Origin of the sequence: Prevotella sp. P5-108 (assembly GCF_002251385.1) — a bacterium.
In the GTDB taxonomy this organism is placed as follows: domain Bacteria; phylum Bacteroidota; class Bacteroidia; order Bacteroidales; family Bacteroidaceae; genus Prevotella.
The window spans coordinates 1-115,343 of record NZ_NPJJ01000008.1; the positions used below are offsets into that span (position 1 = coordinate 1).

The 115,343-nt window shown below is 56.2% G+C and carries 91 protein-coding genes (1 of these 91 running past the window's edge); 46 read left to right on the top strand and 45 right to left on the bottom strand.

Translation table 11 applies throughout. The features are described from left to right. Positions 1 to 407: 407 nt before the first annotated feature. Both CIK95_RS01035 and CIK95_RS01040 read right to left on the bottom strand, forming a co-directional pair. Entirely contained in the window at positions 408 to 1,448 is a 1,041-nt protein-coding gene (locus CIK95_RS01035; RefSeq protein WP_022309482.1) for a DUF4831 family protein, read from the bottom strand. Between the two features lie 41 nt (positions 1,449 to 1,489). Continuing rightward, complete coding sequence (locus tag CIK95_RS01040; protein WP_094386658.1) at positions 1,490 to 3,004, bottom strand: NAD(P)H-hydrate dehydratase; 1,515 nt, start codon at positions 3,002 to 3,004, stop codon at positions 1,490 to 1,492. A gap of 91 nt (positions 3,005 to 3,095) precedes the next feature. Between CIK95_RS01040 and hpt the strand changes: the two genes are divergently transcribed. From hpt to CIK95_RS01065, 5 genes are all read left to right on the top strand, one after another. Next, the gene (hpt, locus tag CIK95_RS01045) at positions 3,096 to 3,635 is read left to right on the top strand and encodes a hypoxanthine phosphoribosyltransferase (RefSeq protein ID WP_022309484.1); all 540 of its coding nucleotides are present in this window, start codon (positions 3,096 to 3,098) and stop codon (positions 3,633 to 3,635) included. Further along, the gene (locus CIK95_RS01050; protein ID WP_022309485.1) at positions 3,632 to 4,204 is read left to right on the top strand and encodes an adenylate kinase; all 573 of its coding nucleotides are present in this window, start codon (positions 3,632 to 3,634) and stop codon (positions 4,202 to 4,204) included. Before hpt ends, CIK95_RS01050 begins: the two co-directional genes overlap by 4 nt. Before the next feature lie 136 nt (positions 4,205 to 4,340). Continuing rightward, positions 4,341 to 5,525, top strand: a complete 1,185-nt coding sequence (obgE, locus tag CIK95_RS01055; RefSeq protein WP_022309486.1) for a GTPase ObgE — start codon at positions 4,341 to 4,343, stop codon at positions 5,523 to 5,525. After that, the gene (gene pgeF, locus CIK95_RS01060; RefSeq protein WP_254046380.1) at positions 5,506 to 6,297 is read left to right on the top strand and encodes a peptidoglycan editing factor PgeF; all 792 of its coding nucleotides are present in this window, start codon (positions 5,506 to 5,508) and stop codon (positions 6,295 to 6,297) included. Before obgE ends, pgeF begins: the two co-directional genes overlap by 20 nt. A gap of 53 nt (positions 6,298 to 6,350) precedes the next feature. After that, complete coding sequence (locus CIK95_RS01065) at positions 6,351 to 7,478, top strand: M23 family metallopeptidase (protein ID WP_094466030.1); 1,128 nt, start codon at positions 6,351 to 6,353, stop codon at positions 7,476 to 7,478. A gap of 224 nt (positions 7,479 to 7,702) precedes the next feature. On the opposite strand, the gene CIK95_RS01070 is transcribed toward CIK95_RS01065, so the two are convergent. After that, entirely contained in the window at positions 7,703 to 8,542 is an 840-nt protein-coding gene (locus CIK95_RS01070) for a nucleotidyl transferase AbiEii/AbiGii toxin family protein (RefSeq protein ID WP_094466031.1), read from the bottom strand. Next, positions 8,539 to 9,165 (bottom strand): hypothetical protein, encoded by a 627-nt coding sequence (locus CIK95_RS01075; protein WP_094466032.1) that lies wholly within the window; start codon positions 9,163 to 9,165, stop codon positions 8,539 to 8,541. The genes CIK95_RS01070 and CIK95_RS01075 overlap by 4 nt, the downstream gene beginning before the upstream one ends. A gap of 326 nt (positions 9,166 to 9,491) precedes the next feature. Here CIK95_RS01075 and CIK95_RS01080 point away from each other — a divergent pair, with 326 nt between their 5' ends. Beyond that, complete coding sequence (locus CIK95_RS01080; protein WP_094466091.1) at positions 9,492 to 10,748, top strand: ATP-binding protein; 1,257 nt, start codon at positions 9,492 to 9,494, stop codon at positions 10,746 to 10,748. Positions 10,749 to 11,050: 302 nt separating this feature from the next. Here the strand turns inward: CIK95_RS01080 and CIK95_RS01085 are convergent, their stop codons facing one another. The 6 genes from CIK95_RS01085 to CIK95_RS01110 all read right to left on the bottom strand — a co-directional run bounded on the left by CIK95_RS01085 (position 11,051) and on the right by CIK95_RS01110 (position 18,341). After that, positions 11,051 to 12,586 carry a Gfo/Idh/MocA family protein gene (locus CIK95_RS01085; protein ID WP_022309492.1) on the bottom strand — a complete coding sequence of 512 codons (1,536 nt, stop codon included), beginning with the start codon at positions 12,584 to 12,586 and terminating at the stop codon, positions 11,051 to 11,053. A 140-nt stretch (positions 12,587 to 12,726) separates the two neighbouring features. Next, entirely contained in the window at positions 12,727 to 13,599 is an 873-nt protein-coding gene (locus tag CIK95_RS01090; protein ID WP_094466033.1) for a hypothetical protein, read from the bottom strand. Between the two features lie 219 nt (positions 13,600 to 13,818). Beyond that, a complete protein-coding gene (locus CIK95_RS01095) occupies positions 13,819 to 15,843 on the bottom strand; it encodes a M13 family metallopeptidase (RefSeq protein ID WP_094466034.1) in 2,025 nt (674 codons plus the stop codon). A 107-nt stretch (positions 15,844 to 15,950) separates the two neighbouring features. Further along, positions 15,951 to 17,222 (bottom strand): ATP-binding protein, encoded by a 1,272-nt coding sequence (locus tag CIK95_RS01100; protein ID WP_022309495.1) that lies wholly within the window; start codon positions 17,220 to 17,222, stop codon positions 15,951 to 15,953. 228 nt (positions 17,223 to 17,450) lie between these two features. After that, a complete protein-coding gene (locus CIK95_RS01105; protein ID WP_022309496.1) occupies positions 17,451 to 17,678 on the bottom strand; it encodes a helix-turn-helix transcriptional regulator in 228 nt (75 codons plus the stop codon). 12 nt (positions 17,679 to 17,690) lie between these two features. Further along, positions 17,691 to 18,341: a DUF2975 domain-containing protein gene (locus tag CIK95_RS01110; protein ID WP_022309497.1), complete on the bottom strand. Its 651-nt coding sequence runs from the start codon at positions 18,339 to 18,341 to the stop codon at positions 17,691 to 17,693. A 338-nt stretch (positions 18,342 to 18,679) separates the two neighbouring features. Between CIK95_RS01110 and CIK95_RS01115 the strand changes: the two genes are divergently transcribed. The 7 genes from CIK95_RS01115 (at position 18,680) to CIK95_RS13040 (ending at position 27,105) form a co-directional block, all read left to right on the top strand. After that, positions 18,680 to 19,033 carry a hypothetical protein gene (locus CIK95_RS01115; protein WP_094466092.1) on the top strand — a complete coding sequence of 118 codons (354 nt, stop codon included), beginning with the start codon at positions 18,680 to 18,682 and terminating at the stop codon, positions 19,031 to 19,033. A gap of 147 nt (positions 19,034 to 19,180) precedes the next feature. Next, positions 19,181 to 21,076 (top strand): cation-translocating P-type ATPase, encoded by a 1,896-nt coding sequence (locus CIK95_RS01120; protein ID WP_094466035.1) that lies wholly within the window; start codon positions 19,181 to 19,183, stop codon positions 21,074 to 21,076. Between the two features lie 223 nt (positions 21,077 to 21,299). Further along, positions 21,300 to 23,372 (top strand): DNA topoisomerase 3, encoded by a 2,073-nt coding sequence (locus tag CIK95_RS01125; RefSeq protein ID WP_094466036.1) that lies wholly within the window; start codon positions 21,300 to 21,302, stop codon positions 23,370 to 23,372. Further along, a complete protein-coding gene (locus tag CIK95_RS01130) occupies positions 23,372 to 24,436 on the top strand; it encodes an acyltransferase (RefSeq protein WP_094466037.1) in 1,065 nt (354 codons plus the stop codon). Before CIK95_RS01125 ends, CIK95_RS01130 begins: the two co-directional genes overlap by 1 nt. 53 nt (positions 24,437 to 24,489) lie before the next feature. After that, a complete protein-coding gene (locus CIK95_RS01135) occupies positions 24,490 to 26,553 on the top strand; it encodes an OmpA family protein (RefSeq protein ID WP_094466038.1) in 2,064 nt (687 codons plus the stop codon). A 216-nt stretch (positions 26,554 to 26,769) separates the two neighbouring features. Continuing rightward, entirely contained in the window at positions 26,770 to 26,898 is a 129-nt protein-coding gene (locus tag CIK95_RS13535) for a hypothetical protein (RefSeq protein ID WP_256387364.1), read from the top strand. A gap of 54 nt (positions 26,899 to 26,952) precedes the next feature. Beyond that, positions 26,953 to 27,105 carry a hypothetical protein gene (locus tag CIK95_RS13040; RefSeq protein ID WP_158215051.1) on the top strand — a complete coding sequence of 51 codons (153 nt, stop codon included), beginning with the start codon at positions 26,953 to 26,955 and terminating at the stop codon, positions 27,103 to 27,105. A 70-nt stretch (positions 27,106 to 27,175) separates the two neighbouring features. Here the strand turns inward: CIK95_RS13040 and CIK95_RS01140 are convergent, their stop codons facing one another. From CIK95_RS01140 to CIK95_RS01150, 3 genes are read right to left on the bottom strand one after another with little or no spacing between them, the layout of a single operon-like run. Further along, the gene (locus CIK95_RS01140; protein ID WP_158215052.1) at positions 27,176 to 27,523 is read right to left on the bottom strand and encodes a DUF5056 domain-containing protein; all 348 of its coding nucleotides are present in this window, start codon (positions 27,521 to 27,523) and stop codon (positions 27,176 to 27,178) included. Further along, positions 27,510 to 28,052: an RNA polymerase sigma factor gene (locus CIK95_RS01145; RefSeq protein ID WP_094386669.1), complete on the bottom strand. Its 543-nt coding sequence runs from the start codon at positions 28,050 to 28,052 to the stop codon at positions 27,510 to 27,512. The genes CIK95_RS01140 and CIK95_RS01145 overlap by 14 nt, the downstream gene beginning before the upstream one ends. A 28-nt stretch (positions 28,053 to 28,080) precedes the next feature. Further along, positions 28,081 to 28,737: a DUF6249 domain-containing protein gene (locus CIK95_RS01150; RefSeq protein WP_158215053.1), complete on the bottom strand. Its 657-nt coding sequence runs from the start codon at positions 28,735 to 28,737 to the stop codon at positions 28,081 to 28,083. Positions 28,738 to 28,841: 104 nt separating this feature from the next. On the opposite strand from CIK95_RS01150, the gene CIK95_RS01155 reads away from it, so the two are divergent. Genes CIK95_RS01155 through CIK95_RS01170 form a run of 4 tightly spaced genes read left to right on the top strand, consistent with a single transcriptional unit; the run spans position 28,842 to position 32,333 of the window. Beyond that, positions 28,842 to 30,230 (top strand): hypothetical protein, encoded by a 1,389-nt coding sequence (locus tag CIK95_RS01155; RefSeq protein ID WP_371591345.1) that lies wholly within the window; start codon positions 28,842 to 28,844, stop codon positions 30,228 to 30,230. After that, positions 30,227 to 31,021 carry a thymidylate synthase gene (locus tag CIK95_RS01160; protein ID WP_094386671.1) on the top strand — a complete coding sequence of 265 codons (795 nt, stop codon included), beginning with the start codon at positions 30,227 to 30,229 and terminating at the stop codon, positions 31,019 to 31,021. The genes CIK95_RS01155 and CIK95_RS01160 overlap by 4 nt, the downstream gene beginning before the upstream one ends. A 15-nt stretch (positions 31,022 to 31,036) precedes the next feature. Then, the gene (locus CIK95_RS01165; protein ID WP_022309699.1) at positions 31,037 to 31,537 is read left to right on the top strand and encodes a dihydrofolate reductase; all 501 of its coding nucleotides are present in this window, start codon (positions 31,037 to 31,039) and stop codon (positions 31,535 to 31,537) included. A gap of 37 nt (positions 31,538 to 31,574) precedes the next feature. Next, complete coding sequence (locus tag CIK95_RS01170; RefSeq protein WP_094386672.1) at positions 31,575 to 32,333, top strand: SDR family oxidoreductase; 759 nt, start codon at positions 31,575 to 31,577, stop codon at positions 32,331 to 32,333. Between the two features lie 95 nt (positions 32,334 to 32,428). On the opposite strand, the gene CIK95_RS01175 is transcribed toward CIK95_RS01170, so the two are convergent. From CIK95_RS01175 to CIK95_RS01185, 3 genes are all read right to left on the bottom strand, one after another. Then, entirely contained in the window at positions 32,429 to 33,412 is a 984-nt protein-coding gene (locus CIK95_RS01175) for an alpha/beta hydrolase (RefSeq protein WP_254046381.1), read from the bottom strand. 97 nt (positions 33,413 to 33,509) lie between these two features. After that, a complete protein-coding gene (locus CIK95_RS01180) occupies positions 33,510 to 35,174 on the bottom strand; it encodes an ABC transporter ATP-binding protein (protein ID WP_094466094.1) in 1,665 nt (554 codons plus the stop codon). 28 nt (positions 35,175 to 35,202) lie between these two features. Beyond that, positions 35,203 to 36,087 carry an NAD kinase gene (locus CIK95_RS01185; RefSeq protein ID WP_094466042.1) on the bottom strand — a complete coding sequence of 295 codons (885 nt, stop codon included), beginning with the start codon at positions 36,085 to 36,087 and terminating at the stop codon, positions 35,203 to 35,205. 122 nt (positions 36,088 to 36,209) lie between these two features. On the opposite strand from CIK95_RS01185, the gene CIK95_RS01190 reads away from it, so the two are divergent. The 4 genes from CIK95_RS01190 (at position 36,210) to CIK95_RS01205 (ending at position 40,699) form a co-directional block, all read left to right on the top strand. Continuing rightward, positions 36,210 to 36,764 carry a DJ-1 family glyoxalase III gene (locus tag CIK95_RS01190; RefSeq protein ID WP_022309704.1) on the top strand — a complete coding sequence of 185 codons (555 nt, stop codon included), beginning with the start codon at positions 36,210 to 36,212 and terminating at the stop codon, positions 36,762 to 36,764. A 15-nt stretch (positions 36,765 to 36,779) separates the two neighbouring features. Then, a complete protein-coding gene (locus tag CIK95_RS01195; RefSeq protein ID WP_094386676.1) occupies positions 36,780 to 37,445 on the top strand; it encodes a 2-C-methyl-D-erythritol 4-phosphate cytidylyltransferase in 666 nt (221 codons plus the stop codon). Continuing rightward, on the top strand, positions 37,442 to 39,538 hold the full coding sequence (recG, locus tag CIK95_RS01200; protein WP_173849856.1) for an ATP-dependent DNA helicase RecG: 2,097 nt from the start codon (positions 37,442 to 37,444) through the stop codon (positions 39,536 to 39,538). The genes CIK95_RS01195 and recG overlap by 4 nt, the downstream gene beginning before the upstream one ends. 258 nt (positions 39,539 to 39,796) lie before the next feature. Next, positions 39,797 to 40,699, top strand: a complete 903-nt coding sequence (locus tag CIK95_RS01205; RefSeq protein ID WP_094466044.1) for a M23 family metallopeptidase — start codon at positions 39,797 to 39,799, stop codon at positions 40,697 to 40,699. Between the two features lie 1,609 nt (positions 40,700 to 42,308). Here CIK95_RS01205 and CIK95_RS01220 read toward each other — a convergent pair. From CIK95_RS01220 to gdhA, 8 genes are all read right to left on the bottom strand, one after another. Then, on the bottom strand, positions 42,309 to 43,235 hold the full coding sequence (locus CIK95_RS01220; RefSeq protein ID WP_094420999.1) for a glutaminase: 927 nt from the start codon (positions 43,233 to 43,235) through the stop codon (positions 42,309 to 42,311). 106 nt (positions 43,236 to 43,341) lie between these two features. Continuing rightward, complete coding sequence (ispF, locus tag CIK95_RS01225; protein ID WP_094420997.1) at positions 43,342 to 43,824, bottom strand: 2-C-methyl-D-erythritol 2,4-cyclodiphosphate synthase; 483 nt, start codon at positions 43,822 to 43,824, stop codon at positions 43,342 to 43,344. Positions 43,825 to 43,843: 19 nt separating this feature from the next. Further along, positions 43,844 to 45,019 (bottom strand): type IX secretion system outer membrane channel protein PorV, encoded by a 1,176-nt coding sequence (porV, locus tag CIK95_RS01230; protein ID WP_094386681.1) that lies wholly within the window; start codon positions 45,017 to 45,019, stop codon positions 43,844 to 43,846. Between the two features lie 45 nt (positions 45,020 to 45,064). Further along, positions 45,065 to 48,541 carry a type IX secretion system sortase PorU gene (gene porU / locus CIK95_RS01235; protein WP_254046382.1) on the bottom strand — a complete coding sequence of 1,159 codons (3,477 nt, stop codon included), beginning with the start codon at positions 48,539 to 48,541 and terminating at the stop codon, positions 45,065 to 45,067. 79 nt (positions 48,542 to 48,620) lie between these two features. Continuing rightward, positions 48,621 to 49,238 carry a fumarylacetoacetate hydrolase family protein gene (locus tag CIK95_RS01240; RefSeq protein WP_022309713.1) on the bottom strand — a complete coding sequence of 206 codons (618 nt, stop codon included), beginning with the start codon at positions 49,236 to 49,238 and terminating at the stop codon, positions 48,621 to 48,623. Positions 49,239 to 49,348: 110 nt separating this feature from the next. After that, positions 49,349 to 50,689, bottom strand: coding sequence for an ATP-binding protein (locus CIK95_RS01245; protein ID WP_094386684.1), 1,341 nt, complete (start codon positions 50,687 to 50,689; stop codon positions 49,349 to 49,351). Positions 50,690 to 50,957: 268 nt separating this feature from the next. Then, entirely contained in the window at positions 50,958 to 51,557 is a 600-nt protein-coding gene (locus tag CIK95_RS01255) for a septal ring lytic transglycosylase RlpA family protein (RefSeq protein ID WP_022309714.1), read from the bottom strand. 121 nt (positions 51,558 to 51,678) lie between these two features. Beyond that, positions 51,679 to 53,016: an NADP-specific glutamate dehydrogenase gene (gene gdhA / locus CIK95_RS01260; protein ID WP_022309715.1), complete on the bottom strand. Its 1,338-nt coding sequence runs from the start codon at positions 53,014 to 53,016 to the stop codon at positions 51,679 to 51,681. Between the two features lie 280 nt (positions 53,017 to 53,296). Here gdhA and CIK95_RS01265 point away from each other — a divergent pair, with 280 nt between their 5' ends. Continuing rightward, a complete protein-coding gene (locus tag CIK95_RS01265) occupies positions 53,297 to 56,254 on the top strand; it encodes a PEP/pyruvate-binding domain-containing protein (RefSeq protein ID WP_094466048.1) in 2,958 nt (985 codons plus the stop codon). A 202-nt stretch (positions 56,255 to 56,456) separates the two neighbouring features. Here CIK95_RS01265 and CIK95_RS12650 read toward each other — a convergent pair whose 3' ends face one another. Next, on the bottom strand, positions 56,457 to 56,951 hold the full coding sequence (locus CIK95_RS12650; protein ID WP_144007672.1) for a hypothetical protein: 495 nt from the start codon (positions 56,949 to 56,951) through the stop codon (positions 56,457 to 56,459). Positions 56,952 to 57,647: 696 nt separating this feature from the next. On the opposite strand from CIK95_RS12650, the gene CIK95_RS01275 reads away from it, so the two are divergent. Together CIK95_RS01275 and CIK95_RS01285 are read left to right on the top strand one after the other, a co-directional pair. Then, on the top strand, positions 57,648 to 58,937 hold the full coding sequence (locus CIK95_RS01275; RefSeq protein WP_022310313.1) for an ATP-binding protein: 1,290 nt from the start codon (positions 57,648 to 57,650) through the stop codon (positions 58,935 to 58,937). A 333-nt stretch (positions 58,938 to 59,270) separates the two neighbouring features. Further along, the gene (locus tag CIK95_RS01285) at positions 59,271 to 60,560 is read left to right on the top strand and encodes an ATP-binding protein (protein WP_022310314.1); all 1,290 of its coding nucleotides are present in this window, start codon (positions 59,271 to 59,273) and stop codon (positions 60,558 to 60,560) included. Positions 60,561 to 60,569: 9 nt separating this feature from the next. Here CIK95_RS01285 and CIK95_RS01290 read toward each other — a convergent pair whose 3' ends face one another. Together CIK95_RS01290 and CIK95_RS01300 are read right to left on the bottom strand one after the other, a co-directional pair. After that, positions 60,570 to 60,848 (bottom strand): hypothetical protein, encoded by a 279-nt coding sequence (locus CIK95_RS01290; protein ID WP_094386690.1) that lies wholly within the window; start codon positions 60,846 to 60,848, stop codon positions 60,570 to 60,572. A gap of 912 nt (positions 60,849 to 61,760) precedes the next feature. Then, positions 61,761 to 62,639, bottom strand: coding sequence for an OmpA family protein (locus CIK95_RS01300; RefSeq protein WP_094466051.1), 879 nt, complete (start codon positions 62,637 to 62,639; stop codon positions 61,761 to 61,763). A 200-nt stretch (positions 62,640 to 62,839) separates the two neighbouring features. Here CIK95_RS01300 and CIK95_RS01305 point away from each other — a divergent pair, with 200 nt between their 5' ends. The 4 genes from CIK95_RS01305 to CIK95_RS01320 all read left to right on the top strand — a co-directional run bounded on the left by CIK95_RS01305 (position 62,840) and on the right by CIK95_RS01320 (position 68,051). Next, entirely contained in the window at positions 62,840 to 63,736 is an 897-nt protein-coding gene (locus tag CIK95_RS01305; RefSeq protein ID WP_144007673.1) for a hypothetical protein, read from the top strand. Positions 63,737 to 63,913: 177 nt separating this feature from the next. Then, on the top strand, positions 63,914 to 64,804 hold the full coding sequence (locus CIK95_RS01310) for a DMT family transporter (RefSeq protein ID WP_094386694.1): 891 nt from the start codon (positions 63,914 to 63,916) through the stop codon (positions 64,802 to 64,804). Positions 64,805 to 64,840: 36 nt separating this feature from the next. After that, on the top strand, positions 64,841 to 65,644 hold the full coding sequence (locus CIK95_RS01315; protein ID WP_094466052.1) for a ThiF family adenylyltransferase: 804 nt from the start codon (positions 64,841 to 64,843) through the stop codon (positions 65,642 to 65,644). A gap of 538 nt (positions 65,645 to 66,182) precedes the next feature. Further along, entirely contained in the window at positions 66,183 to 68,051 is a 1,869-nt protein-coding gene (locus CIK95_RS01320) for a DEAD/DEAH box helicase (RefSeq protein ID WP_022310632.1), read from the top strand. A gap of 588 nt (positions 68,052 to 68,639) precedes the next feature. Here the strand turns inward: CIK95_RS01320 and CIK95_RS12655 are convergent. Next, positions 68,640 to 68,834: a hypothetical protein gene (locus tag CIK95_RS12655; RefSeq protein ID WP_144007674.1), complete on the bottom strand. Its 195-nt coding sequence runs from the start codon at positions 68,832 to 68,834 to the stop codon at positions 68,640 to 68,642. 954 nt (positions 68,835 to 69,788) lie between these two features. Between CIK95_RS12655 and CIK95_RS01330 the strand changes: the two genes are divergently transcribed. Beyond that, positions 69,789 to 70,322 carry a TIGR00730 family Rossman fold protein gene (locus CIK95_RS01330; RefSeq protein WP_022309839.1) on the top strand — a complete coding sequence of 178 codons (534 nt, stop codon included), beginning with the start codon at positions 69,789 to 69,791 and terminating at the stop codon, positions 70,320 to 70,322. On the opposite strand, the gene CIK95_RS01335 is transcribed toward CIK95_RS01330, so the two are convergent. The 5 genes from CIK95_RS01335 to CIK95_RS01355 are packed head-to-tail and all read right to left on the bottom strand — an operon-like array spanning position 70,303 to position 75,211. After that, a complete protein-coding gene (locus CIK95_RS01335) occupies positions 70,303 to 71,466 on the bottom strand; it encodes a dicarboxylate/amino acid:cation symporter (protein WP_022309840.1) in 1,164 nt (387 codons plus the stop codon). The two genes, CIK95_RS01330 and CIK95_RS01335, sit on opposite strands and share 20 nt — an antisense overlap. 25 nt (positions 71,467 to 71,491) lie before the next feature. Next, positions 71,492 to 72,142, bottom strand: a complete 651-nt coding sequence (locus tag CIK95_RS01340; protein WP_254046384.1) for a CPBP family intramembrane glutamic endopeptidase — start codon at positions 72,140 to 72,142, stop codon at positions 71,492 to 71,494. A 4-nt stretch (positions 72,143 to 72,146) separates the two neighbouring features. Next, a complete protein-coding gene (locus tag CIK95_RS01345) occupies positions 72,147 to 73,085 on the bottom strand; it encodes a prenyltransferase (RefSeq protein ID WP_158215054.1) in 939 nt (312 codons plus the stop codon). Continuing rightward, on the bottom strand, positions 73,078 to 74,268 hold the full coding sequence (locus CIK95_RS01350; protein ID WP_094387333.1) for an FprA family A-type flavoprotein: 1,191 nt from the start codon (positions 74,266 to 74,268) through the stop codon (positions 73,078 to 73,080). The genes CIK95_RS01345 and CIK95_RS01350 overlap by 8 nt, the downstream gene beginning before the upstream one ends. A 1-nt stretch (position 74,269) precedes the next feature. Then, entirely contained in the window at positions 74,270 to 75,211 is a 942-nt protein-coding gene (locus CIK95_RS01355) for a carbohydrate kinase (RefSeq protein WP_094466055.1), read from the bottom strand. Positions 75,212 to 75,287: 76 nt separating this feature from the next. Between CIK95_RS01355 and CIK95_RS01360 the strand changes: the two genes are divergently transcribed. Further along, positions 75,288 to 76,529: a pitrilysin family protein gene (locus CIK95_RS01360; RefSeq protein ID WP_094466056.1), complete on the top strand. Its 1,242-nt coding sequence runs from the start codon at positions 75,288 to 75,290 to the stop codon at positions 76,527 to 76,529. A 4-nt stretch (positions 76,530 to 76,533) separates the two neighbouring features. Here CIK95_RS01360 and CIK95_RS01365 read toward each other — a convergent pair whose 3' ends face one another. From CIK95_RS01365 to dapB, 4 genes are read right to left on the bottom strand one after another with little or no spacing between them, the layout of a single operon-like run. Then, positions 76,534 to 77,172 carry a WbqC family protein gene (locus CIK95_RS01365; RefSeq protein WP_094421626.1) on the bottom strand — a complete coding sequence of 213 codons (639 nt, stop codon included), beginning with the start codon at positions 77,170 to 77,172 and terminating at the stop codon, positions 76,534 to 76,536. Then, positions 77,151 to 77,675, bottom strand: coding sequence for a signal peptidase I (gene lepB / locus CIK95_RS01370; protein ID WP_022309847.1), 525 nt, complete (start codon positions 77,673 to 77,675; stop codon positions 77,151 to 77,153). Before lepB (CIK95_RS01370) ends, CIK95_RS01365 begins: the two co-directional genes overlap by 22 nt. Before the next feature lie 8 nt (positions 77,676 to 77,683). Further along, the gene (lepB, locus tag CIK95_RS01375; protein ID WP_094466057.1) at positions 77,684 to 79,138 is read right to left on the bottom strand and encodes a signal peptidase I; all 1,455 of its coding nucleotides are present in this window, start codon (positions 79,136 to 79,138) and stop codon (positions 77,684 to 77,686) included. Positions 79,139 to 79,144: 6 nt separating this feature from the next. Beyond that, positions 79,145 to 79,906 (bottom strand): 4-hydroxy-tetrahydrodipicolinate reductase, encoded by a 762-nt coding sequence (gene dapB, locus CIK95_RS01380; RefSeq protein WP_094388855.1) that lies wholly within the window; start codon positions 79,904 to 79,906, stop codon positions 79,145 to 79,147. A 409-nt stretch (positions 79,907 to 80,315) separates the two neighbouring features. On the opposite strand from dapB, the gene CIK95_RS01385 reads away from it, so the two are divergent. The 4 genes from CIK95_RS01385 to dusB all read left to right on the top strand — a co-directional run bounded on the left by CIK95_RS01385 (position 80,316) and on the right by dusB (position 84,214). Beyond that, positions 80,316 to 81,611, top strand: a complete 1,296-nt coding sequence (locus tag CIK95_RS01385; RefSeq protein ID WP_094466058.1) for a DUF2851 family protein — start codon at positions 80,316 to 80,318, stop codon at positions 81,609 to 81,611. 68 nt (positions 81,612 to 81,679) lie between these two features. After that, on the top strand, positions 81,680 to 82,099 hold the full coding sequence (locus tag CIK95_RS01390; protein WP_094466096.1) for a thioesterase family protein: 420 nt from the start codon (positions 81,680 to 81,682) through the stop codon (positions 82,097 to 82,099). Next, complete coding sequence (gene dprA, locus CIK95_RS01395) at positions 82,096 to 83,223, top strand: DNA-processing protein DprA (protein ID WP_094387327.1); 1,128 nt, start codon at positions 82,096 to 82,098, stop codon at positions 83,221 to 83,223. Before CIK95_RS01390 ends, dprA begins: the two co-directional genes overlap by 4 nt. Positions 83,224 to 83,230: 7 nt before the next feature. Further along, positions 83,231 to 84,214 carry a tRNA dihydrouridine synthase DusB gene (gene dusB, locus CIK95_RS01400; protein ID WP_094466059.1) on the top strand — a complete coding sequence of 328 codons (984 nt, stop codon included), beginning with the start codon at positions 83,231 to 83,233 and terminating at the stop codon, positions 84,212 to 84,214. A gap of 456 nt (positions 84,215 to 84,670) precedes the next feature. On the opposite strand, the gene CIK95_RS01405 is transcribed toward dusB, so the two are convergent. Then, positions 84,671 to 85,039, bottom strand: coding sequence for a hypothetical protein (locus CIK95_RS01405; RefSeq protein WP_094387325.1), 369 nt, complete (start codon positions 85,037 to 85,039; stop codon positions 84,671 to 84,673). 423 nt (positions 85,040 to 85,462) lie between these two features. Here CIK95_RS01405 and CIK95_RS01410 point away from each other — a divergent pair, with 423 nt between their 5' ends. The 3 genes from CIK95_RS01410 to CIK95_RS01420 all read left to right on the top strand — a co-directional run bounded on the left by CIK95_RS01410 (position 85,463) and on the right by CIK95_RS01420 (position 90,342). Then, a complete protein-coding gene (locus CIK95_RS01410) occupies positions 85,463 to 86,167 on the top strand; it encodes an alpha/beta hydrolase-fold protein (RefSeq protein WP_094466060.1) in 705 nt (234 codons plus the stop codon). Between the two features lie 16 nt (positions 86,168 to 86,183). Next, complete coding sequence (locus CIK95_RS01415) at positions 86,184 to 86,951, top strand: peptidylprolyl isomerase (RefSeq protein WP_094466061.1); 768 nt, start codon at positions 86,184 to 86,186, stop codon at positions 86,949 to 86,951. 112 nt (positions 86,952 to 87,063) lie between these two features. Next, positions 87,064 to 90,342, top strand: coding sequence for a glycosyl hydrolase (locus CIK95_RS01420; RefSeq protein WP_094466062.1), 3,279 nt, complete (start codon positions 87,064 to 87,066; stop codon positions 90,340 to 90,342). Here CIK95_RS01420 and CIK95_RS12660 read toward each other — a convergent pair. After that, entirely contained in the window at positions 90,246 to 90,569 is a 324-nt protein-coding gene (locus tag CIK95_RS12660) for a hypothetical protein (RefSeq protein ID WP_144007675.1), read from the bottom strand. The two genes, CIK95_RS01420 and CIK95_RS12660, sit on opposite strands and share 97 nt — an antisense overlap. A 7-nt stretch (positions 90,570 to 90,576) precedes the next feature. Here CIK95_RS12660 and CIK95_RS01425 point away from each other — a divergent pair, with 7 nt between their 5' ends. Next, on the top strand, positions 90,577 to 93,834 hold the full coding sequence (locus CIK95_RS01425; RefSeq protein WP_094466063.1) for a glycosyl hydrolase: 3,258 nt from the start codon (positions 90,577 to 90,579) through the stop codon (positions 93,832 to 93,834). Positions 93,835 to 94,139: 305 nt separating this feature from the next. Here CIK95_RS01425 and xylA read toward each other — a convergent pair whose 3' ends face one another. From xylA to CIK95_RS01440, 3 genes are all read right to left on the bottom strand, one after another. Then, a complete protein-coding gene (gene xylA / locus CIK95_RS01430) occupies positions 94,140 to 95,462 on the bottom strand; it encodes a xylose isomerase (protein WP_094466064.1) in 1,323 nt (440 codons plus the stop codon). A gap of 32 nt (positions 95,463 to 95,494) precedes the next feature. Next, positions 95,495 to 96,988, bottom strand: a complete 1,494-nt coding sequence (locus tag CIK95_RS01435) for a xylulokinase (RefSeq protein ID WP_022309863.1) — start codon at positions 96,986 to 96,988, stop codon at positions 95,495 to 95,497. Between the two features lie 486 nt (positions 96,989 to 97,474). Beyond that, positions 97,475 to 100,981: a discoidin domain-containing protein gene (locus tag CIK95_RS01440; protein ID WP_094466097.1), complete on the bottom strand. Its 3,507-nt coding sequence runs from the start codon at positions 100,979 to 100,981 to the stop codon at positions 97,475 to 97,477. 324 nt (positions 100,982 to 101,305) lie between these two features. Here CIK95_RS01440 and CIK95_RS01445 point away from each other — a divergent pair, with 324 nt between their 5' ends. Together CIK95_RS01445 and CIK95_RS01450 are read left to right on the top strand one after the other, a co-directional pair. Continuing rightward, on the top strand, positions 101,306 to 103,534 hold the full coding sequence (locus CIK95_RS01445; RefSeq protein WP_254046385.1) for a glycoside hydrolase family 3 C-terminal domain-containing protein: 2,229 nt from the start codon (positions 101,306 to 101,308) through the stop codon (positions 103,532 to 103,534). Positions 103,535 to 103,702: 168 nt separating this feature from the next. Continuing rightward, positions 103,703 to 104,239 carry a hypothetical protein gene (locus tag CIK95_RS01450; protein ID WP_144007676.1) on the top strand — a complete coding sequence of 179 codons (537 nt, stop codon included), beginning with the start codon at positions 103,703 to 103,705 and terminating at the stop codon, positions 104,237 to 104,239. Positions 104,240 to 104,347: 108 nt separating this feature from the next. On the opposite strand, the gene CIK95_RS01455 is transcribed toward CIK95_RS01450, so the two are convergent. Further along, the gene (locus CIK95_RS01455) at positions 104,348 to 105,037 is read right to left on the bottom strand and encodes a hypothetical protein (protein ID WP_094466066.1); all 690 of its coding nucleotides are present in this window, start codon (positions 105,035 to 105,037) and stop codon (positions 104,348 to 104,350) included. Positions 105,038 to 105,458: 421 nt separating this feature from the next. Here CIK95_RS01455 and CIK95_RS01465 point away from each other — a divergent pair, with 421 nt between their 5' ends. From CIK95_RS01465 to CIK95_RS01485, 5 genes are all read left to right on the top strand, one after another. After that, a complete protein-coding gene (locus CIK95_RS01465) occupies positions 105,459 to 106,622 on the top strand; it encodes a sialidase family protein (RefSeq protein WP_144007677.1) in 1,164 nt (387 codons plus the stop codon). Between the two features lie 23 nt (positions 106,623 to 106,645). After that, entirely contained in the window at positions 106,646 to 107,836 is a 1,191-nt protein-coding gene (locus CIK95_RS01470) for a class I SAM-dependent methyltransferase (protein WP_094466068.1), read from the top strand. Between the two features lie 67 nt (positions 107,837 to 107,903). After that, on the top strand, positions 107,904 to 109,052 hold the full coding sequence (locus CIK95_RS01475) for an N-acetyltransferase (protein ID WP_094466069.1): 1,149 nt from the start codon (positions 107,904 to 107,906) through the stop codon (positions 109,050 to 109,052). Beyond that, complete coding sequence (locus tag CIK95_RS01480) at positions 109,052 to 111,031, top strand: DNA topoisomerase IV subunit B (RefSeq protein WP_094466070.1); 1,980 nt, start codon at positions 109,052 to 109,054, stop codon at positions 111,029 to 111,031. The genes CIK95_RS01475 and CIK95_RS01480 overlap by 1 nt, the downstream gene beginning before the upstream one ends. A 25-nt stretch (positions 111,032 to 111,056) precedes the next feature. Next, positions 111,057 to 112,628, top strand: a complete 1,572-nt coding sequence (locus CIK95_RS01485; protein ID WP_094385497.1) for a S41 family peptidase — start codon at positions 111,057 to 111,059, stop codon at positions 112,626 to 112,628. 90 nt (positions 112,629 to 112,718) lie between these two features. Here CIK95_RS01485 and xylE read toward each other — a convergent pair whose 3' ends face one another. Beyond that, on the bottom strand, positions 112,719 to 114,173 hold the full coding sequence (gene xylE, locus CIK95_RS01490) for a D-xylose transporter XylE (RefSeq protein WP_094466071.1): 1,455 nt from the start codon (positions 114,171 to 114,173) through the stop codon (positions 112,719 to 112,721). Between the two features lie 321 nt (positions 114,174 to 114,494). Between xylE and CIK95_RS12665 the strand changes: the two genes are divergently transcribed. Next, positions 114,495 to 114,707 (top strand): hypothetical protein, encoded by a 213-nt coding sequence (locus CIK95_RS12665; RefSeq protein WP_144007678.1) that lies wholly within the window; start codon positions 114,495 to 114,497, stop codon positions 114,705 to 114,707. Here CIK95_RS12665 and CIK95_RS01495 read toward each other — a convergent pair. Continuing rightward, positions 114,661 to 115,343, bottom strand: partial view of an Ig-like domain-containing protein gene (locus CIK95_RS01495; protein WP_094466072.1) — the final stretch only. 739 nt of this gene lie beyond the right edge of the window; the window shows 683 of its 1,422 coding nt (coding positions 740-1,422); the start codon falls outside the window, past its right edge — the gene reads right to left on this strand; the stop codon is at positions 114,661 to 114,663. The genes CIK95_RS12665 and CIK95_RS01495 overlap by 47 nt on opposite strands.

The following is a 115,343-nucleotide window of genomic DNA, read 5'->3' on the forward strand; positions in this document are numbered from 1 at the left end:
TGAAATCTTGTAAAACAAATCAGTTCAACTAACAGAACTTGTAAAGTAAAACAGAGAACTGAATAAAAGTAGTAAACCTAATTAGTTAATCGCATCCAATTCTGTCAACTAATTTTAGGAATAGTCACCTCCAGTCCTCCGACTGATTAAAAAGTTTACAGAATTTCAAATCTTTACATCATTTTCTCAACCAAATAGTTACACACTTCATATAAATGCTTCTTTTTTGTTTCACTATTACGACTGCAAAGTTACATACTTTTTACAAAATATGCATAGCATTTTCCGATTTTAATATATTAAAAATCTCTTATTGCGTGTCAATGGCCTTCATTTTGCCCGTTGGCAAGGGGCTGACGGAGGACTTTATGACCGCCCATCAGCCGATGACCGCGGGGGATGCTGGGCTACTTCAGCGTCTCGCTCTCTATCTTCTCGATGCTTCCGCTGATAGGATTGAGCAGGATGTGGCTGGTATTCTTCTTGCCGAAGAGCTCGGCGCTGAGATACTCGGTACGCCCAAACTGTCCGGCGTAGCACTCATAGGTCTTCACGATACGGCTGTCGTGGGTGAGCGTGACTTGGATTTTGTCGGGGATGTTGACGCAGAGCCCGAAATTGTCCTTGGACTCCTTCTCGGCAGGTCCGCCTTCGGGCACATTGCCCTCTGGAGCCACCATTATATAATAAGGTGTACCCGCCAAGTCGTCGGCATCGGTGATACCCAGATGCTGGGAGAAGCGGAAGAGCACGCTGCGCTCCTCGTCGGGCTGGGGAACAAAGGTGATGATGGTCTCGACGGTGTCGCTCACCATGGTTCCCTCAAAGGTCTGCAACAGCGCACGCTCCTGAGCATCGAGGTTCTCCATCATGATGCGCAGCTGGGTGCCGTCTTTGGGCATAAAGTCTGCCTGACCGCGTGCGAGCTGGTTGCGGCTCTCACGGATGTCATAGATGTCCTTGGCGGTGAGCTCAGCCATCTTGGCGGTGCTTCCAGCCGAGAGGATATCCTCGTTCATATAGTCGTTGGGATTGGGCTGCGGCTGCTTGGGAGCAGGCACAAACCGCTCGGGCAGCGCCACCTGGCGTCCCTTGGCATTGATGGCGAGCAGCAGTCCGCTCTCGTCGCGGTCTACCTCGCTGATGCTGAGTTTCTTATCCAGATTGAGGGTAAACTGCTTGGTAGAATCGGGCACACCGATGGTGTTCATGCGGATGTCTACCACCCTATAGGTCTCGGCGGGATGGAGCGCCACGTCCTTCTTCTTCATGTAGCGGAAGGCGTACATGGCAAACTGTCCGGGGGTGTAGGTGGTCTTCTCTACCTTGACGGCAAATCTCAGCGCCGTCTTGGGCAGAAAGTAAGTGGTTCCGGCCACAGTCTGTTGGGCCAGGGAAACGCCCATGCCGGCAAGCAGCATCAGCGCCGAAAGGATATACTTTTTCATTGCGTGTGTTATAATTTGCTTTTGTATTGTCTATGATGTTATCAGTCTTCGATGTAGCGGAACGCTGCGGGCAGGGAGTCCACAATGTCGCTCGCCACGAGGCTCTCCATTCCCTTGGTGCGCACTGCCAGGTCTCCGGCAAGTCCGTGGAGATACATACCCAGCATGCAGGCCTGCTGATGCTGGTAGCCCCGCGCCAGAAGTCCGGTGATGACGCCCGTGAGCACGTCGCCGCATCCGGCAGTAGCCATTCCAGCGTTGCCCGTGGTGTTGAATATCACTTGTCCCGAGGGCAGGCACAGAGCGGTGTAGTGTCCCTTGAGCAGTATGTATGCCTGGAGGCGCGCTGCCATTTCCGATGCGCGGTTGAGCAGTTCACAGCTGTCGTGCGACGCCGCCCCCAACAGGCGCTCCATCTCCTTGGGATGGGGCGTGAGGATGCAGTCCTTGGGCAACTGCTGCAACCAAGCGCGATGGGCAGCCAGTATGTTGATGGCATCGGCGTCGATGACCACCGGGCAGTTGGCTCGGCGCAGCTGGGATATGAGCGAGAGGGCCGTAGTCTCGTCGGTACCCAGTCCGGGACCTACACCCATGGCCGAATAGGCTATGGTGTCTAACGCCTCGGTAAACCTGAGTTCGCTGGCATCCATCTGCAGCACCGCCTCGGGCACCGCCATCTGCATGACGGTATAATTGGCCTTGGGCGTATGCACCGACAGTTTGCCCACTCCCGAGCGCAGACAGGCTCGGGCTGACAGTATCGCCGCTCCCGACATGCCGTAGCTGCCGGCTATCAGCAGCGCATGGCCCATCTCTCCCTTGTGGGCAAAAGGCCAACGACGGCGCAGAAACGAGCGCAACTCTCCCTCCTCGACGAGCGAGAAGCGGCTGTCCTTACTCTCTGCAAAAGACTTGGAGAGACGGATATCGAGCACCTTGACCTCGCCCAGATAGGGCTGGTTCTCGGCAAAGAGCATCGAGAGCTTGAGCTGCTGGAAAGTGAGGGTAAGGGTGGCGCGCACGATGTTGGCTCTGACGTTGCTCGAATTGTCTTCGGGCATCAGGCCCGAAGGCAGGTCGATGCTCACCACGGGCGCTTCACTCTGGTTGATATACTTGACGAGCGAGGAGAAACCTCCGGCGAGAGGCTTGTCGAGCCCAGCCCCGAAGAGTCCGTCGACAACGAGCGTATCGGCATCGAGCACGGGCGGGTCGAAGTTTACCTTTACCTCGACAAAATTTTCCACCTTGACGCTTTCGACCAGCCGTTTCTTGTTGGCGGCACAGTCGGGCGAGAGGTTGTTGTGGATGTTGAAGAGATAGACCGTCACGGTAAAACTGCGCTCGGCCAGCAAGCGCGCCACAGCCAGGGCATCACCGCCATTATTGCCAGGTCCGGCAAAGACGATTACCCTCATGGGCACCCAGCGTCGGGCTATCTCATCGGCCACTGCCGACGCCGCGCGTTCCATCAGGTCGATGCTCTTCACGGGCTCGTGTTCGATGGTATATCTGTCCCACTCCTTTATCTGTCTGCTCGTAAATATTTTCATACCTTGCAAAAATACGAAAAAATGACTAACTATCGTAGCTGTTTTCCTATATTTTTTGTAATTTTGTCGAGAAATTATTAAATTCATACTCATGAGTATCGTACAGATTAAGGACAAAAGGTTCAAAACGTTTATTAGCGAGGACGAAATCCAGCAACGCGTCAAGGCCGTCGCCGACAGGATCAACCATGACATGGAGGGCAAGAAGCCCCTGCTCCTGGCCGTGCTCAACGGCTCGTTTGTCTTTGCCGCCGACTTGATGCGCCACATCACTATCCCATGCGAGATATCGTTTGTCAAGCTGGCATCGTATGAAGGCACCGTCTCTACAGGCAAGGTGGTCGAAGTGATGGGACTCAACGAAGACATAACCGGACGCGACGTCATCATCGTCGAAGACATCGTAGACACTGGCAAGACCATGGAGCGCATGCTCGACACCCTGGGTACCCGCAACCCCAACTCGCTGCACATCTGTACGCTGCTGCTCAAACCCGAGAAACTGAAGATACCCCTCAACATAGAGTATGCAGCCATGGAAATCCCCAACGATTTCATCGTGGGCTATGGACTTGACTACGACCAGGAGGGTCGTAACCTCAGAGACATTTATACATTAGTAGAAGGATGAAGAATATAGTTATTTTCGGTGCCCCCGGTTCGGGCAAAGGCACCCAAAGCGACAAGATGATTGCTCAGTACGGTTTTGAGCACATCTCTACCGGCGACGTGCTACGCAATGAAATCAAGAACGGAACCGAGCTGGGCAAGACCGCCAAGAGTTATATCGACCAGGGACAGCTTATCCCCGACGAGCTGATGATAGACATCCTTGCCAGCGTATACGACAGCTTCGGCAAAGAGCACAAGGGAGTCATCTTCGACGGATTCCCCCGCACCATCCCCCAGGCTGAAGCCCTCAAGAAGATGCTGGCTGAGCGCGGACACAAGGTGGCTGCCATGATTGAGCTCGACGTTCCCGAAGACGAGCTGATGAAGCGTCTCCTACTCCGCGGACAGCAGAGCGGACGCAGCGATGACAACGAAGAGACTATCAAGAAACGCCTCAACGTTTATCACAACCAGACATCTCCCCTCATTGAATGGTACGCCAAAGAAGGCATACACCACCACATCAACGGTCTGGGTGAGCTCGACCGCATCTTTGGCGACATCACTGCCGTCATCGACAATTTGTAATATCATAAAAGGCTGAAGCAGCGTGCCGACAGGCGTACCTATGCAGATAGATACGACAAGCACGACACGGCGCTTCAACCTTTTTTCGTTTTATTAGACTCCACTTTTCACCACCTCCTTATCATCTATTATAATTATGGCAGAATCCAATTTCGTTGACTATGTAAAAATCTGTTGTCGCTCGGGCAAGGGCGGACGCGGCAGTATGCACCTGCGCCACGTGAAGTACAACCCTAATGGTGGTCCTGACGGTGGCGATGGAGGACGCGGAGGAAGCATCTACCTCCGTGGCAATCACAACTATTGGACGCTGCTCCACCTCAAGTTCCAGCGTCACGTATTTGCCGAACATGGAGGCAATGGTGGCCGCGACAAGTGTCACGGCACCGATGGTAAGGACATCTATATCGACGTGCCCTGCGGCACTGTGGTCTACAACGCCGAGACGGGCAAATACGTGTGCGACGTCAACTACGACGGACAGACTGTATTGCTGCTCAAGGGCGGACGCGGCGGATTGGGCAACTTCCAGTTCCGCACAGCCACCAACCAGGCTCCTCGCTACGCACAGCCGGGCGAACCGATGGAGGAGATGACCATCATCCTCGAGCTCAAGTTGCTTGCCGACGTCGGACTGGTAGGTCTGCCCAACGCCGGAAAGTCCACCCTGCTCTCGTCGCTTTCGAGCGCACGGCCCAAGATAGCCAACTATCCCTTTACCACCCTCGAGCCCTCATTGGGCATCGTAGACTATCATGACCACCAGTCGTTTGTCATGGCCGACATCCCCGGCATCATCGAGGGAGCCAGCGAGGGCAAGGGACTGGGACTGCGCTTCCTCCGCCACATCGAGCGCAACTCGCTGCTGCTCTTCATGGTGCCTGGCGACACCGACGATATCAAGCGCGAATATGAAGTGCTGCTCAAGGAGTTGCAGCAGTTCAACCCCGAGATGCTCGACAAGCACCGCGTGCTGGCGGTCACCAAGTGCGACCTGCTCGACGACGAGCTCATCGACATGCTGCGCGAGACTCTGCCCGACGATCTCCCCGTGGTGTTCATCTCTGCCGTCACCGGCAAGGGACTGCCCGAGCTCAAGGATATCCTGTGGCGTGAGCTCAACAGCGAGAGCAACAAGCTGGCAGACATCACCGCCGAAGACACGCTGGTGCACCGCGACAAGGATATGAGCCGCTTTGCCGAAGAACTCCACGACGAGGGCGAGGATATCGAGTTTGTCGATGAAGACGACATCGAAGATATCGAAGACCTGGAAGATTTCGAATACGACGAGGAGGACTATGATGACCAGCAAGACTGAACCCCGTCTGCTCTGCTATGACCTCGGCGAAGGGGTCACAGCCTTCTCCACCACCCGACATGGCGGCGTGAGTGAGGCCAACTACGCCTCGTTCAATATCAACCCCTACTGCGGAGACAGCGCCGACCACGTGGCACGCAACCGCCAGCTGCTGGCCGACAGGCTCGGACTGCCCGCCTCCCACATCGTCCTCCCCCACCAGGTCCACGGAATCGAGCACCGCGCCGTGGCGCCCGAACTGCTCGACATGAGCGACGTCGTGCGCGACAAGATACTCGACGGAGTAGACATGGTGACGACCTCGATGACCGGCGTGTGCATCGGAGTCTCCACCGCCGACTGCATCCCTGTATTGCTCTACGACCCCGTGGCCCGCGCCACCGCCGCCATCCATGCCGGATGGCGCGGCACCCTGCAGCGCATCTGCCAGCGTGCCGTCATGGCCATGCAACTCCACTACGGCACCACCCCCGACAGGCTGCGCGCCGTGGTAGGACCAGGCATCTCGCTTGCCAACTTTGAAGTGGGACAGGAGGTCTACGACCAGTTCTTGCAGGCCGGCTTCGACCTCACCGAGACCGCCGAGTGGCACACCAAGTGGCACCTTGACCTGCCCGGCATCAATATCCGGGAGCTCATCGGTTGCGGCGTGGTGCCCGAGCATATCCACCATGCCGGCATCTGTACCTTCGACCATGCCGACGACTACTTCTCGGCGCGCCGTCTCGGCATCGACTCCGGACGCATCTACACCGGCATCCTGATGCAATGACATTCCACACCCCGACCATTAACCCTTACTCCTAAAAGTCTACCTTTATATATATGAACATCAAGCATACACTGACATGGGCCCTGCTGGCGACATTGCTGTCGGCATCCACCCCAGCCAACATCAAGTTCACCCCAGCCGAAACCCAGCAGATAAGCATCAGCACCCCCGGACTCTTTGACAAGAGCAAAGCCTTCAGCATCGACTTCACCAGCATGGGCGACCGAGCCTACAGCTTCCCGCTGCCCGTGGGCAAGGCTACGCTCTCTGACAAGGAAGACCGACTGGAAATCACCTCCAAGAAGGGCGATGCCGTCAAGGCCATGTTTGACGGCTGCGTACGACTCGCGCGAAAGATGGACCGCCACGGCAATGTCATCGTGATACGCCACGACAATGGTCTGGAGACTGTCTATGAAAACAATGCGCAGAACCTGGTGCAGAGCGGACAGACGGTAAAGGCCGGACAGACCATCGCCATCATCGGCAACGACGGCGAGCAGGGTCTCTGCCGCTTCTTCATCATGGTCAACGGCTCACGCGTCAACCCCGCCACCATCGTCAATGCCCGCAACCACCGACTCTACCGTCAGGTGCTGGCGTTCGAGAAGCGCGGCGCCAATATCCGTATAACCCACATCGAAGGAGAGAGCAACGAGAAGCGCGGACTGACCCTCGACCCCGACGAGGAAACCAACCCGTTTGAAAACAGCAGCAGCTTCGAGCTCGACCTTACCCAGATAGAGGAGGAGCACTGGGCCTACCCGCTCCCGGGTGCCAAGGTCATCAGCCCCTATGGCGGCAGACGGCGCCACAGTGGCGTAGACCTCAAGACCAAGCCCAAAGACAACATCGTGGCTGCTTTCGACGGCGTCGTCACCCGCTCAGCCCCCTTCTCGGGCTACGGCAACTGCATCATCATCCGCCACGCTTTCGGTTTTGAGACGCTCTACTCCCACCAGTACAAGAATCTGGTCAAGGTAGGCGACAAGGTCAAGGCCGGAGACGTCATCGGACTCACAGGGCGCACGGGCCGGGCCACCACCGAGCACCTGCACTTCGAGGTCAAGTACCGTGGCGTGCGCATCAATCCGTCCACCATCTTCGACCATACCAAGCGCAGTCTGAAAGCCACCACCCTCGTGCTGGGAAAGAACGGCAGCGTGAAGACCAAGAAATAACAGCCCGCTACCCCACGCCTCCGCCCCGCCCGCCATCACCCCGCCGACGGCAGCGACGCCACCTGGCTGACCATCCATAGACTCCAGACCACAGCAGCAATAAAGGCAAGCACCCATGACAGAGGTGCTTGCCTTTATTGTTATTGCTGCGATTTCGGGGGGCGAGCCTGGCCCTTGGCATACCTCTCGTTACAGAGGCAGCCACTATCGCCATGACCGCGGCATCAGTCTTCAGTGGTCCATTTCACCATCTTGGTCAGTTGCAGGAAATAGTCGTTTGACCAGATGTCAAGTTCCTTGGGATTGCGGACAAAGGGCAGCACGTCTGCCTTGACCTGCTTGATGTCTGCCGATGCCAGTCGCTCGCTCAGCTTGTCCAGAAACGACTCCTTGGTGATATCCTCCTGATTGAACTGTAAGGCCCGTTCATGCAGGTGGGCAAAGTCAAGAGGAATATTGTGGCGAACGTACCATTCGAAGTCATACCAGTCACGGCCTTTCACCCTATTCTTCCACACCCGATACAGCAATGCGTGCATCTTGCCTGCAAACAGGTCTGGCAGAGTGAAGCATCGTGTCATGAATGACTGTGGCTGGAGAAGCAGTTTCTGTTCGGTATCAAACTTCAATGGTGGTTGCGTGTCTACTTCTATCTTTATCTTTACCGTTTTCTCCGTCTGGAAGGTGATATCATAGACATCAGTGTTATCCTTCAAGAAGGCAGACTCCACTTTGTCAAAGTTCTTCTTGTCTTTCTTCTTGATCTCAACCTCGCGACCGACGAGGGCAAACTGATTGACTATCGGCTGGAAGTATCGGGTAAAGTCGAAGTGGTCATTGGGAGAGACGAGCGAGAAGTCCATATCTTCAGAGAAGCGCTGCAAACCATGGAAGATACGCAGACAGGTGCCGCCATAAAAGGCTGCCTCGTCAAAGAAGCCCCCATTATACAGCCCTGCAAGGATTACCTGCTGATTGACCTCGAAGATGGCATTGCGCCTCTGCTGTTCGGTCGTAAGTTCATAGACCGACAACATCTGATTGTATATTTCGTTTGTGCTCATTTCTTCATATATTTTATCAGAGTTTCTATCGATTTTCCCTTTTTCCCGACTTGTGCATACCGCTCAAAGACACCTACATCCATACGCAGGAAGTCATCTATGTCCATGCGGATGTCACCTTCCAGATAAGCCTCAACATCCTTCAGATAGCGGAGATTGACATTAGGAGAATTGGCTATCAGGTCGCACAGCGCCTTTTCGGGTGTAGCCATCAGAAACGAGTAGCTATGCTGGTTGATACTTGTCACGCCTACAGAGAAGGCCTCGCGCGAAATCATCTGATACTCGAAGCACCCCACGGGGGTATCAAAGTGGCGGGAGTGCTTTATCGTCATCGACTGGGTGGTATAGACTGCCTCGGGTATCAGTCCGTAATAGCGCAAGGCTGTCTGTCTGGACACATACGAAGGAGCATAGAGATGATTGGCTATCAACTCTGTTGACAGGCTCACCCGCGATACCTTGGGGGCTATCACATATAGCCCTCTCTTAAGACGTATCACCTTGCCTGCCGTCTCAAGTTGAAGCACCTTTTGATTACCTGCCGACATTTCCGGGAATAGAGATGCCACCGTGGCGGTGCTTACTGGAATGTTGCCAATATGCTCTAAGTCCATAATCATGCCACAAAGATAGTCAAAACTGGTACAGTAAACAAACTTTTTATTGTTTTTCTATACCAATTTTGACTGTTTTTACAATTTCGAGGCCATCCATGGGCTCCATGAGGCTCAGTTTGTGCATGCCATGACCTTATTGGTTGCTTCCAAATTGACTATAGAATGTTCTTTAATCAGAAACAGTGGCGACAACATCGCTTTTGGTATAACAACAATTGTTTCTAACACTTGCCGAACGTTTTTTCGCATCGTTTAGGCATCCTTTTCATATAAAAGCAGTATATTTGCGGTGTAAAATATGATACTGGTATCAAAAAATGTACCCTAATATGATATTCGAACGTAAGAAATACTTGAATGAACTTATCGCAGGACGCGGAAACGGACTTGTGAAAATTATTACGGGTGTCAGACGATGCGGAAAGTCCTTTCTGCTGTTCAATATCTGGCACAACTGGCTGTTGAAACATGGAGTGACTGGCAGCCACATCATCGAGATACAACTTGATGACTTCCGAAACCGACGACTGAGAAAACCTGATGCTCTACTTGACTATATAGACTCCAAGTTAGTTGATGATGGCAATCCTTTTTATATTGTTTTGGATGAGGTACAACTGGTGGAAGATTTCATAGAGGTTATCCTTAGTTTAACCCACATAAGGAATGTGGATGTGTATGTATCGGGGTCAAACTCCAGATTCCTGTCGAGCGATATCGTAACGGAATTTCGTGGCAGAGGTGACGAAATACGCATCTGGCCTCTCACCTTCGATGAGTATTTCAAGGGTCTTGGCGGCGACATACGCAAGGCATGGTTGGATTACTATACTTTTGGAGGACTCCCGCAGGTGGCTTTGCTGGAAACAGAAGAAAAAAAAACCGATTATTTGCATAATCTGTATGAAACTACCTATCTCCGTGATGTGATAGAGCGCAACCATTTGCGCAACCCTGAAGGAATGAAAGAACTTGTGCGAGTATTAGCTTCAGGAATAGGTTCGTCTACCAATCCAACGAGAATAGCCAACACATTTCAGTCTGCACAAGGCGTGTCCATAAAGCGAGATACGATAAAGCTATATATTGAATATCTGGAAGACTCATTCTTGATAGAGGAGGCCTTGCGCTACGACGTGAAAGGCAGAAAGTATATTGGTACCGAATCCAAGTATTACTTTGCCGATATTGGCATCCGCGCAGCTATTCTCGACTATCGTCAGCAAGAGGAAACACACATTATGGAAAACATTATCTACAATGAGCTCCGCAGTCGTGGATATAATGTGGATGTTGGGTTGGTTGAACTTGGGGGCAAGGACGAGAACGGAAAGTTTGTCAGAAGAATGCTGGAGGTTGACTTCGTGGTAAACCGCCCTCCATATAGAGTGTATATCCAGTCGGCTTACCACATGCCCACGACTGAGAAAGAGGCCCAAGAGAGCCGTCCGTTACTGTCAATCAACGACCACTTTCGAAAAATAGTCATTGTTGGTGACGACATCCATCGTAAGGAAGACGAATTTGGTATTCTGACCATTAGCTTATTGGATTTCCTGACAGATAAAGAGCTATTAAACCAATAGCCTCAGCCCATATATCCAGCCACTGAGGCTAAATAGTGCATACCATGACCCACTCCATATTGATTGCGAGGTTGGATTTAGTCATTGCGTGACGGTATTTATTCTTTGCGGGCCACGATTTGGCCATATCAGGTCGCGAAGTCAGGTTATTTGCGGTCGGCAGAGGTTTCGGGAGAATTGGAGGCGGGCGGTTGGGCCTAATAAAATATCCGCAATGCCTGTCTATGGGCATTGCGGATAATGCTATGCTACCGGAGCCTCTGGCTGCGGTGGCTATCATCGTGGGGCTTGCGCCCGGTTATCTACTTGCTGTGCTTCTGCCAGTACTTGGCGCCTTTGGCCTTGAGCTTCTCGGTGAAGGCGGCAGACTCGGCATCTACCTGTGCCTCCTCTTCGGGTGTGGCAAAAGCATGGCGGTAGCCTTTCACATCGTTCCAGTGGCCGCGGGTGAAGTCGGGCACCTCTACCGGCTTGTTGCCATTGTCCATCGACAGCGAACCGAGCTCTGCCAGACAGCACCATTCGCCCAGGTCATAGACATCCATGTCGAAAGGCAGCCCGTGCTGCAGACAGTAGACCAGACGGCTGTCCATGATGTAGTCCATACCGCCGTGGCCGCCTACCTTCTTGGCCTGAGCCAGATAGCGGGTCACGATGGGGCTCTCATATTTCTTGGTGAGCGCACGGCGGTCGGCGGCGGGCATATAGGAGTGGCCCGAGAGATTGTCGGCCGACGGGCGCACGCCACTGTTCTTCATCTCATCGCCCGAGAGCGCGTAGCCCTCAGTAGGATATTTGTTGGCAAAGCCCTTGGTACCTGTGAGCTGGTACATGCGGTTGTAGGGCTGGGGCGTCATGGTGTTGTGGTGTATCTCGATAACCTTGCCGTTCTCGGTGCTGATGAGGGTGGTCGTGTGGTCGCCGTTGGCAAACTTCTCGCAGGGCTTGCCCGAGAGTTTCTCTGCCCATGCCTTACCGTTCACCGACTTGGTATCCATAGCCACGAGAGTCTTCATGCGGTCGCCGCGGTGTATATCCAGCACCTGGGCGATGGGGCCCAGACCGTGGGTGGCATATACATCGCCCCGGAATTTCTGGTTGAAGTCCAAGCGCCAGCCCAGACGGTCATTGGCGTCCTTCTTCCAGTACATATCCCAGAACTGGGAGAGGTCATGGCGATAGGCACCCTGCACATAGAGCACCTCGCCGAACACTCCGTGCTGCGCCATATTGAGGCTGTTGAGCTCGAAAAAGTCATAACAGCAGTTCTCAAGCATCATACAGTGCAGGCGGGTCTTCTCGCTGAGGTCGATGAGCGACCATATCTCGCGCAGGTTCATGGCCGACGGCACCTCGATGGCCACGTGCTTGCCATGCTCCATGGCATACTTGGCCACAACAAAGTGGTGGAGCCAGTCGGTGGCGATATACACCAGGTCGATGTCCTTGCGCTCGCACAACTTCTTGTATCCGTCCTCACCATAATATATATCTGCCGGGGGCATGGATGCGGCGCGCAGAATGGTGTTGCAGGTGTCGGCGCGCTCGCGCTCATGGTCGCAGAGGGCCATCACCTGGGTGCCGTTGATATGGGTAAAGCGGCGCACGGCGTCGGGACCGCGCATGCCCAGTCCTACAAATCCCACGCGCACCACCTTGAGCTTGGGTGCGGTGAGTCCCAGTGCGGGCTGCTGGCCGGCAGGACGTTCGGGAACCTGGGTGACAATAGTGCCATCCACTGTCTTGTAGGGCCAGTCAAAGGCCACCTGGGCGCTGGCGGTGAGCGCTGTCATAAACAGTCCCACCAGTATCAGCAAAGTGATGATTTTCTTGTTCATTACGTCTTTAATTTAGATTGTTATGCAAAGTTAAGGCTTTAATCATCAATCCCCAAACGAAAGGGACGAAAAACAACATGCCCGGAACGTTTTTTCTCTTCACGTCCCGGGCACGCCGTGTGGTTATTTCGGCCTCCTGTCTATTTGCAGGTGGCGATATTAAACTCGTTGACCTTGGATATCTTGTGGTTGTTGCCCTCGATGACCGAGATGCACAACTTCACGTTACCGACCTTGATGCGGTTGTCGGCCTTGACCAGTGCGGTGTAGCGTATGCCGCATCCGGGGGCAATCTTCTCCACATGCACGCCGGGCGAGATGAAGATATGGCGGTTGCCGGTGGCTTCGACCACCATGGGCTGTACATCATAGATGGTCTGGCGGCCGTTGTTGTAGACCTCAAAGACCACCTTGCACAGCTCGTTGCGGCTTATGCGGTTGTCGCCATTGGCATCGACAAACCGGGCGTTGCGTATCTCTATCGTCGGCGTATAGGTTATGCCCTCAGCGATATTCTCCACGCTCGACGAACCAGGCAGCACCTGCGTGGGTTTGGTGCCCTTCTCGCTGTTACCGCCATCGCCGGGGGTGAACTCGATGCGGTCGTCGCCGCCGTTGTTCTCGTCGAAACCGCTGCCATATCCGGCTTCGCTCTGCTGGGTGGTCACGGGTTGCTGGGCGCGTGGACGCTGGCGCCGCTGACGGCTGGTATAGGTGTCGTCGTCATAGTCACGCTGACGCTGGCGACGGCTGGCATATCCGCCGTTGTCATAGCCCTGCTGTCGCTGCTGGTCGGCGGCGTTGCCGATGATGCCACCCAGCACGGCACCACCCGCCATGCCCACGATGGTACCCATGTCGTGACCGCGCGGTCCGTCGCTGATGCCACCGATGGCACTACCCAATATCGAGCCGAAGGTGGCACCGGTATAGGCGCCCTGTCCGGCGTAGGTGCCGCATCCGCTCATCACCAGGAGCGTCGAAGCGGCTATTGCTGCGTATTGTTTCCTCATTCCCTTCACTGGTTTTAGTTGCTGTTATGGTTGCAAAAGTAACCAATTCCACCGTCACCGCCATGGTTTTTCCCCTAAATCGCAATAGGGTTTCCCCTATTATTATAATTTAAGGTGTAGATGACGGCGCCGTCATCACCGTGGCTACCCAAAAGGCTCCCGCTGCCTCTCTTGGGGCAGACGGGAGCCATGCTTATGCGGTCGGTTCACACCGAGTGATTACCAGATGTGGGCGCGCTTGTCGGGAGCCAGATAGAGGCGGTCGGTGGGCTGGATGTTCCAAGCCTCATACCAGGCGTCGATATGGGGCAGAGCGGCATTGACACGCAGATGGTTGGGCGAGTGTACGTCGCTGTTGACGAGGTAAGCCACAAACTGCGGAGCCACATTGCTGGCCCAGATGCGGGCATAGGAGAGGAAGAAGCGCTGGGCTGCGCTGTAGCCGTCCTTCTCGGGCAGAGGCTGCTTGGCCATCACGTTCTGCAGGGCACGGAATGCCACGTTGATACCGCCGTTGTCGCCGATGTTCTCGCCAAGGGTCTTCTCGCCATTGACCTTCAGACCGGGCTGTACCTCCTGTGCGCTAAACCAGTCGGCCAACACCTTGGTGCGCTGGCTGTAATTGGCCTTGTCCTCGTCGGTCCACCAGTTGTTCAGGTTGCCGTTCTTGTCAAACTGGCAGCCCTGGTCGTCGAAGCCGTGGCTCATCTCGTGGCCGATGACGGCTCCTATGGCGCCATAGTTGGCGGCGTCGTCGGCCTCGGCGTCAAAGAACGGAGCCTGGAGGATGGCTGCCGGGAAGTTGATACTGTTGAAGGTTGGGGCATAGAAGGCGTTGACCATCTGGGGATTGCAGGCGAAAACAGTCTTGTCGACAGGCTTGCGCCACTTCTTCTCCAGACTGCGGCGGCGCAGGGCGGGGATAATCTCGTCGTAGTTGGCGCGCAGGCTCTTGCTCTCGTCTATCTGCACGTACTCTTCCATGTTCTGCCACTTGTCGGGATAACCTATATTGATACGCATACTGCGCAGCTTCTCTATGGCCTTGGCCTTGGTGGCATCGGTCATCCATGTGCTCTCGCCGATGCGCTGGGCGAAGGCGTCCTGCAGGTTGTGTACCATCTCCACCACTCTCTGCTTGCTGCTCTCGGGGAAGTACTTGGCGACATAGAGCTTGCCGATAGACTCGCCCATGAGTCCCTGGACAAATCCCAGTCCGCGCTTCCAGCGGGGCTGCTGCTCCTTGACGCCATAGACGGCCTTGGTGTATTCGAAACGGCGGTTGACGAAGTCGTCGGAGAGCAGGCTCACAGACGAACTGATGACGCTGGCCTCCAGAGTGGCCTTGAGGGCGAAGAGGTCGGCGGTGGCGAGTATCTTCTCTACCTCGTGGATGGGCTCGGGCTGACCTACATCGACAGAGTCAATGTCGGAAGGATAGCCATAAGCCAGACAGAGCTGCTTCCAGTCGATGCCGGGATAGTCGCGCAGCAGATCCTGCCAGCTCATCTTGTGGATATTGGCCTGAGGGTCGCGGCTCTTCACCTGGTCGTAGCTCTGGCGGGCTATCTGGTCTTCGATGGCGAAGGCTGCCTGCATCTTCTTCTCAGCCATGGCCTCGCTGTTGCCCACCATCTTGAAGAGGTCTTTCATCAGACTCTTGTAGGCGGCCACCACTGCCTTCTGCTGCTCATTGGGCTGGGTATAGTATTCGGGGTCAAGACCGATGCCACCCTGGTTGGCACCGAAGATGTACTGGTCAGAGTTGATGGCGTCCTGACCCAGTCCGAAGCCGAAGAGCATGGTACCGTAGCCCTTGGCACCCAGTTCGTACATCACGCGCTCACACTGCTTGCGGTTCTTGATGGCAGCCACCTTGGCGAGGGCGGGCTTGATGGGCTCGTAGCCCATACGGTTGCGAGCCACCGTATCCATATACATACGGTAAAGCGAACCAATCTTCTGGCCCACTGTGCCCTGGGGCATGTGCTTCTCGGCATACTCCTTCACGAGGTCGCGTATGCGGTCGTTGTTCTGCTCGTCCAAATCGGTAAACGAACCGTTCATGGGGTGTACGGCGTCGAGTGGATGGCTCTTGAGCCAGCCGCCGGCAGCAAACTGGTAGAAATCTTCACCGGGCTTGACTTCAAGGTTCATGTTGGCCTTGTCAATGCCGCTTTTGAGTGTTTGGGCAGAGGTCATACCTGAGATGGCGAGTGCCGCGATTAACATTTTAATTTTCATTTGTAGGGTTATTTTGTTGATTAATTGTTTCCGTCCAGAGTGCCACGATGATGGTAGAGGCTATCCTCGTCAGGGTGGGCCTTTATGAGATTGTTTTCTTGTCTGCTTCAGTCTTTCAGACATCCAATGGGAACTACGAATACGCCATCTTTTCTTCGATAGGCATAATCGCCTGTACCTGTAAGCACCATCATGAAGGAGGGCTCGTTCATCTTTTCTGTATTTATTTTTTCCTTAAGAGTCAAAAGATTGGCAGCACCTTCATTGACGAGCCTGTCACCACCCAGCTTAACCTCAACAAGTCCGTATTTTCCATTACGGAGATGTATCACGGCGTCACATTCCAGCCCGTTCTTGTCTCGATAATGATACACCGCACCATCCAGCGCATCTGCAAATACCCGCAAGTCACGGATACACAGGGTCTCAAAGAAGAGCCCCATAGTGTTGAGGTCGCCAATAAGGTCATTTGGACCAAGTCCCAATACTGCGGTGCCTATCGAAGAGTCTATGAAGTATCGGGTGTTGGCCGTGCGGATGGCTGTCTTTGAGCGGAGGTTGGGGTTCCAAGCCTCAGAGTCCTCTATGACAAATATCTTTCGCAATGCCTCCAAATAACCGCCTGCCGTCTTTACGCTTATTTCATTTTCATCATTGGTCATCATGTCTGCCACTATAGTTCCGATGGTTGCCTGCGAACCTTGGTTACGGGCGTATGAACGCAAAAGCAGCCTCGTTGTCGTACTATTGCGGTTAACTCCATCCACTCGGGAAATATCTTTTTTGATAATGGCGTCCACATAATCGAACGCTTGCGCCAGGGCAGCCTCGCCTTGCAAATTGCATGCGAAGGGCCAGCCACCACGGCAAATCAAGAAGGCAATATCATCTATCTTCAGCTTGTTTACGGCGACGATTTTTTCAGGAGTACCAAACAGATGAGCCAAGCTAACACCGCCATTTGACTCTCCTGACTCATAGAGGCTCATTGGACGCATGGTCAACCAGCTGAACCGTCCTGTGCCAGAGTGGTGTATCTCTTTTTCTTCCGCGGGAACGGCAGAACCTGTCAAGACAAATTGCCCAACCTCGCGCCTATGGTCAATCTCAAACCTTATGGCATCCCACAGCTTCGGCGCCAACTGCCACTCGTCAATCAGTCTCGGAGTATCGCCATCCAGCAACACGGAAGCGTCAATCTCCGCCATCTCCAGATTGGTTGCCAACGACGTAGGATTATCCATATACAAGATGCTGTTTGCCTGCTGTTCGGCGGTGGTGGTCTTCCCGCACCACTTGGGACCTTCTATCAATATGGCTCCTTTGCTTGCCAACTTCTTTGCAAGCATTTGGTCTGCGATTCTATGTTTGTACTCCATATCTTCAAATGATTTGATTTACAGTTGCAAATATACATCTTTTTTCTGTTATTTCCTCAGTTGGCGCATTTTTATTTCCTCAGTTGGCGCAATTTCACTTCCTCAGTTGGCGCGATTTCGCTTCCTCAGTTGGCGGAAATGATGGTTGACGGGGTGGTCGGCGTGGTGAGAAAAGCCCTTGAGCCAACAGCCGGCGGCCAACTGGTGAATACATCACCTGACTTGACCTCAAGGGGCATGCTGACCGTCATCGTCGGCACGATATTCGAGTATATCGCCGGGCTGGCAGTCGAGAGCCTGACAAATGGCTTCAAGGGTGGTGAAGCGTATGGCTTTGGCCTTGCCCGTCTTGAGTACCGAGAGGTTGGCGGGAGTGATACCCACCCGCTCGGCCAACTCGCCCGACGACATCTTGCGCCGGGCCATCATCACGTCTACATTTACTATGATTGCCATGATTGGTACTGTTTATATGGTAAGGTCGTTTTCTTCTTTCATCTTCTGGCCCACGGCAAAGAGCTGGCTCACCATGAGCAAGCCCAACCCTATGACGAGCAGCATACTGTCTATCTCGCTGTGGAGGCTCACGTCGTAGCCGGCATAGGCCACGGCGGGCGTAGTGTCAAAGGCCAGCAACAGCCATTCGCCCAGATAGATGGCTATGATGTACCAACCCATCAGCCGCAGCCGACGAGTGGCAGACTCGCCGAAGTCTTCACCTCGGTTTACAGCAAGCACCAGCCGGATGAAGACTACCCAGAAAGCTAAACAACAACCCGACATCGCCAGCAGCACCAGCATATTGCCTATGGTGACCAGCACCGGCGTGCTACCCGTGCCTTCGGCGACCACCCAAGCGGTCACCTTGCTCACGCGCAGCGAGTCGGTATTGCCAGTCATCGTGTTGGTCATCGCCAGTTCGCGGCGTGCCGGGTTGTGCGAACGCAAGTCCAGAATGTAGGGTTTGCAGGTCTTGCCCGTGGCACGGTCCTGAAACTCAAGGGTGGCGTCGGCATAACCGCTGTTAAAGCCTTCGACAAAGTGCTGGGCAGCCGTGAAGAGAGAGAAAGCCACAGCTATCAACAGCAGAATACAATAGAAGTTGAACTTACGTTTCATCTGTTTTCTTGATAATTATTAATAACTTATTGTTAATTGTATATTATTTATCGAATAACGATATGACAAAGGTAGAGATTATCTCTGTAACCACCAAGCAAAACGCCAGTTTTATTATCGTTTAACGATAAATTTAACACTCTTACATGCATCGCGGTCGCCATCTTCGTCGTCACAGCGATGATGGCCGCCACGCCCACCCCATTCCCCAACACGATAAAAGTAATGATGGATAGAAAAAAAGAGGGGAAAAATGGAGCGGTTTCACAAAAAAGTAATACATTTGCAGCAGTGTATTCAATGAATGTGTATTGCGCCGCAAGGCTAAAGTTATTGTCATGAGAGTATATTGTGTCAACCACCTGCCTTTAGGTAAGAGTTTCTATGCCATCAACCTCTTTGGCGTCGTTTTCGCTAAAGGTCCGCTGAATAGTGTCAGTACCCGTCACGAGTATATACACACCCTGCAGCAGCGCGAGATGCTCTACATCTTTTTCTACCTGTGGTATGCCGTCGAGTGGCTGCTCCGTCTGGCCTATTGCCGTGACGGCTACAAGAGCTATGCCAACCTCGCCTTTGAGCGCGAGGCTTACGCCAACCAGTACAACCCGCACTACCCGCAGCAACGCCGTCCCTACGCCTGGCTACACCACCTGTGGCATAGGGAGTCATGGCGCGAAGTGTGGCACTGACCTCTGATTTCCAGTCCCAACCGTTTGCATTCTGCGCAGAGTTGTGTAACTTTGCACCCATCGTCGTCGCTGTCACCCTCATGGTGTTTGGCGTCGACCCTATATATATAATAAGGTAATAACATATATATAATAAGGTATAAGGATATGACTACACGCACGATAGCCGTACTCGGCATGATGTGTGCCGGATGTGCCGGCACCGTAGAGCGCACCCTCTCGCGCATAGAGGGCGTGACGACAGCCAGCGTCAACCTCGCCGCCCGCACCGTGACAGTGACCTACGACGAGCGCCTCACCTCGCCCCAGGCGATGAAGGAGCGGTTGGCCCAGGCGGGCTACGACCTGGTGATAGAGCAAGACCGCAACGTAGAAGCCATCGAGCGACGGCAGTATCAGCGCCTGAGACGCAAGGTGGCGGTGGCGTGGCTGCTCTCGCTGCTCTGCATGACCATAGGCATGGGGTGGATAGAGACGGGCAGCGCCGATGCAGCCAACCAGCTATCCATGCTGATAGCTCTGGCGGCTATGGTGTGGTGCGGACGCGACATCTATCGCTCAGCATGGCGACAGACGCTGCATGCCACAGCCAACATGGACACTCTCGTGGCGATGAGCACGATTATCAGCTTCGGCTTCAGTTTCTTCAACACCTTCTGGGGCGACGTATGGACTGCCTCGGGCATGGAGTGGCACACCTACTATGATGCCACAGTCATGATACTCACCTTCGTGCTCACGGGCCGCATGCTCGAGGAGCGCGCCAAGCACAGCACAGCCTCAGCCATACGATCGCTCATGGGTCTGGCTCCCAAGACAGCGCGCGTGGTGAGCGGCGACGCTCTCGTCGAGATGCCTCTCGCGGCTGTGCAACCCGGCGACTGCGTCGAGGTGAGAGCCGGAGAGAAAGTGGCTGTCGACGGCGTGGTCACCGCTTGGGGCGACACCACAGCGACGATAGACGAGAGCATGATAAGCGGTGAGCCCCAGGCAGTAGCCAAGCATGCCGGCGACCGCGTGCTGGCGGGCACCATCGTCGTCAGCGGCGCCTTGCGCTTCACCGCCCGCGAGGTAGGCAGCAAGACCATGCTGGCACAGATCATCCGCATGGTGCAGCAGGCCCAGGGCTCCAAGGCTCCCGTGCAGCGTGTAGTCGACAGGATAGCCGCCATCTTCGTGCCCACGGTGCTTGCCCTCTCGGCGCTCACCCTCGTGGTGTGGCTCGCCATCGGCGGCATGAGCCAGCTGCCCCGAGCCGTCATGTCGGCGGTGTCGGTGCTGGTCATCGCCTGTCCCTGCGCCATGGGACTCGCCACCCCCACAGCACTCATGGTGGGCATAGGGCGTGCAGCGCGCATGGGCATACTCATCAAGGACGCCACCGCGCTCGAGACCATGCGCCACATCGATGCCATCGTCATCGACAAGACGGGCACCCTCACTCTCCCTGCCGCCGATGCCGCCGACAGCGACGACGTAAGCCGACGCGAGAGTCTGAAGCCCCACGCCCGCGAGGCCATCGCGCAACTCAAGAGTCAGGGTATAGACATCTACATGATGAGCGGCGACCGCGACGAGGCTGTCGCCTACTGGGCCAAGCAGGCTGGCATAGACCATTGGCACAGCCGCGTCATGCCGCAGGACAAGCAGGACATGGTGGCCCGTCTGCAGGCCGAGGGCAGGCATGTGGCGATGGTGGGCGACGGCATCAACGACAGTCAGGCATTGGCAGCCGCCGACGTGGGCATAGCCATGGGCCGCGGCACCGATGTAGCGATGGATGTGGCACAGGTCACCCTCATGGGCAACGACCTGCGCCGCATAGCCGAAGCCTTCAGTCTGTCGCGCCAGACGGTAGGCATGATTCGCCAGAACCTCTTCTGGGCGTTCATCTACAATCTCGTCTGCATCCCCCTTGCCGCCGGAGCCCTCTACGCCGTCACCGACTTCCAGATTACGCCCATGTGGGCAAGTGCACTGATGGCCATGAGCAGCGTGAGCGTGGTACTCAACAGCCTGCGGCTCAAGTGGAAACGCGCCTGAGCCACTGCCGTCACCGCCACCACCCCAACACATATAGAGGACATCTCCCCGACGCTGGAGGATGCCTCTGCAAAGCTGGAGATTACTCTCACCAAGCAGGAGAGTACCTCCAGCTTTTTTGTATATATTATTGATGCACAGGAAAGAGAAAAGGGCAGTAAGTTGTCCGTTTCGCCATTAATTAGTAACTTTGCAACCACAGCAAAGATTAAGGACAAGACAAATGATAGTTTGTATAGCAGAGAAACCCAGTGTGGCCAAAGACATTGCCCGCATCATTGGCGCCACCTCGGCGCGCGACGGATACATGGAGGGCAACGGATATCAGGTGACGTGGACCTTCGGCCACCTGTGCTGCCTCAAGGAGCCCAACGACTACGCCGAGAACTGGAAGCACTGGAGCCTTGCCGCGCTACCCATGATTCCGCCACGATTCGGCATCAAGCTCATAGACGACCAGGGCATCAAGAAGCAGTTTGCAGTCATCCAGAAACTCATGACCCAGGCCGACAGCATCGTCAACTGCGGTGACGCCGGACAGGAGGGTGAACTCATACAGCGGTGGGTGATGCAGATGGCCAAAGCCACCTGCCCCGTCAAGCGACTGTGGATATCGTCGATGACCGACGAGGCCATACGCGAAGGCTTTGCCAAGTTGCGCGAGCAGGAAGACTACAACTCGCTCTACCTGGCCGGACTCTCGCGAGCCGTGGGCGACTGGCTGCTGGGTATGAACGCCACCCGACTCTATACGCTCAAGTATGGACAGAACCGACAGGTGCTGAGCATCGGCCGAGTGCAGACTCCCACGCTGGCACTTATCGTTAACCGACAGAAGGAGATAGACCAGTTCAAACCCGAACCATATTGGGTACTGGCGACGATATATCGCAACACTCAGTTTACTGCGACACAGGGCAAGTTCACCTCCCGCGAAGAGGGCGAGCAGGCCTTTGCCACCATCGAGGGCAAACCCTTCAGAGTGACAGGCGTGCAGAAGAAGAAGGGAACCGAAGCCCCACCCCACCTCTACGATCTCACCTCGCTCCAGGTAGACTGCAACAAGAAGTTCAGTTACTCTGCCGAGATGACGCTTAACATTATCCAGTCTCTCTATGAGAAGAAGCTCACTACTTACCCTCGTGTCGACACCCAATTCCTCTCCGACGACATCTATCCCAAGTGTCCAGGCATCATGAACGGGCTCAAGAGCTATCACGAACTGATGCGACCGATAGCCGGGAAGCCCCTCATCAAGCCCAAGCGTATCTTCGACGCCTCCAAGGTGACCGACCACCACGCCATCATTCCCACCGGACAGGAGGCGAGAGGACTCACCGACCTCGAGCACAATGTCTACGACCTCATCGTGCGCCGCTTCATCGCCGCCTTCTACCCCGACTGCGCCTTCGCCACCACCACGGTGACGGGAGCCGTAGACAAGATAGACTTCAAGGTGTCTGGAAAGGAAATTCTTGCCCCCGGATGGCGTCAGGTCTATGCCCGAGACACCCATAAGGACGACGAGGCCGAGAAAGACGACGAAGAGCGCACGCTCGAAGCCTTTGTCAAGGGCGAAGAGGGTCCACACACGCCTACTCTTACCGAGAAGCAGACCACGCCACCCAAGCCATACACCGAAGCCACGCTCCTGAGAGCCATGGAGACGGCAGGCAAGTTTGTGGACAACGAGGAACTGCGCGCCGCGCTCAAGGAGAACGGCATCGGACGCCCGTCGTCGCGAGCCGGCATCATCGAGACGCTCTTCAAGCGCCACTACATACGCCGCGAGCGCAAGAACCTCATAGCCACGCCCACCGGCATACAGCTGATAGACATGATACACGAGCGGCTGCTCACCAGCTGCGAGCTCACGGGTATCTGGGAGAAGAAGCTGCGCGACATAGAGCACAAGAAGTACGACGCCTCGCAGTTTGTCAACGAACTCAAGGTGCAAATCACCGACATCGTCAACGATGTGCTGCGCGACAACTCCAACCGGCGTGTCACCGTGACCACCGACGAGGACCTCAAGAAGAAGCCTGCCAAGCGCAAGACCGCACCCCGCAAGCCGGCAGCCAAGCCCGCCGACGCCAAACCCAAAGCCGCCGACTCTACCCCCAAGCCCGTCACACCTGCACCCGGCCCACAGCCCGCCGACCCCATGGTGGGACGCCCCTGCCCCAAGTGTGGCCAGGGCACCATCATCAAGGGCAAGACCGCCTATGGTTGCAGCCGCTGGCGCGAGGGATGTGACTGGCGACAGCCTCTCAACAACGACAACAAGACACAATAATGACCTCTACCTGCAAACCTACGCGCAATGTGGCGCTCGACCTCATCAGAGTGGTCGCCATCGTGCTGGTGCTGTGGCAGCACGCCAGCGAGTATTACTACATCGGAGACAACCTGAGCGTCATCCATGCCAACATCCCGCTGCTGACATGGATAAACAGCGTGGCACGCATCTGTGTGCCGCTTTTTGTAACGATTTCGGGCTATCTGCTGCTGCCCGTTTCCACCTCTACCGCCACCTTCTTCCGCCGCCGCTTCACCCGCATCCTCTTCCCGTGGGTGTTCTGGTGCGTGGCCTATGCCGTCTACTTCATGCTGCGTAGCGGCGACGGCATCGCCACCTGCATCGCCAGTGTGTGCCGCATCCCGCTCAACTACGGAGTCGAGGTGGGCCACCTCTGGTATATCTACATGCTCATCGGCGTGTATCTGCTGGCGCCCATCGTTTCGCCCTGGCTGCGCCAGTGTGGCAAGCGCGAACTCCAGGGCTATCTGGCGCTGTGGATGCTTACCACCCTGTTGCCCTATCTGCACCATGCAGGCATCGCGCTGTGGGGCGAGGCGTCGTGGAACATCACCCCGGCGTTCTACTATTACACCGGCTTCGGCGGCTACTTCATCCTGGGCCACTATCTGCGACGCTACGGATGTCCGCGACTGTCGGTGTCGATGGCACTGCTGGTGGTGGGCTATCTGTTTACTGCCCAGACCTTCCTCTACTTCGACTCCTTTGCCAAGGATGCCGTAGAGCTTGAGATACCATGGGACTTCTGCTCCGTCAACGTGATGATGATGACGCTCGGCACCTTTGGCGCGTTAAGCCGCGTACACCTCAGCGCCACCTCGACCATAGGCCGGCTGGTCATCTCGGTATCTACGTGCAGCTACGCCATGTATCTGGCCCACATCATGATACTCAACGCCTTCCACGACCTCTACGACGGCGCTGCGCCCGTGGCTGCCCTGGTGCCGATGATAGCCCTCAGCACCACCGCCACCACCTATGCCGCAGTATGGTGCCTCGGTCGCCTGCCCTGGAGCCGCTACTGGTTAGGAATAGACTGACCCTGGGGCAATAAATCGCCAATTCCGGCGTTATCTTTGTAAAAGACTCAAAGATGAAACACCTATTATATACTCTCATCCTTGTCGCTACGCTGCTCTCCTTGAGCGGCTGTGGTGCCGAGCGTGCCGTGCGCAAAGGCGACAAGCACCAGGCACTGGGCGAATACTATGATGCCGCCGTGCAGTATCGCAAGGCTTACCGACAGCTCTCGCCCAAGGAGCGGGAACAGCGCGGCAAGGTGGCGCTCAAGATGGCACGCTGCTATGAGCGCATCAACCAGTCGCAGCGAGCCAACTCTGCCTACGCCAATGCCCTCAGATACGGACAGGCGGGGCTCGAAGACCGTCTGGCTTATGGCCGACAGCTGCTCAAGAGTGCGTCGTACAAGGAGGCTGCCGACATGTTCAGGACAGTGCTCGACTCGATGCCCGACAACGAGCTGGCCAAGAGCGGACTGCAGGCGGCGCTCAACGCACCCGCCGTCAAGCAGGCGGGCTCGCGATACAAGGTCAAGAGGATGGATGTCTTCAACTCGCGACGGGCCGACTATAGCCCGGTGCTGGCAGGCGACGCCCTGGACCACCTCTACTTCTCCTCGACGCGCAACGAGGCCGAGGGCGACGAACTGAGTGGCATCACGGGCACCAAGAATGCCGACATCTTCGTCTCGGTCAAGGACGACAAGGGCAAGTGGTCCAAGCCCGAGCCCGTGAGCGGCGGCCTCAACACCGCCTACGACGAGGGAGCGTGCTGCATCAGCCCCGACGGCCGTGAGATGTATCTCACCCAGTGTGTGACCGACCCCTCGTCGCCCCGATATGCAGAGATAGTCACCTCCAACCGCAGCGACGCCGCATGGAGCAAGCCCACCAAGCTGGAGCTCACCCGCGACACGCTGTCGAGCTATGCCCACCCCGCCATATCGCCCGACGGCGAGTGGCTGTACTTCGTCTCCGACATGCCAGGCGGCAAGGGGGGCATGGACATCTGGCGCGTGCGCATCACATCGGTCGGACTGGGCGGCGTGGAAAATCTGGGCGACCCCATCAATACCCCTGGCGACGAGATGTTTCCCTCCTTCCGTCCCAATGGCGACCTCTATTTCTCAAGCAATGGTCATCCCGGACTGGGAGGGCTGGATATCTTCATTGCCAAAGTCAACGCTCAAGGACGCTACGAACTCTCCCACCCCGGCTACCCGCTCAACTCCCACGGCGATGACTTCGGCATGACCTTTGAGGGACCACACAACCGGGGCTACTTCTCGTCCAACCGTGGCGACGGCCGCGGATGGGACCATATATACGCGTTTGAAAACCCCGAGGTGGTCAACACCGTCAAGGGATGGGTCTACGAGGCCGAGGGATACGAACTGCCGCAGGCCGAGGTCTACATGGTCGGCAACGACGGCACCAACCGCCGACTGACGCTCAAGAGCGACGGCTCGTTCATCCAGGTGGTCAAGCCCGGAGTGAGCTATGTGATGCTCGCCACCTGCAAGGGCTTCCTCAACCATAAGGAAGAGCTCACCGTACGGCCCACCGAAGAGTCGGAAGAGACGGTGCTGCAGTTCCCGCTGGTATCTATCACCGCACCGGTGCTGATAGACAACATCTTCTACGACTTCGACAAGGCCACGCTGCGTCCCGAGTCGACCAAGGCGCTCGACGAACTGGTGACGCTGCTCAACGAGAACGGCAATGTGACCATCGAACTGAGCGCCCACTGCGACTACAAGGGCAGCGCCGAGTACAACAAGCGGCTCTCGCAGCGCCGCGCCGAGGCTGTGGTCGACTATCTCACCGCCAAGGGCATAGCCCGCGACCGGCTCACGCCCGTAGGCTACGGCAAGGAGAAGCCCAAGACCATACGGCGCAAGCTCACCGAGCGGCTCACGTGGCTCAAGGAGGGCGACGTGCTGACCGAAGAGTTTATCAGCCATCTGGACAAGGACAAGCAGGAGATAGCCAACCAGCTGAACCGCCGCACCGAGTTTATCGTGCTGCGCACCACCTACGGACTGTTCGACGAGCACGGCAAACTCAAGAAGAGACCCAAGCCTGCCACCACCGACAAGCACGAGGGCGACGACGGGCTGAACATCATCATCGAGTAGCCCCACACCACCGCGCCCACACAGCAGGCGCATAGCCTCATCACCCTATAGCATAGCCTCATCACTCCATAGCATAACCTCATCACCCTATAGCATAACCTCATCACCCTATAGCATAACCTCTTTTTCCCACAGACGACAAAGCCCTGGCTCGCAAGAGTCTGGGCTTTGTCGCTGCAGACCGTGGGGAAAGCTGGCACCCAGGGCAGCCATGCTGTGAGTAACGACAACAATACAGAGTGTACAAAGAGCGGCGCCGGGCATATCTTGGGCGATGCCGAGCATATCTTGGGCGGCGCCGAGACCACCTTTACCAACGTGCTGACCATCTCTATCGGCTCGTAACGGAAGGCACGAGGGCTCGTAACGGAAGAAACGTGGGCTCGTATCATAAGCCACGTGGGCTCGTGCCTTACGTTACGAGCCGGCAATGATGGCAAGCACAAGGATGAAGCCAATGAGCATCACCGCATCCACACGCTGCGCAGCAACGTGAGCCACGACCACCGTCACGGATGTACCAAAAAGGGTTCGCTGTACATCCACTGGTGAATGTACAACGAACCCTCTGCCCGGCAGTATGCAGGCGCGGCGCGCAGCCACAGTCCCCGCCCGCGGACGGCTATCGGCGATGATGCACAGGAGTGCGGCTGATGGTAATGATGCTGATGGCGGTTATCGCCACGACCACCGTAAGGAGTGTCGAGGGGCGCACGCAGTCGTTGACAGCCACCACGCCCACCAAGTCGCCCATGACTCCCATGAGCAGCGCCCCCAGTCGGGGCAGCGACCCCATCATCGCCACCGCCAGCGCCCCTATGGCGAAGCAGAAGAGCGTCCAATAACGGTTAAGACGGTCGGTGTGCTGCGGCAAGTGGCGCATCACGCGACGGGTGAAACCCATATCGGCCACCTGGGGCTTGTGCTCGGTCATAAACTGTGCTATCAGTCTGTCATCATTGTCTGTCATATCCATTATGTCTTAAATAATCGGCCATTTTCTTCTTTCCACGCGAGAGATGCGACTTGACAGTGCCCTCGCGCATACCCGTAACCATGGTGATGTGGTCTATGCTCTGTCCCTCCATCAGCTGGAGCACCACGCAGGTGCGCTCGGCGTCGGTAAGGAGCGCCAGCGCATGGCGCAAGTCCATCTGCAGTCCACTGTCGGTGTCTCTCCCACTGCGCCCCATCACCGCGGGCGTTTCCAGAGAGTCGGTCGGGTGCTGCGTCTTCACGTGGTCGTAGTACACATTGTATGCTATACGAAACAGCCACGTGCTGAACGACGCCTCTCCACGAAAGCGGGAGATGTTGAGGTAGGCTTTGACGAAGGTGTCTTGGGCCAGGTCGTCGCTCAACTGGGTGTCGCCCAGCGTCTGGCTGAGGAAGAAGCGACGCACCTGGGCCTGGTATTTCTCAACCAGCCGCCCGAAGGCTGCCCGGTTGTGGAATATCGCCGCCTGGGTAATCCATGCTATGTCTTCGAGATTTCTCACGTCGCTCTATCTATATATAATAATGTGGTTACTGGTTGTCGATCTCCTCGTCGTGCGGTGCTTCGGTGTGGCGGCCACCCGTGGTGCGCACGATGACCAGCTGGCCCACGCCATAGCAAGCCACCAGGGCGCCGATGCCCATGAGCATGCTCGAACTCCAGATGTAGAACATCACTATCATGCCCACGCCTATCGACACGTTGCGTATGCCCTTGCGCCAGAGGGTCTCGTTGGTATCGAGAGCCTGCTCGCAGAGTTGTGAGGGTATAGGCTGGCCGTGCTCCAGTGCCTTCTCGGCAAGCGCTATGCGGTCGTTGCGCTGCTTGATGAGATGGCGGACGATGAGGATGACGGCTATAAGAGGCGCTGCCAGGAAGAGCAGCACTAACAGGCATACTATCACGGCAATGGCAATGCCTCCCATGCCGAAGAGGGGCTTGCAGAAATCTACAAACGATCCGAAATCGTCCAGGTCGTCGTCCATATACGGCGTGGAGGCGTAGTAGGTGGAGTCGGCAGCGGAGGCAGCATCCCAGGAGGCGGTGTCGGAGTAGGCCTCGATGCCGGTGTGGGCAGTATCGGCCACCACAGCGTCGTCGAGGTGGTTGCGGTGGTGTGGGGCAGCATCGACGCTCATGGCGATGCAAGCCAGCATGACTGTAAGTGTCAGAATAAATCGTTTCATATCTTCTTCGTTTTGTTTTTTTCTATCCATTAGACGCATTGAGACGCCAATTAGTTGCAAAATAACTAAAAAAAAACTACTTTTGCAAAGTTAATAGCGTGAAGATGATAGATATACCTAAAGATTTTGCGGACTCCACGCGGCTGTTGATGGGCGATGCGCTTTACGAAACGCTCGTCGACGGGCTCAACGATGAACCCTCGGTAAGCCTGCGCCTCAACCCCTTCAAGACCGATGGCCGCCCTGTGGGCCAAGTCACGCCCGTGCCCTGGTGCGACGGTGCCTACTGGCTCGAGTCGCGTCCCAATTTCACCTTCGACCCGCTGCTTCATGCCGGTTGTTACTATGTGCAGGAAGCGGCGTCAATGTTTCTGCACCATGTGCTGTCGCGGGTCATCGACCGGCCAGTGACAGCGCTCGACCTGTGTGCTGCGCCCGGCGGCAAGTCGACCACGGCGCGCGGGGTGCTGCCCCAGGGCAGTCTGCTGATATGCAACGAGCCCATACGCCAACGCGCCCAGATACTGAGCGAAAACATACAGAAGTACGGACACCCCGACGTGATGGTCACCAACAACTACCCGCGCGACTTCCGCAAAGCGGGGCTGCTCTTCGACCTGATTGTCGCCGACGTACCCTGCTCGGGCGAAGGCATGTTCCGCAAGGACGCCGGCGCCATAGCCGAATGGAGTCGGCAGAACGTGGAAAACTGCTACCGGCTGCAACGCGAAATCATCGAAGACATCTGGCCCTGTCTGCGGCCTGGCGGTATACTGGTCTACTCGACCTGCACGTTCAACGAACAGGAAAACGAGGACAACATCGCATGGATACGCGGACTGGGAGCCGATGTGCTGGACATCGACATCAGCGAGGAATGGAACATCACCGGTGCGCTCAAGGGCGAAGACAGTCTGTATCGCTTCATCCCCGGCCGCTCGCGCAGCGAAGGGCTGTGCATGGCTGTGCTGCGCAAGAGCGACGACACCGTGCTGGCAGAGCGTCGCGCCAAGGACAGCGGCAAGCCCGCCAAGACGCGACCGCGCACCGATGTGGGGGCGTGGATAAACGACAGCGACCACTTCACCCTCTGCGAGAGGGGCGACACGCTAAGCGCCATCCCCACATGGTGGCTCGCACAGTATCGCGCCGCCGAGAAGTCGCTGCATCTGCTGCACGCCGGCATCACCTTGGGCACCGTCAAGGGCAAGGACGTGGTGCCCCACCAGTCGTTGGCACTCTCGACCGCACTCAACCGCTCGGCCTTTGCACAGGCAGAGGTCGGATACGGGCAAGCCATAGCCTATCTGCGCAAAGAAGCGATAACGCTCGACGCCGCCACGCCGCGCGGCATCGTGCTCATCACCTACCACGGCATACCCTTGGGATTTGCCAAGAACCTGGGCAACCGCGCCAACAACCTCTATCCCCAGGAATGGCGTATCAAGAGCACCCATCTGCCCGAACAAATACCGACAATACTCAATATATGAAACAATATCTCAATCTGCTTGACCGCATCCTTACCGAAGGAGCCACCAAGACCGACCGCACAGGTACGGGCACCAAGAGTGTCTTCGGCCATCAGATGCGGTTCAATCTCGAAGAGGGTTTCCCGCTTCTTACCACCAAGAAGCTGCACCTCAAGTCTATCATCTATGAACTGCTGTGGTTCCTGCGCGGCGACACCAACGTGCGCTATCTCCAGGAACATGGTGTAAGGATTTGGAACGAATGGGCCGACGAAGACGGAGAATTAGGCCCCGTGTACGGACACCAATGGCGCTCGTGGCCCGACTACAACGGCGGCACCATAGACCAGATACAGCAGGTGATAGACACGCTGAAGACTCACCCCGACTCGCGCCGCATGATTGTGTCGGCCTGGAACCCCGCCGAGGTCGACGAGATGGCGCTCCCACCCTGTCACTGCCTCTTCCAGTTCTATGTGGCTGACGACCGACTGAGTCTGCAGCTCTACCAGCGCTCTGCCGACACCTTCCTGGGTGTGCCGTTCAACATCGCCTCGTATGCGCTGCTGCTCCAGATGATGGCGCAGGTGACCGGACTGCGTGCCGGCGACTTCATCCACACCACCGGCGACACGCATCTCTATCTGAACCACATAGAGCAAGCCCGTCTGCAGCTCACACGCACACCGCGACCGCTGCCCAAGATGAACCTGAACCCCGACGTGAAGAGTCTCTTTGACTTCAAATACGAAGATTTCCAACTCACCGACTATGACCCGTGGCCACACATAGCCGCGCAGGTGTCGGTATAACCACTCGCTGAAAACATGCGCATCAACATCATAGCCGCCGTGGCACGCAACCGCGCCATAGGCATCGACAACAAACTCATATACTGGCTGCCCAACGACCTGAAACGGTTTAAGGCGCTCACCACGGGGCACACCATCATCATGGGGCGCCACACCTTTGAGTCGCTGCCCAAGGGCGCGCTGCCCAACCGCCGCAACATCGTGCTGAGCCGCACCGCCACCGAGTTTGCGGGCTGCGACACCTATGCCTCGATAGACGAGGCACTCGCCCACTGTGGCGACGACGAGGATATATATATAATAGGTGGAGCCAGCATCTATGCCCAAGCGCTCGACCGGGCTCAGCGGCTCTGCCTCACCGAGGTCGACGACACGCCAGAGGCTGCCGACGCCTTCTTCCCCGACTACAGCGGATGGCACGAGACCTGGCGCGAGCACCACGACAAAGACGAGCGTCACGCTCAGGCTTACGACTTCGTAGACTATGAGCCGGGCAAACGGGCAGAGGAACAATAGCGACACAGAGGAAAACATAACCCAAAAGGCAATGACAATGAAGAAGACAGCTCTCATCACCGGTGCCACAAGTGGCATCGGAGAAGCCTGCGCCAGAAAGTTTGCGGCAGGCGGATACAATCTGATAATCACAGGGCGCAGAGCCGACAGGCTGGAGGAAATCAAGACCACGCTGGAGGCTATGGGCGCCGAGGTGGTGACACTGGCGTTCGACGTGCGCGACGCCGAGGCTACCACCAAGGCCATCGCGTCGCTCGGCGAAGGATGGCAGGAGATAGACGTGCTCATCAACAACGCCGGGCTGGCACTCGGTCTGGACAAGGAGTATGAAGGCGACCCGACAGACTGGAACACGATGATAGACACCAACATCAAGGGTCTGCTCACGATGACCCGGCTGGTGGTGCCGGGCATGGTGGCGCGCAACAGGGGCCACGTCATCAACATAGGCAGTGTGGCGGGCGACGCCGCTTACGCCTGCGGCAACGTGTACTGTGCCACCAAAGCAGCCGTGAAGGCCCTCACCGACGGTCTGCGTATCGACGTGGCCCACACGGAAGTACGCGTGACCAACGTGAAGCCCGGACTGGTGGAGACAAACTTCAGCCGCGTGCGCTTCCATGGCGACAACGAGCGTGCCGACAATGTCTACAAAGGCGTCAAGCCGCTTACGGGCGACGACATAGCCGATGTGGCATTCTATGCAGCATCGGCGCCGAAGCATGTGCAGATAGCCGAGGTGCTGGTGTTGGCCACCCATCAGGCCAATGGCTCCTACATACATCGGGAAGCATAGGTTGGGCGTCCAACCATCATCACGCAATCAGGCCTTGATGACTCGCTGTGGTCATCAAGGCCTGATTGCGTAGTGGGGATAATGGGCACCGCGCGCTATCTACCCTCGGCGAGCGCGTCAGCAGGCGCATTGAGAAAGCGGGCAACGGCGCTGACTGCCTCGGCAAAGGCGGTGGGCTGGCCGGGCACGGTGATGAAGAGATGGGTGGCTGTGGGGAAGACATGGTAAGTGAGCCTGTGGCCAAGTCGCTGCAGCCGATGCGCCAATTGGGTGGTCTGGTCGAAGAGGATGTCGTGACCCGCAGAGATGAGGCACATGGGCGGCAGGGAGCGCAGCTCGTCGTCGTCGGCGAGTTCGACTGAGACGAGCGGATTGTGCTCCTCTCCACGGGCGTAGGCTTCGCAGAAAGCCTCAAGCAGCTCGGCGTCGTCGCCATAGCCTTGGGCATAGTCTGTCCACGATGGCGTGACACGCGTGTAGAGTCTGGTGACAGGATAGATGGGCACAACACGGCTCACACCCTTGGTCGAGAGGGCTGTGGCGAGGGCAAGGTTGCCTCCGGCGCTGTCGCCTCCCACCGCCACCTGGGTAGAGTCGCAGCCCCACGCATCGGCGTGCTGGCGGAGATAGGCAAAGGCGCGGCGGCAGTCGTCGAGCGGAGCCGGAAAGGGATGGGCTGGCGACAGGCGGTAATCGAGGGCAGCCACGCAGCAGTCGGCCTCCAACGCCAAAGTGGCACAGAAACGCGCACAACTGTTGATGCTGCCGAAGCACCAGCCGCCTCCGTGGAGATAGAGCAGCAGCGGACGCTTGCGGAGGGCTGGTCGGGAGGGCGTGAAGAGGCAGATGTCGGGGGTGGGATAAGTGGCGGTGACGCCGTCGGGCAACTGGGGCGGCTGGTTGCGGCTCTGCCTGATTTGCTGCAAGGCTGCACAGTCGCCAGAGATAGCCGCGCGCACCGCCAGCATCTGTCTGTGCTGCAGGTCGGTAGGCATACGGCTGAGGAAGAGGCGTTCGTCGTCGAGCATACGCCGCTGGAGCGAGTCGGAGGGATAGGTCTGCCCATACAGACATACCATGGAAAACAATAAGAATAAGGTGTGGAAAATACGCATAATCTATAAGAACATTAAGGTCGTCTCTGCAGAGACAGGAGACTGCAGATGGCACTGCCGCTTAGAGCCGCAGCACCTCGTCGCAGTATTCCACCACCGCCGGACGGTGGGTGATGAAGATGATAGTGTGCTGACGGCTGCCCAGGACATTGGCAAGCAGGCGGCGCTCGGTCTCGATGTCGAGGGCGCTGGTAGCCTCGTCGAAGAGCATCACGGGGCGGTTGCGCAGCAGGGCCCGGGCGATGGCAATACGCTGTGCCTGGCCCTCACTCAGACCGGCTCCCGACTCGGAGCAACGCGTGTCGAGGCCGTCGGGCAACTGGCTGACGAAGTCGGCACATGCCTGGTGGAGCGCATCATACATCTCGTCGTCGGTGGCGGTAGGGCTGCCCATGAGCAGATTGTCGCGGATGGTGCCGCTCATGAGGGTATTGCCCTGGGGCACGTAGACAAAGTTGCAACGCATACGCGGCGACAGTTGCTGGCCGTCTCCGTCGGCGTGGTAGAGGCTTATCTCTCCCTCCTGGGGACGGAGCAGGGCGAGGATGAGGCGGATAAGGGTGGTCTTGCCGGCTCCCGTCTCGCCGAGGATGGCGGTGCAGGTACCGGGACGGAAGTCGAACGACAGGTGGTCTATCACGCGTCCGTCGCCGTCATTATAACCATAGCCCACATCGTCGAGCTTCACGCCGCAGGGCGCTTCGACCACGATGGGGTCGCCCTGCTCTTCGAGGGGAGGCTCTTCGAGTTCCATGAGTCGCTCGGCAGCGGTGAAGACACTGACAAAGGCGGGCACGATACGGCTCAGGTTGCGCGCCGGACTCTGTATGCGGTTGACGAGTTGCAGGTAAGCTGTCATGCCGCCAAACGACAGTGTGTGCATAGACATGCGCACTGCCGCCCAGAGGAAGGCTATGAGATAGGTGAGGGAGAACCCGAAGTTGAGGATGAAGTTGGAAAGTAGGCTGAAGCGTGTGCGCTGGATGACGTTGCGCCGCAGCTGGCTCTGGGTACTCTCGAGCTTGCCCACCATGGCATCGTCGCTCTCCAGAGTCTTGATGAGCACCCGATGTTGGATGGTTTCCTGCAGCACGCTTTGCACCTGGGAGTCGGAGTTGCGCACCTGACGGGTGAGGTGACGCATACGGCGCACATAGACCTTGCTGAGCACCACAAAGAGGGGCAGCAGAGCGACGGTGATGACCGCCAACAGCCGGTCGAGAGTAAAGAGATAGGCAAAAGCACCGAAGAAGAGAAGCACCACACTGAGCGTATTGGGCAAGGTTTCGGTAATGAAGGTGACGACATTGCTGACGTCGCTCTCGAGGCGGTTGATGACATCGCCAGAGTGTCGCCGTTCGCGCCCGTTCCATTCGGAGCGGAGTATACGGTCGAGCATGTACTGCTGCATGCGGTTCTGCGCCTTCACACCCAGCACGTTGCGTATCCAGACCGAGGATATGTTGATGGCAAAGTCGATGAGCACCAGCCCACCCATGAGTGCCACCGCCCAGTAGATGGAGCCCTCGATGCTGCCCGAAGCCACGTCGATGGCGCGCTTCACCGCCCACACCTGGGCCAGACTCACCACCACCGTAGCCATGCCCATCGATGCGTTGAGTATGGTCTGCAGTCGGTTGCCCCGCCATACCTTCCACAGCCAGCGCATGATGTCGCGCGTGGTGTAGGCCGAGTTGGCGGGCGTTATCCATTGGGCTATCTTCATCTTCATGACTCTCGGTGTGGTTGTGGGTCTATCTGTGGTCGGCGCCCCACATCATCTTCTCGCGGAGGGTGGAGAAGTAGCTGCGGCTGTCGCGCTTCACTATATTAATGGTATAGGGGGCCTTGCGGATGGTAAGGCGCGTGCTCTCGAGCAACTTCTCCGAGCGACCGTCGATGGCTACGAGGAAGTTGTGAGACCGGCTCTCCACCTCGAGCGTTATCTCGCTGTCGTCGTTGATGACGATGGGGCGGACATTGAGGCTGTGGGGCGCCACGGGGGTAAGGCAGAGGATGTCGGCATCGGGCACGATGATGGGGCCGCCGTTGGAGAGACCGTAGGCGGTAGAACCGGTGGGTGTAGAGACGATGAGCCCGTCGGCCTGGTAGGTCACCAGATACTCGCCGTTGATGCAGGTGCGCACGGAAATCATCGCGGCATTGTCGCGCTTGAGCACGGCGATGTCGTTGAGGGCGAAGGGGCTGCCCTCGATTATCTCGCCGTCGGCCTCGACCATGATGACGGCATGGGGCTCCACAGCGTAGTGCCCATCTACTATCTCGGCGATGGCGTGGTCTATCTCGTCGGGATGGATGTCGGCCAGAAATCCCAGTCTGCCTGTGTTGACACCGATTATGGGCGTCGCCTTGCTTCCCACCATGCTGGCTGCGCGCAGAAAGGTGCCGTCGCCGCCGATGGAGATGACGAAGTCTACGTCGAAGTTGTAGTTGTCGAAGACGCCGCTTACCTCGACCTCCATGCCCAGGGCCGATGTGATGTACCGGAAGAAGGTGCGCTCGATGTAGATTTCGGCTCCACGAGCCTTGAGACTGTCTATGAGCCGGTGGATAGATACCGTCTTACCCGCCTGGAACTCCTTGCCGAAGAGAGCGAACCGCAACACGTTTGCCGCCATAAATGTTATCTTTTTTTAATTTTTGTTCCTCATTCTTGCTCACAAATGCCAAACATTTAGTACATTTGCACGTGAATGATGCGACAAAAATACTACTTTTTGTTGTAAAACACGTTGAAATTATGGCAAAAGTATATGAATTTCTTTCCAATGGCTTCGAAGACATAGAGGCATTGGCACCCGTAGACATACTCCGCCGAGGCGGACTGGAGGTAAAAACAGTGAGCATTACCGGCGAGCAGATGGTGGAAACCACCCACGGCATCAAGCTCATGACCGATCTGAGGATAGAGGACATCGCCGACTTCAGCGACGTCGACGCCATGCTGCTGCCAGGCGGTCTGCCAGGAGCCACCAATCTGAACAAGCACAGGATGCTGCGCGAGATACTGCTCGAGCAGTACAACCAGGGCCGCATAGTCGCCGCCATCTGCGCCGCACCGCTGGTGCTGGGCTCGATAGGCATCCTTGAGGGCAAGCGAGCCACCTGCTACCCCGGATTCGAGAAGCGCATGACCGGCGCCACCTACACCCAGGAACAGGTGACCATCGACGGCAACATCATCACGGGCAAGGGTCCCGGCGCGTCGATGGACTTCGGCTACGCCATCCTCGGCAAGTTTGTCGCACCCGAAGCTGTGGCAGAACTCAAGGCCCAGATGATGTACAAAGGTTAACCCACAACGACAGCCATGGACTATATCATCATCGTAGCCGGAGGCAAGGGGCTGCGCATGGGCAGCGACGTGCCCAAGCAGTTTCTGCCCGTCAAGGGAATGCCCGTACTGATGCGCACCATCAGCCGTTTTCATGAGTGCAATCCCTCGATGCAGATTATACTCGTACTCCCACACCACCAGCAGCAATACTGGCACGACCTGTGCAGCCAATACGCATTCGATATCGCCCACACGGTGGTAGACGGAGGCGACACGCGCTTTGCCTCGTCGCGCAACGGACTCGCCGCCATCCCCGACGACGCCACGGGAACCGTGGGCATACACGACGGGGTGCGCCCCTTTGTGGCTGCCGAGGTGATAAGCCGCTGCTACGATGCCGCCCGCGCCCACGGAGCCGCCATCCCCGTGATGCCGGTCACCGACACGCTGCGCCACATCGACTCTGCCACCACCGCCCACAACGTGCTGCGCACAGACTACCGCATCGTGCAGACCCCACAGGTCTTTGACATCGCGCTGCTCAAGCGCGCCTTCACCCAGCCCTTCCGCGAAGAGTTTACCGACGACGCTTCGGTGGTCGAAGCCATGGGCTGCAGCGTGGAGATGGTCGAAGGCAACCGCGAGAACATCAAGATTACCACACCCTTTGATTTGAAGATAGCCGAAACGCTGTGCTGAACATTCTCGACCAGGACGTGATGTATCTTCCGGGCGTTGGGCCCAAGAAGAAGGAGATTCTGAGCAAAGAGCTTGGCATCCAGACCTGGCGTGACCTGCTTGAGCACTTTCCTTATAAATATGTAGACCGCAGCCGCATCTATCGCATCAGCGAAATCAGTGGCGACATGCCCTTTGTCCAAATCCGCGGACGCATGTTGGGCTACGACGAATATGCCATGGGTGCCCGCAAGAAGCGCATCGTGGGCCACTTCAGCGATGGTCATGGCGTGGTCGACCTCGTATGGTTTCAGGGTGCCCAATATATCTACAAGAACTACCCCATTGGCAAAGAGCTGATAGTCTTTGGCCGTCCCACCGTCTATGGTGGTCGCTACCAGTTTGCCCACCCCGATATCGACGACGCTTCCCAACTGCAGCTCTCCGACATGGGCATGCAGCCCTACTACATGACCACCGAGCGCATGAAGAAGGCGGGGATAAACTCGAGGGCGATGGAGAAGATGACCAAGACGTTGGTGACCAAACTGCCCGAGACGCTGCCCGAGACGCTGCCGCCCTACATCACTGGGCCTCTGCACCTCATCTCGCGCCTCGAAGCACTACGCCAAATCCATTACCCGCACAACGCCCGCGAAATGCAGCAGGCCCGCTACCGCCTCAAGTTTGAAGAGCTCTTTTATGTGCAGCTCAACATACTGCGCTACGCCAGCGACCACCGCCGCAAGTATCGCGGCTACATCTTCAGTCGCGCCGGCGCCCAGCTCAACGACTTCTACCGCAACCACCTGCCTTTCGACCTCACCAATGCACAGAAGCGCGTGGTGCGGGAGATAAGAGACGACATGGCGAGTGGCCGGCAGATGAACCGGCTGCTGCAGGGAGACGTGGGCTCGGGCAAGACGCTGGTAGCGCTCATGGCCATGCTCATAGCCATAGGCAACGGCTACCAGGCGTGCATCATGGCGCCCACAGAGATATTGGCAGAGCAGCACCTGGCCACCATCCGCCAGATGCTGGGAGATATGGATATACACGTAGAACTGCTCACCGGAGTGGTCAAAGGACGACGACGCGCCGACATACTCGACCGTCTGTCCAAGGGCGAGATAGACATACTCGTGGGAACCCACGCCGTCATCGAAGACGCGGTGGTCTTTGCCCGTCTGGGACTGGCTGTGGTCGACGAGCAGCACCGCTTCGGAGTGGCACAGCGCGCCCGACTCTGGGCCAAGAGCGAGATGCCACCCCACATCCTGGTGATGACAGCCACCCCCATACCCCGCACGCTCGCCATGACCCTCTACGGCGACCTTGACGTGAGCGTTATCGACGAACTTCCGCCCGGCCGCAAACCTATCCAGACCATCCATAAGTATGATACACAGACCACAAGCCTCTACCAGGGCATACGTCAGCAGATAGACAGCGGCCGACAGGTCTACATCGTATATCCGCTCATCGAAGAGAGCGAGAAGAGCGACCTCAAGAACCTCGAAGACGGATTTGAGGCCATGCGCGAGATATTCCCACAATACCGCCTGAGCAAGGTACACGGACGCATGAAGCCCAAGGACAAGGACGCCGAGATGCAGCGCTTTGCCAGCGGCGAAACCCAGATACTGGTAGCCACCACGGTGATAGAGGTGGGCGTCAACGTGCCCAACGCGTCGGTAATGGTCATCCTCGACGCACAGCGGTTCGGACTCTCGCAGCTCCACCAGCTGCGCGGGCGCGTGGGCCGTGGCGCCGAACAGAGCTACTGCATACTGGTAACCACATTCAAACTGAGCGAAGAGACGCGCAAGCGCATCGACATCATGTGCGAGACCAACGACGGGTTCCGCATAGCCGAAGCCGACCTCAAACTGCGCGGCCCCGGCGACCTCGAGGGTACCCAGCAGAGCGGCATAGCCTTCGACCTGAAGATAGCCGACATAGCCCGCGACGGACAGATTGTGCAGCTCGCCCGCGAACAGGCACAGGCCATCATCGACCGCGACCCCGAGTGCAGCAGCAACGAGTACAAGATGCTCTGGGACCGACTCAAGGAACTCCGGAAGAGCAACGTCAACTGGTCGGCTATCAGTTGACGCGGTTTTGTCCTTTTTGGGTCCAAAATTGATATACCTCAAGCCGATTTTTACGGTATTTGTGTTAATTATGGCATAAATTCTGTTAAACATCACCACTTTCCCATATTTTTTCACTAACTTTGTAAAGTCTGAATTGCAAAACAATCTTTTCGGAGCGTTTTCTACATATTACCTGCTGGCGACCACGCCCCTTTTTAGCCAGCCCTGACCTAAAAAAAAGTATTAATAGTGGAGAAAATATTAAGAACAATCGTAATGGGACTTATGGTGCTTGCAGCCGTACCGGCTGTGGCGCAAGACCTTATTGCCCGCCAGGCTCCCATTGACCGCCGCATGAAGCGCGTAGACACTCTGGCGCTTCAGAGCCTTATCAACAGAGAAAATGAGATTTCACCCTCGGCAGAACTCTATGACGAGTGGAACAATACTTACGCCCACAAGGCAACCGAATTGCCCGACTCGTTCCGTATAGACCTCCGCCACTTTGCCATGCCTACCCCCAGCCGCATCATCACCTCCAACTTCGGTCCCCGATGGGGCCGCCAGCACAAGGGACTGGACATCAAGGTGTATATCGGTGACACCATCCGCGCCGCGTTCGCCGGCAAGGTGCGCATCGTCAAATATGAGCGCGCAGGATATGGCAAATACATCGTTATTCGTCACCCCAACGGACTGGAAACTATCTATGGACACCTCTCAAAGCAGTTCGTGACCGAGAACCAGACGGTAAAGGCTGGCGAGGTGATAGGTCTGGGAGGAAGCACAGGCCGCAGCTCGGGTTCGCATCTCCACTTCGAGACCCGTCTGTGTGGCGTTGCACTCAACCCCGCCATCTTCTTCAACTTCAGAGAGCAGGATATCACCTGCGACACCTACATGTTCCGTCGCGACACCTACCGTACTGACGGCGAAGAGGCCACACGCCTGCGCGGAAAGTACAAGGAAACTTATACACGTGCCGAGGTGACTGGCAGCGACGAAGAGCCAGAGCCCGCAGCAGCCCGCAGCGAGAAGCAGTATCACAAGGTGGCAAAGGGAGAGACCCTCTCGTCAATCGCCAACAAGCGTGGCACCACCATCAACAAGCTCTGCAAGCTCAATCATCTGCGCAAGAACACTCGTCTGCGCCCAGGACAGATGCTAAGATATACATAATACTTTTATAGGAAACAGTTTGACAGACAATGTCCATCCGAGAAGCGACAGCCGATTGGATGGACATTTCTTTTTATCCCCTCGCCACCCTACCCTTGCTGTTGCGGCCACCCCAAGCCACATTCACGCATCGTCACCATCACACCCACGCCCGCCCGAACCCACATCGCCACCTCGTATCATTTGAAACGAGCCCACGTATCATAAGACACGAGCTCACGTGACAATAGGCACGAGCCCACGTATCAAATGATACGAGCCAGCAATAATGATTGCGAGTGTCGGGATGACAGTCTGCAAACGCGCGGCGACACCCACAGCGCTGCACGTAATCGCCGAGAACAGCATGACATGCATCATGTCCGTAGTCCAGTCAGTGAGAAGCGCAGTAATGCCCCAAAGCGCTGCCCGCCGGCCGACAACGACATCCACATCGGTCGACAGCGACATCCACATCGGTCGACAGCGACATCCACATCGGCCGATGCGCATGGACAGAGGGAAACAGAAGTCCCCAAGGGAGAGCCGGAGAGAGGCGTCCAATAAGCAGCTGTTTTTTGTACCGGCGAAAGCAGGACTTTTTGAACGGCCAAAGGCCGCTTTTTTTACCGTCACGACGGATGGCGTCATGCCATGCATGACGGTGGGGATGGCGGAGACGACACGGAGGGAAACTCATTTTCCGACTGGCGGAACCACCAGCCACACTAAGGCGAAGCCGACAGCCACCGCCACGGCTTTTTGTGTTTATGTCAACCTATTATAGAAGTATCTATTAATGGATAACCCCCACAATTGGCCCTCCACAAGCAGCAGCAACTCCCACAGAGTTGTCAGGGGATAGAGATGTCCCACCCAAGCCTTCCCCAAGGAGAAGTAGCGTCACTCAAACCGCCTTAAACTCAGTAATAATGCGCTCCCGCCCCCTGGGAGGGCACTGAAAAAGTCCACTTTTTTTATGACCAAAACGGAAAATGCTTACGATTTGTAACTTCTCTTTCTGCAAATCGCCTAAAATAAGGCTAAAATAGACAGATAATAAAGGGTAAAACAGCTATTTCTCCGTCATCAACTTTCAATTTGATAGTGGGTTTTAGTTTTTCAGTGCCCTCCCCTGGGGAGGGCTCGGGGAGGGGCTTCAGCAAGCAGCAGCAACTCTGACGGAGTTGCGATTCCCCAGCCCAGGGTTGCGGGCGAAGCACGCTACCCTGGGTAACTGCCCCCCACTAATCTGGCTACTCTGTAAGAGTTGCGATTAGCCGTAGGCGTTACCTGCAGCAGGATAAAGGGTAGGAATGGGTAGGTGGTTATTATCAGATTGAGTATAACGCCTTCGGCTAACCGCAACACTTACAGCGTTGCTACACCTTATTATATATGTACCCAGGGTAGAGGCGCTGCGCACCTCAACCCTGGGCTATGAAATCGCAACTCCTACAGAGTTGCCAGGGGTGCGCACCATCCACACCAAGGCGAAGCCGACAGCCGCCGCCACGGCTTTTTGTGTTTATGTCATCCCCTTATAGACGCAATAAATGGTGGATAAAAACGTGCAATAGAGCCCACCCAAGCAACAGGACAATGGAATGAAATGGGTAAGTGGATATTATCAGAAGATAGACTCGCTGGTCTCGGTGGTAAACCGCTCGAGCGCCTTGATGCCCATGATGGAATTGCCGTGCTTGTTGAGTCGCGGACTCCAAACGGCGATGGAATAGCGCGAGGGATAGACTGCCACGATGCCGCCACCTACACCGCTCTTGCCAGGCAGTCCCACGAGGAAGGAAAACTCGCCCGCCTCATCGTAGAAGCCACAGGTCTGCATGATGGCGTTGATGCGCTTCACGCCCGACGCACTCAACTTCACGCCGGCGTGGTCGAAGGGCTCATCGCTCTTGGCAAAGGCGACAAAGGCTCGAGCCAGGTCGCGGCAGTTCATCTCCACAGAACATATCATGCTATAGAACCGCAGCACCTCGTCGACGGGGTTGTGCAGGTTGACATAATGCTTGAGCAGATAGGCGATGGAAGCGTTGAGATAGGCGGTCTCGTACTCCGACTCTGCTACCTCCATCGAATAGTCGACCGTGACATTGCCACTAAGCTGGCGCACAAACTGGATGAAGAACTCCTGGGCATCGTCGAGATGAGACAGCAGCACATCGGCCACCACCAGAGCGCCGGCATTGATAAAGGGATTGCGTGGGCGGCCATGCTCGTACTCGAGCTGCACCAATGAGTTGAAAGGCGTGCCCGACGGCTCTTTTCCTAAACGCATCCACAGGTTCTCTCCCTCAAGGCTCAGCGCTATAGCAAGCGAGAAAACCTTGGCTATACTCTGAATGGAAAAACAGGTGTCGTAGTCGCCATACATGCAATCGTCGCCGCCGAGGACGCTCAGATAGATGCCAAACTTGTCGGGGTCTACACTGGCGAGCGCGGGGATGTAATCGGCCTGTCGTCCCAGTTGGGCATAAGGCTGTATCTCGCGGCAAATATTCTCTATAATCTCTTGGTAATTTCTGTCGTGTATCATGTCGTTGATGGTGGTTAATAGTATGGGGATGCCTACGCTTCATGACGGGCCGCGGGAGGCATCCCTCTTGATGGTTATGGATGGTAAAATGGATGGAGAAAGCGGGTTATGCCTTCTCGATGAGCACCACGGCGTAGGCGCTGATGCCCTCTTCTCGGCCGGTGAAGCCCAGTCGCTCGGTGGTGGTGGCCTTGATGGAGACGTCGTCCTCGTCGATGCCCATGACATGGGCGAGACATGCCTTCATCGCGGGCACATGCGGATTGATTTTGGGCCGCTCGGCGCAGACGGTGGCGTCGACATTGCCCACACGGTAGCCGCGGGTGGCAATAAGGTCGATGGTCTTGGCAAGCAGTATCTTGCTGTCTACGTTGAGTGTCTCTGCCGAGGTGTCGGGGAAATGATAGCCGATATCGCGCATATTGGCTGCACCTAAGAGGGCGTCGCAGATGGCATGGATGAGCACGTCGGCATCGCTATGGCCCAGCAATCCCATGGTGTGGGGAATACGGATACCACCGAGCCACAGTTCGCGGTCGGGCACCAGCCGGTGGACGTCGAAGCCCATGCCTACTCTAATCTTTGTCATAATATATAATAAGGTGGAATTAGCGACGGCGGAAGATGTCCTTGATGCCGTCCATATCAAAACTCAGGGTGAAGCGCATCGTCTGGTCAAGCGGATTGGTCTTGGCGGTGGCGATGACATAACCGGCGTCGAGCGAGAAGACCTTCATGCGGAAGCCGGCGCCCACGGTGAAGTACTTGCGGTTGCCCTTGTTCTCGCTCTCGTGGTGATAACCGGCACGGAGGAAGAACTTGTCGTTATACTCGTACTCTGCGCCCACGCTCCAGTTGATTTCCTCCAACTCTTCCTTAAATCCGTTGGGTGCATCGGTGAAGCTCTTGAAGATACCGCTGATGGACGACACGTTCCAGTATTCGTCCTCCATGCGCTGCTTGTACTGCTCTTCGTCCTCGCCCTCCCGCTGCTTGGGGTAGGTAGGCACGAGCAGCTTGTTGGCATCGGCGGCGAAGGTGATGCGATTGTACTCGTCGATGGGCACCTTGAGCGAGGCTCCGAGGCGCAGGTTGGTGGGGATGAAGAAGCTGTGGTTGTCGCCACCGAAATTGATTTTGCTACCGATGTTGGAGATATTCAGTCCCAAGCCCAACTGGCACTCGCGCTGGCCCAGATTGATGTAGTTCTGGTAGTATGCGGCGATGTCGGCGGCAAAGGCTGAACCGGGCTGGGTGTCTTCATTGAAGTCAAAGGTAAGGTCGGAGTAAATCCATCTCACGCCGGCGGCGATAGAGAAGGTCTCGCTGAGCATGAGCGAATAGGCCACATCGAGCGACATCTCATAGGGGTTGATGGTCATGGCATTGTCATCGGTGTGACCGTCCATGAAGACCTCGCCCATGGAGAAGTAGCGCATAGAGGCTGACACGGCACTGTAGTCGCCTATGCGGTAGTAGCCGGCGAGATAGGCCACATCCATATCGTTGACCAGCTGTCGCAGCCAGGGGGTATAGTTGAGCGCCACTCCGGCACGCGAAATGGCAAAGGGGTACTTGGCGGGGTTCCAGTATTGGGAGTTGACATCGGCATCGGTAGCCACACCCACATCGCCCATTCCGGCTGCACGTGCGTCGGGGGCTATCGTCTGCGAGGTCACCGAAGTGTTGACGGGATTGAACATATCTTTCTTGTCCTGGGCCTGCACCGTGGCAGCAACCATGACAAGGAGTATGGCGAAAATGATAGATGTGAGCTTGTTCATTATACTTCTACTATTGTTATGCTATAGGATAACGGAGACTACCGCCTAATTATTGCCCAAGACGATAAGTTTCTTTGCTTTGGATGTTTTCTTGCTGCCATCAGAGCCGGCACGCACGCGGTAGAGATAGACTCCCGTCTGGAGGCGTCCGCCGGTGTCGAGCGTCAGGTCCCAGTCTACGGTATAGGCTCCCGTGGCGGGCACCCCGTTCTCGGAGTGGGTCCAGAGGAGACGTCCACTCATGTCGAAGACTTCGATGTCGATGTCCATGGGACTGCCTGTGCGGTCGTGGTTGATGATAAAGGTGGTATAGGTGGTAGCAGGGTTCTTGCTCAGACCCACGCTGAAGATATTGGGCTCGAGTCCGCGCACCACGGTGAAATCGAGACGGGCGGTAGAAGCATTGTTGAGCACATCCCAAGCCCGGAAGACGAGGGTGTGCTTGCCCTCGGTGAGTTCGGGTATATTATAATAGGTGGTGCCACGGGTATAGGTACCAAAGTCGAAGGCGAAGTTGTCGTTGAGGGTGTAGGTCTTTGCCATGTCGCCGTCGATGACGAGCTGCAGGTCGTGGCCGATGCCGCTGCCGGTGGCGTTGATGCCGTCTTCATCAGTGATCTCTGCCACGAAGTAGGGCGTGGTGTTGACCTTGCCTCCGTTGACAAACTGGGGCGAGTTGAGATAGCAGTAGATGGATGGGCCTATGGAGTCGGTGGTCACCTCGCCTCCGGCTACGGTGAAGCGGTCGAAGGCGCCGTGGGCCTCGCGCTGGCGGGCATTGTCTACGGCGTAGAGGTTGATGAGCCCAGTTCCGTCGGAGTAGGATATGTCTTTGGGCACGGCAAAGGTGAGGGCAAAGCGACCGGCCCTGACGCTGTCGGAACCATGGTAGATGACGCGTTTGCGGTCATAATAGGTGAAGGCTTCCTCGGCCTCAGCCTGATTGTTCTGCTTGCAGGTCACCAGTTCGCGCACATCGCGCACGGTGGCTGTCACCACTCCGTCGAAGTCTTGTGCCTGCTCGATGTGGCCGGATATGCGCGCCACCTTACCCACCTGCAGACGGGCGTCGGCGGTCACGGATACACCGTTGATGCTGTCGATGACAGCGGTCATGGTGGGCAGATTGAGCGTCATGGCGGGGTCGCCGAGGAGGGTAAACTGCAACTTGTTGACGGTGACATCCTGTCCGGTGGTCACCATCTCGTTCTTGGCCAGACGCTGCGCCTCGCCGAGGGTGGTGGGGCGTCCGTCGGTCACGGTGAGCACGTGGCGCAGGTAAGCCATATTGAGCGGACGGTTGTAGAGGGTCTGCACGGTGCGCGTGGTACCCCAGAAGGCTACGGCTCCGCCCTTGGCATTGCATACGGCGGTCTCGCCTATCGTGGGCTCGACACCGTCGAAGGCCATGATGTCGCACGATGCCGTAATCCACAGGGGCAGATTGGCGTTGCGCGCCTGTTCAAAGTCGTTGATGGTCACCACCCGCTCATGCGACAACTGCTCGGCGCGGCCGTGGCCGCTGTAGTCCATGATGAGCGCACCGGCAGCCATCTGCTGCTTCACATCCTGCGAAGCACCGGGATAGGCGTGGCCGGTGGCCGACGACTCGCGCTGGTATGCGTCCCACATCACCTTCTTGATATGATAGCCAGGATGGAGCGCAGCCACCTGCTCGGCAGCCATGTCGACATCCTTCATGTGGATATTCTGGTTGCCGTCGTCTCCCATAAACATGAGCACGTTCTGCCATGCGCCGGCATTGCCGTTGGTCATGTAGGCCTCTATCTTGTCTACCACGCCCTTGGCTGCCTCGGCTGTGGTCACGGGTATGCGTCCCACAGCAATATCCTCCTTGTCGCGGGCGATATCGGTGCCTTCGCCATCGTCCATCAGCGTGAAGAAACCGTCGTTCACGTAGCAGTAGAGCTCGCTGAAAGAGTTCTCACTCTCGTAACACAGCAGATAGTCGTCGGCACTGAGACGGCGGGTGTCGCTGATGAGCATGCGGTTGTCCCACACGGCGTCGCCGAAGAGTAGCAGATAGCGCGGCATATCGCTTTCGGTCTCGGCGCGGTCGTAGAGCATCTTGAGGTAATGGCGGTAGGCGCTGGCATCGGGCGTTCCGCTGGAGAACTCGTTGAAGAGCTCGTCGGCAGGAACGATGGTCACGCGCATGCCGTCGCGCTGCTCATGGAGGCGCTTGATGCGCTCGGCCTGGGCAAGCAGCTTCTGACTGGTGGGGATAATGATGACCATGTCGGCAGGACCGTCGGCATGGTGGTTCTGGTTGGTAATGTTGTAGACGTAATCGGGGACGGGGATATTGCCCGTCAGGCTGGGAGCCGGACGCGGTGAGTCGAAAGCCATCGAGATATAGTCGAGACGCACCGTCGAACTGCCGATGGTCTTGATGACGAGTTTGGCGTCGGAGGCATAACGGCCTATGCGGTAGGTGGCTGTCGCCGACGCTCCCTTGTCATAGCTCTGGGGCATGATGCTGATGGTGCCCAGCAGCGAGTCGGCCAGGAATACATCCACACGGCTTTCCCCACCAGCCGACACGGCTACGGTTATACGGGCTGTCTGCTGCGAACCGCTGAAGGCAGGCAGACTGTAGGCGTAGGAAGAGTTGAAGGCGATGGGGGTATTCTCATAGAGGTTGCGGCCGCCATGATACCAGGCGTAGTTGTCGGTCTCGTGGAGCCAGTGGTAATCGTGGGGCGAGGGATAGATGCTGCTTACAAACTGGGCGGAATCGATGGGCGTCACAGCCTCATCGGTCTGGGTGATGAAGTAGTAGCCATACTGCGAATAGGGATTGCGGGTGCGCACAGTGGCATCGTTGGCGCTCCAGCTCACGGGGCCTTGGGCGTAGAAGAGGCGCTTGCCGCCGACCTGGCAGATGGGCACCTCGCGCAAATCATCATGGGCTTGCAGACTGGCACCCGTCAGCTTCTCGTCGATGAGGGCGCCGCCCATGCCATAGACATGCACACGCGAAAGATCGGTAAATCCGGCACGGCGGATGAGCGACTCGGTAATCTGGTAGACTCCGCTCTCGCTCACGCGTATCTTCGCCCATCGTCCTTGGGCCAGCACGGAGTTGGCGGCATAGCGCTCGCCCACAGGGACCACTGCCGCACGCTGGCGGCGACGGGCGGCACGACTGAGGGGGCGCGACTGCACATCGAGCATGAAACTGACAAGCAGCTGGTGACGGCCTCCGCGGAAGACCACGGGGCAGAAAGCGACCTCCAGGCTGGCCTGGCGGCGCGAGGTGACGATGTGCTGGGTGATAAGGGGGCTTGCGCCGGGCCGGACATCATGGGTGGCAAGCCGGTAGCGGGCTACGTCGGCAGCCGTCATGTCGATATATTCGGGATAGGCTATGCTGACGGTATAGACACTGTCGGCATAATCGCCCGAGAGGGGTATGGCGCAGGCAAAGGTGGGGGCCACGCTGTCTATCTTGACCTGCTGGGCGGTCAAATTATAAAACTTCTGCGCCCGGGTTGTCATAGCCGACGCAAGAAGTATCATGATTAATATGTATCTGACTGATTTCAGATGGCTGATGGTTTTATGTTTCAATATCGTCTCACTTACAGTTAAACTCGAGCACCTTGCGCTCTTCGACATAACCTTCCAGATGGTCATCGATATGCACGGGACCCACGCCGGCAGGAGTACCGGTGAAGATTACGTCGCCTGTCTTCAGGGTGAAATACTGGCTGATGTAGGCCACTATCTCGTCGATGCCGAAGACCATGTCGGCGGTGCAGCCTTCCTGCACGGTCTGTCCATTGATATCGAGGTGGAACCGCAGGGCCTGCACATCGAGAAACTTGTCCTTGCCGACCCACTCGCCGATAGCTGCGGCACCGTCGAAGCTCTTGCTGAGGTCCCAGGGCAGACCCTTCTCGCGCAGCTGCTGCTGCACATCGCGGGCGGTGAAGTCGATACCCACCGTCACGGCATCATAGTAGCGATGGGCGAAACGCTGGGGAATGTTCTTGCCCAACCTGCAGATGCGTATCACCAACTCGGCCTCATAGTCTATGCGTCCCATGAAGTCGGGAACGAAGAAGGGTTTGCCCGACTTGAGCAGCGACGAGTCGGCCTTGGTGAACAACACTGGGGCCTCTGTCTTATATAACGCACCATCCAACTCTTTATTGTGTTGGATGTAGTTCATTCCGATACCAAATATCTTCATTGTCGTTTTCTTAATGTTTCTTCCGATAAAGTTCAGTTCCAATCTGTTGCAAAGTTACAAAAAAAGATGTAACCACACGACACAAAAAGACTGAATGTAATGCTGTTTTTTCAGCGATTGGACACCTCTTCCAGGATGTCATGGATACGCCCGATGAGATAGAATGGCAGATTGACGAGTCTGAATGTCTTGCCTTTGGGCGTATTGACCCTGTCTACGGAATAAGGTTTGGACCATATCCTTACAGCCACATCGTGGTCGCAACTGTCCATAAACACCTGGAGCGAACGCAGATGCGAGTTGGAACCGCTCTTGACCTCTATGGGATAAAGCCGCGACTCGTGGTTAATGACAAAGTCGACCTCGGCACCATTGTTGACCTTGGCCCAGAAGGCTCTGCGCTGCCCCACACGGTCGTCGAGCGACAGCAGTTCCTGTGCCGTCACCTGCTCGGCTATGTGTCCGCGCCAGGAGTCAACCATATCAGTCGAACCGATAATCTCACGGCGTATACCGGCTTGATAATTGACCAGCCCGGTATCAAACCATATCAGTTTGGGCATCCTCCGCGTCTCTGGAACCAAAGGCAGCTGGGTCGAAGACACCGGATAGACCAACTCAAGGAGCATGGCCTTCTCAAGGAGACGAAAGGCTTCGCCCACCTCACGCGATTTATACCCCGAGTTGGCAAAGTTGCCGAGCGTAATGGTCTCGCCGGCCGACGCCCAACCATACGAGAGGATAAACCTCACGGTGTCTGTTAGCTTGTTACCTGCCACATATTTCTCTGCATCATCCTTGTAGGCTTGCACCAGTGTCTCATAGACATCTTCAAGGGCAACAATATCACGTGTTTCTGCATATTGCTTCACTGCCTCAGGCATTCCGCCAACGATGGCGAAAAGGTTGAACCAATGCATCATCTGCTCATGAAACGCCACGGTCATCTCTGGCTTTTCTCTCAATAAGGCCAGCAGATTGTGCTTGCCCGTTGCACCCAGAAACTCGTAGAACGAGCAGGGCCGCAAGGCAAGATACTGCACCCGCCCTACCGGAAAACTCACCTTTACATCAATGAGATTTTCGAGCAGACTGCCAGCGGCTATGACATGGAGGTCGGGGCGCCGCTCGTAGAAATATCTGAGCAGCCCGATGGTCTTAGGCGAATTCTGGATTTCATCGATGAATATGAGGGTATTGCCAGGGGTTCTCGCCTTGCCCTGACTGGCAAAGAGCATGTCAACCAAATCGTCAAGGGGAATTGCCATCTCAAACATCCTGACATTCTCGGCCATCTCCATGTTGAAATAGAGATAGTTGTCAAACTGCTTGCCAAATTGGTTGACAACCGTTGTCTTGCCCACTTGCCTTGCACCTCTTAATATTAATGGCTTGCGCCGGCTTGAGGTTTTCCATTGCTCCAGCTTAGCCAATATCTGCCGTTCAAACATAATGAATTATCTTGACTTGGTGCAAAGATATGGAATTTTCTTGAGTTCCAGAAACTTTCAGACAAATTTGTTACAAATCATGGGCAACAAACTGCTATTTTTGTCGCAAATCAGGGGCAACAGGACTTTACTTTTGTTGCAAATCATGGGCAACAACGCGGTATTCTTGTCGCAAATCAAGGGCAAGAGGGCTATCATTGGGACGACGGACACAACCTCCGGAGCCTGAACAATGGCCTCGGCGGCGACTCTGACCAGTGGAAACGGGTCAGAACATCTCTTCGCTCTTCTTCTTGATGGTCTTGAAGATATTGGACCACGCGTTGCCCTCTTCCTTCTTGTCCTCGGCGTTGCGGTCTTTCTGCTGCGAGTTGTTCGACTTGCGGGAAGCGTGCTTCTTGGTAGCGTGGGGCTTGGCGGTGTGTTTTCTCTTGGTCTTCGTTGTGGGCATATCGCTCTGCTTCATACGCTCGGCCCACTCGCCGGTAAAACTGTAACCTGCCTCGGTTATCTCGAAGTCTATCTCTGGCATATTGATACCCTCGGCAGGACGATAGGGAATCTCGCTGCCGTTGTAACGCTCCACCCTCACGGTGCATACGCCCTTGGCAAGGATGTCGAGCTCCTTGGCAGCACGCCACGACAGGTCGATGATACGCCCACGGGCAAAGGGGCCACGGTCGGTGACCTTGACCACTACCGACTTGTTGTTAGAGAGATTGGTTACCTTGAGCAGGGTGCCGAAGGGATAGGTGCGATGGGCGCAGGTGAGACTGTCGTGATGCAGTCTGTCGCCGCTGGCAGTACGCGCGCCGGTGGCGCGTTTGGAATAAAAAGTAGCCTTACCCCTCTGCGTCTGTGCCAGCATAGGGGTAAAGCTCAAGAGTGATAAGATTGCAATAATTACTCTTCGTATTTGTTTCATAAGTTATGTAGCAACCGCGTGTTGCCGGCTTCGTTGCCGACAACCGCGGTCTGTGCATTGTCGCTTACACTACGCCCTGGGCCAGCATAGCCTTGGCTACCTTCATGAAGCCGGCGATATTGGCACCCTTGACATAGTTGATGTAGCCATCGGGCTCAGTGCCATACTTGGCACACTGGTCGTGGATGGAGCTCATGATGTAGTGGAGCTTCTCGTCGACCTCGTCCTTGCTCCAGTGCAGGCGTATAGAGTTCTGAGTCATCTCCAGACCCGATGTTGCCACGCCACCAGCGTTGACAGCCTTGCCGGGAGCGAAGAGCTGCTTGGCAGCCACAAACTTCTCGACAGCCTCAGCCGTACAACCCATGTTGCTCACCTCAGCCACACACAATGGGTGGTTGGCGAGAATCATGTCGGCGTCGTCGCCATTGAGCTCGTTCTGGGTAGCACAGGTCAGATAGATGTCGGCCTTTACCTCCCATGGCTTCTTGCCTGCCACGAATGTAGCCTCGGGATAAACCTCAGCATAGGGCTGGCAGATGTCGTTGCCGCTGGAGCGGAGCTCGAGCATATATTCTATCTTGTCGCCGCTGACGCCTTCTGGGTCGTGGATATAACCGTCAGGTCCACTGATGGTAATCACCTTGGCACCAAGCTGGGTAGCCTTCTTGGCAGCACCCCAAGCCACGTTGCCGAAGCCAGAGATAGCCACTGTCTTGCCGGCGATATCAAGGCCCTTGTCCTTCATCATGTGGTTGACGAAATAGAGCGCGCCGAAACCGGTAGCCTCGGGACGGAGGATAGAACCGCCCCACTCTATGCCTTTACCGGTAAGCACACCTTCGTAGCGATGAGTGAGCTTCTTGTACTGGCCAAAGAGATAGCCAATCTCACGACCGCCTACGCCGATGTCGCCTGCAGGAACGTCCTCATCAGGACCGATATAGCGATAGAGCTCGTCCATGAACGCCTGGCAGAAACGCATGATTTCGGCATCACTGCGACCGCGGGGAGAGAAGTCTGAACCACCCTTGGCGCCACCCATAGGCAGCGTGGTGAGCGCGTTCTTGAATGTCTGCTCGAAGCCCAGGAACTTCATAATAGAAAGGTTGACAGAGGGATGGAATCGCAGACCGCCCTTGTACGGGCCGATGGCGCCGTTGAACTGTACGCGATAACCTATATTGACATGCACCTCGCCATTGTCATCTACCCATGGCACACGGAACATGTGTACACGCTCGGGCTCTACGATGCGCTCGACGATTTTGGCCTTTTCAAACTCAGGATGCTGGTTGTAGACGTCCTTAATAGACTCCAACACTTCGCTCACTGCCTGAAGGAACTCTGACTCACCAGGATGCTTGCGCTCCAGGTCTTGCATGATTTTCTGTACTTCCATAGTGGTATTTCTTTAAGTAATTGAGATTTACAGATTGTTTATTACTATGGCAAAAGTAGTGTATTTGAAGCAAACAAACAAGAAAAAACGCATTTATTTTACTCTCCCCACTTACTTTTCGACATATGCCAGGCCGGCGGGACGGCAGACCGCGACGACCGCCATGATGCAAATTAAAACAAAAAGAATGAATAATGCCACAAAAAGCAAAATTATCTTGACGCAAAGCATACTAAAAAAGTTTTTTGATATACCTTTGCATAATATAAATATGTGTATTATGGAATCGAAGATACCTGCCCAATGGGAGAAGTTCTATCTCAAAGACGTGAGCTTTGTCAATCTGATGATGCGACGCATCTACAATGTGCTCATCGTCGCCAACCCCTACGACGCCTTCATGCTCGAAGACGACGGACGCATCGAGGAGAAAATCTACAATGAATATATGCTGCTGGGACTGCGCTATCCGCCTACATTCACTCAGGTGAGCACCACCGAGGAGGCCGAGAAGATGCTGCACACCACCAACATAGACCTGGTGATATGTATGCCCGGCAACGCCGACAACGACGCCTTCGCCGTGGCCCGCGCCATCAAGCACAAGTTTCCCCACATGCACTGCATAGTGCTCACTCCGTTCTCGCATGGCATCACCAAGCGCATGCAGCACGAAGACCTGTCTATCTTCGACTACGTATTCTGCTGGCTGGGCAATACCAACCTCATACTCTCGATCATCAAACTGATAGAGGACAAGATGAATCTGGACCACGACATCCACGAGGCGGGTGTGCAGATGATTCTGGTGGTCGAAGACAGCATAAGGTTCTACAGTTCGATACTCCCCAACCTTTATAATTATATACTGCTGCAGAGCCAGCGCTTCTCGACCGAGGCGCTCAACCGCCATGCCGCCACCATGCGTATGCGCGGACGACCCAAGGTGGTGCTCGCGCGCACCTATGAAGAGGCAATGGCCATGTACGAACGCTATAGCGACAATGTGTTGGGCGTCATCAGCGACGCCCGCTTCCCCATCCACGGCGAGAAGGACCCCGAAGCCGGCATCAAGCTCTTCCGCGAGATACGCAGCCGTAACGAGTATGTGCCGCTCATCATGGAGAGCTCCGAGAGCAGCAACCGCGCCAAGGCCGAAGCCGAGGGATTCAGATTTGTCGACAAGAACTCCAAGAAGATGAGCCTCGACCTGCGCCGGCTGATGGAAGAGCACATGGGATTTGGCGATTTCGTCTTCCGCGACCCGCGCAGCCACGAGGAGATACTGCGTATACACAGTCTGAAGGAGCTTCAGGACAACATCTTCAAGATTCCCAACGACTCCATGCTCTACCACATCAGCCGCAACCACATGAGCCGCTGGCTCTCGGCGCGCGCCATCTTCCCCGTGTCGGCGTTCCTCAAGGATGTGACATGGAACAAGCTGCAGGATGTCGATGCCCACCGACAGATTATCTACGATGCCATCGTCCAGTACCGACACCTGAAAAACCAGGGCGTGGTGGCAGTGTTCGACCGCAAGAAGTTCGACCGCTTCAGCCACTTCGCACGCATCGGCGAAGGCTCGCTCGGCGGCAAGGGCCGTGGCCTGGCTTTTCTGGACAACATCATCAAGCGCCACCCCGACTTCAACCAGTTTGCCGGCGTCAGCGTGCAGATACCCAAGACCGTGGTGCTCTGCACCGATGTCTTCGACCGGTTTATGGAGCAGAACAACCTCTACCAGATAGCCCTCAGCGACGCCTCTGACGAAGAGATACTCCAGCACTTCCTCCAGGCGCAGCTGCCCGATGAGTTCATCGCCGACTTCTATGCTTTCTTCGAAGCCATACAGAGCCCTATAGCCATACGCTCATCATCGCTGCTCGAAGACGCACACTATCAGCCCTTCGCCGGCATCTACTCGACCTACATGATACCCTATCTCGCCGACAAGTATGCCATGCTGCAGATGCTGGCGTGTGCCATCAAGGGCGTATATGCCTCGGTATTCTACCGCGACTCCAAGGCATACATGACCGCCACGAGCAACGTGATAGACCAGGAGAAGATGGCGGTGATACTGCAGGAGGTGGTGGGCCACCAGTATGGCAACCGCTTCTACCCCAACTTCTCGGGTGTGCTGCGGTCTATCAACTACTACCCCATCGGCGACGAACAGGCCGACGAGGGTATCGCCTCGCTCGCGCTGGGTCTGGGCAAGTATATCGTAGATGGAGGACAGACGCTGCGCGTTTCGCCCTATCATCCGCATCAGGTATTGCAGACGAGCGAGATGGAGACTGCGCTGCGCGAGACACAAACCCAGTTCTATGCGCTCGACATGCAACACGTGGGCGAAGACTTCAAGGTCGACGATGGGTTCAACATCCTCAAACTCCGTGTCAAGGACGCCGAGGCCGACCATGCGCTCAACTTCATCGCGTCGACCTACGACCCTTACGACCAGGTGATACGCGACGGACTCTACGACGGCGGACGCAAGATAATCTCCTTTGCCGGAGTGCTGCAGCAAGATGTGTTCCCCCTGCCCCAACTGCTGCAGATGACCATGCGCTATGGAGCGGCAGAGATGAGACGCCCCATAGAGGTGGAGTTTGCCTGCAACCTCAACGCCGACCGCACAGGCAGCTTCTTCCTCCTGCAGATAAGGCCCATCGTAGACAGCAAGCAGATGCTTGACGAAGACATCTGCGCCATCAGCGACGACCGCTGCCTGCTGCGCTCCCACAACTCGCTGGGCCACGGCGCCAGCGAAGAGGTGACCGATGTGGTCTATGTCAAGACCGACGACCAGTTTACAGCCATCAACACCCCCGCCATAGCCTGTGAGATAGAGCGCATCAACCGCCGCTTCCTCGATGAAGGCCGTGGATACGTGCTCATAGGGCCCGGACGGTGGGGCTCGAGCGACCCTTGGCTGGGCGTGCCGGTCAAGTGGCCTCACATCAGCGCCGCTCAGGTCATCGTCGAGGTCGAACTCAAGAACTACCGGGTGGACCCCAGCCAGGGCACACACTTCTTCCAGAACCTCACCAGCTTTGGCGTGGGCTACTTCACCATCGACACCAACACCGACAACGGCATCTACCGCAAGGAGGTGCTCGACGCGATGCCCGCGGTCGAAGAGACTCAATTTGTAAGGCACGTGAGATTTGACAAACCGCTCAAAATACTCATGGATGGCAAGAAACAGGAGGGTGTAGTGTTGATTTAAGTCAATAATTATAGTTTTTAGCAAAAAAAGAGGTAATTTATTTGCAGATATGATAAAAACCTTATACCTTTGCATCGTGTTTTTCATGGTATTAGATTTAAGGTTAACAAAGATTGGGACTCAGCGGAGTCCCTTTTTTATTTTTACCCCATCCCGAAGCACCGTTTCCCACCCTCACCGACCACGATAAGAATTGCCAAGGTTAGCCCCGAGCACGGCATAGAAGCCCCAGCCCATTGGGAAGGGTTTGGAGAGGGGTCTCCAATAAGCAGTTGTTTTTGTACCGGCGAAAGCCGGACTTTTTGAACGGCCAAAGGCCGCTTTTTTTACCGTCGCGGAGGATGGCGTCATGCCGTGCATGACGGTGGGGATGGTGGAGGCGACACGGAGGAAAACTCGTTTTTTGACAGTCGGCACCGACATCACCACCAAGGCGAAGCCGCCATCCGCCGCCACGGCTTTTTGTATTTATTTCATCACCATCATAGGCGCAATAAACAATAGGGAAAAAGCCAAAGAGAAGCCCCACCCCACCAGCAGGCCCCATCCCAGCCTTCTCAAATGGGAAGGCGAACCACATAACCACCTTAAACTCAGCAAGAAGGAGCTCCCGCCCCTTGGGAGGACACTGAAAAAGTCCCCTTTTTTTATGACCAAAACGGAAAATGCTTACGATTTGTAACTTCTCTTTCTGCAAATCGCCTAAATAAGGCTAAAATAGATAGATAATAAAGGGTAAAACAGCTATTTCTCCGTCATCAACTTTCAATTTGATAGTGGGTTTTAGTTTTTCAGTGCCCTCCCTTGGGGAGAGCATGGGGAGGGGCCTCCAATAAGCAGCAGCAACTCTGTAGGAGTTGCGTTTCCCCAGCCCAGGGTTGCGGGCGAAGCACGCTACCCTGGGTAAGCATCCCCCACTAACCTGGCAACTCTGTAGGAGTTGCGATTAGCCGTAGGCGTTACCCGCAGCAGGACAATGGAATAAAATGCGTAGGTGGATATTATCAGATTGAGCATTACGCCTACGGCTACGCGCAACACCTTACCTTCCCGCACCGCAAAGCGCCGCGCCGGTGACCTTCGGTGCGACATCCTATACCTTATTATATATATAGCGACGAGACAAACCGAAAGGGCAAACCCGAGGATGGCTATTGTGAGGCCATCGGCAGGGGCCATGAGCAAGAAGACAACCCATCTGCTGCTGACAATGGCTTGCTTGACTTAAAATATCTTAATTACCAGCGTGTTTTTCATCATTTATTTGGCAGTATGTGTCGAAAAGTGTAGCTTTGCGATGGCATTATGTGTCAGAAAGTGTTGGTTTTCGCCCAAAACATGTGTCGAAAAGTGTAAACATCTGACCATTTCATGTGTCGAAAAGTGTAAAGCGATGAAGAGGAAGATATACAAAGAGCTTGTAGACTGGAAAAACAGAGAGCAGCACAAGCCCCTGATACTAAATGGGGTCAGACAATGTGGGAAGACTTATATCCTGAAGGAATTCGGAAGGAACGAGTTCGACAATCTGGCCTACATCAGTTGCGACCGAAATGAGAGCCTGCACGCCATCTATGCAGGTGACTTTGACACGGCGCGTATCATAAGAGGATTAAGCGCGCTTACCGGCGTGGATATTATCCCTGGAAAGACTCTTATATTCTTGGATGAGGTGCAAGCATTTCCACAGGCCCTGGAGGCTTTGAAGTATTTCTGCGAAGATGCCCCCGAATATCATATCGTGGTGGCTGGCTCATTGTTGGGCGTAGCCCTGCATGCAGGCATCTCCTTTCCCGTAGGCAAGGTTCAGTCGATGCGACTGTTTCCTATGGACTTTGAGGAATTCCTCATGGCAATGGGAGAAGACCAGCTGCTCTGTCTGATGCACAACAAGGACTATGGGGTGATGAACGCGCTCCACGAGAAGCTGAAAGACTATCTGCGTCAATACTATTATGTTGGCGGAATGCCAGAGGTCGTAAAGACGTATGTGGACAACAGGCTGCCAAACCAGGTGCGCACTATTCAGAACGAAATTCTATCCAATTATGCCAGCGATTTTTCCAAGCACGCCCCGGCACAGGAGGTGCCTCGCATAGACATGGTATGGCAGTCCATACTGGGACAGCTATCCAAAGAGAACAAGAAGTTTGTCTATGGTGTGTTAAAGAAGGGCGGCAGGGCTAAGGAATTTGAACTGGCGATACAATGGCTGATGGATGCCGGCTTGGTATATAAGACAACCAGGGTGACAAAGCCCGAACTGCCGCTGAAGTTTTATGAAGACCTGTCGGCTTTCAAGCTATTTCTCTGCGATTGCGGACTGATGGGGGCTATGGCAGACACCACAGCAAAGGATGTGCTGCTTGGCGACAACGTGTTTACGGAATACAAGGGCGCCTTCACCGAACAGTATGTTCTCCAGCAGTTGCTCGCATTGGGCATCAGCCACATCTACTATTACAGCTCTGACACCTCTCGTATGGAGATGGACTTTCTCGTTCAGCGCGATGGCGCTCTGCTGCCCATAGAGGTAAAGGGAGGCACAAGCATCAAGTCAACCTCGCTGCACAATTACCTGATGGAGCATCGGGAAATATCTGCCATACGCTATTCCATGCTGCCCTACCGCCAGCAGGAGAATATCACCAACATGCCGCTATACAGCGTTTTCCTGCAATAGAGTATCGGTCAAGCCGAGTGCCTCATCAACCGTTTCTTGATGTCCCGCAGCTTGACCGATAATCATTGTTTGTCAACTCCGCTATAGTGTCTGCCCAAAGCACACCCTCCAAGCACATCTTCCCCTCATTGCCCGAGCCCCATACCCTTCCGCCTGCTACACCCAGTATCACAACAATACGCCAAAAACAGCTGGCGAGGCTCTCTGGCCCAGCCAAAGAGTACAATAATCAGCCCAAACTTCCACTTTTTCGGGAGGAAATGAGCAAAATTCAAAATATAATTTATAACTTTGCCACAAAAGTTCAAAGTGACAATTTGAAAAAGTGGCATTATGATAAATAAGGATATACTTAAGCAGGTTTTGGCATCCAACCAAAAAGACATTGAGAACTACAAGATAGTTCCGCGTACATTGCCAGGCGACGATTTCCCATGTCGCGTGTTTGTCGGTGTACGCCGTGCCGGAAAATCGTTTATGCTGTACCAGAAGATGCAACAGACGCTGGCATCGGGACAAAGTTGGGCAACAATGCTTTACCTGAACTTTGAAGACGACCGCCTTGCGCAGTTCGATAGAAGCGACTTCGAGCTGATATTGGAGGCACACGCAGAAATGTATGGGCAACGCCCAATGCTTTTCTTGGATGAAATCCAGAATATAGAAGGCTGGGAAAAGTTTGCCCGCCGTTTGGCAGATGCCAAGTATGCCGTATGGCTGACCGGCAGCAATGCCAAGATGTTATCTTCAGAGGTTATGACCACCTTGGGAGGTCGATACTTGGCAACGGAAGTATATCCATACAGCTTTCAGGAGCTTCTGAAAATACAGGATATCCCTTACGATAAGATATCACAAATGGCTACAGAGTCGCGGGCAAAGATACTCCGGGCGTGGAATGAATATCTCTTATGGGGAGGACTTCCCGAATCTGTCGGACTTACCGTGAAACGCAACTATCTTAGCAGTACGTTCCAGAAAATATATCTCGGTGATATTGCAAGCCGTAACAAGATAGCCAACCCCAACCTTTTGCGCCTCATGGTCAAGAAACTGGCTGAGAATGTTGGCCAACCCGTGTCATACAATCGCCTGGCCAATGTTCTTTCCACCGTAAGCGGAAGGATATCAATGCCTACGGTCAGCAAGTATATCGAATACAGCGAGGCCGCATGGCTCTTGTTGCGCCTACGAAATGTTTCTGCACCATTCACAGAAAAAGAAACGTCCTGCAAGTACTACTTCATCGACAACGGAGTGCTTGACCTCTTTTTGCTCGATGGAGAGACCATGCTGCTTGAAAACATCGTTGCCCTGGCGCTTTTCCATAAGTACGGACATGATGCCGACAACGAGCGAGTGTTCTTCTATAATGACAAGGTGGAGGTCGACTTCTACATCCCCGAAGATGCCACTGCCATCCAGGTTTCGTATAGTATCACCCAGTCTACCTCTACCTATGAGCGCGAGGTCAATGCCTTGAAAAAGATCCCTGGCGCATTGTCTTGCAAGCGTCGATTGATATTGACAAATGACGAGTCCGACAGCATTGAGGACCAATATGGCACCATTGAGGTACTCCCTGTGTGGAAATGGCTGTTGCTACAGGGAAGAAACGAATGAATAACCACCTCAAACACAGCAGGAATGAGCTCCCGCACCTTGAGGAGGGTTTGGGGAGGGGCTTCTATCCGCAGCTGTTTTTCTACCGGCGAAAGCCGGACTTTTTGAACGGCCAAAGGCCGCTTTTTTTACCGTCGCGGCGGATGGCGTCATGCCGCGCATGACGGTGGGGATGGTGGCGTCGACACGCAGGAAAACCCGTTTTCCGACAGTCGGCACCGACATCACCGCCAAGGCGAAGCCGCCATCCTCCGCCACGGCTTTTTGTATCAATTCCATCACTCTCATAGGCGCAATCAAAGTAGAAAAACACATGATTGAACCCACACAATCAGCAGCCACTAAGAGCCGAAGGTCACCAGCGCGACGCCGTGAGAAGTGGAAAGGCAAATATCACCGCTTGGCACCACCTTCTCATTACATCCACCCGCAGACCAACCACCCCCAGCCTTACAGCACCTTACCCCATCGCAATCATCATCAAGCAGAGAGCCCACCAACATCTCGTTGATGGGTTCTTCTTATGCCTGACCGTTTGTGTTTCCATCGCATTAGAAAGAGAGTTCAATTGTGGCAAACTGTCTATAAGCGCTACTTATAGCCTTTGCCCATAGGTAATCACATAGAGTTGCTGTGTGTTTTTCATGCTCATACTTATGCAGGTCGCGGTCAACAAGGCCATGGCTGCCTACCCCGTAAGACAGGCAGCCCATTGGGGTTACCCCATCCATTAATAAGGTACTGACGGTCTATAAATCATCACCTTTATGATAGTCCATATGATGACCGCTGCGCAAGCACCCAGAGGTACAAAAAAGAAAATCTTCAACCATAAAGGCATTGGATAGTACGTGCCAGGATTTACGATTCCGCTCTCCCACATGTCATACTCGAACCAGGTGTCGTCATTCAGACGACGATAATACTTTCTTCCCATAGTAATACGTTTAATTTAAGTTGTTTTGATAAAAGTTTCCGTCATTCTCTTTTCTTCTTTTCGTTCGTCTTTACATCGTCCGTCGGCAGGAACCTGTCCTGCGGGTATCCTCTTGAATACATGTGCAAAGGTAGGGTAAATCTACGGATTTTCCAATTTGATTATACGTATAAAAAAATAACATCCACAAAAAAACTCACCCTAACCTATCCGCGCAGGGATGGTTAGGGTGAGTTTCCTGTATGTTTCTATGTTCTCCCGACTTACTTCTCGCTCTCAGGCGCCTTGTCGATGAGGTCCATAAACTGGTCGAGCTTCGGAGTGATGATAATCTGGGTGCGGCGGTTGCGCTGCTTGCCCACCTCGGTGTCATTGCTGGCCACGGGGTTATACTCTCCACGACCACCGGCAGTAAGACGCTTGGGCGCTACACCAAATCTGTTCTGCAAATACTGTACCACTGATGATGCGCGAAGGGCAGAGAGGTCCCAGTTGTTGCGGATGTTCTTCATCGAAGCAGCCTTGGTGTTCACAGGCACGTTGTCGGTGTTACCCTCGATCAGCACGTCATAGTCCTTGTAGTCCATGATGATTTTAGCTATCTTGCTCAGAGTCTCCTCGGCACGCTCGCTGATTTCATACGAACCGCTCTTGTAGAGCATATTGTCGGCGAGCGAGATATATACCACTCCCTTGAGCACCTGCACATCCACCTCCTTGAGCTCTTCCTTGCTCAGCGAGCGGGTCAGATTGTTGGTGAGCACCATATTGAGCGAGTCGCTCTTGCTCTTCACCTCTACCAGGTGACGGATATACTGGTTGCTCTCATTGATCTGGTCCACCAACTTAGAGATGTTCACGCTGTTGGCACTGGTATTGGCCAGACTCTTGTCCAGACTCTGCTGCAGAGCCTTGTAGGCCTTCTGCTGCTCTGCCAGCTGGTCGCTGAGACTTGCCACGCGAGCCTGGGCGGCGGCCAACTGCTCCTTGGTGTTCTGGTAGCTGCCGGTCAACTCTCTGTTCTCTGTCTGGCAGTTCTTCAGTTCTGCCTGACAACTCTCTAAATTCTTTTTGCTGACACAACCTGTCATCAACAGGGCTCCAAGGGCGAGCGTCAGCACGGTTGTTTTACTTCTGTTCATCTTAATTATCACGATATTATTCCACAAAGTTATTAAATCTTACATATATGACGCAAGAAAAGCACCTTTTGTATAACCCTTTAATGATATTTAACCATAAACAGCCCAAAAATCTGCATTTCCCATGTCACAATCACCACTTTCATACGTTATTACCATAACCGACAACATTGAAACAACCACTATATATAATAAGGTATATGAAAAGATTATCCGTTTTGCTATGCACATCGTTGGCATGGCTCATGGCAGCCGCCCAGACCGGCAGAGACACCACCATCATTGTCAACCAGCAGCGCATCGTGGTCACCACCCATAAGGGCGAGACCCACGTGGCTGTCTACGACTCCACCGACAACCAGCTCCTGAAGACCCGCGAGACCGTCTTCGCCAACCAGCAGGAGGTAGAGCGCGTCTATGTCACCTCGCCCTTCCTCCCCTCGACCTATACCAGGGCCGCCGCCCTGGCGCCCATACTCCCCACAGTGTGGTATGCCTACACATCGACCAACAGCAAGATAGGTTCCGACGCCAACAGTTCATCCGGACTCCACACCCGTGGCTCCGGATCTTCCGAGGTGGGCGTCACCATCTTCGAGGGCATCACGCCGCTCACCGACCGTGGCCGATGGGGCCAGCTGGGCTTCTCCATGGGCGCCCAGACCTACTACACATGGATGCACTTCCAGCCCGGCGCGCTGCTCCAGGGCGAGGGCAGCCACGTCAGCTTCACCCCCGCAGCCTCGGCGGCTTCCACCAACAGGCTCTCCTATGGCGGCGTGCGCATACCACTCATGCTGTCGTGGCAGATAGCCCCGGACAACATGGCGTCGCAGATTGCCATAGGCATCTCTGCCGACATGCGCACCCGAGGCAAGTACCGCTTCACACCGGCAGACATGGGCGACCCCATCGAGCGCAATGTCAGACTCAAGCCCTTCGGCCTCAACCTCGAGACAGTCGTCTGCTTCGGACCCCTCGCCATCACCGGACGCGTAGGACTCCTCCCCCTCTTCCAGACCACTACGGGCAAGAAGGCATACACCTCGTCCATCGGCATCGGCATCAATATGGGACAGCTCTTCCGCCGTCGCTGACCCTCTGCCCCAGTCCGCTCCAAGGAGAGGCTATGCACCCTGGCACTATCGCCACCGGCTGCACGGCCTCTTCTTTTTGCTGCTGTCCGGCAGCCGATGATGACAAAAAATGCTAACGCCAGTATTTTTCACACCCTTTTGTTTTGCAGTGCTGGCTAATTGCAGTACCTTTGCGATATGAAAAGCAAGAAGTTACAAGGCCACATGGCCGTCATGACCGCCAATATCATCTTCGGATTTGGCGTACCCGTCACCGCTCTGTTGCTCAAGGAGTGGGTTTCTCCCATGGTCTATATGCTTACGCGCTGCGTGGGCGCCGCAGCCATATTCTGGCTCATCTCGCTCTTCCTGCCCTCCGAGCATGTCGAGCGCCGCGACCTCGTCGTAATCTGCTGTGGCGGACTGTTAGGATTTGTCATTTCACAGACGCTGGCAGCCTGGGCACTGGTCTTCACCTCGCCCGTCTATTTCTCTATCATCGCCAGCCTCACCCCCGTAGCCACCATGCTCATGGCGGCTCTCTTCATCGGCGAGCGCATCAATTTCACCCGCAGCATCGCCGTCATCCTCGCCACCGCGGGCGCCCTGCTCATGATTTTCACCCACTGGCACGGAGGCACCGGACGCCACGATCTCCTGGGCATCAGCTTCGGTATGCTCAGCCTGATTACCTGGGCCATCTACCTGCTCATCACCCGTCAGGTCAGCGCGCGCTACTCTGCCGTCACCCAGATGAAGTGGATTTTCCTTGCCTCGTCGATAGCCGTGCTGCCCATAGCCTGGGGCGAACTCGACACCCAGAAGCTCTACTCCGCCGCCTGGCAGTGGGACGGTGTGGCTGAGATGGCGTTCATCGTGGTCTTCGCCACCGTAGCCGGCTACGTGGCCATACCCTTCGCCATGCGCTACATCCGAGCCACCAGCGTGAGCATCTACACCAACCTCCAGCCCATCGTGGCATCGGTCGTAGCCATACTCATCCACCAGGACATCCTCACATGGGACAAGCCCGTCGCGCTCATCCTCGTGCTGCTCAGCGCCTGGCTGGTCACCCGGACTGAACGATAGGCCGTCCGCCCCACCACCGTTGTCAACCCATTCATCATGTATACAGACAATCCTATCTTCGACCGTGCGCGACTGCTCATGGGCGACGACGTGATGCAGACCATCGCCAGCCGCCGCGTCATCATCTTCGGCGTCGGAGGCGTGGGCAGCTGGGTAGCCGAGTGTCTCATACGCTCGGGCATACGCCACCTCACCATCGTCGACTCCGACCGCATCTGCGCCTCCAATGTCAACCGCCAGCTCATGGCGACCTCCCTCACCGTGGGCGAGGTCAAGGTCGACGCGCTGCGCCGCCATCTGCTCGAAATCAGTCCCGATGCCGACATCCTGGCGCTGCAGAAGATTTATTCTGCCGACACCGCCGACGATTTCGCCCTCGACACCTACGACTACATCATCGACGCCATAGACAGCCTCAAGGACAAGGCGCTGCTCATGCTCCGCGCCTGCGAGACCCGTGCCACCCTGTTCTCGTCTATGGGCGCAGCCCTCAAGATGGACCCCACGCTCATACGCGTGGCTGAGTTCTGGAAGGTGCGCGGCTGTCCGCTCGGCGCCGCCCTCCGCAAGAAGTTCAAGCACATGCACTGCCGCCCCGCCCGCAAGTTCATGTGCGTCTACGGCGAGCAGGTGCTCGACAATCGGGGCGCCCATCAGGTCGCCGCCGGCACCATGCCCGTCACCCAAGAGCCCGCCCCCGGCGACCCCACGCTCGCCCACCACGACTGGAACGCCAGCAAGGCCCAAATCAACGGCTCAATGGTCCACATCACCGCCATCTTCGGCTTCACCATCGGTGGTTTGGTGCTCAACGACATCTACACCAAGGCATTGGCATAGAAGCCCCATCCAAAGCCCCATCCAAAGCCCCATCCCAGCCTTCCCCTTGGGAGGGCACTGAAAAAGTCCCCTTTTTTTATGACCAAAACGGAAAATGCTTACGATTTGTAACTTCTCTTTCTGCAAATCGCCTAAAATAAGGCTAAAATAGACAGATAATAAAGGGTAAAACAGCTATTTCTCCGTCATCAACTTTCAATTTGATAGTGGGTTTTAGTTTTTCAGTGCCCTCCCTTGGGGAAGGCCAGGATGGGGCTTCCTCCCAGCAACTCTGTAGGAGTTGCGATTAGCCGAAGGCGTTACCCCTGCCACAATAATCCCCACCCCCACACTTGATATAGACCAACTATTGCGCCATGGCAATCACTTTTCCCGCAAAAACGATTGTCATTCATTGATTTTTGTGTACCTTTGCATCGAATTTACTGCAGCGGGCGCGCTGCTTGTGGGTTTTATATACATGAAGGTCATACACCCTATTAATGGCTGGGAGGGTGAGACGCCTTCCATGATTATTCATCATTAATAGGAAAAAACATTGAAGACATTTGAAGAATTGGGCGTGAGCGAGGACATTCGCCGCGCCATCAGCGAACTTGGATTTGAGCATCCCATGCCCGTCCAGGAAGAAGTAATCCCGTATCTCTTGGGCAACCGCAACGACGTGATAGCCCTGGCACAGACCGGCACCGGCAAGACGGCTGCCTTCGGTATTCCCGTGCTCCAGCGCATCGACCCTACAAGCAAGGAAACGCAGGCGCTCATCCTGAGCCCCACGCGTGAACTGTGCCTCCAGATAGCCGACGACCTCAACGACTTTGCCAAGTATATGCCCGGAGTGCATATCGTGGCGGTATATGGCGGCGCGTCCATCGAGGCGCAGATACGCACCCTGCGCCATGGCGTGCAGATTATCGTGGCTACCCCCGGACGACTCATCGACCTGATGCACCGTGGCGTGGCGCGTCTCGACCATGTGCGCAACGTGGTGCTCGACGAGGCCGACGAGATGCTCAATATGGGTTTCACCGACAGCATCAACGCCATCTTCGAGGGAGTGCCCGAAGACCGCAACACGCTGCTCTTCTCGGCCACCATGAGCAAGGAGATAGAGCGCATAGCACGCAACTATCTGCACGACTACAAAGAGATAGTGGTAGGCTCGCGCAACGAGGGTGCCGAAAACGTCAACCATATCTACTATATGGTGCACTCCAAGGACAAGTATCTGGCTCTCAAGCGCGTGGTAGACTTCTACCCACGCATCTTCGCCATCATCTTCTGCCGCACCAAGATCGAGACACAGGAGATAGCCGACAAGCTCATACGCGATGGCTACAACGCCGAAGCGCTGCACGGTGACCTCTCGCAGCAGCAGCGCGACCTGACGATGCAGAAGTTCCGCCAGCACACAGTGCAGCTGCTCGTGGCTACCGACGTGGCTGCACGAGGACTCGACGTGAGCGACCTCACCCATGTCATCAACTATGGACTCCCCGACGATATAGAGAACTACACCCACCGCAGCGGACGCACAGGCCGAGCCGGAAAGAAGGGTACCTCGATTTCCATCATACACACCCGAGAGAAGTCTAAGGTGCGCAACATAGAGCGCGTCATCGGCAAGGACTTCGTCGACGGCACCCTGCCCACCGCCGAAGAAATATGCAAGAAGCAGCTCTACAAGGTGATGGACGACATCATGAAGACCGATGTGGACGAAGAGCAGATAGCTCTCTATATGGACGAGATAAACCGACAGTTTGAGTATATAGACAAGGAGGACATCCTCAAGAAGATGGTGGCTGTAACCTTCGGCCGCTTCCTCGAGTACTACAAGAACGCACCAGAGATAGAGCGTCCCTCTACCCAGCGCCGTAGCGCAGAGGCTGGGAGCAAGGGCCGCCAGAGCGACCGCCAGCGTGGCCCGCGCAAGGCAGAGGCTGGCTACACCCGTCTCTTCATCAATCTGGGCAAGGCCGACGGCTTCTACCCCGGCGAGGTGATGCAGTACATCAACCGCCACGTCAAGGGTGGACGACAGGAGGTGGGCCACATAGACCTGCTCTCCAAGTTTGCCTATATCGAGGTGCCACAAGACGATGCTCAGCGCGTGATGCGCGCCCTCAACGGCACGGTATACAAGGGTCGTGAGGTGCGCTGCAACGAGGCCGACGAAGCCGGACACGGCAGAGCAGCTCGCGGGTCGCGCGCAGAGGGTCGCACACAGCGTAGAGACGAGAGAGGCGACCGCCGACCCAACCGCGAGCGCCGCACAGACCGTCAGCAGCATGGACGCGACGACTGGCGCAATCTCATCAACGGCAAAGCGGTAAACCTAAAAGGCGAAGAGCCCGACTTCAGTGAAGAGGGATGGGCAAGACGCCGACCCAAGAAGCAGAGATAGTTCACTCCTGACAGCCCTCATCCAAGCTCTGCCGAAGGGGAAGCCCTCTCCGGCTCATCGCAGGGTGAGAGTGAACAACCAAATCAAAAGATAGACTCGTAACACTACCCACTATCATCGTGGGAAACGAATGGGCGCCAAACAAGATGGCGCCCATTCTCTTTTCTATGACCCAGCGATGTAACGGAACGCAGTGCGTCGGCGCGGAAAGGCAAGAGGCAGAAAAGTAAAATGCGGCGATTATCAAGGCATATTCATCAAGACAGGACAAATGCCCATTCATCCTCGAAACCATTGACAGTGTGTTCCTTCCCCTTGGGGAAGGCCAGGATGGGGCTTTCTTCCGGCAACTCTGTAGGAGTTGCGATTTCACAGCCCAGGGTTGAGGGGCGAAGCACCTCTACCCTGGGTATTGATACAAAAAAGGGTAGCAACGCTGTAAGTGTTGCGATTAGCCGAAGGCGTTACCGCAGCAGAAAAATCAGCAGGCCGATAGCAAATGCCACAACCCCTAATATTAAATAAGGTAACGACAAAACACAAAAAACCGCAGCATCTGCTGGCGGCTTCGCCTTGGTGGAGCTGGTGTCACCGCCCGTCGGAAAACGAGTTTTCCTCCTTGTCGTCGCGACCATCACGTGCTATGCGCATCGGCCAATAACGATGTCGATACCGTACGGTGTGGATGTCGATAGCGGCCGATGTGGATGCCGTTGACGGACGGTGCGCATCACGCAAGGGCATCTCTACAACCCCGAGGGCACCCTCGCCGGCTCGTAACATTTGACACGAAGGCTCGTGACATAAGGCACGTGAGCACGTAACAATTGATACGAGACCACGTGACATACGTTACGAGCCAGCCAAGGGAAACCCCAGCCGAGCCTTCACCAAGAGAAATGAGTGTTACTACAACCTCCACAAACGCAGCAAGAATGAAATCCCACCCCTTGGGGAGGGCAAGGGAGGGGCCTTCAATGAACTCCCGCCCCTTGGGAGAGTTGGGAGGGTCGTCGACAAGCTGCTGTTTTTGTACCGCCAACGGCGGACTTTTTGAACGGCCAAGGGCCGCTTTTTTTACCGTCGCGGCTGCTGTCGCCATGCCGTGCATGACGGTGGGGATGGTGGGGACGATGAGGAGGAAAACTCGTTTTCTGACGGGCGTCACCGACAGGCACACCCAGGCGAAGCCGACAGCTGTCACCACGGCTTTTTGTATTTTGGTATCACCTTGTTTAGAATTAATGATTGTAATATTTGCCGCTGTCCCGCTGATGTTCCTGCTGCGGTAACGCCTGCGGCTAAGCGCAACTCCTACAGAGTTGCTATCCTTCTTTGTACCAATACCCAGGGTAGAGGCGCTGCGCACCTCAACCCTGGGCTGAGAAATCGCAACTCCTACAGAGTTGCCGGAAGAAAGCCCCATCCTGGCCTTCCCCAAGGGGAAGGAACACAATGTCAATGAATTCGTATATGAATGGACATTTGTTCTCTCTTGATGATTATGCCTCGCCAATCTCCACACTTTATCTTTCCGCGACACATAGCGCCACGCCGATAACCCGAGGTTCAGAGTTGCCGGGGGTGCGTACCGTCTACGGCGCATATTGCTTATTGATTACGACGGGATGGGAATAGGCAAGAAGTCTTATCCCGGTTTTCCCAAGAAGGATGGGAAATTGTTTGCTTTTTGTTGTAACTTTGTACCTATTAATATATACAACGACAAAAAGCATTATGAAAATTGGAGTTTTCTGTTCGGCCAACAACAACATAGACCCCGACTTCTTCACGGCAACTGAGGAGATGGGGCGGTGGATGGCTGACAACGGGCATACGCTGGTATTCGGCGGCTGCAACATCGGCCTGATGCAGTGCATAGGCAAGGCGGTGAAGGACCATGGTGGCATGACGATAGGTGTGGTGCCCACGCTCGTGGAACGCGGTGGCAAGAAGTTTGCCGACCTGGATGTAGAGATTGCCTGTGACAATCTGAGCGACCGCAAGGACCTGCTGGTGGCCCAGAGCGACATCATCGTGGCTCTGCCTGGTGGCGTGGGAACCCTGGACGAGATATTCACCGTGGTGGCAGCCCACACGATAGGCTATCACAACAAGAGGGTGATAGTCTATGACCTGAAGGGGTTCTGGGGCAAACTCATCGAACTGCTCGACGATATGCAGGAGCGTGGCTTCGTGCGCGGGTCATGGCACGACTATATCGACGTGGCCCACTCGCTGGACGACATCGCTAAGCTGTGTGTCGGCTGAAGAGACGGTTGACCACCACCGAGATGGCTCCGTCGCCGGTAACGTTGCAGGCGGTGCCGAATGAGTCCATCGCGATGTAGAGGGCGATGATGAGCGCCTGCTGCTCGTCGCTGAAGCCCAGGATAGTCGCCAGGGGCGCCAGGGCTGCCATGATGGCTCCGCCGGGCACTCCGGGCGCTGCCACCATCATGATGCCGAGCATGAGGATAAAATTGATGAAGGTGAGGGTGTCGTGGCCCATGCCCTCCATGAGGCAGATGGCGAGCGCACACGAGGTAATCTTCATCATAGACCCCGACATGTGGATGGTGGCGCAGAGGGGCACGGTAAATCCGGCGATGCTCTCGCTCACGCCATTACGCATGGTCTGCTTGAGGGTCACGGGTATGGTGGCTGCCGACGACGAGGTGCCGAGGGCAGTGAAATAGGCAGGCAGCATGTTGTAGAGGAGTCTGAAGGGATTGCGGCGGGCAATGATGCCGGCAGCGACAAACTCGTAGAGCAGGATGAAAAGGTGGAGGATGAAGATGACCACGATGATACGGGCAAAGACGGCAAGGATATGGTAAGCCTGGCCAGACCGCGTCATATTGAGGAAGATGCCGAAGATGTAGATGGGCAGCAGGGGGATGATGGCCTTGGAGATGGTGGTGGCGATGACTGCCTTGAAGTCGGCAAAGAGCCCCTTGAGCGTGGGCAGCTGGGCATAGGCGATGCACAAGCCCACGACGAAGGAGAAGAGCAGACCACTCATCACATCAATGAGCGGCGGCACGGAGATGGTGAAATAGGGCTCGATGGCGGTGGCCTTCTCGACCTGGGCAGAGGTGACACTGCCTATCATGTCGGGGAAGAGCCAGGAGCCGGTGCCAAAGGAGAGGAGCCCGGCAAAGACGGTATCGAGATAGGCTATGAGCACGGTGACGACCAGCAGCCGTCCGGCTCCGCGACCGATATCGCCGATGGCGGGGGTGACCAGTCCGACGATGATGAGGGGTATCATGAAACCCAGAAACTGGCCGAAGATGCTATTGAACGTGATGAACACACGGGTTAGGGGCAGAGGCAGCCAGTTGCCGACAACGATACCAAAGACGATGGCCACCAGGATGCGTGGCAGGAGTCCAAACTTAAATCTCTTCATAGGTCAGACGGTTGAGGAAAAACATTCAGAAAGGGAAAAACACAAAGGCGCAGGCGTCCCACACGGCGTGGGAGATGACAAGGGCGGTAAGCCACTGCGGGCGCAGACGGTAGAGAAGTCCCCAGAAGGCTCCTACCATCAGCGCAGCCATGAGCAGCATGAAATTGAAAGACCACACATGTATCAACGTATAGAGGGCAAGCGTGACGACAAACCCCACATTGACATTCCAGCGCTGGGAGAGGCAGCGCTGCACATAGCCGCGCCAGAAAATCTCCTCGGCAGGGCCGATGACAAGCAGGAGCAGCACGCCGATGAGGGCAGAGGCTGTGCCGCTCTTCATGCCATAAATCATGTCGACTTGGGGGCGGGCAAAGCTGAACAGCAACTGCGACACCTTGTCGCCCACCCAGAACACGCACCACAGCACCAGGGCGATGACCAACCCCAGGGCCAGCTGGCTGGCGGTGGGGCGGATGTCGGCAAGCCACTGGCGACAGAAACAGGTGGAGAGGGTGACAAGGATGACAGCCGAAGCGGTCATGGCATACCAGAAGTTGACCATCGGAGCCGTCCAGGGCGAGAACATCACAAACCATAGCACAGCGGCCACAGCCACCGCTATCCAGACCCGAGAGTCGTTGATTTTTGCCGATTCCATCGTCATATTGTCCATGTTTTTATACAAAAGAGGCCAAAGCAAATCCAAGGGAGTAAGAGAGTCCGAAGACGAGCTGCAGCTGCGCCGACATCTGGTCGAGCGCACCGATGTCTTGCTTGTCCTCGGTCTCTGCGGTCATCATCGCCCTGATGTTGCGCACGGCAACGGGCAGCGTGAGCAGCACAAGGAGCAGACAGAGGATGGTGGCAGAGTAGCCGAAATAAAATGCCATGACAAAGAGTACCAACAGATAGGGCACGACAAGATAGGCCACATAGAGGCGGCGCGACGCCTGCCACCCGAGGATGAGCGGAAGGGTAAGGAGTCCGGCCCGGCGGTCGTTGGCACGGTCTCGGGTATTGTTGGCATGGAGGATAGACACCGTGAGGAGTCCGTAGGGAAGACTGAGGAAAATCACGGGGAGATAGTAGACGCCTGTCATGACAAAGCAGGTACCCAGCGCGGGCAGGACGGCAAAGCAGAGCAGGATATCGACATCGCCGAGGGCATGGGCCTTGAGCCAGGGATAACCCAAGGGCAACGCCACCGCAAGGACGCCTATCCACAGCACCTCAATGTCTGAACGGAAGAGGATAAGCACGCCCACGGCAGCACCTATGGCAAGGAGCAGAAGGCCATAGACCAATATCTCGCGCGGACGGAACACGCCCGACGATATCCAATGGACACCATTGGGGCAGCCGGGGAGGTCTACGCGACGCACATGGTCGTAATAGTCGCTCACGAGGTTGCCTCCGCCATGGAGCAGCATAATCATCAGCAGGCTGAGGAAACCGTTGGCGTAGTCGGGAGCAGAGGTTGAAGGCCCCAAGTCAATGTCGTGATGAGAGGCAAAGCACACAAAAGCCAACGTCGCTATCACGGGAATGGCAGAGGTGGAAAAAGACCAGGGGCGGAGCGCTATAAACCAGTCTTTCAGCGTGCGGGGATTACTCATCGGCAAGGAGTTTTTCGGCCATGGCTCTTCCCAGCGCCTCGCACTGAGCCTGAGTCTCGGCATTGAGAGACTGCTTCATCTCAACGGGAGTGCCGACGGCCTCGAAGTGAAGTCGGGTATCGTTCCACTCAGTAATCTTCTGCACGGCCTTACCTGCCCAGGCGTAGCTGCCAAACCACCCGAAGAGGCGGTCCTTGACGTCGCGGTTGGCAATCTCTGCCAGCAGCACATCCATCTCGTGGTAGAGTCCGGCGTTATAGGTGGGCGCACCGACGATGAGTCCGCGATACTTGAAGATATCCCGCAGGATGTAGCTGTGATGGGTCTTGGAGACATTGTAAAGCAGAATGTCCTTGAGGCCGGCTTTGGAGGCTGCCTCGGCTATGACCTCGGCCATGCGCTCGGTGTTGCCGTACATGGTGCCATAACAGATGACCAGGCCAGGCACTGTGGCGTAGCGGCTCATGCTGTCGTACATGCCCACGACCTTGTCGATGTAGCTGTGCCAAACCGGGCCGTGAGTGGAACAAATGTAGGCGAGCGGCAGACCGGCGAGCTTCTTCAGGGCGTTCTGCACAGGGATGCCATACTTACCCACGATGTTGGAGTAGTAACGGGTCATCTCGTCCCAGCACCAGTCGGTGTTGATGGCGTCATCGATGACACCTCCGTTGAGGGCTCCGAAGCAGCCAAAGGCATCTCCGCTGAAGAGGGTTTGGGTGGCAGACTCGTAGGTCATCATGGTCTCGGGCCAGTGAACCATGGGGGTGAGGTGGAAGGTAAGGTTGTGCTTGCCGAGAGCGATGGATTCGGCGTTTTTCACCTCTACACAGTTATCGGTGACACCATAGAAGCCCTCGAGCATACCGATGGCCTTCTTGTTGCCTATCACCTGCATATCGGGATAATACTGGCGCAGCAGGGCGATAGACCCGCTGTGGTCGGGTTCCATGTGGTTGATGACGAGATAATCGACGGGGCGACTGCCGATGACTTCGCGGATATTGCTGATATATCGGGCAAAGAAATCGACCTCCACGGTATCGATGAGACACACTTTGTCGTCGTCGATGAGGTAAGAATTGTAAGAGACTCCATATGGGAGCGGCCACAGTCCTTCGAAGAGCGACTTGTTGCGGTCGTTAACTCCTACATAGTAAATGTTATTATTAATAATGTTCATATTAAATATGATTTGGTAATTGCTTGTTGTTGCCGAAATCGACTGAGATATAGTTGTAGATACTCTTGCAACTCTCGGCGGCAAACGCCAGCGCGTCGGCGATGAGTCCGTCCCACTGCTGCTGCGTAAGCCCGCGGTCGAGATGGTCTCGGGTGATGCCCTGGCGCAGCAGACCGTAGATGAAACCGGCGTTGAAGTTGTCGCCGGCACCTATGGTACTCACTGTGTCGGTGGTGTCGACAGGGTATTCGCCCACCACGCCACCGTCGGCCAGCACCACGGCGGGCTGAGCGCCTCGGGTGCAGATGAAGCGCTTGCAGTAGAACGAGATTTCGGCTTTGTAGATGGCCTCAGGGTCCTGCTTGCGGTAGAGCACCTCGAAGTCGTCGATACTGCCACGCACAATGTCGGCATAGTCAAGGTTGTCGAGCAGATTGGGCGTGACCTTCATCACATCGGTGCGATGGGAAGGACGGAAGTTGATGTCGTAATAGATGATGGCACCGGCAGCGCGCGCCTGGTCAAGCAGGGCTACCACCTGCTGGCGCACGGCGGGGTCGAGGGCATAGTAGCTGCCTATGAGCACGATGTCGTCGGCGTGGAGGTCAGGGATATTGATGTCCTGGCGGTCTACGTGACTGTCGCGATAAAACATGTACTGGGCATTGTTAGCCTCATCGAGAAAGGCAAGCGACACGGGCGACTGGCCATGGGCAAAGCGCTGCACATAGTCGGCGCAGACGCCATTGTCACTGAGAAAACTTACCACCTGGTCGCCGATACGGTCGCGGCCGGCATCGGTAAGCATCGTGGAAGCCACGCCACAACGGCCAAGGGAAATCATGGCATTGAAGACCGAACCTCCAGGCACAGCGCCCACAGGTTGGTTGTCCTTGAATATGATGTCGAGCACAGTCTCGCCTATTCCTATTACTTTGCGCATATCAGTTATTTTAGATGCAAATATCTATATTTTTACGCAATTATCAAAGCAAATTTCCGTAATTTTGCACATAATTATGGAATATAACTCATGCACTCTGTCGAATGGTCTGAGGGTGATACACCGCCCCTCGGCGTCAAGGGTAGTTTTCTGCGGATATGGCGTGGCTGCAGGCTCGCGCCACGAAGCCAAAGATGACGAAGGAATCGCCCATTTCTGCGAGCACGTCACCTTCAAGGGCACTGAGCGGCGCAAGGCGTGCCACATCATCAACGCTCTTGAGCGCGTGGGCGGCGACCTCAACGCATTTACCAATAAGGAAGACACTTTCTTCTATGCCGCCGTGATGAACGACCATCTTGCGCGGGCGGTGGACTTGCTCTCCGACATGGTTTTCCATTCGGTCTATCCCCAGCACGAGATAGACAAGGAGGTGGAGATTATCTGTGACGAGATAGAGAGTTATCACGACAGTCCCGCCGAGCTCATCTACGACGAGTTTGAGAACCTGGTCTTCGCCGGGCATCCCGTGGGCCACAACATCCTGGGCAATGCCGACAGGGTGAGGCGCTTCACCACCGCCGATGCGCTCCGCTTCACGCGCGAGCATTACCGTGCCGACCGCGCCATCTTCTTCGCTTACGGCGACATCGACTTCGGCCGACTCACCCGTATGCTGTGTAAGGCTATGGACTGCACGGTGGCTGCCGAGGGTGCCCAGCGCAAGCCATTTTCGCCCATTCCATCGCCATTCATGCAGCCGCTTACGGGTCAGACCATCGTGAGCGAGCGTCATACCCACCAGGCCCACGTGATGATGGGCAACCGCACCTTCGACATCCACGACCCGAGACGCATAGCGCTCTTTGTGCTCAACAACATCCTGGGTGGACCGGGCATGAACGCCCGCCTGAACATGGCATTGCGCGAGCGCAACGGACTGGTCTACACCGTGGAGAGTTCGATGGTCTGCTATGGCGACACAGGCATGTGGGCCACCTATTTCGGCTGCGACCCTCACGAAGTGAAGCGCTGTATGCGCCTGGTGAGGAGCGAGCTCAACCGCGTGTGCGACCACAGCCTCACCGAGACCCAGCTCGCCAACGCCAAGCGCCAGTTGAAGGGGCAGATAGGTATTGCCTGCGACAACAGGGAGAACTTTGCCCTCGATTTTGCCAAGAGCTTCCTCCATTATGGTTGGGAGAAGGACACCGAGCGGCTGTTTGCCCAAATCGACAGCGTTACCGCCGCCGACATACAGCAGGTGGCGCAGACGGTCTTTGACCCTACGCAGCTCACCACGCTTATATATAAATAAGGTATCAGAGATAGAGTATCGACTCGTTGCCCTGGTTGAAGAGGAGGTCGAGGATGCTCAGATTAGGAATGAATCCATGCCGCTGGGCATAGACCTGATAATAACGCTGAGGACAGAAAGCCGCATCAGGCAGCGGCTTCTTCGGACGTATAGACTCACGATAATCACCGATAGCATCGGCATTATCGTGAGTTTCTGTTTTGATATAACTCTCGGTGGCACCCACATCCACACGCAGGTCGAGCAGCTCTATCATCTTGTACATGATGGCCTCGTTGAAGTCATACAGAAACTCCCACTTCTGCTCGAAGAAGGGACGGATGTCATCCTGATAATACTCAAAGAAGGCACTCTCGCCGTAGGCCGAAGCGAGGGCGTTCCAGTGCACATGCCGCCAGTTGGCGTGGTCAGAGATACGGATATCGGTGATAAGCATCGAGTCGTCGTGGGTCACGGGGATAGAGAGCGTCTGCGCGCCATTGGCCGTGGCGATGACCATGCGGTTGCGGTAGGTCTGCTTGATGAAACTCTCATGCCGCTCTATCAGACAGGGCTTATGCCGGTGGAGTTTCTGATACCATTGTATCGGACCGAAATAAGTGGTGGAAAGAAGGGCTGGTGTCAGCGTATCGGGAGAAACCATCGAGAGTTGTCGAAATAATAATTGTTGAAATTGTAGATGACCGAGGTGGCTCTGCCGATGATGTCGCTCTCGGCGACGAGCATATCGCCGCCATGCTGGTTGGGGTTGACGATGCACGACGACATGCAGCCACAGGTACACACCTGGCATCCACGCGGGATGACATACATCTGGCCGTCAATCTTGACCGTATCGCCGGGCACAGCCACTACTCTACCCATCATTACAGCCCTCTTTGCAGCAGAAGAGACAGGCGCATCGAAAGCGATGAAATCGCCCTTTTCTACCGTTTTACGGGCTATACGGCAGTAGCTTATCCAGTCGTTGCCACCCACACGCAGTCCATAGCTCCAGCGATTTACCAGCACCCTGTCGCCCTGCTTCACGGCAGGGGCGAGCGTGTTGTCGGGGATGGTGTAGATGGTACATACAGACACACGAAACAGGAAGAGCAGCACTGCTGCCGCTGCCACAATCAATAGGGTTTTGACAGTGCCGCTCATAGTCCTACTTACTTGATGTTATCTACCCAACGGAACAGACGGCTCCATCGTATGCCGCCGAAGCCCTTACGGTCGGGGTCAGAGCTCCACCAGATAAAGATGGGCTTGCCCACCACGTGGTCTTCGGGCACAAATCCCCAGTAGCGCGAGTCTTCCGAGTTGTGACGGTTGTCGCCCATCATCCAGTAGTAGTCCATCTTGAAGGTGTAGCTCTTGGCCTGCTTGCCGTTGATAAAGATGCGGCCACGGTCGTCGACGCGCAGGTCGTTGTCTTCATACACCTTGATGCAGCGCTCATAGATGGGCAGATTCTTCAGGGTCAGCTGGATGCTCGCGCCCTTCTTGGGAATCCACACGGGACCATAGTTGTCGCGGGTCCATCCGGTGTAGGCGTTCTTGGGATAGAGTTCGAAGGTCGAGGGGTCGTTGTAGAACACCACGGAGTCTACCAGATCCTTGCGCTCACGCAGCGCCTTGACGGCACGGGCCGTGAGAGGCATATATCCGTTCTGGTTAAGCGACAGCAGGTCTTCCATAGAGATACCCAGCTGCTGCAGCATCTCGTCGGGGATTTCCTTGCCCGGCTTCAGGTCTACCGCATAGGCATACTGCACATTGTCGGGCTCCTTGTTGGCCTTGCCATCGAGATAGACGATATGGTTCTTGATTTGGAGGGTCTGTCCGGGCAATCCCACACAGCGCTTCACATAGTTCTCACGACGGTCGGTAGGACGGCTGCTGATGTCGCCAAAATCCGTGGGCATGCTGGCCAGATAGTGGCGGCCCAGCCCGTAGATTTCACCATAGTAGCGGCGCTGCTCCATAGGGTTCATGCTGCTCACATCGGGCGTGGCACCATACTTCTGCTCATAGAGGTTGGCACCGAAGCCGTAGACCATAGAGTAGTACTGGGTGGAATAGCGCTCTTCGGTGAGGATGCTGTCGCCGGCAGGATAGTTGAACACCACAATGTCATTGAGCTCTACATGGCCCAAGCCCTTCACGCGGCGATAGTCCCAGTGGGGCCAGGAGATGTAGCTGTTGGTATTGATTACGGGCAGCGTGTGCTGGGTGAGAGGCATGGTGAGCGGGGTCTGCGGGATGCGGGGGCCATAGCTCACCTTGCTCACAAAGAGATAGTCGCCCGTGAGCAGACTCTTCTCAAGCGAAGAAGAGGGGATGACATAGTTCTGGAAGAAGAAGAGGTTGATGAAGTAGACAGCCACCAGTGCAAACACGAGGGCGTCGACCCAACTCATCACAAACCTCACAGGAGCCTCGGCATCACGCCACCACTGCCAGCGTATCTTCTTGGTGATATACACATCAAAGATGAAGGGCACAACCACCAGGCCGAGCCACGATTTCACCCATACGAGAAAGAGAAGATACAGTGCCAGTACAACCAGAAACTTGGTCCACTGCACTTTCATATTGAGTTTGGCTTTTGTCTTGTCTATCATAGTCGTTTAGAATTTGAAGAGGTCTGAAGTAGTGAGCAGTCCGCTGTGCTGGGCGGTAAACTCGGCAGCCAGCACGGCACCGAGGGCAAAGCCCTTGCGCGAGTGGGCGTTGTGCTCGATGCTTATCATGTCGGCCTCAGAGTCGTAGATGACGGTATGGATGCCGGGCACCTCGCCGTCGCGCACGCAGTTGATTACCAGGTCCTCGTCGGTGATGTTGCCGTCACCTTCGTCCTGGTGGCCGTCCTCGGTCCAGTAGGTCACACCGCGTTTCCAGTCCTTCTTGCGGTCTATGTTGTCGATGATGTCCTCTGCCAGAGTGATGGCGGTGCCGCTGGGGGCGTCGAGTTTGTGCACGTGGTGGGTTTCCTGCATGCACACATTGTACTCGTCAAACTGGTTCATAATCTTGGCCAGATAGCGGTTGACGGCCGAGAAGATGGCCACGCCGATGCTGAAGTTGGAAGCCCAGAAGAGGGTGTTGGCGCCGTCCTTGGTCAGGTTGACCACATCGTCCTTATGGTCTTTCATCCAGCCTGTAGAGCCGCTCACCACCTTCACGCCATGGCTGAACGCCTTGAGGTAGTTGCCATAGGCGGCAGTAGGATTGGTGAACTCGATGGCCACGTCGGCCGAAGCGAACTCAGGCGAGTCGAAATCGTCTTGGTTATTGACATCGATAATACTTACAATCTCGTGGCCGCGTTGACGGGCAATCTCTTCTATCATGTGCCCCATCTTACCGTAGCCGATAAGTGCTATTTTCATATCTTGCTTGCTGTTTGTTCTGTTTGTCCCGCCCGTCACCGCGCTTTGCGTGCGATGGCTTGTGGGCATCAAGGGCAAAGTTAAACATAAAATTTGGGATAATCCGCCATTGATCACGATTTTTTACCTCCCACAGCAGCATTTTTACCTTATTATATATATAGAGGGCTGCTGTTAACGTGATTTAAGAGGACGCAGAGGCCGAAACTGCCGTAGCGACGGCCGCCCTGCCGACCGCTCCGCTACCGCCAAGGGGCGCCGCCATGACACGCCCCCACCCCTCCCGACGCAGCCGACGGGGCGGCGAAAAGTGATTAGTTTGATGGCGCACAGCATATTTTCATCCACATCCAACGGGCGTTTGCGAAAAAAATCGTATTTTTGCACGATAAGTATTTTGCTCACGCCAATGGAACAACTGCTGCACTATGTATGGAAACACAAGATGTTTCCGTTAGGCCATCTCTCCACCACCGACGGGCTGGAGGTCGAGGTGATAGACCCGGGACTGCACAACAACAATGCCGGACCCGACTTCTTCAACGCCAAGATACGCATCGACGGCACCCTGTGGGTGGGCAACATCGAAATCCATACCCGTTCTTCCGACTGGTATCAGCATGGCCATCAGCGCGATGCACGATACAACAACGTGATACTGCATATAGCCGAGACGGTAGACACCGACGTGGTGACCGAGAGCGGAGAACGCCCGCCCCAGCTCCAGCTCAGCGTGCCCCAGGATATCAGTATGCGCTATACCGAGCTCGCCGCCACCGACAAATACCCTCCCTGTTACCACATCATTCCGTCGCTGAGCCGCCTCACCGTACATAGCTGGATGAGCGCACTGCAGACCGAGCGGCTGGAACAGAAGACCGAAGCCATAGGACAACGGCTGAAGCGATGCAACGGCTCGTGGGAAGCAGCCTACTTCGTCACGCTGGCGCGCAACTACGGTTTCGGCGTCAATGGCGACGCCTTTGAGACCTGGGCATACCACATCCCGCTGAACGATGTGGCCCACCATCGCGACGACCTTTTCCAAGTAGAAGCCATGTTTATGGGCCAAGCCGGGCTGCTCGCCCCTGAAGCCGTCCCGGAGCGTTATCGCGACAGCGCCAACCACGACGACTACTGCTGCCGACTGCGCAGCGAGTACCGCTACCTCGCCCACAAGTTCGGCCTTACGCCTATGGACCACCATCTATGGAAGTTTCTGCGGCTGCGACCACAGAACTTCCCCCACATACGCATCTCGCAGCTGGCGCAGCTCTACTTCTCGCGCCAGGCAGGGCTGAGCCGCATACTCGAGTGTACCACCGTCGCCCACTTGGCCGAGGCGCTGCACACATCGGTCACCCCCTACTGGAAGACCCATTACACCTTCGGCTCCGAAGCCGAGAGCAACGATAAGCAGATGTCGCCCTTCTCCATCAATCTGCTCATCATCAACACCGTCATACCCCTGCTCTTCGCCTACGGGCGCTACAAGGGCAACGAGGCGCTCTGCGACCGCGCCTTCAGTCTGCTCGAACAGGCCCGCGCCGAAAACAACCACATCGTGAGGCTCTGGCGCGAGTGCGGACTGGAGGTCGAGAATGCCGGCGACTCCCAGGCGCTCATCCAGTTGAAGTCGGCCTACTGCGACCGCCGCGACTGTCTGCGCTGCCGCTTCGGCTACGAGTATCTGAAAGCCCGATGAAATGGGCCGAAACCGCCCCCGACACCGTCACCATTATAGATAAACAGCATACAACCCATAAGACAATGATAAAGAAGTATATCTTTGAGACCCGCATGGAAGTGAGAGACTACGAGTGCGACATCCAGGGCATCGTCAACAATGCCAACTATCTGCACTATACCGAGCACACCCGCCACCTCTTCCTGAAGCACACGGGGCTGAGTTTCGCCGAGATGCACAGCCGCGGCATCGACGCCGTAGTGGCGCGCATGAACCTGCAGTACAAGCAGCCGCTCAGATGCGACGACGTGCTCATCTCCCGGTTGGCCTTGCACAAGGAAGGCATACGCTGGGTGTTCGACCACGACATCTTCCGCGCCAGCGACGAGCGCCTCTGCTTCCGCGCCACCGTCGAACTGGCGGTGCTCATCAACGGCCGCTTGGGCACAAGCGACGAGTACGACAAGGCTTTTGCCCCCTATCTCAACGACAGCACGCACCCATGAGCCACGAGCAAGACGTCATCCACGCCATCACCCTCACCCGCATAGGTTTCTACAACATGGCGGGCATGCTCGACCTCCTGCGCCGGGCAGGGTCTGCCACGGCCATCATGGAGCATAGCGCCGATATACGCCAACTGGTGCCCGACGCCTCGCCCAGGCTGGTAGAGGCTTTCCGCAACAGCGGCGACGCCGCCCATCGTGCCGAGGTAGAGTATGCGTGGGCCGTGGAGCATGGTGTAAGGGTGCTCTGCTATGGCAGCAGCGACTATCCGCAGCGACTCAACGACTGCCCCGACGCACCGCTGGTGCTCTACTACAAGGGCAATGCCGACCTCAACCAGCAGCGCGTCATCAACATCGTGGGCACGCGCCGCTGCACGGTCTACGGACAGGACATCATACGCCGCTTTGTCGCCGACCTGCGCCAACTGTGTCCGCGCGTGCTCATCGTGAGCGGATTGGCTTACGGCGTAGATATCTGTGCCCACCGCCAGGCGCTCCAGCAGGGCTTTGAGACTGTGGGCGTGCTGGCACACGGGCTCGACGACCTCTACCCCACCGCCCACCGCGACACTGCGGTGCAGATGCTGCACCAGGGCGGACTCGTCACCGAGTTTATGACCCAGACGCGTGCCGACAAGATGAACTTCGTAAGGCGCAACCGCATCGTGGCGGGTATGGCCGACGCCACCCTGCTCATCCAGAGCGCTGCCAAGGGCGGCGGACTCATCACCTGCGACATCGCCCAGAACTACGGCCGCGACGTGTTTGCCTTCCCCGGCCCGGTGGATGTCGAGGAATGTCGCGGATGCAACAACCTGATACGCGACAACGGCGCCGGACTCATTACCTCGGCCGAGGACTTCGTCAATGCCGTCAACTGGAACGACCACCGGCTGCTTGAAGCCACGCGCATGGGCATTGAGCGGCAGCTGTTTCCCGACCTCTCGGCAGAGGAGCAGACCGTCGTCGACGTGCTCAGCGCCACCAACGACCTGCAGGTCAACCTGCTCACCGTCAAGACCGGCATACCCATATCGCGCCTCTCGGCACTGCTCTTCACGCTCGAGATGAAGGGCGTGGTAAGGTCACTCGCCGGCGGAATGTATCATCTGCTCAAATAAGTAAGTTATGAAAATAGGAAATATAGACCTGGGCACACGCCCACTCTTTCTGGCGCCGATGGAAGACGTCACCGACATAGGCTTCCGCATGCTCTGCAAGCGGTTTGGCGCCGCCATGGTATATACCGAGTTCGTATCGGCAGAGGCCATCATCCGCTCGATACGCTCCACGCTCAACAAGATGGTGCTGCACGACGAAGAACGGCCCGTGGGCATACAGATTTACGGCCGAGACACCGCCTCGATGGTCGAGGCTGCCAAGATCGTGGAAGAAGCCAAGCCCGACGTGATAGACATCAACTTCGGATGCCCCGTCAAGAAGGTGGCGGGCAAAGGCGCCGGAGCCGGCATGCTGCGCAATGTGCCGCTGATGCTCGAAATCACGCGCGAGGTGGTCAAGGCGGTCCATGTGCCCGTGACGGTAAAGACCCGACTGGGATGGGACAGCGACAACCTCATCATCACCCAACTGGCTGAGCAGCTGCAGGACTGCGGCATACAGGCGCTCACCATCCACGGCCGCACACGCAGCCAGATGTACACCGGACAGGCCGACTGGTCTCTCATAGGCGAGGTGAAGCGCAACCCACGCATACATATACCCATCATCGGCAACGGCGACATCGACTCGCCTGAGTCGGCACGGCGCGCGTTCGACGACTATGGCGTGGACGCCGTGATGATAGGCCGCGCCACCTTCGGCCGCCCGTGGATATTCCAGGATATACGCGAGGGACGCGACACGCTGACACTCGACGAGAAGATTGACGTGCTCAAGGAGCAGTTGCGCATCAACGTGGAGCGCATCGACGAATACCGGGGCATACTCCACACCCGCCGGCATCTCGCGGCAAGTCCCATATTCAAGGGCATACCCGATTTCAAGCAGACGCGCATAGCCATGCTCAGGGCTGACACCGTAGAGGCGCTCACGGACATTCTCGAGGAGTGTCGCCACAGGCTCAAAGCCATAGAAGAGCATAACGAATAGTGAGTGACTGCGCTCACACCGCACATCACTGACCACACAGCAATCTCCGGACAGCCCACAACAGGCAGTCCGGGGATTTTATGTTGACTCCGCCCTGCCTGTCAGCACAAGTGGGTGTGACTGGGATGATGTTATGACGACCTTCTATGACGACAAACGCTATATGACAATAAAATAAAACCGCATGGGAAAAAACAAACATACTATAGCTTGGTTATCGGTTAATGACAAGTTCTATTTAGTTATTGCAGGGCGCAAATCACTCATATAGAACCTCAAATTATGGAAATATTGACATGAAAGTAATATCAATGAGTGCGCTACGCACATCAACAGGTATGGACAAAAAAAAGAGCCAAAAGGGAATCTTCTATCAGATGCCTCCGGCTCTTTGGGTATTTATATAAAGAATGTGTATGTCTGTATAAGACGGCTATTTCCTATTAAGTTAGATTTTTATGCGTACTTGGAGTAAATCATGTTGAACACGTGGTTGTCCTCGCTGGTCATGGGCGCATAGGCGCCTACGTAGTCGATGGTCTGGTCGGTCACCTCACAGTCAGCGTTACCCGCGAAACGATAGACGATGCTGTCGTTCTCCACATAGAAGTTGGGGAAGTAAGCCTCGTTCATCATGTCCATGGTAGGGTTCATACACATGCCAAAATCTATGCGGTCGTCATAGATCACGATATTGGCTGTAGGATTCTCTGACAGCATGATGCCGTGCTCGATGGCCTCGGAGAGATACATGCAGGCTGTGCGGGTGATGTTCTTCACCGAAGAATCCACTGTGATGTCCAGATTGTCGAATTTTGAGTACATAACTCTTGCGTTTTGATGGTTTTCTTTTTCCTTAATGGTCTTTCCCGTTGCGGGATTATCCTTTACAATTTTTTGTCCACGCTGAGTGGCTTGCTTGATTGTTGCAAAGGTAATGGGAAATCTCGCGCACCACAAGAAAATAATCTGCGCGCATCTCCCATTTGGTCATTTTGTCCGTAATTTTGGTTTTAATATGATTTTTATGCGTCATTTGGTCATTTTTCTTATACAAGTACACTTTTTAGACATATCCTCTATTTTTCCCTTTTCATCGTGTTTTGGTTGAGCAATGCGACACTTTGAACAGTCCTGTACATAGGAAAGTCACAGCACATGACTATAGCCACATTGGGCAAGAATGTTTTTTGGCGGTCGCACATAATATTTCCAACCCTTTCGTCGTTTATATAGAAAAGGACCGAAATGAAAGCATTGGACATCGACAGCCAGCCCTGTCTCATCCACACGACAGGCACACCCAAGGCAGTGCTCATACAGCTGACCGCCCGCCACGAGCGCAAAACCATAGACAGCGAGCTGAGCCTCATAGAGCAAGGATCCCAGATGGGCTTTGTCTTTGTGGGCATCGACCTGCAGCAGTGGGCACTCTCCCTCATGCCCTGGGCCGACGAGGCGGTGGCGAGAGACCCCGAGGTGGGGCGTCACGCCATAGATACGCTCGACTATGTGACCCGCCAGCTGTTGCCCTATATATATAATAGGTATGGACAGCTGCCCTGTATCCTCGGAGGCTACTCTCTGGGCGGACTCTTCAGTCTCTGGGCGGCATCGGAGTGTCCTCTCTTCGACGCCGTGGCGGCAGCCTCGCCCTCGGTGTGGGTCAAGAACTGGGACAACTATGCTGACAGCCACCCCAGCATGGCACGCAAGGTATACATGAGCCTGGGCGACCGCGAAGAGCATGCCCGCAACCAGCGCATGGCTGCCGTGGGCGACTGCATACGCCGCCACCACGAGCGGCTCAAGGCACAGCTGGGCGACGGCAGCACCACGCTCGCATGGAACAAGGGCGGCCACTTCGACCAAGAAGACCAGCGCATGGCCGACGCCTTCCTCTGGTGTCTCGAGCGCATCGACGGCGATAAAATGGACGAAAACAAACGATAACCGCACAACTACTGATATGAAGAAGACCCTCATCTCTACCCTGGCGCTGCTCATGGCAGCCCTCGGCGCCAAGGCGCAGACAGCGCCCGCTACGGCGCAACGCCCCGAAGTGCTCATCGAGACCACTATGGGCAACATCCGTCTGCAACTCTACAATGAGACGCCGCAGCACCGTGACAACTTTCTCAAGCTCATCCGTACCCACCACTTCTACGACTCGCTGCTCTTCCACCGCGTCATCCCCGACTTCATGATACAGGCGGGCGATCCGCGCAGCAAGCATGCGCCCGCCGGCGAACTGCTGGGCAACACCTCGCTCGACTATACCCTGCCCGCCGAGATACGGCTGCCGCAGATTTTCCACAAGCGCGGCGCACTGGCGGCTGCCCGGGAGGGCGACAAGACCAACCCCGAGCGACGCTCGAGCAGCACCCAGTTCTATATCGTCTATGGCAAGGTGTGCGACGAGACCACCCTGGAGCGCGGACGGCAGAATCTGAAACAGCTCTTCGGCGACAGCATCACCATGAGTCCTGAGATGGAGCGCGTCTATACCACCCTGGGCGGCACACCCCATCTCGACGGTGCCTATACGGTGTTTGGCGAGGTGACAGAGGGCATGGATGTGGTCGAGAAGATACAGGCGGTAGAGCGCGACGCCAATGACCGTCCGCTCACCGACGTGCGCATCGTCAGAGCCACCATCACGCGCGATGTACCGGGCATGGAGCCCCGTCCCAAGGCCACTCCCAAGCGCACAAAGAGAATGGCAAGACGCAGATAAACAACAACTTTTGCCGTCTTTTCTTGCGTATCTTGGTTTTTATTGGTAATATTGCATATCCTTTTATGCCTGAAAGCAATAGACATATACCATACAAACCCTAATAATTGGAATGATACGCTCTGCAATGACTCTGCTGGCACTGTGTGGCTCACTGCTCGCACAGGGGCAGACAAGTTCGATGAAATCGGGCTTTTTGAACCCTCCACATGAGGCTCGCCCTCAGGTGTGGTGGCACTGGCTGAACGGTAACATCACCCCCGACGGCATCCGCAAGGACCTCGAGTGGATGCACCGTGTGGGTATCAGCGGTGTGCACCTCTTCGACGCCGGACTGAACACACCACAGATAGTGCCGCAACGCGTGAAATACATGACACCCGAGTGGAACGACTGTCTGAGGCTGGCTGTAGGGCTGGCAGACTCGCTCGGCATGGACATCGTGCTGCCCTCGGCACCCGGCTGGAGCAACACCGGAGGTCCGTGGGTAGCACCCGACGACGCCATGAAACGCATAGAGTGGCGCGACACCGTCGTCAACGGCGGCACCCTCACGAGCATGGCGCTGCCCGCACCCTACACCCACAGCGGAGAATACCAGAATTATCGCAACAAGGGCAAGGGCGTAAAGCAGACACCATATTATAAAGACCTGTATGTCATCGCGGTGCCGGTGGCAGACGATGCCGTGGGGATGGCAAGCATGGTAAAGCGCATCACCACATCGGAAGGCAGCATCAACGGCAGCCACCTCTACGACGGCGACTTCACCCACACCTTCGCAATAGGGCCGCGGAAGAAGCAGGCATGGATACAAGTGGAACTGGACAGACCCCGCACCATCAGGTCGATGACCATAGCCGACTCGCATCTGCTGGGCTCATGGGAGAAATACCCCAACAGCCCCACCAAATACCTCGAAGCCAGCGACGACGGCCGTGAGTGGCGGCGCGTATGCAACGTGCCCAACGGCGCCACGCCCCGCCTCACCCTCTCTCTGCCACCTACCGAGGCACGATATTTCCGTCTGGTCTACCAGCCCAATGCCCGACCAGCGACAATCAGCGAGTTTACGCTCAGCACAGAGAGTCGCGTCAACCACAGCGAGGAAAAGGCTGGCTTTGGCGGTCCGCTGCGTCTCATCGACTACCCCACCCACACCGGCAGCCATGCCACGGGGCTGGACAGCGTCATCGACCTCACCCGATATATGGACGCTCAGGGGCGGCTCAGCTGGCAGGCTCCCGAGGGACGATGGCGAATATACCGCTTCGGCTACTCACTGACGGGCAAGACCAACCATCCGGCGTCGCCCGAAGCGACCGGACTGGAGGTAGACAAGCTCGACTCGACCGCCGTGCGCCGCTACATGGAGGCATACATAGACACCTACCGCCGCGTGATGGGCGACAGCATGATAGGGCGCGTGGTCAACGGTCTACTCATAGACAGTTATGAAGCGGGATATGCCACCTGGACCCGCCACATGCGTGAGGAGTTCAGGAGCAGGCGCGGATATGACCTGCTGCCCTACCTTCCGGCACTGGCAGGCGAGGTAATCGGGTCGGCAGAGGCGTCAGACAGATTTCTCGATGACTGGCGCCTGACGCTGGGCGAGCTCATCACCGACAATCTCTATGGTCAGGTCGGGCGCATAGCCCATGAACAGGGTCTCACCACTTACTTTGAAGCCATGGAAAACAGTCGCCCGTTTGTCGGCGACGGACTGGCACCCAAGTGTAAGGCCGATATACCGATGGCGGCGATGTGGGCACGCACGCAGACACTTGATTTCACCCAGAAAATGTTCCTCGAAATGCAGGCAGACCTCATGGAGTCGGCTTCGGCAGCCCATGTATTCGGGCGCAAGCAGGTGGCGGCAGAGTCGTTTACGACTTACGGCCCGTCACAGGGCGACAGTCTGGTCTACGGGCTCTATCCGGCTATGCTCAAGCGCATCGCCGACCTCGAATTTGCCTGTGGCGTCAACCGCATCGTCATCCACGAGAGCGCCCACCAGCCCATCGACAGCATGGTGCCGGGTCTGAGTCTCGACATCTATGGCATGTGGTTCAATCGGCTGAGCACCTGGGCTGAGCAGGCTCGTGGCTGGACCGGCTATATGGCTCGCAGCAGTTATATGCTGCAACAGGGCAAAAATGTGGCTGATGTCGCCTACTTCTATGGCGATGAAGCCAACGCTACGGCGCTCTTCGACAAGCAGAAACCAGCCATTCCATCGAGCTGCAACATGGATTTCATCAACAGCGACATACTCTGTCACCACCTCGATACAGACGGCGGCCGGCTCGTGACTCCGGGCGGCAGCCGCTACCGCATGCTGGTGCTTGGAGGTACCTCGGACCGACTCTCTCTGGCGTCGCTACAAGCCGTGAAGAGGCTGGCAGACCAGGGGGCGACCATCGTGGGGCGGCGTCCGGCACGGGCTATGGGGCTGAAGGCAGACTCGGCTGAGTTTGACCGCATCGCCGACGACCTCTGGAGTGGCAAGCGTGACAACATCGTCGACACCGGCTCGACCCGCCATGCCATCGACTCGCTGCTCGATGTGCCCGACTTCCGCTGCACGCACATGGACAGCATCCGCTACGTACACCGCACCACTGGGGATGCTGAGATTTACTGGGTCAACAACCGTTCGAAGAGCGATATGCACGATTGGTTTGAGTTCAGGACCACTGGGCGCAAGCCACAGATATGGAACGCCGTGACAGGCGAAATCAGCGACGTGACCTACATGACTGGCAGCCGCTCGACCTACGTGGAAATGGATTTGAAGTCGGCAGATGCGCTGTTTGTCGTCTTCAGCGGCGAGGCCGACAAGCGTCTGCGTCACCGCGCAACGGAGTCTCTGCCGCTCCGAAGTGACACGATAGCCAGTCCATGGCGCGTGGTATTCGGACGGAAGATGGGCACGCCCGACGCCATCGTGATGGACTCGCTCAAGTCGTATATCGACACCACGCTCGCCATAGCCAACCCGACCGAGGCTCGGGCAATAAAATACTTCTCGGGCACCGCCGCCTATCACAACCGTTTCTTCCTCGGCGCTGTCGACAGTGCCCAGACTTACCGGATAGACTTGGGCACGGTCAACTATATGGCTGAGGTTTGGGTCAACAGCAAATACTGCGGATTAACGTGGTTTTCGCCCCATTCCATCGACATCTCGGCGGCGGTGAAGTCGGGCGAAAACACGCTGGAGATACGCGTAACCAACCCATGGAAGAACCGCATCTGCGGCGACAAACTCGCCAAGGCTGGGGAGACAACCTACACGTGGACCTCGTATCCCTGGAGCAAGAAAACCAAGAACATACTGATGCCCGCAGGACTCTTGGGGCCCGTCACCATCACCTTATATAAATAAAGGGCAAGCGCGGCGGGAGCGACGACAATCTCCACGGGAGCGACGGCAATCTCCAAGAGCGCAATGGTCATCACCACGAGTGCAAAGGTCATCTCCACGAGCGCGAAGGTCATCTCCACGAGCGCAAAGGTCATCTCCACGGGCGCGACGGTCATCTCCACGAGTGCGGCGACGCCCCCGACGCAAGACAGGGTAATCAATCGGAAAACAAGAACAAACAACAACATAACCACTATGAACTGGAAAAGAAACATCATGCTTACGGCGCTGGCCTCGATAACGATAGGCGCAGCGGCACAAACCGATGTACTGAAGGAGGGATTTATAAATCCGCCACAGAGCGCCCGCCCGCGCGTGTGGTGGCACTGGATGAACGGCAACATATCCCGCGACGGCATCCGCAAGGACCTCGAATGGATGAATCGGGCAGGACTCGGCGGCATCCATATCTTCGACGCCGGAAAGAAGACACCACAGGTGGTGCCACAACGCATCATCTACATGACACCCGAATGGAAAGAGTGCTATGCGTATGCTGTGGCGTTGGCAGACTCGCTCGGCATGGAAGCCACGATGACCGCCACGCCGGGGTGGAGTAACACGGGAGGACCGTGGGTGAAGCCCTGCGACGCCATGAAGAAACTGGTGTGGAGGGAGGTCACCATCAAGGGAGGCAAGACCATCAACATGACGCTGCCCGAACCCTACAGCGTGAGCGGAGCCTTCCAGAACATCAGGGCGAGGGGCACCGCGTCAAGCAAGACCTACTACAAGGACATCGCCGTGGTGGCGGTGAGGACCGACGGCGAGCTCACTCTCGGAGAGATGGGCGCGAAGGCTACGGCGAGCAACGGCGCGATAGACCTGACCATGCTCACCGACGGCGACATGGCAAAGACGCAGAAACTGACTGCCGACAGCACCGGCAAGGTGGCTTGGATAAAGATAGAACTCGACAAGGCATACACCATCAGGGCATTGGCTCTGGGCGACGGGCGTCAGCACAGCCAGTGGCGCAACAAGCGGCCCGCGCCGACCAAATGGTTGGAAGCGAGCAATGATGGTCTGCACTTCACCAAAGTATGCGACCTGGTGCTGGGAGGTGCCCCGCTGACCACCGTGGACATCACGCCGACCACGGCGCGCTACTTCAGAGTGGTATGGAAAACCGACCGCCGTCCACTGGCCATCAGCGAGCTCAACCTGTTTACCTCCTTCCGCGTGAACCATGCCGAGGAGAAAGCCGCGTTCGGCACGCCGGTCGACTTGCCACTCTACCCCACGCCAGAGACCGACAAGGCCACGGTGCTGACAGATGTGGTAGACCTCACTCATCTCACCGACAGCACCGGAAGGCTCACGTGGAAAGCGCCGATGGGCCGCTGGCGCATACTGCGCTTCGGCTACTCGCTCACGGGCAAGATGAACCATCCCGCGTCGCCCGAGGCGACCGGACTCGAGGTCGACAAGATGTCGGCAGAGGCTGTACAGCGATATATAAGCACCTATCTCGCCACTTATGTCGACGCCTCGCGCGGCATGATGGGCAAACGCGGACTTCAGAACCTGCTCATCGACAGTTATGAGGCAGGAATAGCCAACTGGACGCCACGAATGGCAGAAGAGTTCAAAGCCCGACGCGGCTACGAACTGCTGCCGTGGATGCCGGCATTGGCGGGAACCATCGTAGAGAGCAGCGAAAAGACCGACCGGTTCCTCTTCGACTGGCGCCGAACCATCGGAGAGCTCATCGAGCAGAACCTCTACCGCCAGGTAGCCGACACCATGAAGGCGCGGGATATGGGTACCTACTTCGAGAGCCACGAGTCGTGCCGCGTCTATGAAGCCGACGGCATGGCTGTCAAGCAATACTGCACTATCCCTATGGGTGCGATGTGGGCGAGTGAACCCGTGATGCACATGAATGACCGCGGCGAGACCGGCAAGCAAGGTGACATACGCGAATCGGCGTCTGTGGCTCACATCTATGGTCAGAATCTGGTTGCCGCCGAATCCCTTACCTCCAACGGACTGGACGGCGACGGACTGGCTTATTCCCTCACGCCCAACCTGCTCAAGCCTGTCGCCGACCTCGAATTCGCCAGCGGCGTCAACCGTATCGTCATCCACGACAGTGCCCATCAGCCGATAGATACCAAGATTCCGGGACAGGGACTGGAGGTCTACGGACAGTGGTTCCACCGTCACGAGACGTGGGCAGAGCAAGCCCGCCCGTGGGTAGACTATCTCTCGCGCACCAGTTATATGCTCCAGCAGGGCAGATATGTCGCCGACGTGGCCTACTACTATGGCGACGACAACAATGTTACCGGTCTCTTCTACGCCAACCAGCCCCAGGTTCCGCCGACGGCGTCTTACGACTATGTCAACACGCCCGCGCTGACGGAGCAGTTGACCTGCAGCGACGGCAAGATAACCACGCCGTCGGGGATGACCTACCAGGTGCTCGCCCTCGACGCCAACACCCAGCGTATGACCGTTCCTGCGCTGCGCCACATCGCCGCGATGGTCGGCAAGGGCATGAAACTCTGCGGCGCAAGACCCCAGGCAGTGCTCAGCCTCAACGATGACAAGGCGGAGTTTGACCGCCTGGTAGCTGAGATATGGGATGCCAACCGCCCCAATGTCAAGGAGAACGCCAGCATCGCCGACGCCCTCGCCGCATGGGGCATCGCGCCCGATTTCTACTGTGACCACATGGACAGCCTGCGCTTCGTACACCGACAGACACCACAGGCAGAGATATACTGGGTCAACAACCGCAGCTACCAGACACGCTCTCTTGACGCGAGGTTCAGGGTGACGGGCATGAAGCCTTACTTATGGCATCCCGAGACGGGCGAGGTGAGTGCAGTAGACTACACCCCCGCTGCCGGTTATACCCAGGTAAGCCTGCAGATGAACCCCGGAGAAGCCTACTTCATCGTCTTCCGCACCGAGAGCGACCCCACGGCGGCAGAGGCTGTCAAAGTCGACGCCCAGACCGTCGCCGCCACGCTCGAGGGCCCCTGGACTGTGACCTTCCAGCCCGACAGAGGCGCACCGGCACAGACCACGATGGCGCAGTTGTGCTCGCTCAGCGAGAGCGACGACGCGGGCATCCGCTACTTCGCCGGCACCGCCACATACCGCAAGTCTGTGAAGCTCACCAAAGCCCAGATACGCGGCAAGCGGCTCTGGATATACCTCGGGCAGATGAGCGCATTGGCAGAGGTCATCGTCAATGGCAAGAACATGGGCATACTCTGGCGCGCTCCGTTCTCTACCGAGATTACCGACGCCCTGCGTCGTGGCAACAATGACATCGAGATACGCGTCACCACCCTCTGGCGCAACCGCATCATCGGCGACCAGCAGCCCGATTGTCCCAAGCGTTACACCTATACCTCCTATCCTTTCTACAAGAAAGATTCCAAGTTGCAGCCTTCAGGTCTGATAGGCCCAGTGACACTGACAGAAATGCCAAGATAACAACAAAAATCACCGATTTCATCGATAAAACAGCGGTGGGGCAGACTCCAGACACACATCTGGCTTCTGCCCCACCGCTTGTTTGTTTGCCACCGCCAACAGCCATCCCGGCACACGCCAAGCTCATCCCAGCGATGCCACATATCATCCCCCTGCGCCCCAAGGTCACCCCCACTCTCGTCAAGGTCACCCCCACGCTTCCAAATGCATCTAAAAGAAAAGCCGCCAGCTAAACTCACGTTCTGCTGACGGCACATTTATGAAAAAAGTGTAATTGTGTAGCCTTAATATTGCCTATATCATAGTTATTTACAGTTGAGTGCTACGATGGTTTCATAGAGTTCCTGCTTACCCGAGATTTGGGCAGGCTCACCGTGCTCCTTGGCGTAAGCCACGAGGTCCTCGAGCGAGAGTTTGCCATCCTCGAAGTCCTTGCCCTTGCCACTGTCAAACGAAGCGTAACGCTCCTTGACCATGCGGGGCAGCTCGCTGTTTTCGAGGATTTCGGCTGCGTTCTCGAGCGCACGAGCCATAGCGTCCATACCACTGATGTGGGCGATGAAGATATCCTCGGGGTCGGTAGAGTTACGGCGCAGTTTGGCGTCGAAGTTAGAGCCACCGTTGCCGAGACCACCGTTGCGGATAATCTGCATCATGGCCTGGGTGAGTTCGAAGTTGTCGATGGGGAACTGGTCAGTATCCCATCCGTTCTGGGCGTCGCCACGGTTGGCGTCGATGCTGCCCAGCATGCCGTTGTCGACGGCAACAGCCAGTTCATGCTCAAAGGTATGGCCGGCGAGTGTGGCGTGGTTGACCTCGATGTTTACCTTGAAGTCGTCCTGCAGGTTGTGAGCGCGCAGGAAGCCTACTACCGTCTCTACATCGACATCATACTGGTGCTTGGTAGGCTCCATGGGCTTGGGTTCGATGAGGAAGGTGCCGGTGAACCCCTTGGCGCGGGCATAGTCGCGTGCAGCGGTAAGCATCTGAGCCAGATGTTCCTTCTCACGCTTCATATCGGTGTTGAGCAGGCTCATATAACCCTCGCGTCCACCCCAGAACACGTAATTCTGACCACCCAGTTTGATGGTGGCGTCGATGGCGTTCTTGATTTGCACGGCAGCGCGAGCCACTACATCGAAGTTGGGATTGGTGGCAGCACCGTTCATATAGCGCTTGTCGCTGAATACGTTGGCAGTACCCCAGAGCAGACGGATGTCGTCGGCGGCAGCCATCTTTTCGAGCGCATAGTCGGTGATGGCCTTCATGTTGGCCTCGTATTCGTCGATATCGTCGGCGGGGTCGATGAGGTCCACATCGTGGAAGCAGAAATAGTGGATGCCCAGCTTCTCCATGATTTCAAAGCCTGCGTCCATCTTGTCCTTGGCGCGCTGCAGAGCGCTGTCGGCCTTGTCCCACTCGTAGGAGCGTGTCTGTCCGCCAAACTGGTCACCGCTTGCGGCGCCCAGTGTGTGCCACCACGCCATTGCGAACTTCAACCAGTCCTTCATTTTCTTACCTGCAACTACTTTGTTTTCGTCGTAGTAGTGAAAAGCCATAGGGTTCTTGCTGGCAGTGCCCTCAAAGGGGATTTTGCCAATCTGTGGAAAATACTCTTTTGCCATAATTAGTACATATAAGTTTTATTATATTTAGATTGTCATGTCATTGGTAGCAATATACCTTTCCATTCGGCATAAGCCTGTGCATACTGCGCACGTTTCTGTTCATCGGGCTCAATCACGGCAAGCCTGCGCAAGGTAGCAAACGCCTCTTCGTGACTGCTGTAGATGCCGCAGCCCATGCCGGCACCCTTTGCGGCGCCCACGCTGCCGTCGGTCTCATAGAGTTCGATGGTCGCTCCCGAGGTGGTGGCGAGCGCCTCGCGGAATACCGGGCTCAGGAACATATTCGCCTTTCCCGCGTGTATCTTGCGGATGTCCATGCCCATCTCTGCCATCACCTCCATGCCGTAGCAGAAGCTGAACACGATGCCTTCCTGGGCAGCGCGCACCAGATGAGCCTGTGTATGGTGGTTGAAATCGATGCCGTGGATGGAGCATCCCACCTCCCGGTTCTCCAGCACCCGCTCGGCACCATTGCCGAAGGGGATGATGCGCAGTCCGTCGGCACCTGGTGCCACACCTTCAGCCATCGCGTTCATGTCGGCATAAGAGATGCCCTGGGGAGCCACGTTGCGGCGCATCCACGCATTGAGGATGCCGGTGCCGTTGATACACAGGAGCACGCCCAGACGCGTGAGGTCCTCAGTATAATTAACATGCGCGAAGGTATTTACCCTACTCTTTTTATCATAATTAACATCGCCTAACACTCCATACACTACACCCGACGTACCAGCCGTTGAGGCTATCTCGCCGGGATTGAAGACATTCAGACTGAGCGCGTTGTTGGGCTGGTCGCCAGCGCGGTAGCTGATAGGCGTACCTTCGCTGAGTCCCAGCTCGTCAGCCACCTCACGGCTCACGCGGCTCTGCACATCGAAGGTAGGCACGATGTCGGCGAGGATGTCTCTGTCGAAACCATAGTAATCGAGGAGGAAGCCGGCGACAGCGTGGGCCTGAAAATCCCAGAACATACCCTCGGAGAGACCCGATACGGTGGTGTTGATGACGCCGCTGAGTTTCATGGCGAGGTAGTCGCCGGGCAGCATCACCTTGTATATACGCTCATAGACCTCGGGCTCGTTGTCCTTGACCCACGCCAGTTTGGCGGCGGTGAAGTTTCCGGGCGAGTTGAGCAGATGCGACAGACAGCGGTCGCTGCCCAGGTCGGCAAAAGCCCTCTCTCCATAGGGTACAGCACGCGAATCGCACCAGATAATGGCGTCGCGCACGGGCCGTTGTGCCTTGTCGACACACACCAGACCATGCATCTGATAAGAGATGCCAATCGCCCGGATGTCGTCGCCCTTGGCGCCACTCTCGGCCATGATGCGGGCAAGCGCCAGTTTGGCATTGGCCCACCACATTTCAGGGTCTTGCTCAGCCCAACCGTTTCTGATTGATTTAATCGGTGCTTCGTGCTCGGGGTAGAAAGCCGTAGCCACACACTCTCCGGAGTTGACATCTACCAGAGAAGCCTTGACCGAGCTGCTGCCCACGTCAAAGCCCAACAACAAATGTTTGTTCATACTCAATACGTATGTTTAGGTTTTATTTTTTATTTCTTACGTTGCAAAGATATAAAATATCTGAGAATTGACGCAAGAGATTGCCTTTTTTATTACTCTTGCGCGCAATATTTTTAAGGAACCCCCTTCTGCGCTGGCTCCTACGAGGTTAGGCAGCCCCTCTCGACCATCCCGAAACCACCGACCGTCATGCCGCAGCCACCTTTGCCGGCTCGTAACTATTGACACGAGCCCACGTATCATAAATCACGAGCCCACGTTTCTTATGTCACGAGCCCTCGTGCCTACTGATACGAACCGCCCATGGCCATCGCGGCGGCGCCCTACTTGACCGCCGGGCATAAAGAAAGCCATTGCACCGACCCTGGCTATGATGGTCGGGGATGGTGCAATGGCTTGCTTGTGGCGCGCGGGGGCTTAACGGCAGCGTGCGGTGGCTTGGATGCAGCCAGCCTTGTCGCCTGCTGCTGCGGCTTGGGCTGCGGGCTATTCTGCCTTGCCGTTGAAGGCGTTTACCTCGATGTGGGGCTGGCTGTCGCGGCAGTCTTCGTCGGCAAACTCCACCGTGACATCGCGGCTCTCGCCCGGCATCAGCGCAAAGTAGTTGTCGCTATAGACCACGGGCAGTATCTGCTCGCCGTCGTCGCCCTTGAGGCAGAGGCGTATCATGAGTGTGGGCGTGTCGGAGGTGTTGGTCACCGTCAGTTGTCCATGCCAGGTTTCGCCCTGTCGGCTGAAATTCTCGCGGAGCGTAAGGCGTGTCACGGGCAGATGCTTCAGCGCGCTGTAACACTCGGGGCTGGCTGCCTGTACGTAGAAGTTGTCTGAGCGCAGATACCCCCTCTCGTAGAGTCTCAGCCGGAGATAGCCCACCGAGAGGCTGTCGGGCATGCGCACCGCCGCCACATCGGTGGTGGCGTCGGCATAGGCGTCTACCCATAGCGAGTCGGTGCGTATCACCCTGCCCCGCATGTCTATTGTCTCTATCAGCGCCTCCATGTCGCAGTGGGTAACGGGGGTGATGTTGACCACCTGCACCTTGCGGGTATGGGCGTTGTACATGATGTGGAGCGGCTCACACGCCTTGCGGGCTCCGAAGTAGGCTGCCGTAGGCTCGAGATAGTAGTCGTAGGTCTGCCATACCATCGACGGCCATGCCGGATGCGACATCCAGATGAGCAGTCCCTGTCTATCTTGCTGCGCCGACTCGTACATGGCGCGATAGCCGTCGTAGTTGATCCACTGTGCCCACTCGGCAAACTGGCGTGCGTCGGCAGCGGGTCCGAAACGGCGCTGCATCATATCCAGGAATGTCGAGCCCCGCTGCGCGCCCTTCTGGGTGAAGTCGTGCTGCGCCCATCCCTCACCGATAGGCCAGAGGTCGGCTGGGCTGAGCATGCGGCGCAGGCTCTCGATGGTGGGAATGTTGGGCATACCGCGCTCGGAGTGCAGTCGGTGGCTCTGGCTGGTAAAGTATTCTTCGGCTTCGACCGCCCGGTAGGGGCCATGACCCGACACACCGTCGTCGGCAGAACTGGAGATGTAGCCCAAGCCCGGATGGAGCAGATCTACCTGGCGGCGCAGGGCACTGTCGAGCTCGGCAGGCGGATAGCCCTCGTTGCGGCCCACGTAGATGGCTATCGAGGCGTGGCGTCGTATGCGGCGGATATAGTCTTCGGCATTGGCCATGAAGAGACGGTTGTCATAAGGGTCGGGGCCGTCCCAAGGGTTGGCGAGCCAGAAGTCTTGCCAGAGCAGCAGACCATGGCGGTCGCAGGCTTCATAGAGTTCGCGGTCGCCGGTCTGTCCTACCCAGTTGCGTATCATATTGAAGTTCATCTCCTTGTGATACCTCACCGCGCGGTCGTACTCTCTGCCTCGGTAGCAGAGGTTGGTCTCGGAGAAACCCCAGTTGCCGCCCAGCGGAACCACACGGCGGTGGTTGACAAAGAACTGCAGACGGGTGCCCATCTCCTTGTAGGTCATCTGTCGTATGCCAGCCTGGTAGTGGAGCGAGTCTATCTGCTCACGACCCTCAAGAAGGGCAAAACCGGCCCGGTAGAGGTGGGGATTGCCATAGCCCACGGGCCACCAGAGGTACATGGGCTGGCGCCGCAGTTGGGCAAACTCGTCGGGCGAGAAAGTCACCTCGCGGCTCTCGCGGGGCTGGAGCGTCACCTGTCGGGCAAAGTCTATCGCCCCTATCCATCCGCGCAGCGTAGCCACCACGGCGGTGTCGCGGTGGTTGGTGACCCACACCTTGGGGGTCATCGTGGCGAGCGAGTCGGCGGGGTCTATGCGACTGTCTACCAGCGGGTCTGCCAGGCTCACGCCGCCATTGGCACTCAGGTAAACATCGTTCCAGATGCCGGTCTCGCGGCCGGGCGTAGAGGTCATCCAGTCCCATCCTATCGAGGCATGGAAGGTGGGGTTGTCGGCTCCCAGCACGCCGCCGTTCATGTCGGTGCTCTCGGTGGTCTTCTGCTTGACTGCGCCGAAATGGGCGGGGCGTTCCACCCTCACCTCGAGGCGGTTGCCCGTGGGCAGGAGACAGCCGGTCACATCGAAGCGTCCACGCATGAAGGCTCCCTCTATGCGCCCGAGGTCATGGCCGTTGAGGCGGACAGAGGCTTTCCAGTTGATACCATCGAAGTTGAGGAACACATGGCGCCCCTCGTACTCGGCCGGGGCGTCGAAGGTGGTGGTATAGGTAAAGTCGGAATGGAAAAACGACTCTGAAACCATGCGTAGGTTGTCGGCGTGGTTGGTATTGGGCACCGCACCTATATTAATATAACTCTGCAGGGCTGTGGCGGGCACCGTGGCAAGTACAGAGTCTGCCGCCCCGTCGCGGAAGAGCCTCCAGTCGCCTCCGTTGAGGTAGTATCGGCCGTGGACCATACCCTGCCGCTCGGCGGGTATGGCAGAGAGACCTCCGCGCCCCATCACCTGGAGTTCGCTCAGCGCATAGTGGCCCGACGGGTCGGGCTGGCGCATCATGAGTTTGACATAGCGGGCGGTGAAATGATGGCGAAGAGTCTGCACGCCACCCTTGACCTTGATGCGGCCCAGGTCGCCTATCTGCTGCCACTGGTCGCCGTCATTGGAGACGAGTATCTCGCCACGGCGGGCGGGGTGTATCCAGTGCATCACCACGCGGTCGGCTATCACCGGCGTGCCCAGGTCGACCATGAGCCACTCGTCGGCGCCTCCGGCACTCATCCACGCACTGGTATAACAGGATGAGGGCAGCGCCAGCTGCTCACGGCCGTGGCGCATGGGTCGTGCCTCGTAGAACCGCCAGTAGGTGCAGCCCGTCATGTGGAGCCTTATGCGTAGATGGGAGTAGCGTCCGGGCTTGGAGAAGGGTATCTGCTTCTTGACCAGTCGTATGGGCAGCCGCACGGGGTCTTCCTGCTTGTTGGGGTCGTTGCTTCCGGTGTGTCGGGTAGGCTCGCCGGGCATACCGTCGCCCCGCTCTCCGCCCACGAGGGTCCATGTCTTGCCGTCGTTGGAGGCAAGGAAGTCTATGGCGTAGCCTCCGGTGCCCCGGCCGGGCTGATAGACGGGTTCGGCGAGGATGTCGAAGGCATCGATGTCTACATCCATCGCCGTCCAGTCAAACTGCACGAAGGTATCTTCGCCCTTGACCATCAGACGGGTATGCACGTTGCCGTCGAGCAGTTTCTCGGCATCGCGGCGCGCCACCACGCCGTCGGGCATAGACACCTGCAGACGGCAGGGCTCGCCCCGGTATACGGTACCGTCGGTGACGAGCTGTCCGGTGAGGTTGGCATCGAGTGATGAAGAATGATAGACCATGCGGTGGAGAGCCGTATTGCGGTAGTCGAAGTCACGGCGGAGCGTGGGGGCGAAACTCTCAGACTGGCGGCCTGGGTAGACACCTATGCCACGCGTGGTCTGGCGCTGTGCATGGGTGGGTATGGCGTTGACAAACATCATAGCAACGAGTGTAATCAGTATTTTTTTCATCTCTATCAGGTTTGTGGTCTGCGTCGGGTAGCTCGCAGACATGATGGTAATGACTAACTATAGTGTACAAAATTACTATTTTCTGCCTATCCATGGAAAGAAAAGCGCAACTTTGTGCTGCAGAATGGCATTTTTACAAGATATCCTGGCAGAGACGCCTGCCCCTCACTGCGGAGGAAAGTAGGGAAAAAGCGAAGAAAAGTCCGGCCCGGCTCAACTTTTGCACAAAAAAGATGACAAAAATGACCTTATGCACAAAGATTTATCATTAATTATGTGTACATGTCAAGGATTTGTGGTAACTTTGCAGCAATTAATATAATAATGTATATGAAAAAGCTGCTAATATCGTGTTTACTCTTAATTGGAATGAACGCCGGAGCGCAGACGCTTCCGACCTATCTTGATGAAACCAAACCTGTGGAACAACGCATCGATGACGTGCTCAGCCGCATGACCCTCGATGAAAAGATAGCCGTCATCCATGCACAGAGCAAGTTCTCGGCAGCAGGCGTGCCCAGACTGGGCATTCCAGACCTCTGGACCGACGACGGCCCTCATGGTATACGCCCCAACACACTGTGGGACAAGTGGCGCGACGCCGGACAGACCAATGACTCTTGTGTGGCTTTCCCCGCACTTACCTGTCTTGCCGCCACATGGAATCCCGCACTTGCCGGCGACTATGGCGTAAGCCTGGGCGAAGAAGCCCGCTATCGCAGCAAGGATGTGGTGCTGGGCCCCGGCATGAATATCTATCGCTCGCCCATCGGCGGCCGCAACTTCGAGTACCTCGGCGAAGACCCGTTCCTCGCCTCGCGCATGGTAGTTCCCTATATCCAGGGCATCCAGAGTACCGGTACTGCCGCATGTGCCAAGCACTTTGCGCTGAACAATGAAGAGGCTTTCCGCAAGCGCTACAATGTGGTGGTAAGCGACCGTGCGCTGCACGAGATTTACCTCCCCGCCTTCAAGGCTGCCGTGGAAGAGGGCAAGGTATGGGCTGTAATGTGTGCCTATAACCTCTACAACAACCAGCCCTGCTGCGCCAACGACGTGCTGGTCAACAAGATACTGAAAGGCGACTGGAAGTTTGACGGTGTAGCCATGACCGACTGGGGCGTGCACACCACCACCGACGACGCCGTGAAGTACGGCATGGACATGGAGTTCGGTACCCACACCGACGGTCTCGCCAAGGGCAAGGACAACGCCTATGAGTACTACTACCTGGCGCGTCCCTACAAGGAGGGCATCCTCTCAGGCAAATACAGCATGAAAGACCTCGACGAGAAGGTTCGCCGCGTGCTGAGACTGCACTTCCGCACAACCATGAACCGTCACCGCGCTTACGGTTTCATGTGCTCTGAAGCCCACTACGATGTGGCTCGCAAGATAGGTGAAGAGGGTATCGTTCTGCTGCAGAACAAGCGCTCGCTGTTGCCCCTCAACGCCAACGCAAAGCGCATTCTGGTGGTAGGAGAGAACGCCATAAAGCCCATGACCGTAGGTGGTGGTTCTTCATCACTGAAGGTACAGCGCGAGGTAAGTCCTCTCGATGGACTCAAGGCTCGTCTTGGCGACAAGGTACAGATAGACTATGCCCGCGGATATGTGGGCGACACCATCGTGAGCTATTCGGGCTACCGCTTCAATACAGACCTGCGCGACAACCGCTCTGCCGAAGAGCTGAAACGCGAAGCCATAGAGAAGGCCAAGGGTGCCGACTACGTCATCTTCGTGGGCGGACTCAACAAGTGTGACGGCCAGGACGCTGAAGGCTATGACCGCAAGGGTCTGGAACTGCCTTACGGACAGAACGAGCTGATAGAGGCTCTGGCAGCCGTGAACAAGAATATGGTATACGTCAACGTATCGGGCAACGCTGTGGCAATGCCCTGGCACGCCAAGGTTCCCGCCATCGTACAAGCATGGTTCCTGGGCTCAGAGGCAGGCAACGCCCTGGCAGCCGTACTCGCTGGCGACGCCAACCCATCGGGCAAGCTGCCCTTCACCATGCCCGCCAAGCTGGAGGATGTAGGTGCTCATGCGCTGAACACCTATCCCGGCACATGGCGCAAGGACAAGAAGATTATCGACCGCGAATACAAGGAGGGTCTCTATGTGGGTTACCGCTGGGTAGACCATGCCAAGACCACACCGCTGTTTGCATTCGGCTACGGACTGAGCTATACACAGTTCAAGATAGCCAACCTGCGTGCAGACAAGACCACCATGACTCGCGACGGCAAGATAACATTCACCGTAGATGTAACCAACACCGGCCGACGCGCTGGCGCCGAGGTGGTGCAGCTGTACATCCACGACAAAGAGAGTTCGCTGGAGCGCCCCTACAAAGAGCTGAAAGGCTTTGACAAGGTCTATCTCCAGCCAGGTGAAACCCGCCAGGTGAACATTACCATCGACGTCAAGGCACTGAGCTTCTACAACGACAAGACTCAGAGCTGGACTGCCGAAGACGGAGAGTTTGTGGCTCTCGTTGGCAATGGCACCAACAACCTTAAGAACTCACTCAAGTTTAGACTTCAATAGACAATTTTTTATATAGGTTTTATTTTTTAGAAATGAAGGGTACCTTGTCGGGAGACAAGGTATCTTTTTTTTATACCCTAAAAAAAACGGCGACAGGCATTGCGTTGACGAGATATTTTATTAAATTTGCATCGGACATTGTCTTAATTATTAACTAACACAAACATTATGAAAAAGAGATTATTAGTAATGCTGGCGCTTTTTACCATGGCTGTAGGCGCATCAGCACAAATCCAGCTGCTGTACACAGACTTCGGACGCAACGTGATTGACCGCAACAAGAAACTGTTCTGGATGGACGGTGACAGCGACCCCTGCTTTGACATCCAAAGCTACAAGAAGGGTGGCAACAAAGAGGTATTCGTCATCAGCGAAAAGGAAGACAAGAACAACAAATACAAGGTCACCATCATTCTCGACAGCAAGTCTACGCCTATAGAAATAGAGTTGAGCCATCCCCGATATGGTGTCCAGAAGTCAAAGGTAAAGACCACATCGGGCGACAAGAATGCAGACGACCGCCTCTACAAGTACTTCGGCGAACTGGCAGGCTATCCACCATCGGCAACTCCGAGTGTAAAGGGTGGTGTGCCCACCGCAAAGAGCGTGAAAGAAGATGCCGGAAAGAGTGCCGGTGCCAAGGTGGGTGATGCCGCCAAGGGTGCAGTGAACAAGGTGAAGGGCCTCTTCAAGAAAAAGAAATAGGAAACTAACGCCAGACAATATAACAAGAGCGGATGCAGGTGACTGCATCCGCTCTTTCTGTCAGTCGGCGCACGCGGCTCTCGCGTGCGCGTATATATAAATAAGGTATTACTTCTTGACGATTTTGCGGGTTACTCCGTTGGTGTACTTAACGATGGTCACGCCGCGAACGGGCTCTGCCACGCGCACGCCGTCAAGGGTGTAGTAGGCAGCGACAGCCGAGGGGGCCTCTACCTCGCCAATGCCGTTGGCCACAACATCGTTGCTGGTAGAAACGGCGAAGATGGCTACACAGCGGTCTTCGGAAGTCTGCTCGACGGTAACGCTCTTGATGGTCTTGGTATTGTCGGTGTTGACCGCAGACTCATAGAGCTTGAAGACATAGGCATCTATCTTTCCAGCATCACCTGCCCAGTTCTTCTTGGTGGCGATACGGCCCAGGCTGGTCACTACGGCTGCCTGGTTGGCAGCCGAGGAACTGCTACCCCAGTCGTACATGGTGATACTGCCATCGGCGGTGGTGTTGTCGGTATAGTTGATGGTCACCTTGATTTGGCTGTCGCCGTCGGCGCTGGTTCCCACGACATAGATGGACTTGGCCTTGACGGGAGTCTCAAACACGAGCTCGCCCCTAACAGCACTGCCGGGAATGATGACAGAGTTGCCAGCAATAGTGGTCTTCTTGGTGCCTTTGAGCACAAGCGCATTGAGCTGGGTGGGCATCACCTTGAAGGTGGCTCCGGTGCGTGAAGACTTGAACAAACCGTCGTCGCCACACATGGCTCCATTGGTCTGCACGCCGGTAGTGAAGAAGGCGAAGCCTGAGCCGTCGATGCCCTGCAGGTCGGGTGCATCGGACTGGGTGGTAGTCTCGGTGATACGGTCTTTATCCTCACAGATGACGTCCTAGTTGAACCCACTCTTGATGGTAATGTGGGTAAAGGTCTGCTGGGCACTTGCAGCAACAGACATGCCGAACATAGCGGCAATGAGTAATGATTTTTTCATAATTGCATTGGTTTTATTATTTAGACTGACTTTAGTCGTTTTTATATAGGTTGCAGGCAGTACGCTTATGCCCTGTATGGTTTTATAGCTGCAAATATATGAAAAGACAACGTAATCGACAAATATTCCGTCAACTATTTTAGTTTCTACCCACATTTCTTTGTTCTCCGCGATAGTTTGCGTAATTTTGTGGATACAAAACATAAACCTAATGAAGACAATACGTAGAACTGTGCTTCTCTTAGGGTGCCTGCTGCACCTCTCCTGGATGTGGGCTTCGGCACCCGGAGTAACCATTTGCTATCACCCTGCAAGCAAAGGCATGTATGTGGGCTCGCCCTCCATCTGCATCATGTCCAACGGTGACTACATAGCCACCCACGACCTCTTTGCCAACGGCCAGACGGAATATAATACAGAGGTATACAAGTCGGAAGACCGCGGACTGACATGGGAAAGACAGTCGGTGGTCAAAGGGCAGTTCTGGTCGTCAGTATTCTGCATATCAGACACGCTCTACCTCATCGGTACAGACCGTGAGTATGGCAACCTGGTCGTACGCCGCTCTACCGACGGCAAGTCGTGGACCACTCCGAGCGACAGCCACCATGGTCTGCTCGCCGAGGGCGAATACCACAGCGCCCCCACTCCCGTGGTGGTGCATCAAGGAAGGATATGGAAGGCCATAGAATATGCCAAAGCACCCGCTACTACATGGCCCATGCGGTATAGCGCCATGATGATATCGGTGCCCGTGGGTGCCGACCTGCTCGAAGCCGCCAACTGGACACGCTCGGTAAACCTGCACGCCATGCCCCTTCTCAAGGAGAAGGTCTACGGATGGCTGGACGGCAACGCCGTGGTAGCCCCTGACGGCAATATGGTAGACGTGATGAGAGCCAACACGCCCAACGGAGTGACCGAGAAGGCAGCGATAATCAAGGTAAGCGACGACTGCCGCGAGCTGTCGTTTGACGACAAAGACCTGGTGGATATGCCTGGCGGCTGCAAGAAGTTTACCATCCGCTACGACTCGCTCACCCATCGCTACTGGAGCCTGGTCAACGCCGCGCCCGAGGGAGAAGGTTCCGCCACCGGTCTGTACGTGCGCAACTACGTGGTACTCATCAGTTCGCCCGACCTGCGTGAATGGACGCGCCACGCCACGCTGCTCGCCCATCCCGACATGAAGCGCCACGCCTTCCAGTATATCGACTGGATGACCGAGGGCAATGACATCATCTACGTATCGCGCACCGCATACGAAGGTCCCGACGGCGAACTCGCTCACAGCGGTCACGACGCCAATATGCTGACCTTCCACCGCATCAAGAACTTCAGACGACTGGTCAAGAAGAGCGACGGACATCCATAACCCATCCCCCTGACAGAGACAACATGACCAAGAGAGTGGACGAAAAGACACTGCAGTTTGTGCGCGACCATGCCGGCGACGATGTAAGGCAACTGGCACTCATGGGGAGCAAGCATCCCGAGGTGGATATGCCCTGGGCGCTCGACCAGATACGGGGGCGGCAGGTGGCGGCAGCCAAACTGCCGCTGCTGGCACGCATCGAGGGCATACGTTATCCCGTGCATCTGTCAATGGAGCAATGCTCGTCGCAAACGGCAGCCCACTACAAACTGCGCGTGGCACGCCGCCTCATCGCCGAGGGCGACCGCGCGTCGATGACCGACCTCACAGGCGGTTTCGGCATAGACTTTCTGGCACTCTCTACCACATTCAGAAGCGCCACCTATGTGGAGCGCAACGAGGAGCTGTGTGAGCTGATGCGCCACAATCTCTCGGTGCTCGGGCGCACAGCCACGGTGATGTGTACCGAGGCAGAACAGGCACTCGACGCCATCGCCCCACAGACGCTGATATACATAGACCCCGCCCGACGCGACGCCGCCGGCGGCCGCACCTACGCCATCGCCGACTGCACCCCCGATGTGCTCGGGCTTGCCCCCTCCCTATGTGCCAAAGGCAGATGGGTGATGGTGAAGCTCTCGCCCATGCTCGACTGGCACGAGGCGGTGAGAGCCTTGGGCTGCGTGAGCGAGGTACACATCGTCTCGGTGGGCGGCGAGTGCAAGGAACTGCTGCTCGTATGCTCGGCAGAGCGCAAGGGCGTGCCCACCGTGTACTGCGTGAACGACCGCCAAGTGTGCGTCTTCACCCCCGACGACTCGCAACCGCGCTATCTCGACACCCCGGCTGGTGAGGGGATGTATCTCTATGAACCCAACGCATCGGTAATGAAGTCGGGACTGATGGCACAAGTATGCCAACGGTACCAGACGAGGATGATAGCCCCAAACTCCAACCTCTTTATAGGCAGCGAAGCCATAGCCCGCTTTCCGGGTCGAGGCTCCCGCATCACCGCCACAACCACCCTCAACCGCAAACAGCTGCGCCGTGCCCTCGACGGCAGAGACCGCGCCAACATCACGGTGCGCAACATGCCGCTCAGCGCCGTCCAACTGCGTCAACGGCTGCGCCTGAAAGACGGCGGGACTACCTATATCTTCGGCACTACCCAGCGCGACGGCAGCCATATTTTGCTCGTCTGCGAAAAAATCTGATAATTTTCTGCAGCAATCTCCGTTTAATTTACTATTTTTGCATATTAATGATATCCACCATAATAATATGTCAAATATAGTAATCAAGCGTGTGGAAAACAAGAAAGACCTCCGTACTTTCATCGATTTCCATTACGATTTATATGCCGGCAACGCCTATGACGTGCCCAACCTCTACAGCGATGAATTCAACACTTTGAGCCGCGACCGCAACGCCGCCTTCGACTTCTGCGAAGCCGAATACTACCTTGCCTATCGCGCCGGACGCTTGGTGGGCCGTGTGGCAGCCATCATCAACCACCGTGCCAACGAGCGTTGGGACCGCCAGGACGTGCGCTTCGGATGGATAGACTTCGTCGACGACATCGAGGTGACGCGCGCACTGCTCCAGGCTGTCGAAGACTATGGCCGCGAGAAAGGCATGAAGAGCATCGTGGGTCCGCTGGGCTTCACCGACATGGACCCCGAGGGTATGCTCACCATGGGTTTCGACAAACTGGGTACCATGCCCACCATCTACAACTACCCTTACTACCCCGAGCACATGGAGCGTCTCGAGGGATGGAGCAAGGACAACGACTATGTGGAGTATTTCCTCGAAGTGCCCGACCAGATACCGGAGAAATACTCAAAGATAGCGCAGATGATTGAGAAACGCTACAATCTGCACGTGCGCAAGCTCACCCGCAAGGACATATTCAAGGGCGGATATGGCCGCAAACTCTTTGAACTGGTCAACGAGACCTACAAAGACCTCTATGGCTTCTCCGAACTTACCGACCGGCAGATAGAACAATACATAAAAATGTATCTGCCACTGGCTGACCTGAGCCTCATCACGGTCATCGAAGACGGCAACAACGACAACAAGATGGCCGGAATGGGCATAACCATCCCCTCGCTTTCCCGCGCGCTGCAGAAATGCCGTCGCGGCCGCCTCTTCCCCTTCGGTTGGTACCACCTGCTGCGTGCTATAAAGTTCCACAAGACCGAAGGCGTGGACCTGCTGTTGATGGGATTTCTGCCCGAGTACCGTGCCAAGGGAGCCAACGCGCTGCTCTTTGCCGACCTCATCCCCCGCTACCAGGCCTACGGCTTCAAGTGGGGCGAGAGCCAGGTAGAAATGGAGTCTAACGAGGGTGTGCAGAGCCAGTGGGGTCCATTGGCTCCTACCAACCATAAGCGCCGCCGCTGTTACCGCAAAACAATAGAATGATGAAAGAAGACGAAAAAGAGACATTGCCCGTCGTGGACGGACAGAACGAAGCCCCCGTCGACTATACCGACGACAATATACGCCATCTCTCTGACATGGAGCACGTGCGCACGCGTCCCGGTATGTATATCGGTCGTCTGGGCGACGGCAATCTGGCCGAAGACGGCATCTATGTACTGCTCAAGGAAATCATAGACAACTCTATAGACGAGTTCAAGATGAAGGCGGGCGACCGCATCGAGGTCGATGTCATGGACAATCTGCGTGTGAGCGTGCGCGACTATGGCCGCGGCATCCCCCAAGGCAAACTCGTAGAGGCAGTGAGCGTGCTCAACACCGGCGGCAAGTATGACTCCAAAGCCTTCAAGAAGAGCGTGGGCCTCAACGGCGTAGGTGCCAAGGCGGTGAACGCACTGAGCAGCCGCTTCGAGGTACGCTCCTATCGCGACGGACTCGTGCGCAGTCTGGTCTTTGAGCGTGGCATCCTCAAGAGCGACACCACCGAAGAGACTCAGGACGAACACGGTACTTACATCTACTTCGAGCCCGACAACACCCTCTTCAAGAACTACTCGTACCACGATGATATCGTCGAGACCATGCTCCGCAACTACACCTACTTGAGTTCGGGGCTTACCATCATGTATAACGGCCGACGCATACGCAGTCGAAACGGACTGGAAGACCTGCTGACCGACAACATGACCGTCGAGGGCCTCTACCCCATCATCCGCATCAAGAACGAGGACCTCGAAATAGCTTTTACCCATACCAACCAGTATGGCGAAGAGTACTACTCGTTTGTCAATGGCCAACATACCACGCAGGGAGGTACTCACCAGTCGGCCTTTAAGGAACATATTGCCCGCACCATCAAAGAGTTTTTCAACAAGAACTATGAATACACCGATATCCGTAATGGTCTGGTGGCTGCCATCGCCATCAACGTGGAGGAACCGGTGTTTGAGAGTCAGACAAAGATTAAGTTGGGAAGCACCCTGATGGCTCCCAACGGCGAATCTATCAACAAGTGCGTGGGCGACTTCGTCAAGAGAGAGGTGGACAACTATCTGCACATCCACACTGATGTGGCCGAAATCATCGAGAACAAAATCAAGGAGAGCGAACGCGAGCGCAAGTCGATGGCAGGTATCACCAAGCTCGCCCGAGAGCGTGCGAAGAAAGCCAATCTGCACAACCGCAAGCTGCGCGATTGCCGTATACACTACTCTGACGCCAAGGACGAGCGCAAGGAGGAATCGAGTATCTTCATCACCGAAGGCGACTCTGCCAGCGGCAGTATCACCAAGTGCCGCGATGTCAACACCCAAGCGGTATTCTCACTCCGCGGCAAGCCACTCAACTCATTCGGACTCACCAAGAAGGTGGTATATGAGAACGAGGAGTTCAACCTGCTGCAGGCGGCGCTCAACATCGAGGAGGGACTTGATGACTTGCGCTACAACAAGGTCATCGTGGCTACCGATGCCGATGTCGACGGTATGCACATCCGTCTGCTCATCATCACCTTCTTCCTCCAGTTCTTCCCCGACCTCATCAAGAAGGGCCATGTCTATGTTCTGCAGACGCCATTGTTCAGAGTACGTAACAAACGCAACAAGATAAAGGACAAGAAGGTGCTCGAAGCCGAAGGAAAGTCTGCCGGCAAGGGCAACAAGGACTATGTGGTGAGGTTCTGCTACAACGAGGAAGAGCGTCTGGCTGCCATCGCCGAGCTGGGGCCTGAGCCCGAGATTACCCGATTTAAGGGACTGGGCGAGATAGACCCCGATGAGATGGCCCACTTCATCGGCCCCGACATCAGACTTGAACAGGTGACGCTCCACAAGAACGACCAGGTCAAGAAACTGCTGGAATACTACATGGGAAAGAACACTATGGAGCGCCAGAACTTCATTATCGACAACCTCGTAATCGAAGAAGACGTTCCCGAGCCCGACTCTGCACCACTCGATTAATCACATCCTTATATTATATATAGTTATGAAACGAATGTTGATTATAGCCATCCTGTCGGCTATAACCTCTACCCTTATGGCGCAAAGTCTGTTTGCCAAGGGGACATACAATCCTTACGACAAGATGCGCAAGGCCGCCTTGGCCATCAGCGCACTCTACGTGGACACGGTCGACGACAACAAACTGGCAGAAGACGCCATCCGCGGCATGATCGAGAATCTCGACCCACACTCGAGCTACTCTACCGCCAAGCAAGCGCGCGCCTTCAACGAGTCGCTGGGCGGGTCGTTTGACGGCATAGGCGTGCAGTTCAACATCTCTGCCGACACGCTGCTCGTCATCAAGCCCGTAGTCAAAGGCCCGTCAGAGAAGGTGGGTATCATGGCAGGCGACCGCATCATCAGCGTCAACGATACAGCCATAGCCGGCGTCAAGATGGACCAGAGCGAAATCATGCGTCGGCTGCGCGGCAAGCGAGGCACCATGGTACGGCTGGGAGTGGTGCGCAGAGGCATTGCAGAGGTACTCTACTTCGACGTGAAGCGCGACAAGATACCCCTCAACACCATCGACGCAGCCTATATGATACGTCCACAGGTGGGATATATACGCATAGGCAGTTTCGGGGCATATACCTACAAGGAGTTCATGGACGCGGTGAAGAAGCTCAACAAAGAGGGGATGAAGAACCTTATCCTCGACCTTCAGGAGAACGGCGGCGGCTATATGCTGAGCGCCACGCAGATAGTCAACGAGTTTCTGGGCAAAAACGACCTCATCGTCTATACCGAAGGACGCAATGACAAGCGACGCGAATATCATGCCGACGGCAACGGCAAGCTGCGCAAGATCAAGGTAGTGGTCCTCGTCAACGAGTTCTCTGCCTCGGCGTCAGAAATCGTCAGCGGTGCGCTGCAAGACCAGGACCGCGGAGTCATCGTGGGACGTCGCACCTTTGGTAAGGGTCTCGTCCAGCGCCCCATCGAGTTCCCCGACGGTTCGATGATGCGTCTTACCATCGCCCACTACTACACCCCGTCGGGCCGCTGCATCCAGAAGCCTTACACCAAGGGCAACGCGGTAGACTACAACAAGGATATCGACACCCGCTACAAGCACGGCGAGTTCTACAGCGCCGACAGCATCCACTTTGCTGACTCGCTGAAGTACCAGACGCTGCGCCAGCATCGCACGGTCTATGGCGGCGGCGGTATCATGCCCGACTACTTCATTCCCCTTGACACTACGCAGTACAGCCAGCTGCACCGCAAGATTACGGCAGCCGGCGTGGTGGTTCCAGCTATGGTCTCCTGGCTCGACAGTCATCGCCGCGAGTTGGGCGAGCGTTACCCCACCTTTGCCGACTTCAACGCCCGCTTTGAAGTGCCCCAAGAGCTCTTTGAGCAGATAGAGGAAGAGGCTGGGAAGAAGGATATCAAGCCCCGTGATGACGAGGAGCTGCGCGCCACGCGTCGCACGTTGGGCCTGCAAATCAAAGGGCTCATTGCCCGTGACCTCTGGGATATGAGCGAGTACTTCCACGTGGTCAACGAGAGCAGCCCCGCCGTCAAGCAGGCGCTCAAGCTGTTCAAGTAGTATCACCACCCCCATAAAGTCGAAAGCGGCGGGAGAAACCAGTGCAGTTTCTCCCGCCGCTTTGTCGTTTGTAATGTCAGAGATGACCGCCTACTTCTCCTTGCGCCACAGGCGGCTCATATCCTCAAGGGTCTTGCCCTTGGTCTCAGGCACCAGTCGCCATACGAAGACGGCGGCGAGGATGCAGATGACTCCGTAGAGGCTGTAGGTGAACATATATCCCATGCTGTTGGCCATAGGTACAAAGGAGGTCGAGACTATCCAGTTGAAGATCCACTGGAAGGCCACAGCTATGGCCACAGCAGCACCACGGATGGTGTTGGGGAACACCTCAGCAATGAGCACCCAGCAGATGGGACCCCAGGAGTACATGAAGGATACCGAGTAGAGCATGATGCTAATCATACAGAGCAGCTTGAGCTCAGCCACGCCGAAGGTGAATGCCACGCCGATGGCACCGAGCGCCATACCGAGCGAGCCGGCGATGAGCAGCGGCTTGCGGCCCAACTTCTCGACCGTGAAGATAGCCACGCAGGTGAAGCCAAGGTTGAGCACGCCGTTGAAGACGGTGAGCTTCATCGGGTTGTCAAATCCCATCGCCTCATAGATGCGCGGCGCATAGTAGAGCACGGCATTGATGCCTATGGCCTGCTGGAATACCGACAGCATGACGCCCACTACGATGCACATGATGCCATAGGTGAAGATGCGCTCGGTCTTCTGGGTCACCGTGTTCTTGATATCTGCCAGCACGCGGCGCGCCTCGTCGGCACCGTTGATGCGCGCCAGCACCCGTTCGGCCTTGTCGTCCTTGCCCACCATCACGAGGTAGCGCGGAGTCTCGGGCACCAGACAGATGAGTACGGCGAAGAGTCCGGCGGGCACCATCTCGGAGCCAAACATATAGCGCCAGCCCGTCTCGATGGCCCAGGCAGCCTCAGTGCCATTGACGATTTCGTTCATGCCGCTTCCCACGCTCTGGATGAGCGGCGCGATGTGGTCGCCGAGGATGAAGAAGTTGACGAAGTAGACCACCAGCTGACCGAAGATGATGGCAAACTGGTTCCAGCTGACCAGCATGCCGCGGATGCGGCTCGGCGCTATCTCGCCGATATACATGGGGCACACAGCCGAAGCCAATCCTACGCCCACACCGCCGATGATGCGGTAGATGTTGAACACCACCAGCAGCGTAAGGTCTGGCTTGCCCACGGGGAGTATCATGCTCTCCGGGCACATGGACCCCCACGCTGAGATGAAGAACATGATACCGGCAAGGATAAGCGTGCGCTTGCGGCCGAGGCCGGTGGCAAGCACACCCGAAAGCGCAGAGCCGATGATGCAGCCTATGAGCGCGCTCGAGCTGGTGAACCCGTGCCAGAAGTCGGTATACGTGAAATCGGTAGCACCCATAAAGAATGCCTGGAGCCCCTTCTCGGCTCCGGAGATAACTGCGGTGTCGTAGCCGAAAAGCAGTCCGCCAAGCACTGCCACCATGACGATGCTGACGAGATAGCCACGGCTACCCCCATTGGTTGTTTCCATAACAATGTTGATTTAATTGACTATATTTTTTATTTAGGTTTTATTGGTTGCAAAGATAATCATTCTTCGGATGATGGCAAAATAAGTCGGGCTATTTTTTAGTGGTAATGTCATAATTGCCAGCGTCTAATACACGCCCACGCCAAAGAGCGGCGCGATGACGGTAAAGATAAACTCATGCCCTGAAAAGGTGAAATCAAGTTGTGCAATGATTATTTCCAACTCTGAAAAAATGAAATCAAACTCTGAAAAGAAGAAATCAAACTCTGCGAAGATATAATCGATGATGGCGGAGCACATTCAGCCCAAAGGGAGAGAGAAATGTGGGCTACAGACGCAGCAAGGGCTGGACGCCGATGTGGTGCCCAGCCCTTGCCGTGGGATGAATATGGCGGTGGTGATGCGATCTCTGCTGCCGACCGTCGAGACTATAGCGGTGGAGATGCTATCTCTGCTGCCGATTGTCGAGACTATAGCGGTGGCGATGCTATCTCTGCTGCTGACCGTCGAGACTATAGCGGTGGTCGCCCTTGATGATGACCACGCGGTTGCCCTCGATGACCTTGCGGGCGGCAGGGGTGGCAGTGGCGGGGGCGACGGGGGGAGAGATGCCCGTCGAGGCGGTGACCTTGATGAGTATTGAGGCCTTGGCGCCTCCATCATGCGAGGTGGCGGTGATGGTGGCCTCGCCCACGCCGTTGAGAATGACCAGTCCGCCGTTGACCGTAGCCACATCGGCATTGTCGGTGGTCCATACGAGGCGGCGGTCGGTCACCTTGGAAGGCTTGAGTTCGGGACGGAGCGCCACGACGCCCTGGTCGATGCTCGCCGACTGCTCGCTCGCGCCAAAGTCTATCGACGTGATGGTAACCGGCTGCTGCTGAGTGGTCTTGCGATAGAGGAAGGGCAGCGGGAGCGACTTGGAGGTATAGAGTCCAAATCGGGCGTAGCTGCTCTCAGGCTCATTGAACCTGAGGGTGCCGTAGGCAGCTGTGGCGCTGGTGATGGTGGCGCCTCCATAGCCCAGTTCTATCTTCCACTGGGTGTCGCCGGCGTTCCAAGCCAACTTGCCCTTGGCGGTGGCACCCAGGCGGCGTCCGAACTGGTCGGTGAGCGTCCAGCAGCCAGCAGTCTCGCCCTTGGCGAGCTTGAAGCGCAGCACATCGGGAT

Excerpts from the sequence above, each read along its gene's own strand:
- CIK95_RS01035 (WP_022309482.1), bottom strand. The coding sequence starts at position 1,448 with ATGAAAAAGTATATCCTTTCGGCGCTGATGCTGCTTGCCGGCATGGGC.
- CIK95_RS01040 (WP_094386658.1), bottom strand. The coding sequence starts at position 3,004 with ATGAAAATATTTACGAGCAGACAGATAAAGGAGTGGGACAGATATACC.
- hpt (WP_022309484.1), top strand. The coding sequence starts at position 3,096 with ATGAGTATCGTACAGATTAAGGACAAAAGGTTCAAAACGTTTATTAGC.
- CIK95_RS01050 (WP_022309485.1), top strand. The coding sequence starts at position 3,632 with ATGAAGAATATAGTTATTTTCGGTGCCCCCGGTTCGGGCAAAGGCACC.
- obgE (WP_022309486.1), top strand. The coding sequence starts at position 4,341 with ATGGCAGAATCCAATTTCGTTGACTATGTAAAAATCTGTTGTCGCTCG.
- pgeF (WP_254046380.1), top strand. The coding sequence starts at position 5,506 with ATGATGACCAGCAAGACTGAACCCCGTCTGCTCTGCTATGACCTCGGC.
- CIK95_RS01065 (WP_094466030.1), top strand. The coding sequence starts at position 6,351 with ATGAACATCAAGCATACACTGACATGGGCCCTGCTGGCGACATTGCTG.
- CIK95_RS01070 (WP_094466031.1), bottom strand. The coding sequence starts at position 8,542 with ATGAGCACAAACGAAATATACAATCAGATGTTGTCGGTCTATGAACTT.
- CIK95_RS01075 (WP_094466032.1), bottom strand. The coding sequence starts at position 9,165 with ATGATTATGGACTTAGAGCATATTGGCAACATTCCAGTAAGCACCGCC.
- CIK95_RS01080 (WP_094466091.1), top strand. The coding sequence starts at position 9,492 with ATGATATTCGAACGTAAGAAATACTTGAATGAACTTATCGCAGGACGC.
- CIK95_RS01085 (WP_022309492.1), bottom strand. The coding sequence starts at position 12,586 with ATGAACAAGAAAATCATCACTTTGCTGATACTGGTGGGACTGTTTATG.
- CIK95_RS01090 (WP_094466033.1), bottom strand. The coding sequence starts at position 13,599 with ATGAGGAAACAATACGCAGCAATAGCCGCTTCGACGCTCCTGGTGATG.
- CIK95_RS01095 (WP_094466034.1), bottom strand. The coding sequence starts at position 15,843 with ATGAAAATTAAAATGTTAATCGCGGCACTCGCCATCTCAGGTATGACC.
- CIK95_RS01100 (WP_022309495.1), bottom strand. The coding sequence starts at position 17,222 with ATGGAGTACAAACATAGAATCGCAGACCAAATGCTTGCAAAGAAGTTG.
- CIK95_RS01105 (WP_022309496.1), bottom strand. The coding sequence starts at position 17,678 with ATGGCAATCATAGTAAATGTAGACGTGATGATGGCCCGGCGCAAGATG.
- CIK95_RS01110 (WP_022309497.1), bottom strand. The coding sequence starts at position 18,341 with ATGAAACGTAAGTTCAACTTCTATTGTATTCTGCTGTTGATAGCTGTG.
- CIK95_RS01115 (WP_094466092.1), top strand. The coding sequence starts at position 18,680 with ATGAGAGTATATTGTGTCAACCACCTGCCTTTAGGTAAGAGTTTCTAT.
- CIK95_RS01120 (WP_094466035.1), top strand. The coding sequence starts at position 19,181 with ATGACTACACGCACGATAGCCGTACTCGGCATGATGTGTGCCGGATGT.
- CIK95_RS01125 (WP_094466036.1), top strand. The coding sequence starts at position 21,300 with ATGATAGTTTGTATAGCAGAGAAACCCAGTGTGGCCAAAGACATTGCC.
- CIK95_RS01130 (WP_094466037.1), top strand. The coding sequence starts at position 23,372 with ATGACCTCTACCTGCAAACCTACGCGCAATGTGGCGCTCGACCTCATC.
- CIK95_RS01135 (WP_094466038.1), top strand. The coding sequence starts at position 24,490 with ATGAAACACCTATTATATACTCTCATCCTTGTCGCTACGCTGCTCTCC.
- CIK95_RS01140 (WP_158215052.1), bottom strand. The coding sequence starts at position 27,523 with ATGACAGACAATGATGACAGACTGATAGCACAGTTTATGACCGAGCAC.
- CIK95_RS01150 (WP_158215053.1), bottom strand. The coding sequence starts at position 28,737 with ATGAAACGATTTATTCTGACACTTACAGTCATGCTGGCTTGCATCGCC.
- CIK95_RS01155 (WP_371591345.1), top strand. The coding sequence starts at position 28,842 with ATGATAGATATACCTAAAGATTTTGCGGACTCCACGCGGCTGTTGATG.
- CIK95_RS01160 (WP_094386671.1), top strand. The coding sequence starts at position 30,227 with ATGAAACAATATCTCAATCTGCTTGACCGCATCCTTACCGAAGGAGCC.
- CIK95_RS01165 (WP_022309699.1), top strand. The coding sequence starts at position 31,037 with ATGCGCATCAACATCATAGCCGCCGTGGCACGCAACCGCGCCATAGGC.
- CIK95_RS01170 (WP_094386672.1), top strand. The coding sequence starts at position 31,575 with ATGAAGAAGACAGCTCTCATCACCGGTGCCACAAGTGGCATCGGAGAA.
- CIK95_RS01175 (WP_254046381.1), bottom strand. The coding sequence starts at position 33,412 with ATGGTATGTCTGTATGGGCAGACCTATCCCTCCGACTCGCTCCAGCGG.
- CIK95_RS01180 (WP_094466094.1), bottom strand. The coding sequence starts at position 35,174 with ATGAAGATAGCCCAATGGATAACGCCCGCCAACTCGGCCTACACCACG.
- CIK95_RS01185 (WP_094466042.1), bottom strand. The coding sequence starts at position 36,087 with ATGGCGGCAAACGTGTTGCGGTTCGCTCTCTTCGGCAAGGAGTTCCAG.
- CIK95_RS01190 (WP_022309704.1), top strand. The coding sequence starts at position 36,210 with ATGGCAAAAGTATATGAATTTCTTTCCAATGGCTTCGAAGACATAGAG.
- CIK95_RS01195 (WP_094386676.1), top strand. The coding sequence starts at position 36,780 with ATGGACTATATCATCATCGTAGCCGGAGGCAAGGGGCTGCGCATGGGC.
- CIK95_RS01205 (WP_094466044.1), top strand. The coding sequence starts at position 39,797 with ATGGGACTTATGGTGCTTGCAGCCGTACCGGCTGTGGCGCAAGACCTT.
- CIK95_RS01220 (WP_094420999.1), bottom strand. The coding sequence starts at position 43,235 with ATGATACACGACAGAAATTACCAAGAGATTATAGAGAATATTTGCCGC.
- ispF (WP_094420997.1), bottom strand. The coding sequence starts at position 43,824 with ATGACAAAGATTAGAGTAGGCATGGGCTTCGACGTCCACCGGCTGGTG.
- porV (WP_094386681.1), bottom strand. The coding sequence starts at position 45,019 with ATGAACAAGCTCACATCTATCATTTTCGCCATACTCCTTGTCATGGTT.
- porU (WP_254046382.1), bottom strand. The coding sequence starts at position 48,541 with ATGACAACCCGGGCGCAGAAGTTTTATAATTTGACCGCCCAGCAGGTC.
- CIK95_RS01240 (WP_022309713.1), bottom strand. The coding sequence starts at position 49,238 with ATGAAGATATTTGGTATCGGAATGAACTACATCCAACACAATAAAGAG.
- CIK95_RS01245 (WP_094386684.1), bottom strand. The coding sequence starts at position 50,689 with ATGTTTGAACGGCAGATATTGGCTAAGCTGGAGCAATGGAAAACCTCA.
- CIK95_RS01255 (WP_022309714.1), bottom strand. The coding sequence starts at position 51,557 with ATGCTGGCACAGACGCAGAGGGGTAAGGCTACTTTTTATTCCAAACGC.
- gdhA (WP_022309715.1), bottom strand. The coding sequence starts at position 53,016 with ATGGAAGTACAGAAAATCATGCAAGACCTGGAGCGCAAGCATCCTGGT.
- CIK95_RS01265 (WP_094466048.1), top strand. The coding sequence starts at position 53,297 with ATGGAATCGAAGATACCTGCCCAATGGGAGAAGTTCTATCTCAAAGAC.
- CIK95_RS01275 (WP_022310313.1), top strand. The coding sequence starts at position 57,648 with ATGAAGAGGAAGATATACAAAGAGCTTGTAGACTGGAAAAACAGAGAG.
- CIK95_RS01285 (WP_022310314.1), top strand. The coding sequence starts at position 59,271 with ATGATAAATAAGGATATACTTAAGCAGGTTTTGGCATCCAACCAAAAA.
- CIK95_RS01290 (WP_094386690.1), bottom strand. The coding sequence starts at position 60,848 with ATGAGAGTGATGGAATTGATACAAAAAGCCGTGGCGGAGGATGGCGGC.
- CIK95_RS01300 (WP_094466051.1), bottom strand. The coding sequence starts at position 62,639 with ATGAACAGAAGTAAAACAACCGTGCTGACGCTCGCCCTTGGAGCCCTG.
- CIK95_RS01305 (WP_144007673.1), top strand. The coding sequence starts at position 62,840 with ATGAAAAGATTATCCGTTTTGCTATGCACATCGTTGGCATGGCTCATG.
- CIK95_RS01310 (WP_094386694.1), top strand. The coding sequence starts at position 63,914 with ATGAAAAGCAAGAAGTTACAAGGCCACATGGCCGTCATGACCGCCAAT.
- CIK95_RS01315 (WP_094466052.1), top strand. The coding sequence starts at position 64,841 with ATGTATACAGACAATCCTATCTTCGACCGTGCGCGACTGCTCATGGGC.
- CIK95_RS12655 (WP_144007674.1), bottom strand. The coding sequence starts at position 68,834 with ATGTTACGAGCCGGCGAGGGTGCCCTCGGGGTTGTAGAGATGCCCTTG.
- CIK95_RS01330 (WP_022309839.1), top strand. The coding sequence starts at position 69,789 with ATGAAAATTGGAGTTTTCTGTTCGGCCAACAACAACATAGACCCCGAC.
- CIK95_RS01335 (WP_022309840.1), bottom strand. The coding sequence starts at position 71,466 with ATGAAGAGATTTAAGTTTGGACTCCTGCCACGCATCCTGGTGGCCATC.
- CIK95_RS01340 (WP_254046384.1), bottom strand. The coding sequence starts at position 72,142 with ATGGACAATATGACGATGGAATCGGCAAAAATCAACGACTCTCGGGTC.
- CIK95_RS01345 (WP_158215054.1), bottom strand. The coding sequence starts at position 73,085 with ATGAGTAATCCCCGCACGCTGAAAGACTGGTTTATAGCGCTCCGCCCC.
- CIK95_RS01350 (WP_094387333.1), bottom strand. The coding sequence starts at position 74,268 with ATGAACATTATTAATAATAACATTTACTATGTAGGAGTTAACGACCGC.
- CIK95_RS01355 (WP_094466055.1), bottom strand. The coding sequence starts at position 75,211 with ATGCGCAAAGTAATAGGAATAGGCGAGACTGTGCTCGACATCATATTC.
- CIK95_RS01360 (WP_094466056.1), top strand. The coding sequence starts at position 75,288 with ATGGAATATAACTCATGCACTCTGTCGAATGGTCTGAGGGTGATACAC.
- CIK95_RS01365 (WP_094421626.1), bottom strand. The coding sequence starts at position 77,172 with ATGGTTTCTCCCGATACGCTGACACCAGCCCTTCTTTCCACCACTTAT.
- lepB (WP_022309847.1), bottom strand. The coding sequence starts at position 77,675 with ATGAGCGGCACTGTCAAAACCCTATTGATTGTGGCAGCGGCAGCAGTG.
- lepB (WP_094466057.1), bottom strand. The coding sequence starts at position 79,138 with ATGATAGACAAGACAAAAGCCAAACTCAATATGAAAGTGCAGTGGACC.
- dapB (WP_094388855.1), bottom strand. The coding sequence starts at position 79,906 with ATGAAAATAGCACTTATCGGCTACGGTAAGATGGGGCACATGATAGAA.
- CIK95_RS01385 (WP_094466058.1), top strand. The coding sequence starts at position 80,316 with ATGGAACAACTGCTGCACTATGTATGGAAACACAAGATGTTTCCGTTA.
- dprA (WP_094387327.1), top strand. The coding sequence starts at position 82,096 with ATGAGCCACGAGCAAGACGTCATCCACGCCATCACCCTCACCCGCATA.
- dusB (WP_094466059.1), top strand. The coding sequence starts at position 83,231 with ATGAAAATAGGAAATATAGACCTGGGCACACGCCCACTCTTTCTGGCG.
- CIK95_RS01405 (WP_094387325.1), bottom strand. The coding sequence starts at position 85,039 with ATGTACTCAAAATTCGACAATCTGGACATCACAGTGGATTCTTCGGTG.
- CIK95_RS01410 (WP_094466060.1), top strand. The coding sequence starts at position 85,463 with ATGAAAGCATTGGACATCGACAGCCAGCCCTGTCTCATCCACACGACA.
- CIK95_RS01415 (WP_094466061.1), top strand. The coding sequence starts at position 86,184 with ATGAAGAAGACCCTCATCTCTACCCTGGCGCTGCTCATGGCAGCCCTC.
- CIK95_RS01420 (WP_094466062.1), top strand. The coding sequence starts at position 87,064 with ATGATACGCTCTGCAATGACTCTGCTGGCACTGTGTGGCTCACTGCTC.
- CIK95_RS12660 (WP_144007675.1), bottom strand. The coding sequence starts at position 90,569 with ATGTTGTTGTTTGTTCTTGTTTTCCGATTGATTACCCTGTCTTGCGTC.
- CIK95_RS01425 (WP_094466063.1), top strand. The coding sequence starts at position 90,577 with ATGAACTGGAAAAGAAACATCATGCTTACGGCGCTGGCCTCGATAACG.
- CIK95_RS01435 (WP_022309863.1), bottom strand. The coding sequence starts at position 96,988 with ATGAACAAACATTTGTTGTTGGGCTTTGACGTGGGCAGCAGCTCGGTC.
- CIK95_RS01440 (WP_094466097.1), bottom strand. The coding sequence starts at position 100,981 with ATGAAAAAAATACTGATTACACTCGTTGCTATGATGTTTGTCAACGCC.
- CIK95_RS01445 (WP_254046385.1), top strand. The coding sequence starts at position 101,306 with ATGTATATGAAAAAGCTGCTAATATCGTGTTTACTCTTAATTGGAATG.
- CIK95_RS01450 (WP_144007676.1), top strand. The coding sequence starts at position 103,703 with ATGAAAAAGAGATTATTAGTAATGCTGGCGCTTTTTACCATGGCTGTA.
- CIK95_RS01465 (WP_144007677.1), top strand. The coding sequence starts at position 105,459 with ATGAAGACAATACGTAGAACTGTGCTTCTCTTAGGGTGCCTGCTGCAC.
- CIK95_RS01470 (WP_094466068.1), top strand. The coding sequence starts at position 106,646 with ATGACCAAGAGAGTGGACGAAAAGACACTGCAGTTTGTGCGCGACCAT.
- CIK95_RS01475 (WP_094466069.1), top strand. The coding sequence starts at position 107,904 with ATGTCAAATATAGTAATCAAGCGTGTGGAAAACAAGAAAGACCTCCGT.
- CIK95_RS01480 (WP_094466070.1), top strand. The coding sequence starts at position 109,052 with ATGAAAGAAGACGAAAAAGAGACATTGCCCGTCGTGGACGGACAGAAC.
- CIK95_RS01485 (WP_094385497.1), top strand. The coding sequence starts at position 111,057 with ATGAAACGAATGTTGATTATAGCCATCCTGTCGGCTATAACCTCTACC.
- xylE (WP_094466071.1), bottom strand. The coding sequence starts at position 114,173 with ATGGAAACAACCAATGGGGGTAGCCGTGGCTATCTCGTCAGCATCGTC.
- CIK95_RS12665 (WP_144007678.1), top strand. The coding sequence starts at position 114,495 with ATGTGGGCTACAGACGCAGCAAGGGCTGGACGCCGATGTGGTGCCCAG.